This window comes from Deltaproteobacteria bacterium (genome assembly GCA_016177765.1).
Lineage (GTDB): Bacteria > UBA10199 > UBA10199 > JACPAL01 > JACOUP01 > JACOUP01.
Genome location: JACOUP010000003.1, coordinates 115,343 through 202,746, shown reverse-complemented (window position 1 = coordinate 202,746; position 87,404 = coordinate 115,343). Strand labels below are relative to the sequence as shown.

At 53.2% G+C, this 87,404-nt stretch carries 73 protein-coding genes (1 of these 73 cut by a window edge); 10 read left to right on the top strand and 63 right to left on the bottom strand.

The genetic code is table 11. The features are described from left to right. Positions 1–280: 280 nt before the first annotated feature. Genes HYS22_02345 through HYS22_02335 form a run of 3 tightly spaced genes read left to right on the top strand, consistent with a single transcriptional unit; the run spans position 281 to position 1,482 of the window. Positions 281–751: a hypothetical protein gene (locus tag HYS22_02345; protein MBI1908994.1), complete on the top strand. Its 471-nt coding sequence runs from the start codon at positions 281–283 to the stop codon at positions 749–751. Then, positions 748–1,119, top strand: a complete 372-nt coding sequence (locus tag HYS22_02340) for a hypothetical protein (GenBank protein ID MBI1908993.1) — start codon at positions 748–750, stop codon at positions 1,117–1,119. Before HYS22_02345 ends, HYS22_02340 begins: the two co-directional genes overlap by 4 nt. A gap of 57 nt (positions 1,120–1,176) precedes the next feature. Beyond that, positions 1,177–1,482, top strand: a complete 306-nt coding sequence (locus tag HYS22_02335; GenBank protein MBI1908992.1) for a hypothetical protein — start codon at positions 1,177–1,179, stop codon at positions 1,480–1,482. Here the strand turns inward: HYS22_02335 and HYS22_02330 are convergent. From HYS22_02330 to HYS22_02270, 13 genes are all read right to left on the bottom strand, one after another. Continuing rightward, positions 1,472–2,233: an enoyl-CoA hydratase/isomerase family protein gene (locus tag HYS22_02330; GenBank protein ID MBI1908991.1), complete on the bottom strand. Its 762-nt coding sequence runs from the start codon at positions 2,231–2,233 to the stop codon at positions 1,472–1,474. The two genes, HYS22_02335 and HYS22_02330, sit on opposite strands and share 11 nt — an antisense overlap. 5 nt (positions 2,234–2,238) lie before the next feature. Continuing rightward, positions 2,239–2,772: a Zn-ribbon domain-containing OB-fold protein gene (locus HYS22_02325; protein MBI1908990.1), complete on the bottom strand. Its 534-nt coding sequence runs from the start codon at positions 2,770–2,772 to the stop codon at positions 2,239–2,241. Between the two features lie 8 nt (positions 2,773–2,780). Next, a complete protein-coding gene (locus HYS22_02320) occupies positions 2,781–4,112 on the bottom strand; it encodes a thiolase domain-containing protein (protein MBI1908989.1) in 1,332 nt (443 codons plus the stop codon). Next, positions 4,109–4,513: a cobalamin B12-binding domain-containing protein gene (locus HYS22_02315; protein ID MBI1908988.1), complete on the bottom strand. Its 405-nt coding sequence runs from the start codon at positions 4,511–4,513 to the stop codon at positions 4,109–4,111. Before HYS22_02315 ends, HYS22_02320 begins: the two co-directional genes overlap by 4 nt. After that, complete coding sequence (locus HYS22_02310; GenBank protein ID MBI1908987.1) at positions 4,513–6,132, bottom strand: methylmalonyl-CoA mutase family protein; 1,620 nt, start codon at positions 6,130–6,132, stop codon at positions 4,513–4,515. The genes HYS22_02315 and HYS22_02310 overlap by 1 nt, the downstream gene beginning before the upstream one ends. Continuing rightward, the gene (locus HYS22_02305) at positions 6,132–7,274 is read right to left on the bottom strand and encodes an acyl-CoA dehydrogenase (GenBank protein MBI1908986.1); all 1,143 of its coding nucleotides are present in this window, start codon (positions 7,272–7,274) and stop codon (positions 6,132–6,134) included. The genes HYS22_02310 and HYS22_02305 overlap by 1 nt, the downstream gene beginning before the upstream one ends. A 16-nt stretch (positions 7,275–7,290) precedes the next feature. Continuing rightward, entirely contained in the window at positions 7,291–7,659 is a 369-nt protein-coding gene (locus HYS22_02300; GenBank protein ID MBI1908985.1) for a retroviral-like aspartic protease family protein, read from the bottom strand. A gap of 354 nt (positions 7,660–8,013) precedes the next feature. Next, positions 8,014–8,328, bottom strand: coding sequence for a hypothetical protein (locus HYS22_02295; GenBank protein MBI1908984.1), 315 nt, complete (start codon positions 8,326–8,328; stop codon positions 8,014–8,016). Positions 8,329–8,822: 494 nt separating this feature from the next. Then, the gene (locus HYS22_02290) at positions 8,823–9,098 is read right to left on the bottom strand and encodes a hypothetical protein (protein ID MBI1908983.1); all 276 of its coding nucleotides are present in this window, start codon (positions 9,096–9,098) and stop codon (positions 8,823–8,825) included. An 89-nt stretch (positions 9,099–9,187) separates the two neighbouring features. Beyond that, on the bottom strand, positions 9,188–10,105 hold the full coding sequence (locus HYS22_02285; GenBank protein MBI1908982.1) for a hypothetical protein: 918 nt from the start codon (positions 10,103–10,105) through the stop codon (positions 9,188–9,190). Beyond that, positions 10,102–11,397, bottom strand: a complete 1,296-nt coding sequence (locus HYS22_02280; GenBank protein ID MBI1908981.1) for an adenylosuccinate synthase — start codon at positions 11,395–11,397, stop codon at positions 10,102–10,104. Before HYS22_02280 ends, HYS22_02285 begins: the two co-directional genes overlap by 4 nt. A gap of 2 nt (positions 11,398–11,399) precedes the next feature. Further along, the gene (locus HYS22_02275) at positions 11,400–12,986 is read right to left on the bottom strand and encodes a phosphoglycerate dehydrogenase (GenBank protein ID MBI1908980.1); all 1,587 of its coding nucleotides are present in this window, start codon (positions 12,984–12,986) and stop codon (positions 11,400–11,402) included. Between the two features lies 1 nt (position 12,987). Further along, positions 12,988–14,127 carry an alanine--glyoxylate aminotransferase family protein gene (locus HYS22_02270; GenBank protein MBI1908979.1) on the bottom strand — a complete coding sequence of 380 codons (1,140 nt, stop codon included), beginning with the start codon at positions 14,125–14,127 and terminating at the stop codon, positions 12,988–12,990. A gap of 132 nt (positions 14,128–14,259) precedes the next feature. On the opposite strand from HYS22_02270, the gene HYS22_02265 reads away from it, so the two are divergent. Then, on the top strand, positions 14,260–14,802 hold the full coding sequence (locus tag HYS22_02265) for a hypothetical protein (GenBank protein MBI1908978.1): 543 nt from the start codon (positions 14,260–14,262) through the stop codon (positions 14,800–14,802). Here the strand turns inward: HYS22_02265 and HYS22_02260 are convergent. Genes HYS22_02260 through pgsA form a run of 12 tightly spaced genes read right to left on the bottom strand, consistent with a single transcriptional unit; the run spans position 14,791 to position 26,716 of the window. Then, positions 14,791–15,498, bottom strand: coding sequence for a hypothetical protein (locus HYS22_02260; protein MBI1908977.1), 708 nt, complete (start codon positions 15,496–15,498; stop codon positions 14,791–14,793). The two genes, HYS22_02265 and HYS22_02260, sit on opposite strands and share 12 nt — an antisense overlap. Before the next feature lie 43 nt (positions 15,499–15,541). Next, the gene (locus HYS22_02255; GenBank protein ID MBI1908976.1) at positions 15,542–16,732 is read right to left on the bottom strand and encodes an argininosuccinate synthase; all 1,191 of its coding nucleotides are present in this window, start codon (positions 16,730–16,732) and stop codon (positions 15,542–15,544) included. Positions 16,733–16,773: 41 nt separating this feature from the next. After that, positions 16,774–17,685 (bottom strand): ornithine carbamoyltransferase, encoded by a 912-nt coding sequence (gene argF, locus HYS22_02250; protein ID MBI1908975.1) that lies wholly within the window; start codon positions 17,683–17,685, stop codon positions 16,774–16,776. After that, complete coding sequence (locus tag HYS22_02245) at positions 17,682–18,872, bottom strand: aspartate aminotransferase family protein (protein ID MBI1908974.1); 1,191 nt, start codon at positions 18,870–18,872, stop codon at positions 17,682–17,684. The genes argF and HYS22_02245 overlap by 4 nt, the downstream gene beginning before the upstream one ends. After that, positions 18,869–19,750: an acetylglutamate kinase gene (argB, locus tag HYS22_02240; GenBank protein ID MBI1908973.1), complete on the bottom strand. Its 882-nt coding sequence runs from the start codon at positions 19,748–19,750 to the stop codon at positions 18,869–18,871. Before argB ends, HYS22_02245 begins: the two co-directional genes overlap by 4 nt. Then, entirely contained in the window at positions 19,750–21,123 is a 1,374-nt protein-coding gene (gene hslU, locus HYS22_02235; GenBank protein MBI1908972.1) for an ATP-dependent protease ATPase subunit HslU, read from the bottom strand. Before hslU ends, argB begins: the two co-directional genes overlap by 1 nt. Continuing rightward, positions 21,120–21,695 carry an ATP-dependent protease subunit HslV gene (gene hslV / locus HYS22_02230; GenBank protein ID MBI1908971.1) on the bottom strand — a complete coding sequence of 192 codons (576 nt, stop codon included), beginning with the start codon at positions 21,693–21,695 and terminating at the stop codon, positions 21,120–21,122. The genes hslU and hslV overlap by 4 nt, the downstream gene beginning before the upstream one ends. Continuing rightward, entirely contained in the window at positions 21,670–22,584 is a 915-nt protein-coding gene (xerC, locus tag HYS22_02225; protein ID MBI1908970.1) for a tyrosine recombinase XerC, read from the bottom strand. The genes hslV and xerC overlap by 26 nt, the downstream gene beginning before the upstream one ends. Further along, positions 22,551–24,815, bottom strand: a complete 2,265-nt coding sequence (gene topA / locus HYS22_02220; GenBank protein MBI1908969.1) for a type I DNA topoisomerase — start codon at positions 24,813–24,815, stop codon at positions 22,551–22,553. Before topA ends, xerC begins: the two co-directional genes overlap by 34 nt. After that, on the bottom strand, positions 24,812–25,714 hold the full coding sequence (gene dprA / locus HYS22_02215) for a DNA-protecting protein DprA (GenBank protein MBI1908968.1): 903 nt from the start codon (positions 25,712–25,714) through the stop codon (positions 24,812–24,814). Before dprA ends, topA begins: the two co-directional genes overlap by 4 nt. Beyond that, positions 25,686–25,991 carry an integration host factor subunit beta gene (locus HYS22_02210; GenBank protein ID MBI1908967.1) on the bottom strand — a complete coding sequence of 102 codons (306 nt, stop codon included), beginning with the start codon at positions 25,989–25,991 and terminating at the stop codon, positions 25,686–25,688. Before HYS22_02210 ends, dprA begins: the two co-directional genes overlap by 29 nt. Positions 25,992–26,044: 53 nt before the next feature. Then, positions 26,045–26,716 (bottom strand): CDP-diacylglycerol--glycerol-3-phosphate 3-phosphatidyltransferase, encoded by a 672-nt coding sequence (gene pgsA, locus HYS22_02205; GenBank protein ID MBI1908966.1) that lies wholly within the window; start codon positions 26,714–26,716, stop codon positions 26,045–26,047. A 59-nt stretch (positions 26,717–26,775) separates the two neighbouring features. On the opposite strand from pgsA, the gene nadB reads away from it, so the two are divergent. Continuing rightward, positions 26,776–28,416: an L-aspartate oxidase gene (nadB, locus tag HYS22_02200; protein ID MBI1908965.1), complete on the top strand. Its 1,641-nt coding sequence runs from the start codon at positions 26,776–26,778 to the stop codon at positions 28,414–28,416. On the opposite strand, the gene HYS22_02195 is transcribed toward nadB, so the two are convergent. The 3 genes from HYS22_02195 to dnaJ are packed head-to-tail and all read right to left on the bottom strand — an operon-like array spanning position 28,409 to position 30,905. Then, complete coding sequence (locus HYS22_02195) at positions 28,409–28,984, bottom strand: hypothetical protein (GenBank protein MBI1908964.1); 576 nt, start codon at positions 28,982–28,984, stop codon at positions 28,409–28,411. The two genes, nadB and HYS22_02195, sit on opposite strands and share 8 nt — an antisense overlap. Further along, entirely contained in the window at positions 28,957–29,802 is an 846-nt protein-coding gene (locus tag HYS22_02190) for a lysophospholipase (GenBank protein ID MBI1908963.1), read from the bottom strand. The genes HYS22_02195 and HYS22_02190 overlap by 28 nt, the downstream gene beginning before the upstream one ends. Further along, positions 29,799–30,905 carry a molecular chaperone DnaJ gene (gene dnaJ, locus HYS22_02185; protein ID MBI1908962.1) on the bottom strand — a complete coding sequence of 369 codons (1,107 nt, stop codon included), beginning with the start codon at positions 30,903–30,905 and terminating at the stop codon, positions 29,799–29,801. Before dnaJ ends, HYS22_02190 begins: the two co-directional genes overlap by 4 nt. 154 nt (positions 30,906–31,059) lie before the next feature. Here dnaJ and dnaK point away from each other — a divergent pair, with 154 nt between their 5' ends. Continuing rightward, entirely contained in the window at positions 31,060–32,964 is a 1,905-nt protein-coding gene (dnaK, locus tag HYS22_02180; protein MBI1908961.1) for a molecular chaperone DnaK, read from the top strand. On the opposite strand, the gene HYS22_02175 is transcribed toward dnaK, so the two are convergent. The 5 genes from HYS22_02175 to HYS22_02155 form a co-directional block, all read right to left on the bottom strand. Then, positions 32,945–36,610 (bottom strand): hypothetical protein, encoded by a 3,666-nt coding sequence (locus HYS22_02175; protein ID MBI1908960.1) that lies wholly within the window; start codon positions 36,608–36,610, stop codon positions 32,945–32,947. The genes dnaK and HYS22_02175 overlap by 20 nt on opposite strands. 111 nt (positions 36,611–36,721) lie before the next feature. Continuing rightward, positions 36,722–36,946, bottom strand: a complete 225-nt coding sequence (locus HYS22_02170) for a DUF2752 domain-containing protein (GenBank protein MBI1908959.1) — start codon at positions 36,944–36,946, stop codon at positions 36,722–36,724. Between the two features lie 15 nt (positions 36,947–36,961). Next, positions 36,962–37,330: a DUF4870 domain-containing protein gene (locus HYS22_02165; protein ID MBI1908958.1), complete on the bottom strand. Its 369-nt coding sequence runs from the start codon at positions 37,328–37,330 to the stop codon at positions 36,962–36,964. 14 nt (positions 37,331–37,344) lie between these two features. Next, on the bottom strand, positions 37,345–39,147 hold the full coding sequence (locus HYS22_02160) for a long-chain fatty acid--CoA ligase (GenBank protein MBI1908957.1): 1,803 nt from the start codon (positions 39,145–39,147) through the stop codon (positions 37,345–37,347). Positions 39,148–39,183: 36 nt separating this feature from the next. Beyond that, positions 39,184–39,663 carry a YraN family protein gene (locus HYS22_02155; protein ID MBI1908956.1) on the bottom strand — a complete coding sequence of 160 codons (480 nt, stop codon included), beginning with the start codon at positions 39,661–39,663 and terminating at the stop codon, positions 39,184–39,186. On the opposite strand from HYS22_02155, the gene HYS22_02150 reads away from it, so the two are divergent. Continuing rightward, positions 39,604–39,795, top strand: a complete 192-nt coding sequence (locus tag HYS22_02150) for a 50S ribosomal protein L28 (GenBank protein ID MBI1908955.1) — start codon at positions 39,604–39,606, stop codon at positions 39,793–39,795. The genes HYS22_02155 and HYS22_02150 overlap by 60 nt on opposite strands. 3 nt (positions 39,796–39,798) lie before the next feature. Here the strand turns inward: HYS22_02150 and HYS22_02145 are convergent, their stop codons facing one another. From HYS22_02145 to HYS22_02030, 24 genes are all read right to left on the bottom strand, one after another. Next, entirely contained in the window at positions 39,799–41,955 is a 2,157-nt protein-coding gene (locus HYS22_02145) for a bifunctional (p)ppGpp synthetase/guanosine-3',5'-bis(diphosphate) 3'-pyrophosphohydrolase (GenBank protein MBI1908954.1), read from the bottom strand. A gap of 1 nt (position 41,956) precedes the next feature. After that, positions 41,957–42,502, bottom strand: a complete 546-nt coding sequence (gene gmk / locus HYS22_02140; GenBank protein ID MBI1908953.1) for a guanylate kinase — start codon at positions 42,500–42,502, stop codon at positions 41,957–41,959. Next, on the bottom strand, positions 42,503–43,363 hold the full coding sequence (locus HYS22_02135; protein MBI1908952.1) for a YicC family protein: 861 nt from the start codon (positions 43,361–43,363) through the stop codon (positions 42,503–42,505). A 6-nt stretch (positions 43,364–43,369) separates the two neighbouring features. After that, positions 43,370–44,038 carry an FHA domain-containing protein gene (locus HYS22_02130; protein ID MBI1908951.1) on the bottom strand — a complete coding sequence of 223 codons (669 nt, stop codon included), beginning with the start codon at positions 44,036–44,038 and terminating at the stop codon, positions 43,370–43,372. Between the two features lies 1 nt (position 44,039). After that, positions 44,040–44,585 carry an OmpH family outer membrane protein gene (locus HYS22_02125; protein MBI1908950.1) on the bottom strand — a complete coding sequence of 182 codons (546 nt, stop codon included), beginning with the start codon at positions 44,583–44,585 and terminating at the stop codon, positions 44,040–44,042. 72 nt (positions 44,586–44,657) lie between these two features. Beyond that, positions 44,658–46,946 (bottom strand): outer membrane protein assembly factor BamA, encoded by a 2,289-nt coding sequence (bamA, locus tag HYS22_02120; protein MBI1908949.1) that lies wholly within the window; start codon positions 46,944–46,946, stop codon positions 44,658–44,660. Continuing rightward, on the bottom strand, positions 46,940–47,632 hold the full coding sequence (locus tag HYS22_02115; GenBank protein MBI1908948.1) for an ABC transporter ATP-binding protein: 693 nt from the start codon (positions 47,630–47,632) through the stop codon (positions 46,940–46,942). Before HYS22_02115 ends, bamA begins: the two co-directional genes overlap by 7 nt. Positions 47,633–47,634: 2 nt before the next feature. Beyond that, complete coding sequence (locus tag HYS22_02110) at positions 47,635–48,861, bottom strand: ABC transporter permease (protein ID MBI1908947.1); 1,227 nt, start codon at positions 48,859–48,861, stop codon at positions 47,635–47,637. Between the two features lie 32 nt (positions 48,862–48,893). Next, positions 48,894–50,102 (bottom strand): ABC transporter permease, encoded by a 1,209-nt coding sequence (locus tag HYS22_02105; GenBank protein ID MBI1908946.1) that lies wholly within the window; start codon positions 50,100–50,102, stop codon positions 48,894–48,896. After that, a complete protein-coding gene (gene lysS / locus HYS22_02100) occupies positions 50,099–51,448 on the bottom strand; it encodes a lysine--tRNA ligase (protein ID MBI1908945.1) in 1,350 nt (449 codons plus the stop codon). The genes HYS22_02105 and lysS overlap by 4 nt, the downstream gene beginning before the upstream one ends. 85 nt (positions 51,449–51,533) lie before the next feature. After that, the gene (locus HYS22_02095) at positions 51,534–56,597 is read right to left on the bottom strand and encodes an SBBP repeat-containing protein (GenBank protein ID MBI1908944.1); all 5,064 of its coding nucleotides are present in this window, start codon (positions 56,595–56,597) and stop codon (positions 51,534–51,536) included. Between the two features lie 162 nt (positions 56,598–56,759). Continuing rightward, entirely contained in the window at positions 56,760–60,875 is a 4,116-nt protein-coding gene (locus HYS22_02090) for a hypothetical protein (GenBank protein MBI1908943.1), read from the bottom strand. A gap of 73 nt (positions 60,876–60,948) precedes the next feature. Next, complete coding sequence (locus HYS22_02085) at positions 60,949–65,031, bottom strand: ATP-binding protein (GenBank protein MBI1908942.1); 4,083 nt, start codon at positions 65,029–65,031, stop codon at positions 60,949–60,951. A 9-nt stretch (positions 65,032–65,040) separates the two neighbouring features. Beyond that, positions 65,041–66,136, bottom strand: a protein-coding gene (prfB, locus tag HYS22_02080) for a peptide chain release factor 2 (protein ID MBI1908941.1) whose coding sequence is annotated in 2 segments (ribosomal slippage) — positions 65,041–66,072 and positions 66,074–66,136 — 1,095 coding nt in all. Because the reading frame shifts where the segments join, the coding sequence is not laid out codon by codon here. Next, positions 66,133–67,647, bottom strand: a complete 1,515-nt coding sequence (gene lnt / locus HYS22_02075) for an apolipoprotein N-acyltransferase (GenBank protein ID MBI1908940.1) — start codon at positions 67,645–67,647, stop codon at positions 66,133–66,135. The genes prfB and lnt overlap by 4 nt, the downstream gene beginning before the upstream one ends. Beyond that, positions 67,644–67,997, bottom strand: a complete 354-nt coding sequence (ybeY, locus tag HYS22_02070) for an rRNA maturation RNase YbeY (protein ID MBI1908939.1) — start codon at positions 67,995–67,997, stop codon at positions 67,644–67,646. The genes lnt and ybeY overlap by 4 nt, the downstream gene beginning before the upstream one ends. Further along, complete coding sequence (locus tag HYS22_02065) at positions 67,963–69,756, bottom strand: HDIG domain-containing protein (protein MBI1908938.1); 1,794 nt, start codon at positions 69,754–69,756, stop codon at positions 67,963–67,965. Before HYS22_02065 ends, ybeY begins: the two co-directional genes overlap by 35 nt. Continuing rightward, positions 69,753–70,751 carry a PhoH family protein gene (locus tag HYS22_02060; protein MBI1908937.1) on the bottom strand — a complete coding sequence of 333 codons (999 nt, stop codon included), beginning with the start codon at positions 70,749–70,751 and terminating at the stop codon, positions 69,753–69,755. Before HYS22_02060 ends, HYS22_02065 begins: the two co-directional genes overlap by 4 nt. A 5-nt stretch (positions 70,752–70,756) precedes the next feature. Further along, positions 70,757–71,137, bottom strand: coding sequence for a YjbQ family protein (locus HYS22_02055; protein ID MBI1908936.1), 381 nt, complete (start codon positions 71,135–71,137; stop codon positions 70,757–70,759). A 73-nt stretch (positions 71,138–71,210) separates the two neighbouring features. Next, positions 71,211–74,102, bottom strand: a complete 2,892-nt coding sequence (locus HYS22_02050; protein MBI1908935.1) for a hypothetical protein — start codon at positions 74,100–74,102, stop codon at positions 71,211–71,213. A gap of 201 nt (positions 74,103–74,303) precedes the next feature. Then, positions 74,304–75,860 carry a murein biosynthesis integral membrane protein MurJ gene (murJ, locus tag HYS22_02045; protein MBI1908934.1) on the bottom strand — a complete coding sequence of 519 codons (1,557 nt, stop codon included), beginning with the start codon at positions 75,858–75,860 and terminating at the stop codon, positions 74,304–74,306. 35 nt (positions 75,861–75,895) lie between these two features. Further along, a complete protein-coding gene (locus HYS22_02040; GenBank protein MBI1908933.1) occupies positions 75,896–76,330 on the bottom strand; it encodes a hypothetical protein in 435 nt (144 codons plus the stop codon). Then, positions 76,327–76,659, bottom strand: a complete 333-nt coding sequence (locus HYS22_02035; GenBank protein ID MBI1908932.1) for a hypothetical protein — start codon at positions 76,657–76,659, stop codon at positions 76,327–76,329. The genes HYS22_02040 and HYS22_02035 overlap by 4 nt, the downstream gene beginning before the upstream one ends. Next, positions 76,643–77,152, bottom strand: a complete 510-nt coding sequence (locus HYS22_02030) for a hypothetical protein (GenBank protein MBI1908931.1) — start codon at positions 77,150–77,152, stop codon at positions 76,643–76,645. Before HYS22_02030 ends, HYS22_02035 begins: the two co-directional genes overlap by 17 nt. Positions 77,153–77,210: 58 nt before the next feature. On the opposite strand from HYS22_02030, the gene rpsT reads away from it, so the two are divergent. Continuing rightward, on the top strand, positions 77,211–77,516 hold the full coding sequence (rpsT, locus tag HYS22_02025; GenBank protein MBI1908930.1) for a 30S ribosomal protein S20: 306 nt from the start codon (positions 77,211–77,213) through the stop codon (positions 77,514–77,516). Between the two features lie 5 nt (positions 77,517–77,521). Here rpsT and holA read toward each other — a convergent pair whose 3' ends face one another. From holA to HYS22_02010, 3 genes are all read right to left on the bottom strand, one after another. Then, entirely contained in the window at positions 77,522–78,385 is an 864-nt protein-coding gene (gene holA, locus HYS22_02020; GenBank protein MBI1908929.1) for a DNA polymerase III subunit delta, read from the bottom strand. Positions 78,386–78,445: 60 nt separating this feature from the next. After that, positions 78,446–80,851 carry a leucine--tRNA ligase gene (locus tag HYS22_02015; GenBank protein MBI1908928.1) on the bottom strand — a complete coding sequence of 802 codons (2,406 nt, stop codon included), beginning with the start codon at positions 80,849–80,851 and terminating at the stop codon, positions 78,446–78,448. Between the two features lie 115 nt (positions 80,852–80,966). Next, complete coding sequence (locus HYS22_02010) at positions 80,967–81,707, bottom strand: tryptophan synthase subunit alpha (protein ID MBI1908927.1); 741 nt, start codon at positions 81,705–81,707, stop codon at positions 80,967–80,969. 284 nt (positions 81,708–81,991) lie between these two features. Between HYS22_02010 and HYS22_02005 the strand changes: the two genes are divergently transcribed. Continuing rightward, a complete protein-coding gene (locus tag HYS22_02005; protein ID MBI1908926.1) occupies positions 81,992–83,068 on the top strand; it encodes a putative metal-binding motif-containing protein in 1,077 nt (358 codons plus the stop codon). A gap of 38 nt (positions 83,069–83,106) precedes the next feature. Next, positions 83,107–85,272, top strand: a complete 2,166-nt coding sequence (locus HYS22_02000) for a hypothetical protein (GenBank protein ID MBI1908925.1) — start codon at positions 83,107–83,109, stop codon at positions 85,270–85,272. 72 nt (positions 85,273–85,344) lie between these two features. Here the strand turns inward: HYS22_02000 and HYS22_01995 are convergent, their stop codons facing one another. The 3 genes in view from HYS22_01995 to ispG are tightly spaced (at most 50 nt apart) and all read right to left on the bottom strand, a layout consistent with a single transcriptional unit that may run on beyond the window. Then, the gene (locus tag HYS22_01995; GenBank protein ID MBI1908924.1) at positions 85,345–86,097 is read right to left on the bottom strand and encodes a nucleotidyl transferase AbiEii/AbiGii toxin family protein; all 753 of its coding nucleotides are present in this window, start codon (positions 86,095–86,097) and stop codon (positions 85,345–85,347) included. Then, positions 86,084–86,701 (bottom strand): hypothetical protein, encoded by a 618-nt coding sequence (locus HYS22_01990; protein MBI1908923.1) that lies wholly within the window; start codon positions 86,699–86,701, stop codon positions 86,084–86,086. Before HYS22_01990 ends, HYS22_01995 begins: the two co-directional genes overlap by 14 nt. 50 nt (positions 86,702–86,751) lie before the next feature. Next, a protein-coding gene (gene ispG / locus HYS22_01985) for a (E)-4-hydroxy-3-methylbut-2-enyl-diphosphate synthase (GenBank protein MBI1908922.1) crosses the window boundary here: on the bottom strand, positions 86,752–87,404 show its 3' portion. Its footprint extends 472 nt past the window's final position; only the last 653 of its 1,125 coding nucleotides appear in the window; its start codon lies off the right edge, out of view — the gene reads right to left on this strand; the stop codon is at positions 86,752–86,754.

Below are 87,404 nucleotides of genomic sequence, written 5' to 3'. Positions count from 1 at the left end.
CCCGCAGGGGGTGAGGGTCATTGCGAGGAGTGTAGCGACGAAGACCCTTTTCAAAAATCCCCCTTGTGTCCCCCTTTGCTAAAGGGGGAAAATTCTGTGCCTCCCCCTTTGAAAAAGGGGGGTTGGGGGGATTTCTAACCCAGATTTCTAGAAAAATGCGAGGAAAAACAGATCTAAGCGTGGGCCTGCTTGAGGTGGGTGATCTCTTCTTCGTGGTGGTCTAGCCGATTTTTAGTTTCTTGTTGACAGGATCGCTCCCCTCTATTAATCACCGAACACCATGCCGGACGGGCCAAGAACGCTCCTCGACAGAATCCGCTCCATCCTCTTTCTGGGAAGTCTCACCCTCGGGATTATCCTTCTGGTTAATGCCTATTATTTAAAGCAAAGTTTTGCTTCAAAGATAATATCCTATGAGTCTGAAATTAAAAGACAAAAAGCCTATCTAAAAGATCTTCTGGACAAGACTGAGGCAACGATTCTGGAAACCCAGACTGCCTTGCAGGAGATCGAAATTGTCCCTCCCTCTTTGTTAGGGGAAGGGGTGGTTCCCCCAAGAGCGATTCGCTCAGGGGTGGTTCAGCGACAGGCTCCGAAGGTTGCCGTGACCGACTCACAGAAGGTGCAGGGGATGACAAAGAGCCTCCTCCGTGGCAACAGGGAGGCCCAGAGATTGATGCAAAAGGCACGGCACCTCCAGAGAAGGTTTGCCTCAGAGAGAGTCACCTACCCTTACGAAAATACCCCGTGATGGAAAGAGAGATGCCAGCCATTCATGAAATCACCCAGCTGACGGGGAGGACTCTCCTCAGGCAGTGGGGCCGTTTTTTCCTCTCTTTCTTGGGAGGGACACTGGCACTCGTCACCTTCTTTACCGGGGTTCTCACCCTCCCCCGCCTCTGGCAACAATATTCCCTCCTGCAGGAAAAGGAGAAAAACCTGGAGCAATTTAGCAGCCAGGCCGCCGCCCTTTTGAATGAGATGCACCGTACGATTGAGCTCTCCGAGGAGCAGACTCAGCGATTAAGAAGCCTCTCCGGGAGATCCCCCGCCAGATACCCGGTTGATCCCAGGACCGGCGCCGCCATCGTCTACTACGACGAAATAATTAAAAATTAGCAACTTTTACCCCGACCTTTTCGACAAAGAGGCCAAACAAGGGGGCGTTTAAGGAACATGACATTTTCTGTACTCGCGGATCGTCTTAAAAAAAATCTTCCATTCCGAGTTTCCGAACTGCAGGCCTTTATTGTCGGATTGCTAGTCGCCTTTCCCCTCTTCTACTTTTACATGCAGTATCTTTCCCCCCATACCATTCCCTTCAAATTAGAAAAATTGAGGAAAGAGGAAAATGGGTTGCAGGAGATGATTAAGGAGACCGATACCCTCTTGCAGGAACTCTCCACCTCGCTCAAACGCAACCGTGAAATCCTGAAAAGAATGGAAAAAAGAACAGTCTTGAAACCGGCCCCTACCCGATAGACCAGGACGGTTTTCTCCCGGCCAAGAAGGCTTGAATCCCCTCTCGGGCCTCTTTCGAGGAAGAAACGGAAAGGAGTTCCCGAAGGGCCCGCCTTGACCCGCTTCGACTTTTAACTAATTTTTTGCACCTTTGAACCGCCTCCGGCCCCGAGGTAAAGAGTTCCCGCGCCACGGTCATTGTTTTCGATTCAAGCTGTTCTCCCGGAACAACCTCATGCAAAAGTCCGACCCGCTTTGCTTCCTGGGCGCTGAATCGCTCGCCGGTCAAAAAGTAGCGTCGTGCCCATGACGAACCGGTCTTGGCGATCAGATACGGAGAAATAAGCGCCGGGATCAGCCCCACCTTCACCTCCCTGAAGACAAAGGAGGACTCCTCGGAGGCGATCGCGATATCGCAACAGGCAATCAATCCAAGCCCCCCTCCCGCGGCGCCGCCCGAGATTTGCGCTATCGTCGGCCGAGGGGAATCGTTGAGCAATGAAAGAAGCCTTTGAAATCCTGCCGCCCTTTTTGCGAGTGTTTTTTTAGAGGTCGATACGATCTCTTTCATCCATTGAAGATCGGCGCCGGCACAGAAAAAACCATCCTGACCGGAAAGAATAACCAGGCGGCAGTCTTTATCCCTAAAAACCTTCAGGAGGGCTGTTGTTAATTCAGAAATCAGTTCCTCGTTGAGGCTGTTCTTGACCTCGGGGCGATTGAGGATAATGCGGGTGAGAGGCCCCTCCTCTTTTTGGATGACGAAGGACATCTTTTTTAAGCAGGGACAAAATAGACATCAGTCGGTTTGAACTTGGAATTGCGCCGGAATTTTGCCTTCACCTTCATCCCCACCCAATCCAGCGATGCCTCACGGGGGTTGACCCCGATCAGACGGCTGAGGAGGAGGGTGTTGAATCCTTCGAACTCTACGAGACAAAGGATGTACGGCGTCTCCTTTAAAAACTCCTCGGAGCCAAACTCGCAGACGGTAAAGGTATGGAGGTTTCCTTCTAGAGGCATCTCCACCCAGTCGCAATCCGACCCACACTCCATGCAGGAGAGTTTCGGGGTGGCAAACTGGTAACCGCACTTCTGGCATTTTGTCCCCAAGAGTCTCTTGTTGGCCAAACCGGCAAACCAGGGGGAGTCCTGACCGTAGCTGTGGATGTAATCGATATGGTACGGCTGTTTGAGAATAATCGGCGAGAGATCCTTGAACTGTTCCGGATTTTTAGGCAGTGGGACATTGAATAAAATCTGCCCATCATCGGTTTCTTCAATCTGTGTTGGTATAGTTTTATCCGCCATAAGCTCTCCTAATTTTTCTCCAAAATAGAAACGCTCACGTACGTTCCGGTCCCGGCGTGAGAGTGGATGACTCCGCGTTTGGGGTTCTTCACCTGAAGGGTCTTGTCCCCAAAATGTTTTCCAATCGTCCCTTGCAGTTGCCATGTGGCAAAGACCGCCTGCATCAGTCCCGTAGCCCCCACCGGATGACCACAGGCGATCAATCCCCCGGACGGATTCACCGGACAGACCGGTTTCTCCTTTAGCTTCAGGCCGTAATCGATCCCCGGCATAAACGTCTTGCCGGAGGCGGCAAACTCACCCCCCTCGCCGTAGCGGCAGAGCCCCATATCCTCGTAGGTCTGGATTTCGGAAGAGGTATAGGCGTCATGGAGTTCGACAAAATCGATCTGGCTCAACGGATCGGTGATCCCGGCCTGTTTGTAGGCATTGAGTGAGGCCACCCGACCGGCCCGGAAGGAATGGATGCCGGGGTATTTCAATTTTCCGCCGACAAATTTTTTGCCGACGTAATCCTCCGGTTTTTCGTGGGGGAGTAAAATGACATCCTTGTGGGGACGATCCGACATCCGCATCGCATCGGTCCCGCGGCCGATCCCGGTGATCTTGACCGCATTGACCGGTTTTCCGGTCGCCTTTTCAATTTTACGGATCCCCTCCTCGGAGGCGACCAGCGTACAGGCGGCCCCGTCACTCATCACACAGATATCCAGACGGGTGAGTGGCCAGGCAACCACAGGCGCCCCGCGCACATCACCGATCGTCAATTTCTGCCGCTTCTGCGCATAGGAATTGTAAAGGGCATTCCTGTGATTTTTGACCGAGACATGCGCCATCTGTTCGACGGTGGTTCCGTATTCCTTCATATGCCGCACCACCATCATCGCGTAATAGCCGGAATAAAAACCGCCGACCGGATAATCAAAGCTGACATCCGAGGCCAGCGCAATAAACTCATTCCCCTTCCAGGTATTGACATGGCTCATCGTTTCAAAACCGTAGGCGAGACAAAGATCCATGGTACCGGAGGCGACCGACTTCCAGGCCTCCTGAAAACAAAGACCACCGGTCGCCCCGCCCCCTTCGACACGGTGAGACGGCTTGGGGGTCAACCCGAGGTAATCCTGGACCATGATCCCCGCCATCAGCTGACGGGTAAAGTGGTCGGAGAAGTAAGAGGCAACCGACCCGTCGACGATTTCCAGAAATTTTCTGTAGTCGAGCCCAATATCCTGCAGGGCGTAGACAACCGCCTCTTTGACGATCGCCTGAAAGGTTTTGTCGGGACGGGCCTTTTTGAATTTACTGACGCCGCCACTGACCACATAAACTGGTCTCATAATCTCCTCGGCTTAACATTTTTACGGATCCAGTCAACAACATCTCTCGTATCGGTTCCGGGGGTGAAGAGCGCCTTCACCCCTTTCTTCTTCAGACCGGGGATATCATCCGGCGGGATGATCCCGCCACCGATCACCACCTTATCCGCACACCCATTTTTCTTTAAAAGACGGAGGACCTCAGCAAACAAATGATTGTGGGCGCCGGAAAGGATGGAAAGACTGACACAATCGACATCTTCCTGGATGGCGGCGTTCACCACCATCTCCGGCGTCTGATGAAGGCCGGTGTAAATCACTTCAAACCCGGCATCGCGCAAGGCCCGCGCAATAATCTTTGCCCCGCGGTCATGGCCGTCAAGGCCCGGTTTGGCAACCAAGATACGTAGTTTACGTTCCATTAATAATGCCCCGGATCTTTATACGTTCCAAAAACAGATTTAAAAACGCTGACGACCTCTCCCAGCGTTGCATATTCCTTGACCGCTTTCAAGACAGAAGGCATCAGGTTTTCCCTTGAGGCGGCGGCTTTTTTGAGTTGGGTCAGCGATTCTTCCACTTTTCTGGCATTTCTCTTTTTCTTGACCTCGGAGAGTCTTTTTAACTGCCTTTTTTCAGCCTCTCTGGAGATTTTCAGGGTTTCGATCGGCGGTTCCTTTTCCGAGACAAAATCATTCACCCCAACAATAATTTTTTCCTTGGTTTCCACTTGTCTCTGGTAGCGAAAGGCTGATTCAATGATCTCTCTTTGAGGGTAGCCAAGGTCGATCGCCCGAAGCATCCCCCCCATTTCGTCAATCTTCCGGATGATCGCCTGCGCCTCCTTTTCCATCTCGTCGGTTAAGCTTTCGACGAAATAAGAACCGCCGAAGGGATCGACCGTACCGACAACGCCGCTCTCATGGGCGATAATCTGTTGGGTTCGCAGGGCGATCCGAACCGCCTCTTCGGTTGGAAGGGCGTAAGTTTCATCCAGAGAATTGGTGTGGAGCGACTGAGTCCCTCCCAAGACCGCCGCCAACGCCTGGATCGTTGTCCGGACAACATTGTTATAAGGTTGTTGCGCCGTGAGACTCACCCCGGCCGTTTGCGCGTGGGTTCGAAGCATCCAGGAACGGGGGTTCTTTGCCTTGAATCGCTCCTTCATGAGACGGGCCCAGAGTCTCCGCGCCGCCCGGAATTTGGCAATCTCTTCAAAAAAATCATTGTGGACGTCGAAAAAGAAGGAGAGCCGCGGCGCAAATTTATCGACATCCATCCCGCGACGGATCCCTTCCTCTACATAAGCAACCCCGTCCCCCAAGGTGAAGGCCAGTTCCTGAACCGCCGTCGCCCCCGCTTCACGAATATGGTAACCGGAGATCGAGATCGAGTTCCACTTTGGCATCTCTTTGCTGCACCAATCGACCATATCCATCAGGATCCGGACGGACGCCTCCGGCGGGCAGATCCATTCTTTCTGCGCAATAAATTCTTTAAGGATGTCGGCTTGGATGGTACCGCCCAACTGATCAGGCCGCAGGCCTTGTTTCTCACCGACGGCAACATACATTGCCATCAACACAATCGCCGGGGCGTTGATCGTCATGGAGGTGGTGATCTTATCCAACGGAATTCCGTCAAACAGGAGTTCCATGTCAGAGAGCGACGAGATCGCCACCCCTTCGATCCCCACTTCGCCGCCTGCGATCGGGTGATCCGGATCGTACCCCATCAGGGTCGGCATATCGAAGGCGGTAGAGAGCCCCATCATCCCGTGGGAGAGGAGATACTTGAACCGTTTGTTGGTGTCTTCGGCAGTTCCAAAACCGGCAAACTGGCGCATCGTCCAGAGCCTGCCACGGTACATCGACTGATGGATGCCGCGCGTGAACGGGTACTCCCCCGCCTTGCCAATATCCTTGTCAGGATCGAGATCCGCCGTATCCTCAGGCGTGTAAAGCCTCCGAATCAGTCTTGAGGAAAGGGTGCTGAATTCTTTGGGTGAATCACCCTTCTGACGCTCCGGCAAATTTCCCATTAAGATTTAAGAAGACTCCTCGCAATAACCAATCTTTGAATCTCACTGGTCCCTTCATACAGTTCCGTGATCTTGGCGTCCCGGAAATGCCGCTCTACCGGATAATCCTTGATGTAGCCATAGCCGCCGAAAACCTGAATCGCCTTGGTGGTAATCCACATCGCCGCCTCCGAGGCGTGGAGTTTGGCCATCGCCGCCTCTTTGCTGTAAGGTTGCCCCTGGTCCTTCAACCAGGCGGCCCGGTGGATCAGAAGTCGCGAGGCGTCGATTTTTAATGCCATATCGGCCAGGTAATGCTGGATCGCCTGAAACTGGCTGATCGGCTGACCGAACGCCTCCCTCTGCTTGGAGTAGGCCACAGCGGCTTCAAATGCGGCCCGCGAAATCCCCAAGGCCTGTGTTCCGATTCCGATCCGGCCACCGTCCAAGGTCGCCATCGCAATCGCAAACCCCTCTCCTTCTTTTCCAAGGAGATTCTCAGCGGGAACCTCACAGTTATCCAAAACAATCTCCGAGGTGCTGGAGGCGCAGATCCCGAGCTTCTTTTCAATCTTGCCGATCGCAAATCCCTTAAAATTTTTCTCCACGATAAAACAGCTGATCCCCTTATGCCTCTTTTCCTTGTCGGTCATCGCATAAACCACCATCGCGTCGGCATGGGGACCGTTGGTGATAAAATTTTTCCGGCCATTTAAAAGGTATTTGTTCCCCGACCTTTTGGCGGTCGTTTGCTGGTTCGCGGCGTCCGATCCGGTTCCCGGCTCCGACAAGGCATAGGCCCCCAGTTTTTTCCCGGAGGCGAACGATTTTAAATATTTTTCCTTTTGAGCCGTTGTTCCGAATTTAAAAACCGGCCCGCAGAAAAGGGAATTGTTGACCGACATCGTCACACCGGTGGAGGCACAGGCGGCTGAAACCTCTTCCAAGGCAAGGCAATAGGAAATGGCGTCTAGCCCTGCCCCACCCCATTCGGTTGGGATCATCATCCCCATGAGTCCCAGTTCCGCCATCTTTTTCAAATTTTCGGAGGGGAACTCTGATTTTCGGTCCAGTTCCGCGGCGCGGGGGGCCACCTCTTTTTGGGCAAAGTTCCGGACCATCTCACGGATCGCTTTTTGGTCTTCGGTGAGGGAGAAATTCATCAGGGCGAATCACACCTTATTTGACTCTGGCCAAGACAAGTTTCATCGGAAGGAGTTCTCTGGAGAGAGGGTTAATCATCAATCCCAGGACTTCAAGAGTCACCATGCCAAGAAGTGCGGCATCCTCACTAGCCCCCAAAACGACAGGAGATGTCCCTTTCTTTCCTTGGACCTTAAAAGAACATTCCGAGATGGACCGGGATATGACCGTTCCATCGGCCAGTGTAAATTCCACCTCCCTCATTGGTTTCAGGCCCAAGGACCTCCAGACCTTTTCAGGGAGGACAGAATAAACAGCACCGCTATCAACCAGAAATTGAATATTCTTCGTCTTTCTTGAAGGAGGATTCGAAAACAACCGCGCCTTGATATGAGTGAGCCCCATGTCCGTGAATCTAGCGAACTCGCTGGAGACTGTCAACAATCAAGGAGAACTATTGTTACCTGTTGCGACAACGTTGGGTTTCTGGATCACAAGTCAGATTATAATATTCATGATATCTGTTGCATTCTTCACTGGACTCACAGCGATCCCCGACCTGATGAGAACGACATTGGCCACTGTCACAAATGAGGGTAGAACCACAAATATGATAGTCATCGTTACAGTTCCTCCCGGGGCTATTCTGGGTAACGACACAGTGCCCACTCAGACAGCTCATCGGAAACTCTGATCTTGGGTCTCCCCCACAATATAAGTCGGAGTCACAGGGGTCTCCCGGTTTAATGTAATTGCACCTCATTTGACCAATTCTATTTCTTTCGCAGATAAGACCATAATCACAACTAACGTTCTCCCTGGTGCAGTCTTCATTGGATTCTGCAGATTGAGCCCAAGAGCATCTTCCATTAATACATAATGCTCTATAGTCGCCTTGAACGGCGCAATAGGCCTGAACTGAACCGTCTTCGTACCTCCAAGCACTCTCGATGCAGCTCTCCCCAAGATCTCCAAGACACTGTTTAAATCGTACACTATAGGGATTTGACGATGGGACAGAACCACAACGACCTGAAACACATTGGTTATCCTCCTGGCAAGCTGCGGCTCCATTCAAAAGTTTGCATCTTCCGTCAATGCAGGCAAACGCATTCTCATAGGAGAACCAACTATGAAGCGGTCCCCTGTCTTCAACACGGCAGTTACGGTCTGAACGACAACTTCTGGTAAAGATATCTTCCGGAAGACAAACCTTGTTCCAGCAGGTTCCCGTGGCACATTGGAACTGGCGACCGCGCGAATCATCGCAGGCATCTCCCAGATCTGGAAGACAGGTGTGGCTTTCGGCATCACAGATTTTTGAAAAGCATTCTTTATCCTTCTGGCACTGTTCGCCACCATGCTTCCACAGCCCAACTTTCAGGGCCGGTTTTGTGATCTCAAGAGCAGGCAGCATTTTGCCCTTGATAAGAGATTTATTGGATCCCCTGGTCGGGAACCCTCCTGTGGCAAAGGCAATTTGATTTACTTGAAAGAGACCAATAAGAAAAACCGCAACAAAGAGTATGAGTCGTTTCATAATCCCTCCTCATCGTTTACAGAGGTTGTTACCCAAACCAGACCCGGCGGACGCCGCACTTCTGGAGCATAGTGCCGAAACGTTCGTAGGTGATCTCGGTCCAGGCGAGTTCCGGCAGACGATCGTATTGGATCCGGATCGCATGATTGCGCAGGAACTCAATGGAAACCTCCTCTTCCTGGGGAAATTCCAGCCAGAAGAGGACTGTTTCGATGACTTCCCTTTTCTGCCCCTCCGTCCATCGTGAATAGCCCGGGTGATCCCGCCTTTCAGGACCCGGTTCGATGTTCAAGAGTGCCTGCATCACGACCTCCTACTAGAAAGGTACAGCAAACCGCATGCCAACTATTCAAATTAATAATTGATGTCTAACCAGCTGAAATAGATAGAATTCTAATTTCTTGGATTGCCTGGAAAAGGAGCCAAGTGAAGGGATTTTTGACACAAGGGGGGTATTTTAAACGCCAGCTCACCTTTGAGAAATTTATGATCCAGATAGGCCAAGACGAGGAGTTTTTTCTTTAAGGGATGCCACCGGGCCGAGGTCACTTTTCCGGCCTCTTTCCCTTCCGCATCATAGACGATTGTTCCGGCCGGAATTTGCACCTCTTCGTCAACTGTCAGGAGGCAGAGATTTTTTGGGGTCCGTCCCTTGCCGTAACTGAAGATCCGTTCCACCACCTCCTGGCCCGGATAACACCCCTTGTTCCGGGCGACCGCAAAGTGGAGATTTCCCTCAAGAACGATGGCAGTCTCATCGATATCAACACCATACTCAGGAATCCCTGATTCCATCCGGACCAGATCAAAGGCCTCTTTGGAGATGGAAGGGCCGTTTCTTTTGAACCGATCGATTTCCGGCGAGGGGATAAGATAACCGACAACTGGTTTCAAGTAGATTGTTTCTTTCCAGGAATAACTATCCGACGGTTTCACGGTTTCGGTTCCAGACCCAACCTGATACAACAATCGATACTCACAAGACCGATCAACAAAATCCACTTTATCCATCACCTTAAACTTTTTCAGATGATCCCAGGTCTTCTGAAAGAGGGACTGCTGGATGAGAAAGAGATAGCCATCCGGCCGAATTTTTAAGACGCCAAAGAGTGAAAGAAGCATCCCCTTCCGATCCAAAAGGGCTGAATGGAGGAACTGCCCGATCTCCTGCTTCTGGATATTTTGCGAAAGCATCCGGTGGAGAAATGGTGTGGAATCGGAACCACTTACTTCAAGAACACGATTATCAGAGGCCTCGTAGAAAGCGCCCCATTTTTCAATCTGTTCGAGTTGTTGCAGGAGTGACTTCATCGACCGAAAGGACGCTGGATCATGATATGCTCTTCGCGCGAGGGACCGACAGAGACCCCGCGGATCTTAACCCCCAGCGATTTTTCCAGGAAGAGGGCATACGCCTTGGCATTTTTCGGCATCGCCCTGAACTTTCGGATCCCTTTTAACTCCTCACTCCACCCCTTCATTGTCTTGTAAACCGGACAACATTCACTCAGGACCTCAACGCTTGTTGGAAATTCCTTCAGCTGTTTACCTCGATACTCATAGGCCACACAAACCTGGATCTCCTTTAAGCCTGAGAGGATATCCAGCTTGGTCAAGACAAGCCCGGTCAACCCGTTGACCCGGATCGCATGCCGAAGAAGAACCAGGTCAAACCAGCCGCACCGTCGGGGACGACCGGTCGTCGCCCCGAACTCCCCCCCTTTTTCACGAAGATGCCGGCCGGTCTCGTCACTCAGTTCCGTTGGAAATGGGCCGCTCCCAACACGGGTCGTATAGGCCTTGGCCACGCCGATGACCTCATCAATCGCTGTCGGCCCCACTCCACTCCCGGAGGCGGCCTGACCAGCCACAGTATTGGAGGAGGTCACAAACGGGTAAGTCCCATGGTCCACATCGAGCGAGGTCCCTTGCGCCCCTTCAAAGAGGACATTTTTCTTTTTCCGGATCGCCTCTTGGAGGACAAAGGAGGCGTTGCCGACAAAGGTTTTTAATCTTTCCGCCACGGGAAGATAGGAAGAACAGATCTGGTCGAAAGGGAGCGGCGGTGCCCCAAGGATTTTCTCAAGATAAAGATTTTTTTCAGGTAGAACTTCACCCAACCGCTTTTTGAATAACTCCGGATTAATAAACTCGACCATCCGAATCCCCATCCGGGCTACCTTATCCTCGTAGGCGGGACCGATCCCACGCCCTGTTGTCCCTATCTTCCCCTTCCCTTTTCGTTCCTCACGGAGGAGATCAATCTGCTTATGGTAAGGAAGGATCAGATGGGCATTTTCCGAGATGAGAAGACACTTCTGGTTTTTGAGGGCCCCCTTGGACTGAACTCTCTCAATTTCTTCAAGGCAAACGGTAGGGTCGATCACAACCCCATTTCCGATGAGACAGGTTACCCCTTTTCTGAAAATTCCGGAGGGAATCAGGTGCAATACAGACTTCTCTCCCCCGATCACTAGGGTATGGCCGGCGTTGTTTCCCCCCTGGAAGCGGACAACAAAATCGGCCGACTCGGTGAAAAGGTCCACCACTTTCCCTTTTCCCTCATCCCCCCATTGGGCACCGACAATGACGATGGAGGACATTTTTAGAGATCCACGACCTTTACAGAGATAATATTGGGCAGTTTTTCAATCTGGACAATGACATCGGGGGTTATGTTCCCTTCCACATTATAGAGGGCCATCGCCTCAGACCCTCCTTTTTCCATCCCCAATTGCATCCGGGAGATGTTGACCTTTTTCTGCCCCAGGAGTGTTCCGATGTTGCCGATGACCCCTGGCCGGTCATGATTATGGATGACCAGAATCTTTCCTTCCGGCACCGCCTCCAGATAAAAGTCATCAATCCGGACGATCCTGGGGTTAGTTTTTCCAAAAATGGTGCCAGAGACGGAAAAGCTCTCTTGACCGCTTTTGAGAGTCACCGTCATCAGGTTGGCAAAGTCGGCATGTTCACGGATCTTGGATTCAATGACCTTCATTCCCCGTTCCTGGGCGATGACCGGGGCGTTGACATAGTTCACAGAAACGTCCGAGAGCATATGCGAGAGAAGCCCCTTCAAAAAACCGATGGTGACGGGACTTAAGCTCCGTCCGGTGATGTCGCCACGGTATTCAATAAGGAGCTCACTCGGGAGCTTTTCAACCAGCTGTCCTTGCAGACTCCCCAGTTTTTCGGCCAAGGAAATATACGGCTGGAGGAAGGCCCTAGCCTCCGCACTGATGGAGGGGAAGTTGACCGCATTTCGAATAGTGCCGGTCTTGAAATAGTCGGCAATCTGTTCGGCAATTTCAATGGCCACATTTTCCTGAGCTTCATCGGTGGCGGCACCCAGGTGAGGCGTGAAGATCACCTGTTCCATCTGCAGGAGCGGATGATCCGGCGCCGGAGGCTCTTTTTCAAAGACATCAAGGGCGGCCCCCGCCACAATCCCCTCCTTGATCGCATTCATCAGGTCGATCTCATTCACAATGCCGCCCCGGGCACAGTTAATGATGTAGACCCCTTTTTTCATTTTGGTGAAGGCACCCTTGCCAATCAGGTTCTTGGTTTTTTCGTTGAGCGGCGTATGGACAGTGATGTAATCGGCTCGTGCAAAAATATCGTCTAATGTCGCCAGTTGAATCCCAAGTTTTTGCGCCGCTTCTTCAGAAAGAAACGGGTCGTAGCCAACCACTCTCATCTTGAGCCCCAAGGCCCGGTCGGCAACAATTTTTCCAATATTCCCGACACCAACGATCCCCAAAACCTTATTGCAAAGCTCGCTCCCCATGAATTTTCCCTTTTCCCACTTTCCGGAACGGAGCGAGGCGGTCGCCTGCGGGATCTTGCGGGAAACAGCGAACATCATCGCGATCGCATGTTCGGCGGTGGTCACGGCGTTGCCGGAAGGGGTGTTCATCACGACAATCCCCTTTTTGGAAGCGGCCGGCAGGTCCACATTATCAACCCCGATCCCGGCCCGGCCGATCACTTGCAATTTATCCGCCGCTTCAAGGATGTCGGCGGTCACCTGGGAGCTACTCCGGATCACCAGCGCCTCGTATTGTGAAATAATTTTTTTGAGTTCTTCCGGTTTAAGTCCGGTCTTGAAATCGACCTGCAGGCCGGCGCTTTTAAGGATTTCGAGGCCATGGGGTGATAACTTGTCGCTGACTAAAACTTTTACCATGTCACCCATTCCCTTTCAAAACTTGCATCGCCTGCGCCACCCCTCGCCCCAATTCCCCTTTATACCCAAGATCGGCAAGGGCCCATTCTACCGCCGCAATAACGGTCACCACATCCAGGTCATCGAAATTCCCCAGATGGGCGATCCTGAAAACCTTCCCCTTGACCTCATCCTGCCCCCCGGCAATCGTCATGTTATACTTTTCCTGCAAGATTTTATAAACTTTTTGTCCGTCAATCCCTTCCGGGGAACAAACGGCGGTCAAGGCATTGGAGGGACTTTCCGCATACAGTTTGAGGCCGATCCCCCCTATCCCCTCCCGAGTCGCTTCTGCCAAACGGGCATGCCGGGCAAACATCCCCTCCAGCCCCTCCAGACGCATCGTTTTCAAAACTTCCTGCAACCCAAGGATAAGACTGATCGCCGGTGTGTAGGCCGACTGATTCGTCTCCAGCGATTTTTTTTCCTTTTTAAAGTCAAAATAGAATTTGGGGAGGTTGCTTTTTTCAACGAAACCCCACGCCTTGTCTGACAGGGCAGCAAAGGCAAGCCCCGGAGGGAGCCCCATCGCCTTCTGGGAACCGGCAATCAGGAGATCGATCTTCCAGCGATCCATCGGCAGATCCATGGCTCCCAGGGCGCTGATCGCATCCACAACAAGCAGGGTGTTGGGAAGGCTGGCGACAATCTTGGCCAACGGTTCGATCGGATGGTAGACACCCGTAGAACTTTCAGACGCCTGGACAAAGAGAGCCCGGAACTCACCCCCCTTTAGTTTTTTCTCCACCTCTTTGGGATCAACCGCTTTTCCCCACTCTACCTTAATAATGTCGGTCTCAATCCCGTACGCCTTGCAGATCTTCCACCAACGTTCGCCAAATTTGCCGCCATCGATCACCAGCGCCTTGTCTCCCTTAGAAAGGGTGTTGGTCACCGCCCCCTCCATCGCCCCGGTCCCAGACGAGGCAAAGAGCAACACCTCATTTTTTGTCTGGAAGAGCCACTTCAGCCCCGCCCGGACCTCTTCTAAGATCTTCTCAAAATCTTTGGTTCGGTGATGGATAATTGGCCGGGCCATCGCCAGAGAAGCCGCTTCGGAGACCGGTGTCGGACCCGGTGCAAATAGTCGATATTTGGGCATATTGGCGGGTGGAGACTAGACGGGGGGGGTCAAAATGTCAAGCGAATGGTCATTTGGTACCGGGTACCTTTTGGCCAAAAGGTACCCGGTACCAAGCAACTTGTCATAACCTCAGGGCGATAAGAGGGCCAAATGGCACCCCCCTCCTCTTTGGATCTTTCCCCTCCCTATTGTCCAGAAGTCACCGATTCCCTGACACCGGCAAGGTTTGATGAGGTCGGGATAATCGTTATCGGTCCTGACAGTGCTTCCTCTTCCGTTCATCCGGACAGCCATTTTATCATGAACGAGGCAACAATCAGGGGGATTGATGACAGATACCGATTGGCCCCCTTGACCGAGGCGTTAATTCTCTTTTGGCTTCATAACGCCAACACCCTCCCCTGCTTCTACCCCACCGCCGATCAATTTCTCCGTGACGTTGCCCATGGATGGGGAGTTGAGGCGCTCAGGCAATGGCATGAAACGCAACAACGGGTAGAGAGATCCGGTATCCCAAGAGAACAAAAAGAGGCGGCCTACCAACCGGTCATCGCCTCGCTCCAAAGCGTCTGTTACGCCGCCGGAGAGCTGGTTCCTGCAGAAGTTATTAGAGAGTTCGGTTACGCCTGCAAACTGGCGGGACTCCTTGAGTGTGAGTTTGACGTGGAATGCGATTTTTTCTTAGACCCCTGAGAGATCAAGGTCGTCCAATCGAAACCCCTCTTTGAGATAGCGGCCTAAGATCCCTTCGTTTCTCAAGTCGCTGACAATTTCACCAAAGGGACGTTTGGATTGAAGAGCCAAGCTATCCAAGAAGGTCCCACTCACCAAAGGATGGATGGAATTGCCCAAGACAACGTAGGTCTGATTGTTCCAGTCAAAGACGGCACGGACTCGCCGATCATCCCCTTCTTCCTCAAAGATCGCCTCGGCACGAATATTGGTTCGTAAATCCTCCGGACGGATCGGCTGGTCTGATCCCCTAAAGTGAGCCAGGGAAAGGGGCACGCGGCGTCTGGGGGGAGGCGGTTGTCTCGAAACTTCTTGTACGACCGGCCTGGGTATTTCAATCTCCGGCTTTCGGCACCGGCTTGTGTTCAGCGCCTCCCGAACGGCGTTCAAATAAGCCTCGGCATCCCCGAATCTCCCAGCATTGATGGAACCATTAGCTAAAGTTAAGGTTTCTCTGATAAAATCGTTCACTTCATCTGAAAAAACACGACCAGCCCCTTTAATGCCACTCCCCGACCGGTTGAAGGTCCGGCAGGATTCTGCATAGTGCACAACCTCAGAAGGTTTAGGGGCCCGGCTTTTGAGATCCTTGTACTGCTGGCGGAGCAGATCACCAGGACTAGGAGGACCTGTAGGAGTGGCACGTCGGCTACTCATACCTCCATTGTACCGATTTTTGAAGGGGCTGTAAATTACGGATTTAGCGGTTCAGAAGGGCACGGGTCTTCAGCCGGAGGGCGTTCAGCTTGATAAATCCTTCGGCATCCTTCTGGTTGTAGACGGAGTCTTTCTCGAAGGTGGCTACTTTGGCATCAAAAAGAGATTTTGGCGACTTTCGGCCGACGACCTGACAGCTCCCCTTGTACAGTTTGAGCCGTGCTGTACCGATGACATTCTCCTGGGCCTTATCAATGAGGGTCTGCAACGCCTCCCTCTCCGGGGAAAACCAGAAGCCGTAGTAAACCAGCTCAGCATAACGGGGGATCAGGGAATCGCGGAGATGCAAGACCTCGCGGTCGAGCGTCAACTGTTCTACCGCACGATGGGCGGTGTGTAGGATGGTCCCGCCCGGTGTTTCATAAACCCCCCGGCTCTTCATCCCGACAAACCGGTTTTCCACCAGATCGACCCGGCCGATCCCGTGACGGCCGCCGATCTCATTTAACCTTTTTAAAAGCACTGCCGGCGAAAGCTGTTTGCCATTTACCGCAACCGGATTGCCCCTTTCATAGTTGATCTCCAGATATTCTGGTTTATTGGGGGCCTGCTCTGGAGAAACGCTCATCACAAACATCTCTTCCGGGGGCTCCTTCCAGGGGTCTTCCAAAATACCCCCTTCAAAACTGATATGAAAGAGGTTCGCATCCGAGCTGTATGGTTTGGCCTTTGTGACCGGAACCGGGATCCCGTTTTTCTTGGCGTAGGCGATCAGATCGGCCCGCCCTTTAAAACCCCAGTCACGCCAGGGGGCGATCACCTGAATCCCCGGACAAAGCGCGTAATAGGTCAATTCAAACCGGACCTGATCGTTCCCCTTGCCGGTCGCCCCGTGGGAAACGGCATCGGCCTTTTCCTTCAGGGCAATCGCAACCTGTTCCTTCGCAATGAGAGGTCTCGCAATAGAGGTCCCCAAGAGATAACTCCCCTCATAAACGGCATTCGCCCGGAGCATTGGGAAGACGAACTCTTTGACAAACTCCTCCCGAAGATCGGCAACCACCACCTTGGAGGCGCCAGTCGCCAGCCCCTTTTTACGAACCGCTTCCAGATCCTCATCCTGCCCCAGGTCGGCGACAAAGGCGATCACCTCCGCCCTGTAGGTCTCTTTGAGCCATCTGAGGATGATCGAGGTATCGAGTCCACCGGAATAGGCTAAAACGATTTTTTTCATAAACTCCTTTTTGTACGGGCGTTCGCCTGAGGCGGACACCCCTACCTCTTCAATAATATTTCCAAAATAGCCTTCTGGACATGCAATCGATTTTCCGCCTGATCCCAGATGCGGGATTGCGGGCCGTCCATCACCTCACTCGTAATCTCCTCTTCCCGGTGGGCCGGAAGGCAGTGCAACACGATCGCCCCCTTTTTGGCATGAGAGAGCAGTTTGGCATTCACCTGAAAAGACTGAAAGACCCTGTTTTTTTCATCTAAAATCTTTTGTCCCATCGAAAACCAGGTGTCGGTATTGATCACATCGGCCTCCTTCACGGCAACAACAGGATCGTTGCCGATATGGATATGAGAATGCCTCTCTCTCCCGATCTCTTTGAGAATGGAAGCAGACGGTTCATACCCTTCCGGGGTTGCGATATTGAGCTCGAAGCCAACTAGAATGGCGGCCGTGATCCAACTATTGGCGATATTATTTCCATCCCCAATATAGCTAATCTTTAACTTTGATAAATCTTTATTAACTTCTTGAATTGTAAATAAATCTGAAATGATCTGACAGGGGTGCGAAAGATCGGACAAGGCGTTGATAACCGGCACCGAGGCCCCCCTGGCCAACTCTTCAAGATTTTTCTGGGCCGAGGTCCTCATGACAATCCCGTGGACGTACCGCGAAAGAACCTGGCCGGTGTCATAATAGGTCTCCCCCCTTCCCAGCTGAGAGGACGAGGCATCCAGATAGATCGAATGTCCGCCGAGTTCATTCACCGCAATATCAAAAGAGACCTTGGTCCGTGTGGACGGTTTTTCAAAGATTAAGGCGACGTTTTTCCCCTTAAGGATATCGGAAGTTTTTTGCTTTTTTCTTTCCTTCTTAAAAGACCGGGCCTGTTGCAGAATGGCGTGAAGCGATTCCGCATCCAGATCCAAGAGAGTGAGAAGATCCTTTTTCATATTCCTCTAAAGACCTCATCCATTATTTTTAACCCCTGATCAATCTCTTTTTTGCTCACAATCAACGGGGGGAGGATCCGCAAAACCCTCTCCTGAGCGGCATTGAGGATCAGCCCCCTTTCGAGACAGGCCATCACAAGAGGCTTGGCCTCGGTCTCCAGCTCCAAACCCAGAAGAAGACCCTGTCCCCTCACCTCCTTGATAAAAGGGTACCTCTTTTTCAATCCCTCCAGACCGCTTCGGAGATACCTCCCTACTTCCCTGACATTGTCCAAAAGCCTCTCTTGGAACAAGGTCTCCAGGACAGTGCTTGCCACAAAGGTGACAAAAGGATTGCCGCCGAAGGTGGCGGCATGATCGCCCGGTTGAAAGGTATCGGCCACAAAGTCTCTCGCCAACATCGCCCCGACCGGGAGTCCTCCGGCCAGAGCCTTGGCAATCGTCATGATATCTGGCTCGATCCCCAATTGTTCGTAGGCAAAGAGGGTCCCCGTCCGACCGATACCGGTTTGGACCTCGTCAAAAATCAAAAGGATCCTCTTTTCGTTGCAAAGAGAACGGAGCTCTTTGAAGTAATCGACCGACGCCATCCGAACCCCCCCTTCCCCCTGAATCGGTTCGATCATGACGGCACAAACTGTGTTGTCCATTTTCTCCTTCAAAGATACAATATCTCCAAACGGGACATATTGAAAACCGGGGATGAGTGGTTCGAAGCCTCTTTTGATTTTTTCCTGACCAGTCGCGGTGATCATCGCGAGCGTTCGACCATGAAATGAACCTTCCATGGTGATGATTTTGTAACAGTCGGGGTCCTTGTGGGTTTTTCCCCATTTCCGGGCCAACTTTACCGCCGCCTCATTCGCCTCTGCCCCCGAATTACAAAAGAAAACCTTATCGGCAAAAGAATTCTGGCATAATTTCTCGGCCAACGCCGCCTGATGATCAATCTGAAAAAGATTGCTCACATGAAGGAGAGCTCCCGCCTGTTTGGAGATGGCGTAACTCACGCGGGGGTGGGCATGGCCCAAATTGGTGACGGCAAGCCCCGAAAAGAAGTCGAGGTATTTTTTTCCATCGGCATCCCAGAGCCAGCACCCCTTTCCCTTCACCGGAGCGACCGGCATCCGCGGATAGGTATTCATGATATATTTTTGGGAGAGGGCGATAATCTGATCGGTCTTCATGCAATAACCGTTCCGACACCTTTGTCGGTAAAAATCTCGAGCAAAAGGGCATGCTGGACACGCCCGTCAATGATATGGGCCGATTTCACACCGGCCTCCAACGCCTTGACACAACTCTTGACCTTGGGGATCATCCCTCCCTGGACCACCTGTTCTTCAACGAGGCCTTGAACCTCTTTGGTTTTCAGTGACGAAAGGAGCTTGCCATCCCGATTCTTGATCCCGTCCACGTCGGTTAAGAGGACCAGTTTTTCGGCCTTCATGGCGCCGGCAATCGCGCCGGCCATCAAGTCGGCATTGATATTCAAGGCCTCCCCCTCCTGATCTACACCGACAGGGGCAATCACCGGCACAAAATTTTGGGACTGCAATGCCTGAAGGACAACGGTGTTAACCTCCTTGACGTTCCCGACGCGGCCAAGATCAATAATCTCGGAGACCCCTTCCTTGTCAAAAGTGACCTTCTCTTTGGGGACCTTTTTGGCCCGAACCAGACCACCATCCTTACCGGAAAGCCCAACCGCCTTTCCCCCCTGTTTGTTGATGAGGGCCACTATCTCCTTGTTGATGAGGCCGACCAGGACCATCTCCACAACATCCATCGTCTGCTCATCCGTGATCCGGATACCGTTGTGAAACTTGGACTCGATTCCCATCTTTTTGAGATACTCTCCGATTTGTGGACCGCCGCCATGGACGATCACCGGTTCCAGACCGATATATTTCATCAGGACAACATCACGGGCAAACCCTTCTTTGAGGGAATCATCGACCATCGCGGCGCCGCCGTATTTGATCACAACTGTCTTGCCAAAAAACTTGCGGATATACGGGAGCGCCTCCATCAAGACGGAGGCTTTTTCAATAAGCGCTTCCATCAGAGGATATACCGGCTTAAATCGACATCCTTCACGACATCAGCCAGCCTTTCTTTGACGTATTTGGCATTGATAGTGATCTCCTTCTTCCGTGATTCAGGGGCCGTAAATGAGATCTCGTCCAGGACCTTTTCCATGATGGTGTGCAATCTTCTCGCACCGATATTTTCCGTCCTCTCGTTTACCAGTGCCGCAAAATTGGCGATCTCCTCCAACGCGTCACCCGTTAATTCCAGAGTCAAACCTTCCGTCTTCATGAGGGCAATGCATTGTTTTGTCAAGGAATTTGCCGGTTCCGTGAGAATCTTGACAAAATCTTCCTTGGTCAGGGACTCCAGTTCCACACGGATCGGGAATCGTCCCTGAAGTTCCGGAATCAGGTCGGAAGGTTTGGAGACATGAAAGGCCCCTGCCGCAATAAAAAGAATGTGGTCCGTCTTGATCATCCCGTACTTGGTGGAAACTGTGGAGCCTTCGACGATCGGCAGAATATCTCTCTGAACCCCTTCGCGCGAAACATCCGGCCCATGCCCCGATTCCCGTCCTGCAATCTTATCGATCTCATCGAAGAAAACGATCCCGTTCTGTTCGACCCTTTCGATCGCTTGGCGGGTGACATTATCCATATCAATCAGTTTAGCCGCCTCTTCCTGAGTCAGAAACAGAAGTGCCTCGGAGATCTTCATCTTTCTCTTCTTGCGCGATTTGGGCATGATATTGGCAAACATATCCTTCAAATTCATCCCCATCTCTTCCATGCCACCCCCTCCGGAAGAAATAATCTCGACCATCTGCATCGGAGGGGAGCTGATTTCGACTTCAATCACACGATCATCCAGCTTGCCGGAACGGAGGAGCCCCTTTACCTTTTCACGATTTTCCTCTTCTTCAATCGCCACTTCCGGGGGGGGCGGAACCCCGGCCATGGTAAAGGCCGGCGTGTTTCTCTTCCGATTCACCACCGGAACCAGCAGATCCAGCAACCTTTCTTCGGCCAACTCCTGGGCCTTTACCTGAACCCGCTCTTTCTCCTCTTCCCGCACCATCTTCACAGAGAGATCCATCAATTCCCGAATCATGCTTTCCACATCCTTGCCAACATAGCCGACTTCGGTAAATTTGGAGGCCTCCACCTTGATAAAGGGGGCATTGGCCAGTTTGGCGATCCTCCGGGCAATCTCCGTCTTCCCGACACCAGTCGGCCCGATCATGATGATATTTTTGGGGGCGATCTCATCCCGCAAATCTTCCGGGACCTGTTGCCGACGCCAGCGGTTCCGAAGGGCGATCGCGACCGCCCTCTTCGCATTCTTCTGACCAATGATGTACTTGTCGAGTTCGGAAACAATCTCTCTGGGGGTAAACTGACTCATTTGGTTATTTCTTTGATGGTCAACTGGTTGTTGGTAAAGACGCAAATCTCGGAAGCGATCTTCAAAGACTCCTCGGCAATCTCACGGGCCGTCAACTTTGTATGACGAAGCAGGGAACGGGCCGCCGCCAGGGCGTACATCCCCCCGGAACCGATCGCCGCCACCCCATCATCCGGCTCGATCACGTCGCCGGTCCCGGAAATGGTAAAGGTTTTTTCCTTGTCAGCCACGATCAAGAGCGCCTCCAACCGCCGGAGGATCTTGTCCGTCCGCCAATCCTTGGCCAGCTCGACGGCGGCCCGCGTGAGATTGCCGTTAAACTGGTCCAACTTGTTTTCGAACTTTTCAAAGAGAGTCAGGGCATCCGCCGTAGAACCGGCAAAACCGGCCAGGACTTTTCCCTCTTTCATCGCTCGGATCTTGACCACCTTTGATTTCAGAACGGTATTCCCCAGAGAGACCTGACCGTCCCCGGCAAAGGCGACCTGGCCGTCGCGGCGGACCGCGAGGATCGTGGTAGAACGAATTACAGGACCCGTTCCCTCTTTAAGCCCTCGGATGTGTTTTGTCATAAACCTCCATGAGTCGATCCAGACTCACATGGGTATACTTTTGCGTCGTCGAAAGACTGGCATGTCCTAAAAGTTCCTGGATCCCGCGCAAGTCGGCTCCGCCATCCAGGAGATGGGTCGCAAAACTGTGGCGGAACATATGGGGCGTCACCCTTTTCATGATCCCCGCCTTGAGCGCATAAAAAGAAACAAGCCGTTCCAAACTCCGCGGTGTCAGGAGAGTCCCCTTTCTGTTCAGAAAGAGGGAACTCGCCTCAGCAGGCCTCTTCAGTACCTTTGCCCTGATTGATAGGTATTTTTCAAGGGCCAATTGAGCCTGCGACCCCATAATCGTCAACCGCTCCTTGGAACCCTTGCCGATTACCCGGACGATCCCTTCTTTAAAATCGATATTCTCAAGGTGCAGCGAGGCAACCTCGCTCACCCGCAGACCGGTGGCATAGAGCATCTCCAGGATCGCCCTGTCCCGAACCGGTTTCCAATCGGACCCGGAAGCGCTTTTCATGATCGCATCGACCTCGTCAACGGTCAAAAACTTGGGCATCCTTTTGGGCAGTTTGGGTGTCGGGACTCTCTTGGCCGGATTCTGGGCAATCAGGTCCTTTCTCTGAAGGTACCGGTAGAAACTCCGGATCGCAGAAATCTTTCGGGCAATGGAAGCGGCCTGATTCTTTTTAGAAAACAGAAATCCGACGAATCCACGGACATCCAATTCGGAGGCTGTAGATAGGGCCCGACCCTTCGAAAGAAATTTTTCAAACTCTTCAAGATCCCTTCGATAACTTAAGACGGTATGCGGCGAGGCCCTCTTTTCATGCCTCAATCCCTCCAAAAACTCTTTCACCTGCGACTCTTTCACACCTTTCCCTCTTCGCGGGTAAAACCGCATTCCTTGGGACAACTGATCTTGTCCCCACTCTTCTTGGAAGACTTGAGGAGTAAAAACGTCGCACCGCATTGAGGGCAGGCTTCCTTTAAAGGACGATCCCAGGTAGCGTAGGTGCATTTGGGATAACTGGTACAACCGTAAAAGACCCTCCCCTTCTTGGTCCGCCGTTCCGCAATCTTCCCGTTGCACAGGGGGCAGGTAATCCCCAACGAAATGGCGCGGCTTGTTTTACACTCAGGATACTTGGAACAGGCGAGAAACTTTCCGAACCGTCCACTCTTGATCACCATCTGTGAACCGCAGGTCCCGCAAAACTCGCCGGTCACCTCCAGCTTGGAGAGTTTTATCTTTCCGTCATCCTTCCGTTCAAACTCCCTCGTGTTCTTGCAGGCCGGGTAGTTGGTGCAAGCGATAAATTCTCCCCGTCGTCCCCACTTGATCACCATCGGGTTGCCGCACTTGTCACATACCAGTTCGGTAGCAATCTCCTGCCTCTTGACATTTTTCATGTTCTCCTTGGCAGAAATAAGCGTCTTGCTGAACGGACCATAGAAATCGGTGATCGCCTGAAGATAGGAACGACGCCCCTCTTCGACTTCGTCCAGCTCCTCCTCCATCTTTGCGGTGAATTCAACGCTCAAGATATCCGGAAAATTATCAATCAACAGGTCATTGACGATGAACCCCAAGTCGGTCGGGTAAAACCGGCCCTGTTCCTTCTTGACATATTCCTTGTCCTGAATGTTGGAGAGGATCGCCGCATAGGTTGAGGGACGACCGATTCCCTTAATCTCCAACTCCTTGATCAGCGAGGCCTCAGTGAAACGGGGAGGTGGTTCCGTAAAATGCTGTTCCTCCTGAAGGTCAAGCAATTTGAGCAGTTCTCCTTCGGAAAGAATGGGTAAAACCCCCTCTCCCTCGTCCTCAGTTTCCTCGGATTCCTCGCGGTCCTCATGATAGACAACGGTATACCCCGGCTCCTTCATAACGGAACCATTGGCCCGCAGGCCATAATCGGCCGCCTCGATGTCAAAGGCGGTCTGGTCAAAAACAGCCGGAACCATTTGCGAGGCGACAAATCTCTTCCAGATCAGGTCGTAGAGTTTGAGCTGATCCGGATCGAGATATTTTTTGATCTCCTGCGGGTGGTAGCCAACGCTCGTTGGCCGGATCGCCTCATGGGCATCCTGCGCCCCTTTTTTGTTTTTATAAAAGATCGGTTTTTCGGGCAGGAAATTGGCACCAAACTGTTTTGAAATAAATTGTCTCGTTTCACCGATGGCGTCGTCGGAGACACGGGTGGAATCGGTTCTCATGTAGGTAATCAACCCGACGGACCCCTCTTCCCCCACTTCCACCCCTTCATAGAGCTGTTGGGCAATCATCATCGTCCTCTTGGCCGAAAATCCGAGTTTGCGCGAGGCATCTTGCTGGAGTTTGCTCGTGATAAAGGGGGGGAGCGGGTATCTCTTTCGTTCCTTTTTGGTAATCTTGGAGAGTTTAAAAGAGGCCTTCTTGAGGTCGATCGCAATCTTGTGGCTCTCGACCTCTTTTGAAACCTCCATCTTTTTGCCACCGTGCGTGATCAGACGGGCAAGGAAGGCAGGCTCCTGGCTCCCCAGGAGTTGGGCCGCGAGGGTCCAATACTCTACCGGACTGAAGGCCTTGACCTCCCGTTCCCTCTCACAAACAAGACGAACGGTCACCGACTGGACACGGCCGGCGGAGAGTCCGCGCCGGACCTTGTCCCAGAGGATCGGACTGATCTGATAACCGACAAGCCGGTCTAAAACACGACGGGCCTGTTGGGCTTCGTAAAGAGACTTATCCAGTGCCAGAGGTTTCTTGATCGATTCGGTGATCGCCTTTTTGGTGATCTCGTTAAAGAGTATCCGGTGAATCGCGGGTGACGCGCCTTTCACTTTTTTAGCCGGTTTGAGTTCTTCGGCAACATGCCAGGCGATCGCCTCCCCTTCACGATCAGGGTCAAGGGCGAGCAAGATTGTCTCCGAACCGGAGGCCGCCTTTTTCAATTCATCAACCACCTTCTTCTTGGTAGCAATGAGCTCGTAGGTCGGGAGAAAACTGTTTTCAAGATCGACCCCCAGTTTCCCCTTCGGGAGATCCTTGATATGCCCTACGGAGGCCTTTACGGAAAACTGGGAACCCAGGTATTTTGAAATCGTCTTCGCCTTGGCCGGCGACTCGACGACAACAAGCGTCTTTTTCAAGAACCCTCCCTAAGAATACTGAACTGCTTGCCCGGATGTTGCTGGATGACGCCGCGGAGTTCAAGCGAGAGGAGTGTTGCCAAGACAGCGCCGCTTTCCATGTTGACTCGCCTCATAATCTCATCCACCGATTTGGGTGTCGGGGTCAGTTGCAAAAGAATCTTCTTCTCCTCTTCTTTGAGGTGATTGTAAAGGGGTTTTCCACAGGGGCTCGCGTCGCCCCTCTCAACATCCCGTTGGGGCTGTTTGACTTGAAACAAAGGAAACTCATCCAGAATATCTTCCACACGCTGAACCAACTTCGCCCCTTTCTGGATGAGGGAGTGAGGCCCGAAAGATTGGGGGGAATCGACCGGACCAGGCACGGCAAAGATCTCCCTGTTTTGTTCCAAAGCCCATTGGGCGGTAATCAATGAGCCGCTGTTGAGTGCAGCCTCAACCACAACCACTCCCAAAGAGAGTCCGCTGATGATCCTGTTCCTCAACGGAAAATTGTGCGAAAGAGGCGGTGTTCCGGGGGGTAGTTCTGTCAGCAACAGCCCCTTTTGGCGAATCTCCCTCCTCCAAACCTGATCCCCGCGCGGGTAATCAATATCAAGCCCGGCACCCAGGACGGCAATCGTCTTCCCTCCCCCTTCAAGGGCCCCCTGATGGGCCATCAGGTCAATCCCTTGGGCAAAACCGCTGACCACGACGATCCCTCGTTCCGCAATCTCTTTGGCAAGACGGAGAGTAACCGTTCTTCCGTACTCGCTCGGGTGTCGCGATCCGACAATGGCGATGGCCGGCTCTTGGAGACAATCCAGCTCTCCTTCATAATAGAGAACAGCGGGAGGTTGGGGGATCTCTTTGAGGAGGGATGGGTATTCTCTACTCGCCGGCTGGAGACTTTTTTGCAATTTTGCCGTCAACCTTTTCTTTGAGTTCCTTGCCCACCTTGAAGAAGGGAAGTTTCTTCGGCTTGACCTGGATCGATTCTCCCGTGCGCGGGTTGCGCCCGGTATAGGACTCGTAAACCCTCACAACGAAACTGCCGAACCCCCTGATCTCGATCCTGTCCCCCTGGAGCAACGCCTCGGACATGGAATTGAAGATGAGATCAACCAAGTCTTCAGCTCGCTTCTTCGTCAATTTCGCCTTGTCGGCAATCGTTTGTACTAACCCTGATTTATTCATAACAGTTAGGAGGAGCTAAATTACCAATAATGTAGCCGATTTAGAGGCTTCCGTCAACTGGAAATCCCCTTGGGTGAATCACCCTTTGCAAAAACCTCCCTGAAGAAGCCGATGATGTAGTGGATTCCGGAACCGAGGGAAAGGAGGATCGTCATCACGATGAGGATGTTGGCGATTGCTCGGGTATTGAGGCCGAGGGCCGGGTAGTAGTAAATGAAAAACCCGAGGGCAAAGTTTTCCATGACCGTCTTGTATTTCCCCCATCGGGAGGCGGCGATCACAATCCCCTCATCGGCGGCGATCGCACGGAGGGTCGTGATGGCAATCTCTCTGGAGATCAGTATCAGGACAACCCACGCCGCAATCCGGCGAATCGGGATGAGGAGGATCAGGACTGCTGTGGAAAGAAGCTTATCGGCCAACGGGTCCAAAAATTTGCCGAAGGAACTGGTGAAGTTGTACCGACGGGCGTAATACCCGTCAACCACATCCGACAAGGCGGCCACGATAAAAATAACGGTGGCCAAAAAACTGGCAAAATGATCCCAGTGGTAAACCCTTGGGTGAATCACCCTTCCCCCGTCCGGATGGAGACTCATGAGGAGGAAGACAATGACCGGTATGGCGGCGATCCTCCCATAGGTGAGGTAATTGGGAAGACCCAGGAATTCTTTTCTTTCAAAACGGCGCCGACGAAAGAACGGTTTCTTCTCGAGCCATGCCATGGAACCGGGCTGAGTACCACTATTTGACATCCAAGGCAATGAAGATTAGAGGAACCACTATGGAATTAGAAACTGATTTTCTGGTGGTTGGCAGTGGGATCGCCGGCCTCTGGTTTGCCCTGGAAGCGGCTGAACAGGGCTCCGTCATCGTTGTCACCAAAAAAGATCAGGCTGAATCGAATACCAATTACGCCCAGGGGGGGATCGCCTCTGTCTTCAGTTCCCAGGATTCTTTTCAGTCCCATATTCAGGACACCTTGAACGCCGGCGCCGGGCTCTGCCGCCCTGAGGTTGTCCGAATGGTTATTGAAGAAGGGCCCCAGGAAGTGATGAAGATGGTTGAGCGGGGTGTTGCCTTTACCAGAAAAAATAAAGAGGAGTTTGATCTCGGACGGGAAGGGGGTCATTCAGCGCGAAGGATACTGCACGCCCAGGATATGACCGGCGCCGAAATAGAGCGGGCGCTCCTCAACCTTATTGCCAAAAATAAAAATATCTCCATGCTACAGCATCATTTTGGAATTGATCTGATTACAAGTCGTCAACTCGGGATTAGACCGCCGGAGGCAGGAGGTGAGGCCTGTCTCGGACTTTACCTGCTCGATCAAAAAACAAAGGTTGTGAAAACAATCCGGGCCAAGGTTACGCTTCTGGCAACCGGCGGGGCCGGAAAGGTCTACCTCTATACCTCAAACCCGGATATTGCCACCGGTGACGGGATGGCAATGGCCTACCGGGCCGGGGCCCGGATGGGTAACCTTGAATTTGTGCAATTTCACCCGACCTGTTTTTTTAACACCAGAGATTCCTATCCGAAGAGTGATTCATCCAACGGGAGACGTTTTCTAATTTCAGAGGCGGTCCGGGGTGAAGGAGCGGCACTCCGGCTGAAGAATGGCGAACCGTTCATGCAAAAATACCACCCGCAAAAGGAATTGGCCCCTCGCGATAGCGTAGCCCGGGCCATCGACTCCGAACTGAAAAGAACAGGGGACGACTACGTCCTCCTCGATATCACCGGCAAGCCGGCCTCCTTTATCAAGGAACGATTCCCCAATATTTACAACCAGTGCCTTCGTTACGGGGTCGATATCACAGCGGAGCCGATCCCGGTCGTCCCGGCGGCCCACTATTTTTGTGGAGGGGTTGTCACCGACAGCGATGGAAAAACCAGCATCGGTGGGCTTTATGCCGCTGGTGAAGTCTCCTGCACCGGTCTCCATGGGGCAAACCGCCTCGCCTCCAATTCACTTCTGGAGGCGGTGGTGTTTGCTAAACGGGCCGCAAAAGCAGCAATCCAAGAAATAAAAGAATACAGGCCCGAAGGGCCGTTGAGGGGGAGGCTCCATCCGGCTCTGCCGGTGGAGGGGGCGACGCGAGCCCCTGAAAACGACGAACAGATTGTAATCACCCACAATTGGGAAGAGATCCGGCGTCTGATGTGGCACTATGTGGGTATTGTTCGTTCCGACAAGAGGCTGGCAAGAGCCAAGGCGAGAATTGACCTGCTCCAGGAAGAGATCAAGGAGTATTATTGGAATTTTCGCTTAACCAGTGATCTCCTGGAACTTCGCAATATCGCCACGGTCGCTGATCTGGTCATTCAATGCGCCCAGGCAAGAAAGGAAAGTCGAGGACTCCACTATAATACTGATCATCCTGAAACCAGGCGGGAGTTTGAGAAGGATACGGTTATTTAACCTTCCACTCCAGTGTTGACGTCGCCGGGATCCCGATCATCCTGAGGGAAAATTCTTTCGTCTCCGGTGGCAGAAATTTGGCAAAGCGGATCCGGAAGGTCCGTGACCACTTGTCAATATAGGGGTAAAATTTTCGCTCCAGTTCGCCCGATTTGACAACCTCAATGGAGGGGGAAGAGTTTTCTCTTTCATCGGGAAGGGCCAGGACGATTCTCCAGAGTTTGAGATCTTTGCCGATATCGGACCACTGACCACTGCCGGTATAGAGTGCGACAAAGAAATCGTCGTAGACCGCCAACTCTTCTTCCTCCTTCTTCATCAGGGCCGCTTTTTCCTCCTCCCTCAACTGGTAAATGCGGGCCTGCTCCTCCACCCGTGCCTTGCGAAATTCAGCCCCCTGATAGGTGGCCTGCCAGACCATCCGGGCCTCAAAATTATCCCAGGAATAGGCAGAATCTTTCTCGGTCCATTTCTTGAGGGCCGCTTTATAAGGGGAACGGGCCTCGGCCATCAAAGAGAAAAGAACAACGACCAGTGCCCCTACAATTTTAATTTTTGTTCGAGCCATCGTTCGATATCCCCAAAGACCCTCTCCTGACCGATCTCGTTGAACAGCTCATGATAAAAACCGTCGTAGGTTTTCAGGACTTTATCCGAAATTGGGATCTTGTCAAAGAATTCTTCGGTGGCCGGACGGGAACAGATCTTGTCATCCCCAGCATGGAGAAAGAGGGAGGGGGTATCAAACTGCCCTGCCCTGTTCATCAACACCGCCTGGTTATCCAGGATCTCCTTTCCCAAACGAACGGTAATCTTTTTTGAGACAAGGGGATCACTGGTATAGGCCTTGACCACCGCAGGGTCGTGCGAAATATGATCCGGATTCAGATCATTCGGAAGCGACAGTTCCGGGAAAAATCGATCCACAAAATGGGCCAGCCTGACCTTGAGCGGCGAAATCGGAAAGGCGACCCGGATATTGGGAGAGGAAAAAATAGCGCCATCCATATTCCCCGGAAAGTCCAGACAGTAGTTCAAGAGCACCTGACCGCCGAAACTATGACCGATGACAAAGAGTTTTTGGCATTGTTCATTTTTTCGGACAAACCGGATGAGTTGATCGAGGTCCTCCAGAAGAAGGTCGAACCGGTCCACATGAGCCCTTGGGCCCGGACTCTTGCCATGCCCCCTCTGGTCATAACCATAGAGGGTGTAGTTTCGTGGGGAAAAATAGGTAACAAGATTTTTGTACCGGCCGCTGTGTTCACCGAGGCCATGGACAAAGATCAAGATTGTCTTCGGTGAAGAGACACGCCAGGCTTGATAATAGAGGGAAAAACCCTCGCCGGCGGGGCCGGTCCGAATCCTGGCTTCTTCGTAATTCAACTGAAAAACCCCTTTTTCTTTTTGGGGGAATGGGGTGTCACCCCTTCTTCACCGGAAAGCACGGCAAATTCGTGGAGCAGTTCCTCCTGACGTTTATTCAGGGGCCTCGGGGTCTTCACCAGGATTTTCAAGACCTGATCTCCCTTTTTTTGGCCCCTTAAGTGCGGGAAACCTTTTCCCTTCAGCACAATCGTCTCTCCATTTTCAATCCCCTTCGGGATCTTGACCTTTTCGTTGCCATAAGGGGTTGGCACCTCGATCTCACCGCCTAACGCCGCCTGGGTCATGGAAACAGGAATCTCACAGTAGATTGTATCCCCGTCCCTTTCAAAAAAATCGTGGCTTCCCACACGAACGAAAACATACAGATCCCCCGACGGCCCGTCATCCTGACCGGCCTCCCCCTCTCCCTGAAGGACGAGCCGAACACCGTTATCAATCCCGGGCGGGATCTTGATGGAGAGTTTCTTCGTTTTTTTGACCAACCCGGAACCACGGCAATCGGCGCAGGGGTGGCTGAGAATCGTCCCCTCCCCGTCACACCGGTCACAAGTGGCGCTGACCACAAAGAACCCCTGACGGTGCCCAATCTGGCCGCTCCCCTGACACTGAAGGCAGGTCTGACGGCTGGAACCGGCCGCCCCCCTACTACCGTGACAGGCGGTGCATTTTTCCTTTTTAGTGATCTCAATCTTCTTTTCAAGACCGGTGCAGGCCTCCAGGAACTCGATCCCGACCTCACAGGAGAGGTCTCCCCCGCGCCGGCTTCTTCCCCGACGCCCCCTCGAACTCCCTCCGAAACCGAAGAAGTCCTCAAAGATATCCCCGAAGGAGGAAAAAATATCGTCCACATTGGTAAACGGGTGAAACCCGGTGCCGTTCAAACCGGCATGACCAAAACGGTCGTAGCGCTCCCTCTTTTCGGCATCCGCCAGGACTTCGTAAGCCTCGGCCGCCTCCTTGAATTTTTCCTCTGATTGTTTGTCCCCGGGATTCCGGTCGGGATGGTATTTGAGGGCCAGCTGGCGATAGACTTTTTTGATCTCTTCTTGGGTCGCCTCCCTGGAAAGACCCAAGATCTCGTAATAATCCCTTTTCGCCATCGGGGTAAACTAATCGCTATTTTTTTAAAGTCAACACAGGATGGGGGGAAAGCTGTCCCTCCTTGACAAACCGGATTTCATGCCTAAATTACGCCTGCAACCCCAAGCGAGCATCCAGTTTAACTGGTGCGAGCGTAAAAAGGAGAGAGAAATCATGCCTAAAATCATAGGGATAGACCTCGGAACCACCAACAGCGTCGTGGCGGTGATGGAGGGGAAAGAGCCGAAGGTCATCGTCAACGAAGAAGGCTCGCGGCTCACCCCGTCGGTGGTCGCCTTTACCAAGGATGGGGAGGTGCTCGTTGGCCAGATCGCCAAGCGTCAGGCGATCACCAATCCGGACAACACCGTTTACTCCATCAAGCGGTTCATGGGACGAAAGTACGGAGAGGTTTCCGAAGAGATGAAGATGGTCCCCTACAAAGTCAACAAAAACTCCAACGGAGACGTCCTCGTGGCCATCCAGGGAAAGGAGTACAACCCCCCCGATATCTCGTCCAAGATCCTGATGAAGCTGAAAAAGGCGGCGGAATCGTATCTTGGGGAAAAGGTCACTCAGGCGGTGATCACCGTCCCCGCCTATTTTAACGACAGCCAGCGGCAGGCGACTAAAGATTCTGGAAAGATCGCCGGGCTTGAAGTTTTAAGGATCGTCAACGAGCCGACCGCCTCGGCCTTGGCCTATGGTCTGGACAAGAAGAAAAACGAGACGATCGCCGTCTACGACTTTGGCGGCGGTACTTTTGATATTTCGATCCTGGAGGTCGGCGAAAATGTCGTTGAGGTCATCTCCACCAACGGCGATACCCATCTCGGCGGTGACAACATTGACCACAGGGTCATCGATTACCTGATTGCCGAATTCAAGAAAGATCAGGGGATCGATCTTTCCCGTGACAAGATGGTCCTGCAACGTCTGAAAGAGGCGGCGGAGAAGGCCAAGATTGAACTCTCCAGCGTGCTGGAGACGGAGATCAACCTCCCCTTCCTGACCGCGGATGCCTCCGGTCCAAAACATATGAACATCCGGCTGACACGGGCCAAGCTGGAGGCGCTCTGTGAGGACCTGATCCTCCGGAGTTTAGAGCCGTGCAAAAAGGCATTGGCTGATGGCAAGAAGAAGGCCTCAGACATCCACGAAGTGGTCCTGGTGGGTGGTTCCACACGGATCCCACGAGTCCAGGAAGAGGTTAAAAAATTATTCGGGAGAGAGCCTCATCAGGGAGTCAATCCGGATGAGGTGGTCGCCCTCGGCGCCGCTGTCCAGGCCGGTGTGCTTTCCGGTGAAGTCAAAGACCTGCTCCTCCTCGACGTAACCCCCCTGACCCTCGGCATCGAAACCCTGGGGGGTGTTTCCACGGCGCTTATTGAAAGAAACACCACCATTCCTACGAAAAAGAGTCAGGTCTTCTCTACGGCGGCCGACAATCAGACCTCGGTGGAGATCCATATCCTTCAGGGGGAGCGACCGATGGCCAAGGATAACCGGACACTGGGCCGTTTCGTTCTGGACGGAATTCCCTCAGCCCCGCGTGGCCTGCCGCAGATTGAGGTCACCTTTGACATCGATGCCAACGGGATCCTGAACGTCTCCGCCAAGGATAATGCCACCAATAAAAAACAGCATATCACGATCACCGCCTCCAGCGGCCTCTCCAAGGAGGAGATCGACAAGCTGGTCAAAGAGGCCGCCTCCCACGAGGGGGAAGATAAGAAACGGAAGGAAGAGATCGAGGTGAGAAACCAGGCCGATGCCCTCGTCTACGGGACCGAAAAGACACTCAGTGAAAATAAAGATAAATTGGAGATTTCCCTCGTCAAGGAGATCGAAGACGCGATAGCCGACTGCAAAAAGGCGGTGGAAAAAGGAGAGGCGGACGAGATCAAAAAGAGTTCAGAATCTCTGATGAAATCCTCTCACAAGATGGCCGAGGCGCTCTACAAGGCGGCCGACAAGGGTGGTTCACCCGAGGGCGATTCGCCCAAGGGTGATTCACCCGGGGACAAAGGCAAAGACGACAATGTCGTGGATGCCGAGTTTACCGAAACAAAGGATTAACCCGTTCCCAGCGTACCCTTGCCAAATCCCTTGGGTGAATCGCCCTCTCCAGGGAGCCCTCCGGCAGGCGGCTACTCGGGTCGGTCTCTCTTAAAAAAAGGCGTGCCGCCGGTGTCAAAAGGTCCTGCCCTGGCAAGGGTGTGTCACCCTTGGGTGAATCACCCAAAGGAAAAGTCCGAAAAGAAGGGTCGGAAGGAGAGACCAATTCCTCCGGGGGAATCGATCCTTGAGCGAGTGTCCCTCCCGTTCCCCCCCCTGATCCGGAAGGATCGTCGTCATCCCGGTCCAGAATCCTTGCCAGCCTTAAAGTGAGGTCGCTCCGTTGCTGACGAACGCGGAGGAACACCAATTCCTGGGTAACGGTAAAACCACGCTGGTTCATACGATCAGAGACCTCTCTGTAAAAAAGGGCTAAATTCTCAATCCGGGAAAGTTCTCTTTCAAATCCTGTTTCTCCCTTTTCCAGCGCCGCGATCAACCTCTCCGCCTCTTCAAAGATGACCCGATCGGTATGGTTGACTATGCCGGCAGATCCAAAGAGTTCTGCCGGTCCCTTTCCAAATCGTTCCCTTTGATATCGTTCATAAAGAGCCCTGACCTGGTGGTAGTCGGCATGACCGACCCAATCGAGCACGGTTCCGGAATAAGGCCCTCCTTGAGAAGTAACAACCCGTCCAGAGTTCGGTCCCTCCCTCCCCGGGATTGGGGACCAGGAGATCTCTCGCCGCCTCGCTACAACCAGGAAAGTACGTTTTGTCAGGAGAGGGAAAAAAAACCCCTCTCTGGTAACAACCCTGGCCTCCCTAAAAAAACCTCCCTCCTTCAAACCCCCCTTGACCGCCTCGGCAAGCTCTCGATCCTCCGTCTCCAGCACGAACTCTCCCCCTGCTCTCAAGGCCTGCAGTCCCAGACCAACAACCCCTCGCCGATGAACTCCCATCTCCACCAACCGGTCCGCGTCAGAAACCGGGTAATCGGGGGGCAGGAGGGATTTCTCAAAATCCGGAATCAGGAGGCGATCCACCAACTCCCCCCTTTCAACGTGAAATTCAGCCGGATCGGCACGATGCCAGACGAGACGAGTCGGTCGTTTTTTATCAAGATCGACATTGGCGAAGTCGACACCAACCGCTTCCACAGGAAGGGCTTCATGCAAAAAGGAACGGCCGACAGGAAACCCGGGGGAGTTTTCCACAACCAGCGTCCTGCCCGCTTCCCACCCGGCCACGGTGAGATAATCTTTAAAGGAACTGGTCGGACGGGAAATAGCCCGTTCACGGCGGTAATTTCGAAGGCCATCCGCAAGAAGGACCAAAGCCTCGACCATCGCCTCAGGGCTGTTGACAAAGTTGCCCCTCCCCATCACCTCAGGATCATGAATCTCAAAGATCGATTCCAACCGGCCGGCAACCGCCTCCATTTCATCCCCGTTGCGGGTCATCCAGCGGAGGACAAACTGCAGGGTATCCAAGGCCCCCAAAAGGCGTCTCTCCCCCAATAAAGGGGTGGCCAAATGATTTGCCAGATGAGTGTCGAGATAAGAGACATAGGGATCAAAACCATAGACCAGGCGGAGGACTTTGCCCAGATTTCGGAGTGCCATTTCCGTTTCTGTTGAAGAAAGCTCTCCTGGTCCCGACCGTCCTCTTTTCAAACTCTCCCTGACAAAGGCCTTGACCGCCTCTTGTCTTTCAGGGTCGGGTAAGGGAACAGGGCCTTTTGGTGATCTCAACCGGCCGCCCTGAGCGGCGGTGGGACACCGGTAGATCACCACCCCTTCAGGCGTAACCGTCATGGTCAGAATCCCCATCCCTCGTAAATAGGTCAGGCTTGAATTCAATGAACCGGCAAGAGAGGGTTGCTCTCTCCTCACAAGCGCCTCCAGGGTTGAAAGTTCCAATTCGGGAACCACACCAAAGAGTTGGAGGACAAAGACAATCTCCTCTGAATGATAATGGGCAAACGATCGTATCGATTCCCAATGTTGACACAACTCGACCACAAACCTTCGATAGGAAAGGTCCAACTCCCTCAAACCGGAGGGGTCAAAACTGATCGAATGATCCTCTCCGAGGCGCCGGATCACTTCGTCACGAAATCTTTCGGCGATCCGGTCGAGTTCTCCGGCATAATCGGCAATATCGCCCCGCCGGGCTGAACGGGCCTCCAGACGGGCATCAATATCATACTCCCGTCTCAACCGATCCAATCGATCCTTCAATCGTTCACCTCTGCCAACCCGCCAACCCCCCATTCCCTCATCCAGGGATTCCAGGGATAAAAGTCCAGCCCTTCCGGTTTCGTAAAAATCAGAGGCTATTTCACGGGCGATTTCCTCAATCAATTCCGGCAGTGCGGGAGTTGTGAGACCCCTTTCATCCCGCAACGCGCCGGCCGCCGTAAATCGTGGTCTTTCTGTCTCTACGGCGGTGAGACTGGAAGTTTCCGGAATCCGGAGAGACCATCTCCCTTCTTCCCGGCGTTCCAGATAAGGGATGTTTTTGACACCGCGAAAACGGTAAAAATCTTCTACCCCCCTGACCCCCTCCAACCCTAATGCCCCTGTTCGGACCGGATCTCCAAGAAAATTGGCAGAGAGCCATCCCCCCTCTCGAAGATTAAGGACAATATTCCGCAGTGCGAGGGCCGACAGGTAATCATTGGCATCCCGATCAAAGCGGTTATCGGTCTTCAGGTAATAAAGGACATTCTCACAATCGACCCCGTCATAGCCAGTCGCCGGCAATGGATGGACCACAGACTGTCTTTGAAAATGAACCATGGCGAGGGCTTCTCGGGGAAGGGTCACTTCAAAGGCATGCGTTGCCTCCCCCGGCAGATCCCCCTCATCATCTGTTGTAACTTCCTGCCAGAATCTTCCAAAAACGGTCCTTGCGTAGGGCAAAAGATCTTCTGAGACAAAAAGAGTAAAACGATGTTCTTCTTCGCGGGACAATTTCTCAAAATAGGCCGCCACTTCCCCGTTACTGTCGATAACATCAATGCGGGAGTCCGGTCTCTTCTGCGCCAGGAGGGCCACCCATTCTAAAATTCTGTAGGCCTCCGGATGCCGATCCCGAACCCAGGGGGAATCAGCCGTCGCCGGATCGTGAAGGCCGGCACCGATAACGAGGACCTGGAAAGGATCCTCGGCAGGCCGCCGGTCTAGTTCTCTTTGAACGGCAAGGATCGCCCCCCGATTTTTCCCAACGGTCGTAAACCCCTCACCCAAGATAAAGGGGCGGTGAAGACTCCGGTTGTGCCCGACCAGTTTTCCCCTCTCTGTCCGATTCAGGATGGGATAACGAACACCGGGTCCCACCGGCAGGGCCGGTCCCACCAGTAATCCCCGAATGAGGGCCAGGGTTTCTGCGGCCGAGCGGTGGATCTCTTCCGGCGGATCCTCTTTCCCTCCCGAAGAACCTCCCGGCGGCGGGGGCGGGGTGGACGGCGGGGTTTCCCCACCCCCAATCGCACCAGGAGAAGCGGCAGTAGACGTTGGTCCACCACCGCCAATGAGTTGTAAGTAATCAAAACTGGAGCTTGTTGCAGAATCAACATAGAAAGACGAAACGGCGGGTCCTGGCTCCGGGTCCCCCTGTCCCTCGTGAATAAAAGTCTCCGGACCCGCCGAAAATGAGGCCACCCGCTCTGGCTCACGACAACAACTATTCCCAGGATTACAAGATTCGCCGCCCATGTTGAAAGCCCCGTCTTGCCAGGGCTTATCGGACAGAGCTTGGGAAGGTTGCGTGGTTTAGAGGGGGAAGAGAATCCTTAAAAACCATTGTCCAAAGAGGGCCACAAGAAAGGTGTGACCGACCCACTTTTGCCCGCGCCAGGGAAAGAGAAGGATGAGAAGAGGCCAGATCGGGAAGAGGTGGAACGATTCGGCAAATCGTAAATGCCCGACGGCCCAGAGGGCATGCAAAAACCCGCACCCCGGACAGGGAACCCCCAGGAAATATTGAATGGCACACATCCGTTCCTTACCTGCTTACTCTAAACCCGCCTTCCGCGCGGCAAAGTCACCGATATACGGGATCTTCCAGCGTTCCCCCTGGTAGGCCTTCACCAGACAGATGATCCAGAGGACAAACGCCGCCAAACCAGCTACCGGGACCAGAAGCCCCACAAGAACCCCCAGGAAACTGATGATCGCCCCCAGGAGCGCAGAAACGATCTCCAGGGCAATCACCAGGCCAATGTAGACAACCCCGAAGGCGGTCCCCTGCCAGGCATGAAACTGCACCTCCTTGTTCTCCTTTTCGACCAGTATCATAATGACACTGGTGATCGGGGCGCAAAGATAGGCCACAACACTGGCGATGTTCGGGGCCAGCCCGCTTCCTTTACTCTCCGTCATAAATCCTCCCTTTTTTAGTGTTCCCCATCCTGATAGAGTTTGTCCAAAACCTCCCTGTATTTCTCACTCACAAATCTTCTTTTGACCTTCAGCGTCGGCGTCAGCTCACCCGCTTCTTGCGTAAAGTCGTTCTCCAAAATGGCGAATTTTTTGATCGTCTCATAGGAGGGGAGTTTCTGATTTTTTTCTTCTATCGACTGTTTGATCAGGTTGTAAATCTGGGGGTGCCGCACCAGATCGCCGAAATGATGAAACGCGATCCCCCTTTCAGAGGCAAATTTCTGCACCTCCGCCTGATTGAGAGTGACCAGCGCCGAAAGATATTTTCTCTTGTCCCCATGAATCATGACCTGGCTGATATACGGGTCCATTTTGATCAGGTTTTCCAAATTTTGGGGAGCGATATTCTTGCCGGCGGCAGTGACGATAATATCTTTTTTCCGATCGGTAATAGTCAGGTAACCCTCGGCATCCATCAGGCCGATATCTCCCGTACGAAACCATCCTTCCCCATCGACCGCCTCCCGGGTCGCCTCCGGTTTCCGGTAATACCCCTTGAAGACCATCGGACCCCGGACCAAGATCTCCCCGTCGGGTGCGATTTTTTCCTCAACCCCCAGGGCCGGACGGCCGACTGTGCCAAAACGGTAATCGTTGGGGGAATTGCAGTTGATGGCCGCCGTCGTTTCCGTCAAACCATACCCTTCCAGGATAAGAAGCCCCATGGCATGGAAAAACTCGGCAATCTCCCGGGACAAAGGAGCCCCGCCGGAAATAGAAAACTCGAGGCGTCCACCGAGCTTCTGCAAAATTTTTCCGAAGACCAGCCGCCGCGCGAGGGAGTACTGTACCTTCAGTGAGAGGGGAACCCCTTCTCGCCTTTGAAGTTTCTGACTGACCTGACGTCCCACCTGAAGGGCCCAGGCAAAGATCCCTTTTTTTATCGGGGAACCGGCCTGGACCTGGGACTGGACCCGTTCATAAACTTTTTCAAAAATCCGGGGGACGCTGACAATAAAGTGTGGGCGGACCTCGGCCAAGTTGTCGATCAATTTGTCGATACTTTCTGCATAGGCGTTGACAAAACCGGCCTTCAGCTGAAAAAACTGGATCGCCCGGGCCACAATATGGGCGAGCGGCAGAAAACAGAGACCAACCTGATCCGGCGACAGAGAGATGATCTTCATGCAGGCCTCGACCTCCCCAACGATATTGCCATGGGTGAGGATCGCCCCCTTCGGGTTTCCGGTCGTCCCGGAGGTATAAACAATCGTTGCCATGTCTCGTGGTTCGATTGCTTTTTTGGCCTTTTCCCAGACTGATCCTTTCTCTTGGGCCTCTTTGGCACCCGACTGACAGAGGGCCTCGAGGGTAGTGATGAGGGGCAAAAATTCCGAAGCCCCTTCCATGAGTATTAATTTCTGGAGTTGGGGGAGAGAGGACTGAACCGACTGGATCTTCTTTGCCTGGGCCTCCCCCTCGACGAAAACAACCTTCGCCCCGGCATCCTCAATAATATACTGCGCCTGTTCGGCCGTGTTCGATTGATAGATCGGAACCGTCACCCCCCCTAAAGAGAGGATCGCCAGATCACAGAGGGTCCACTCCAGACGGGTGGCCGAAAAAAGGGCGACCGTATCCCCTTTCCGGACCCCCAACTGGGAAAGACCGAGTGAGATCGCCTCAACCTGCCGGGAGGCCTCTTCCCAACTCATCGATTGCCACGAACCGTTCTTTTTATATTGAAAACAGGTCTTGCCCGCGAACCGGTCGCAACTCTCGGAAAAAATATCGAGGATAGTTTGTGGAGGACTCACGTTCTCCACGAATATAATCTCTCCAACCAACAATGTCTAGAATAAATTAGTAAATTCAACCATTTCACAGGTCGCCCGGGATTGTGAAAGATCGACGGCAATGACGGCAAAACGGATCTCCCGATCCGGTCCCTTTTTTTTCATCAGATAAAATTGGGCCACCTTGAAAATCTTTCTCTGTTTCCTCTGATCCACCGCCTCGAGCGGTGAACCAAAATCGTAGGAACGGCGTGTTTTTACCTCCGCAAAAAGGAATTTCCCGGCTGTCGCGGCAATGATGTCGATCTCTCCCAATCGACAGCGGAAGTTGGTCTCCAGGATCTTGAAACCAAGCCGCTTGAGGTGGGCCGCCGCCAAGGCCTCCCCTTCTTTCCCGAGAGCGATTCGCTCGGGAGCGATTCGCTCAGGAGCGATTCGCTCTTGACTCACCGCCCCTCCCCTGTTAGAAGCCCCCCCATGTCTTTCTCCTGTTTCATCTGCGGAAAAGGAAAAGTATCCGGTAACAAGGTGAGCCATTCCAACAACAAAACCCGGAAATACTTTTACCCCAACCTTCAGCAACTTCGGGCCGTCATCGGCGGAAGGGTCAAAAGAATCGTTGCCTGCACCCGCTGTCTCCGTTCCGGCCTCGTGAAAAAAGCGGCGTAACCCCTACTGACCCTTTAACCGCTCCACCGAAATAACCCCCTTGACCTTTTCTAAGGATTTGATCACCGAAAAAAGGTGTGAGAGGTTTTCCACACCCAGGTCAAAGACATTGATCGCCTTCTGGTCAGGGGTCGTCCGACAGGAGGCGTGAGAAATATTCGCCCCCTGGGATGAAATCGATTTGCTGATCTCGGCCAACAGACCCGGTTTATCAACACAGACCACCCGGACCTTCGCCAGACTGAACATCCCTTTCGCCTTGGAATCCCACTTCACCTCCACCCGCCGGGCGGGATCCGATTCCATGACCTTGGGGCATTCCAGGGAATGGACTTTCACCCCTTGGCCCCTGGAAATAAAACCGATAATACTGTCCCCCACAATCGGGTTGCAACACCGCCCAAAGGTCACCAGGATGTCGTCATGCCCGCCGACACGAACCATCCCCCTTGTTTTCTCCACCGCCTTTTTGAAAAAGCGGGTGAGGGGTAAATCCCCATCCGCCTTGGTCTCCACCATCTTCTCAGGGGGAAGGAGCGAGACAACCACCTGACGAGGGGTCACTTTTCCATAACCAACGAGTGACAAGAAATGGGTTTTGTCCTTGAACCCCCCTTTTTTTAAAAAGTTGTCAAACAGGTCTGATTTCTGCATGCGGGAAAAATCCTCCCCGAATTTCTGGAACTCCTTGGCCAGTATCTCCTCCCCCAAAAACTGGCTCCTCTCCCGTTCTTCATCCCGCAGGTACTGACGAATCTTCGCCTTGGCCCGCGAGGTATGAACCGATTTCATCCAGTCCTTTGAGGGGTGATGGTTGGGAGAGGTGATGATCTCGACCGTATCGCCGCTCTTCAAGAGATAGCGCAACGGAACGATCCTTCCATTAATCCTGGCCCCCACGCACCGGTGGCCGATATCGGTGTGGACCGAATAGGCAAAATCGATCGGCGTCGAACCCCTGGGAAACTCCCGAATATCTCCCTTGGGGGTAAAAACATAGACATCGGAGGCAAAGAGGTCCAGCTTGACCGTATCCAGGTATTCCGCGGGATCCATCAACTCCTTTTGCCACTCTAAAAATTGGCGCAGCCAGCGGAACTTGATCTCATCTTTGTTGGCAACTCCCCCCTTCTCCTTGTACTTCCAGTGCGAGGCGATCCCCCACTCGGCCATCTCATGCATCTCCCGCGTCCGGATCTGGAACTCCATCCTTTGGCCCCCTTTGCCGATCACGGTGGTATGAAGGGACTGGTAGTTGTTCGCCTTCGGCATCCCGATATAATCCTTAAAGCGGCCGGGAACCGGTTTCCAGAGGGAGTGGATGAGCCCCAGCGCCTCGTAACACTGCTGGACATTGTTGACCATGACACGAAAGGCGATCAGGTCGTAGACCTGTTCGAACTCAATTTTTTGTTCTTCCATCTTGCGGTAGGTGCTGTACGGGTGTTTGAGCCGGCTCTGGACCTCGGTTGGAAGATTATACTCTTTCAGTTTTCCCCGGAGAACCTCTTCCACCTCTTCTAAGGTTTTGTCGCTCTTTTTTTTCAGCTCGACCGTTTTTCCCTCAATCTGTTTCCAGATATCCGGTTTGAGGAAATAGAAAGACAGATCCTCCAGTTCGGTCTTGATCTCCTGCATTCCGAGACGGCCGGCAATCGGGGCGTAAATATCCAGTGTCTCCTGGGCGATCCTCATCTGTTTATTTTCCGTCATGTATTTCAAGGTTCGCATATTATGGAGCCGATCGGCGAGTTTGACCAGAATGACCCGGACATCCTCGGCCATGGCGATGAACATCTTGCGGAAATTCTCGGCCTGCCGCTGTTCCTTGGAGGTGAAATCAATCTTCGAAAGTTTGGTCACGCCGTCCACGAGGGCGGTCACCTCCTTGCCAAAGAGCTGTTCGATTTCCGGCAGGGTTGTCAGGGTATCTTCAACCGTGTCGTGTAACAGACCGGTGGCGATACTGGGGGCATCCAAACGCATGCCGGCGAGAACAGAGGCGACCTCGAGGGGATGCACCAGATACGGCTCCCCGGACTGCCGTTTTTGCCCCTGATGAACCTTGGCGGAAAAAACATAGGCCTTTTTGATAAGATCAAAATCGGCGCCGGGATTGTACCGGCTGACATTTTCCAGGATTTCCTCTAACCGGACCACATTATCCTTTCTTCCGGATTACTTCCTTGAGACGGGTCAGGGCCTTCTCAATAGTGTCATTGATGATAACATAATCATAGCGGTCTTTCTCGGCAATTTCGCACTGGGCACGGGAGAGCCGTTTTCTCAAAATTTCTTCCGGCTCCGTGGCCCTCTCTTTCAGGCGTTTTTCCAGATCCCCCAGTGTCGGTGGCATCAGAAAGATCAAAAGGGCCTTTGGTTCTTTTTGCTTCAGGTTCCTGGCCCCCTGGGTATCGATATCCAAAAGGGTGTCATACCCTTCCGCCTCGTTCCGCAAAATCTGGGATTGACGCGTGCCATAAAACTCCCCGTGGACCTCGGCGGATTCAATAAACTCGGCCTTTTCCCTCATCCTCTCAAATTCTGCCGGTGTTATGAAAAAATAGTCAACCCCCTCTTTTTCACCCCGTCTCGGGGGGCGGGTGGTGTAAGAAACAGAGAGGCGGATCCTGGGACATTCCTGAAGGAGCTTTTTGATGAGGGTGGTCTTGCCTGTGCCCGATGGGGCTGAGATAACGAACAGCATTTATTCTATATTCTGTATCTGTTCCCTGATCTTTTCCAGTTCACTCTTGAAGAGGATCACCCCTTGGGTCAACTTGGCGTTCTGGGACTTCGACCCGACGGTATTGATCTCACGAACCATCTCCTGACTCAAAAAATCCAGCTTGCGGCCGACCGGTTCCCGGGAAGAAAGAAACTGGCCAAACTGGGCCAGATGACTCTTCAAGCGGGTGATCTCCTCGGTAATATCGACCCGATCAGCAAAAATGGCCGCTTCTGTCACAATTCGTTCTTCACTCACGGAAATCGCCCCTGTCAATTCCCCCAGTTTTTCCCTAAGCCTTTTCTTATAAACCTCCGCCGCCGTGTGGGATTCTTTTTCAATCCGCACCACCAGTCGGACAAGGACGGAGAGGCTCTTCTTTAACCATCGCCCCAGAGTAGCCCCCTCCCGAAAACGCATTTTTTCCAATTCGGCCAGGCTTCCCTCAACGGTCTTGAGGAGGAAAGGGGCGATCTGTTCGCAGGAATTTCTTTTCCTGGAAAAGAGGTCCCTGCAGGCGATCAGATGATCCAAAGTGACTCCCCCTTCCAGCCTGAGATCCTTTTTCATTTTTTTGAGGAGGGAAGCCACTTTTTGTGCCTCGTTCCCCTCAAAGGGGAGATCGGTCGTTGCAGAGTCTTCGCGGATCGTCACATCGATCCTCCCGCGTGCAAACCGCCTTCTGGCCTTTGAAAGGATCTCCCTTTCCAGAAAAAGATATTGGGAAGGCATCCGGACATTCACCTCAGCGTAACGGTGATTAACCGACTTGGCCTCTACAGAAAAAACAGCCCCCCGAAAAGAATCTTTCTTCAACCCGAACCCTGTCATGGATCGCATACGTAATTATCCCATTTGAAAACGGATCTTGGTTCCGCCAATCGCGATCAGGTCACTCTCCTTCAGGAGCCGTGACTCCACCTCCACACCATTCACATAGGTCCCATTTTTGCTGACCAGATCCAGAATTCCGACGCCGGAATCCCCGAAAAAGATCATCGCATGAAGGCGGGAGACAGAAACATCATCCAGCGGCCAGTCGGCAAGCCTCCTGAAGGAACCGAGATCCCCCGATCCCCTTTCCTTTTTTTCAAATTGCCGGCCGATGTAATTCATCACCAGTTTCTTGGAAAAATCGTCGAGAGAAGCGGCTGATTCCACGCTAAAGACCTGGGTCTTTTCCTTGTCGTCCAGGGAACGACCGATCGCCTTGCAGGTTGACTTCTCAAGTCTCACCACCTTGCCGCTGTTTTTCCCCTCTACAACGGTAAAAACGGCGACCTTCTGGCCGCCCGGAATCGGTGCATAGTTGAGAGAAGGCTCTCTGATCGAGGGGGAAGAAACCTGTTCCTCCCAGGACAATGTCTCTTCGGAAAGGAAAACAGGCATTCCCTCCTTGATCGGGAAGAGGAGCTGACACCCCTCACAACCCAGCGTCTCATCACGGATCAATTGCAACTCCCCCTTGCATTGAGGACAGGCAAGGACGGAAAGGAGTTCAGCATTGAAGCCCATTTTAATTGATGTTCAGGTTCCCCTTGTAGCGCTGGTTATAGAGGGAGATGATCTTGTCGGTAAGATCGTCCTTGCTGGCGGTGTAGATAACGGCATCCTGGGATCCCTCGACGATGAGGGTGTAATTTTCCTTCTGGCCAACCTCGGCAACCAGTTTACGAAGATTTTCCAGAATCAGACTCGTCATTTTTCCTTCCTTGGTCATCAGGTCCTGGCGAAAATCGCCCAGATTTTTCTGGATCTCCATCACCTTGGTCTTGTAATCATTCTCCTTGCTTCTCAGGGCTTCTTCGGACATCACCAGTTTCTGTTTTTCGACATCGTCACGGATCCTCTTCAGCTCATTCTGCTGAAGATCGAGCTTCTTCTGTTTGGTATCAAACTCCGCCTTCAGGGCCTCCTTCGCCTTTTTACCCTGCTCGACCGAATTGAGACATTTCTGAAAATTAACAAGCCCTATCTTAATGCCACTACTCTCCGCCGCCCCGACAACGGGTGCGAAGCTGGCCAAGAAACAAACAACCCCCATTACCGCTCGCTTACGCATAGTCTTACCCCTCCCTTTTGTAGGGGGACAGGTAACCAAAAATAACCTTGGAAAACAAGGGGAAAAATGCGGCTAAAAAAATGATCCGATGGTAAAATTAAATACGACATCATCCTCCCCGCGGCGGGCATCGATCGGGATCCCCCACTCGAATCGCATCGGGCCAAAGGGGGAGTTCCACCGGAGTCCAAAACCGTAATCGGACCGGAGATTTGTCAGCGAATACTGTTCCTCCTCCGAAAAGGCGTTACCGGCATCAAAGAAACTGACGATTTTGAAACCGGCCGGGTCATAAAGCGGGGCCTCGATCTCAAAGTTGAATTGGACCATCTTGTTGCCGCCAATGACAAATTCGGCATCCCCCCCCTGGGGAGCGGTCGGCACCTGGACCTTGGGACCGATCGAACGCGGAAAGAAGCCGCGGAGGGAATTAACACCCCCCTGAAAGTACCGTTCAAACAGCGGAACCGGCAGGTTGTTGAGGCTCCGGATATAACCCAACAGGGCATTCGTCTTGAAAATAACCTTCCAGAAGAGCGGATGGTAAAACCGGCTGTTCGCCGTCAGGCGGTAGAAATCGTTATCCCCTCCCAGTTTTTCGCCGGAAAATTCGCTGGTGAACTGGTTGTAGGTCCCCTTAGAGGGGAAGAGCCGGTTGTTCCGCGTGTCCCGGATAAAGGTAAACCCGAGAGAGGACGTCAACCCTCCCAGGGTCTCCCCAAAGGGATAGGGAACAACCGTGGAAAAATCGCTGGCATTGACCTTTTCCGCCTCATAGGTCAGGCGAAGAGAGGAATATTCAAAGATGTGGCGCCCCAAACTGAGAGAACCACCGAAGGAATCGCGGCTAAAATCGGTGAAACGGTTGACCGTCCGGTAACCGGAGAGTCCCAGAATCCACTCACTGTCCAGAAAATACGGATCCTCAAAAGAGAGGATAAAGAGTTGGCGTCGTGAAGAAAGCTCCGTCGAAAACTGCCCCGTCACCCCATAGCCGAAAAAGTTGGCCTTGCTGATGGAGGCGTTGAAAATAAAATTTTCCACCGATGAAAACCCGGCGCCGATGCTGAAGGTGCCGGTCGGCTTTTCCTTGACGGTAATGTTCAGGACAATTTTGTCATCTGCACTCCCGCGCGGTGTCGCAAAGTTGACCTCCTCAAAATACCCCAGCGCCTCCAGCCTTTGCCGCGACTCTTTCAGGGCGGTCTCACTGTACAGGCTGTTTTCCTTCACCTTGAGTTCCCGGCGGATGATCTTGTCCCGCGTGATCGCATTGCCTGAAATATTGATCCTTTCGATCTGAATCCGGCTCCCCTTCTCCACCTTGTAGGTGATGGAGGCGGTCCGGGTGGCATCATCGGGGAGTGTGATCGGGTTGAAGCTGGCAAAGGCATAGGCATGGTCCCCATAGAGGGTGGAGAGCATCTGGATATCCTCTTCCACATTCTTCCGTGAATAATACTGCCCTGGTTTGGTCACCATCTTTTTGATCAGCTCCTGTTTGGTCGTCAGGATCTCTCCTTCCATATCAATCGAACGGATCTTGTACCTTTCCCCCTCCGTCACGGCGAAGGTGAGAAAAAGCCACTGTCGGTCGCGGGAGAGAGAAACCCTCGGTTTCTCCACCTTGACCTTGAGGTAACCATTGTTCAGGTAGTGGTAAACGAGGAGAGCGGCATCTCTCTCCAAAAACTCTTCCTGATATTTCCCGGAGCTGGAGAGCCATGAAAAATACCCCTTTTCCTTCGAGTGGATGACTTTTTTCAGCTTCTTGTCATTGAAATGTTTGTTCCCGATGAAGTTGATCCGTTTGATCCGGATTCCCGGCCCCTCCCGCACATGGAAAAACAGCTCCTGGCCCGGCCCTTCCCCATCCTTTTTCAATTCCGTGGTGATGGTGACGAGATGGTAGCCATCCTGCGCATACCGACGGATCATCTTCTGGATGGAGGAGGCGACTTTTGCGGGGTTCAGGACTTCATACGGTTTGATCTCAAGATCTTCACGAAGCTTCTCCTCCTTGATTTTCTTGTTTCCCTTGAAGAGAATCTTTGTGATCTCTCCCTTCTCCTCCAGGCGGTAGGTCAGAACCAGCCCCTTCTCGGTCATCTCCCTCACCACCTCGATTCCGCGGAAGAGCCCCAGTTTGTAAAGATACTCAATATCCCGACGGACCCTCTCCTCCGAGAAGGTCATCCCTTCCTTTGTCTCCATGGTGGCGCGGATGGCCGACTCTTCGGCCTTCTTGTTTCCCTCCACCTTGATTGTGCGGACAAGGGCGATTCGCCCGAAGGAAATCGCCAGGACGGACGGGGACCAGAGGAGCAAAAGGCAGACGGCAAGGAAGACCCGTTTCAACATGCTTGCAGTGTCCCGTCCTTCAACCGAAGAGAACGAACGGTGGTCCTCCCTTTGGCCCGTTGGATCAAATCTTCATTATGGGTCACGATAACCAGCGTGACCTTTTTCTGAAGGTGGGCCTCCAGCAAGAGATCGATCAGCTTCAGACCGGTTTCCGTATCGAGATTCCCTGTCGGCTCGTCCGCCAGCAACAAACAGGGTTCAGTCACCAGGGCCCTGGCAACGGCCACCCTTTGTTGTTCCCCACCGGAGAGCTCGGATGGCCGGTGCCCCTTTCGCCCCCCCAACCCCAACTGATCCAATACCTGGGAAGCCTTAAGGCTGGCCTGATTCCTTTTTTCGCCACGGATCAAAAGCGGCATCATCACATTTTCAAGCGCCGTAAAATCCCCCAAAAGGTAATGAAACTGAAAGACAAACCCGATTTTTTGATTACGAAACCGGGCCAGCGCCTCTTCCCCTCTTTGAAACAACCCCTCCCCTTCATAAAGAATAGTCCCCGAAGACGGGACATCCAGCGACCCCAAAAGGTGGAGGAGTGTGCTTTTACCACTCCCTGAGGCCCCAAGGATAAAAAGACATTCCCCGGCAAAGAGGGTCAGATTGACCCCTTTGAGGACGGAGAGTTCCTGGCTCTCCAAAAAATAACTCTTGGTAAGGTTATGAACTTCGATAAGCGGCGACATTTTTAAGCCTCTGTTAACGCCCGTACCAGATTCAAACGGGAAAGCCGCGACAGTGAAAACCAAACCGCACCAAAAAGAAACAAAAATCCAACACCAAAGACCACAAGCGCCTCGCCCCAGGACCAGGCCGAGGGGACTGAAGAGATGAAATAGACCTCCGGGGAGAGCGGAATCCATTCCCTTTGCGCCAGGAGTCGGGAAAAACCAAAGGCCAGAATCGTCCCCAGGAGGAGGCCGGTGCCGCCCCAGAAAAACCCCTCTGCAAAAAAGAGCCGCCTTAATTTTTTTGGACCTGCCCCAAAGGCCCGAAAGATCGCTATATCCTGTCGCCTCTCCAGCATCTTCATCACGAGGATCCCGGTGAGGTTAAAGGAGGCGACGAGGACCAGAAAACCCAAGAGGATCGTGAAAATCAATTTTTGCAGACGGAGCGCCTCAAAAATATTTTTATTGAGATCATACCAGGTCATTACCGAATAAGGATAACCGAGGTCCTTTCTCATGGTTTCTCCCCACGAAAGTACCTTTTCCGGATGATCGGGCTCGCCTGAAGCAGGCTCGCCTGGAGCAGGCCAGATTTCAAAACCGGTCACCCGATCCCTGATTTTGAGGATCTTCTGGATCTCCGCCAGGGGGAGAAAGGCAAAACCGGCGTCGTAGTCGTACATCCCGGATTCAAAAACGCCGGCTACCGGGAAACGGAGAAAATGGCGCGAAGCGATTTTTTCCTCCCCCTCTTCCGGTAAAAAAAGATGGAGTTTCTCCGGCGAAGCGGCCACTCCCAGGGAACGGGCAAGCACCTCCCCCAGAATTAATCCTTCCTTTTTCTCACTAAAATAACGGATCTTTGTGCCGGAGACCTGTTCGATCTTGTCGAGATCGACACCCTTGATCACCACCCCCTTAACCTTTCCTTTGAGGACAAGAAGCCCTTCCCGGTAGAGAAACGGCGTCACCACCCCTTTTTCATTTTTGGACTCGAGGTAATTTTCTAATTTTGTTTTTTCTCCAGAAACCTGTTCCATCTCCCCCACCTTCATCACAACAAGAGGGGCATTAAAGTTGAGCACCGCCTTGAGGTATTCCTTTTTGAAACCGCTAAAAACGGAAAGCCCGGTTAAGAGGGAAATCACCGCCAGGGTGATCCCACCTACCGTCAGGACCGAGGCGACACGGATGAGCGGCCGACCCCGTTTTTTGCGGAGATAAGTAAAGACAAGATTATTCATGGTTCGATAAACTCACCATGTCCAAATAGTTTCTATTCATACCTTAACAGTGGGGCGATCTCCATTTTAGAGGCCTGTCCGGCCGGGTAAAAGGCGGTCACCACCGCCAACAGGGGCGCCGTCAGCAGAACCAGACCGATTTGCGAAAAACTGGGGGAGACCGGCAGAAAATCAAGATAATAGGAAGAAGGGAGGGGGATCTTGATGAAATAGAGCAGGAGAACAACGAGAACCCCCAACAAACCGCCGCAGGCGGTCCCTTTCAGTCCGATACCGATCCCCTGCCAGAGAAAGATCCGCCGAATCGACCCTCTCTCCAGACCGATCGCCCGCAAAAGGGCCATCTCCCTGACCTTATCCAGAATAATAAGAGAGAGCATCCCGAAGATCGTCACCGAGGAGATCAGCACAATCATGGAAAGGAGCAGAAACATGCCGATCCGCTCCATCCGGAGGGCCCCGAACAGTTTTTTGTTTTGCTCCTGCCAAGTGGTCACCTTGCCGGCCAGGGAAGGGTTTTCCTTTTCCAGCTTTGCCTTCATCACTACCGCAGTCTGAAAGTCGATCCCGTCGGTGACAATCTTCTTTTCTGAAGAGTGGGGAAAGAGGGATAAGACCTGGGGGTAGGCCACAATCGCGAACTTGGTGTCGTACTCGTAGAAGCCGGACTTGAAGATCCCGATCACCCGGAACTGACGGAGACGCGGTATAAAATCCCCCGAAGGGCCGACATCCCCGAGGGGTGAAATCAGGAGTACGCGATCCTCAAAATCGGGATGGACATTCAGGGCGAGCGCCAGCTCCTGACCGATAATAATTCCTGGCTCGTTCCGGTCAAAGAGGTCCTTGATCTCCGAACCAAGGGCGTAGTTCACCTTAAAATACCGGTCGATCCGGAAATCCTTTTGCTCAATCCCTCGAATCTTGACCCCCATTGTTTCCCTCGCCTCGGATTGTAAAATCCCCTCCGCCTCCACAATCGGATAGGCTCTCTGGCCCCTCTCCCCTTTGTGGGAGAGGGTCAGGGTGAGGGGATCAGGCGTTGAAATCGTCAACGCCCCGTTGAAACCGACAATCCTCGACCTAAAATCTTTCTCAAAACCGTTCATGACGGAAAGGACAACGATCAGGGAAAAAACGCCGAGCCCGGTGCCCGCCACACCAATTCCGGAAAGGAGACTGATGAACAACGGTCGTCGGGCTCCCCCCAAGGTCCGTCGGGCGATCCAGGAAAGGATCATGGATCCGGCCTCAAAAGGGGAAAAAGGATGACGTCGCGAATCGAGGGTTGATCGGTCAAGAGCATCACGAGCCGGTCGATCCCGATCCCCTCCCCCGCCGTTGGGGGGAGCCCGACTTCCAGGGCACGGATAAAGTCGTCATCAAAAGCCATCGCCTCCAGATCCCCCTTTTTCCTTTTCTCCATCTGGGCCTCGAAGCGCTCCCGTTGGTCCAGAGGGTCATTCAGTTCGGAAAAGGCGTTGGCAATCTCCCGTCCGGTAATATACAACTCAAAACGATCTACCACACCCGGGTTTTTATCATTTTTTCTCGCAAGCGGTGACTCTTCAACCGGGAAATCGGTGACAAAGGTTGGCTGCACCAGCTTGTCTTCCCCAATCTTTACCATCTCGGCGTAGGTAATCCGCTTGAAAGGACTCTTCAGGCTGATCGTCGTCCCCTGATAGATCAATTCTGTCTTGCCCAGTTTTTTTGCCAAAAATTGAAGGAGCTCTTCGGTCAGTGTCATCAGGTCTTCGTAAGTCGCATACGCCTGGTAGAACTCCACCATCGTGAATTCCGGATTATGCTGGGTGCTGATCCCTTCGTTCCGGAAATTCCGGCCGATTTCAAAGACCCTTTCAAAACCGCCGACGACCAGTTTTTTAAGGTACAGTTCCGGGGCGATCCGCAGATAGAGATCCCTGTCAAGCGTGTTGTGGTGGGTGATAAACGGTTTTGCAGTGGCCCCCCCGGCAATCGGGTGCATCATCGGCGTCTCCACCTCCAAAAATTCCCGCGCCACCAAAAACTCCCTCAAAAATTGGATGATCTGCGACCGCTTTTTAAAAACCTCGCGGACTTCTTCATTGACGATCAGATCGACATACCGCTGGCGATAACGAATCTCAACATCTGAGAGCCCGTGCCACTTCTCCGGCAATGGCTGGAGCGATTTGGCCGCCAGCCGGAAGGTTTCGGCATGAAGCGTCAGTTCCCCCGTCTTGGTCCGAAACAGAGGCCCTGTTACAAACAGAAAATCGCCGCGGTCAATCGTTTGAAAGAGTTGAAACTCCTTTTCCGTCAGGCTGTTCTTCTGGAAAAAGAGTTGCAGTAAACCGCTCCGGTCCTGAAGGACCGCAAACGAGGCCTTGCCGAACGAGCGAACCATCATCACCCGCCCCGCCACGGAAAATCTGTCGGCAACCTTCTCCAGATCCTCTTTGGAAAGGAGGTCATACTTCTGCCGAATCTGCCCAAGAGTATGGGTGGGACAAAGGTTGTTCGGGTACGGATTGATCCCTGCGGCCCGAAGCGCCTCCAGTTTTTTCAGACGTTCCTGAATGAGCTTATTGGTTTCGTCCATTGGCCGAGAATTACTGAAGAAATTGATAAAAAAGCGGGGCGAGTCTATCGGCAGGGAAGTTCTTTAGTCAAGGGAAAAGGGGGAGTTAATCTCTACGGACTGAAAGGGAAAACAGTCCAAGGACCAGCAGCCCGAGGGCCAGGAGGAGAAGAACTGCCGGTTTCAGGGATCTTTCTGAATCGGTCGTCGCTGACAGGGTTACGGCCGACGGTGTTTTTGACCCCTTTGCCGCCATAGCCACCGTTGTGGTTCCCCCCGAAAAACCCTCACTAAAAGGGGCCGACGGTTGCTTGAAAGAACCCTTGGGTGATACCCCATTGGGTGAATCACCCTTGGTAGAGGCTGTCTCCCCCTCCTTCACCGCCACAATGGATGGCGTCCTTCCTCTCGAAAAACTCTCTTTTTGATCCGATTTCTTCACGGATGATTCATCCAGGGAGATATCACCCGAAGGAGAGGTTGTTGTTTCCTCCGCCGTCATCGCCGAGAGGGTCCCTCCGGAATAACCCCCGCCGGTAGCGGCTGGCTTCGTTGAAGAAGGGCCCGATTGGGCAGTGGGCGATGACGACTGGCTAAGTCCGCAACCCCCGGAAGAGGGAGAATCTGAATCTCCCCCCCCACCATCAGAAGAACCGGTGCCGGTTGAGGAGCTGTCTGTAAACTGTTTGCTGACCAACGCGACAACCTCCCCGTCAACATCGGTCGCCACCTCAATATCCAGCTCGCTGGAAGAAGGGACACCGGAGGCCTTAAAGCTATAGCTATCGTAGGTCTCATCCGTGCCGGATGTGGTTTGTCCCTTGAAGTCACCGGTTTCCAGGGTCATGGCGCTCAAAGTGCTTGTCCCCTCGGCCACCAGGGTCACCTCCGCCTCAACCCCATTCACGGAGACGATCGGGAAGACGGGGGAGTCAACGGTTCCCTCCACCTCTTCCGTGGAACCGACCGGAGTCCGGGATTTCACCTCAATCGGCAGGTCGTCCACCTCAGGAAGAGGGATGACGACGGTGATATTCTTGGAGGTCACCCCGCCGTAACCATCGCTCACCTCTACCGTCAGGGTATACGTTCCGGGGAGCCTCGCCTTCAGGTCCAACAGGCCGGAACCGGCCCTCACAAAACCAAACGCCCCATCACTCTTCTTGAGACCGACCGGTTTGTTGAGGGTCCAGGTGTAGGCCAGGTTGTCCCCGTCATCATCGCCAAAGACGACATCACGGAGGCTCACATCCTTTGAGAAATTTCGGAATTTGACGCTGTCCCCCTGCAGGACGACATCCGCCCCTTTGAAGTGGCTCTCCTTCAGTGTCGGCTTGGCCGGGGCATTGTTGGGAAAGATGAAATTGACGGTCTCATGGGCGGTCCCACCGTTCGGATCAACAGAGACTTGCTGGAAGGTATAGGTCCCCCGAGGACATGGATAGTTGCGACAGTCAATCTTTCCGTTGCTGACCTGCAGAGTGGCCGGGCCGGAATTCACGGCCCAGGTGGTGGTGATGGTGTCCTGATTGGAGTCGGAAACCGAGGAGATGCCAAGGGTGTCAATATCAATCACCTCGCCAGGCCGCAATTCACTCCGGATCTCCCCCTTAATTTTTGTGATCTTGGGAACATAGTTGGGGGTTGTCACCGTATGGGTGAAACAGTTTTGCTGGCTCGAACCGTCCGTGACACAGACACGCACCTGACAGGTCCCCACCTTGATCGCTGTCAGGCTCGGTTTGTCCGTGCTGGAGCTGTCAAATGTGGCATTGGGATCGGTGCAACTGACAACGTTCCAGCTGTAGGACATGGTATCACTGCTGTAAGCGGTAAAGGAATTACTCCCGAAGTTGAAGACACCATCACTCGTAAAAGAGCCCCCCAGGCTCCCGGTAGGGGCTTTGGCCCCGTAGGTCAAGACCACCAGGTCGGAGCTGGAACCACCAACACCGTCCGAGACGGTCAGTCTCAGGGTAATCATCGTTCCGAGGGGATAGTACATCGGGACCGTGACCGTGGGATTGGCAATCGCCATATTGGAAAATGTGACGCCCGGTCCCGAGACAAGCGCCCAGCCGTAGGTCAGTGTATCATTATTGGTATCCGTGGCGCTTCCGGCAAGTTGAACGGTTGATCCCGGTTCACAGTTGTCATCACTCCCGGCATTGACGACGGGGGCCACATTAGTCACCGTGACGGTGATCGAATCCGGATTACTGCCGATGGTCCCGTCGTTGACAATGAGACTGAAGACCAATGTTCCCGCCCTCCGGGCCGTAAAGGTCGGCTGGGCCGCCGTGGTGCTGGAGAGGGTGGCGGTTGGGCCGGAGGTCTGGGTCCAGGAGTAGGTCAGGCTGTCCCCGTCCGGATCGGAACTCCCGGTCCCATTCAGGGTCACCGTCGTCCCCGGGCTGACGTTTAACTGGTCTGATCCGGCATTCGCCGTTGGCGGGTCGTTGCCAGCACCAATACTGATAGAAACAGTGGCGACATTGCTCTCCTGAAGACCATCGCTCACCCAAAAGGTAAAACTGTCCGCCCCGTTGTAGTTGGCATTCGGCGTATAGGTGGTAATCCGGGCCGGACTCCCTGTGAAGGGGGTGCTTAAAGAACCTTGGGTCGGCCAGGTGACCACGGCATAAGTCAGCGTTTCGCTGTTAGGGTCGGAGGCGCTGAGGGTAATGGAAACGGCGGTGTCTTCATTGGTGGTCACCGTCTGGTTATTGGCCAGCGGCCTGGCATTCACATTAATGTTCACCGTATCGGCGGAGGAGTTGGCGATCCCGTCATTGACGGTCAGTGACAAGGTAATCGCGGTGTTGAGGGAGACATCGGGGGCGGTAAATGTCGGGCTGACGGCGGTGCTACTCGAAAGAGAAACACCGGTGCAGTTGACGGTGCAGGACCAGCTGTAGGTCAGAGAGTCCCCATCAGCATCGGAACTGCCCGACCCGTTCAGTGTGACGGTCGCCCCTTCCGGGATATTACTCTGGTCGGAACCGGCGTTGGCAACAGGGGCGGTGTTCGGCCCTATCTTGATAACAAGCCCTTCATAGGAGGTCCCGCTGGAGCGGTAGGCACTCTGGGTGGTAAAACCGGAGGCCATCGAGCCGGCCAGATAGACAATGTCTCCCGTGGCATCAATCGCCATCGCCTTGCAGGTATCCTGACCCGATGTTCCAAAGACACTGGAATAGACGAGGGACGAACCGGCGGCATTGAATCGCGTATAAAACCAGTCGTCGCTCCCATTGGTTGTCCGATCGTAGGCGTCCGCCGTTGTCGGGAAGGCGGAGGATCCGGTTGCCGGAGCGGTCGACCCGGCGACATGGATCCTGCCGGTTGAATCGATGGCGATATCATACCCATAATCATAATAACCGGAGGCCCCTTCCAGGAAGGTTCCGAAGACGAGACCGGTTCCATCGGCATTCAAGGCGGCAACAAACGCAGAGTAGGCTGAAGCCTTGCGGGTTCGATCATAGGCCCCGACCGTCGTCGGGAAACCGGAGGAGCTGGTGTACCCGGTGACCCAGGCCTGATTGCTTGAATCAAGGGTGAGGCCAAAGGGGACATCAATGGCCGTCCCCCCGAGATAGGTCGAATAGACAAGACTGGTCCCGCTGGAGTTCAGTTTAAAGACAACGACATCCCAGCTCGATCCCGTGTCATTGTAGCTTGTATCATAAGCACCGACGGTCGTTGGAAATCCTGCCTTCGCTTCCCCCGTTACGTAGACGTTGCCGCTCCCGTCAACCGCCATCCCCCCCTTCAACCAGTCCATCTCGTCGGGATTGGTCCCCCCCACATAGGTTGACCAGGAAAGACTTGAACTTCCGCTTTGTGCGGTGTCCAGCTTGGCCACAAAGAAGTCTGTCCCCCCATTCCAACTCGTATCATAGACGCCTGCCGTTGTTGGAAAATCGGTGGATGCAGCCTTCCCCGCCACCCAGGCGATTCCATTATTGTCCACCGCAATGCCATGGGCGCTATCGTGGGCGGTAGTGGTTCCCCCCAGATAGGTTGAATAAAGGAGACTGCTCCCGCTGGCATTCAGCTTGAACACAACCGCATCCCTTGTGGTCGTCCCGCTCCCCCCTTTTGAGCCTTGATAGGCGGAAGCGGTCGGGAAGTCGGTTGAATAGCTGTAACCGGCAACGTAGGCACGGCCGGAGGAATCCACGGCGATCGCCTTGCCGCCATCACCGGAGGACCCCCCAATGTAGGTGCACCAAGTGAGGCTCTGGCCGTTCGACGCCAATTTGGCGACAAAGATATCGTCACTTCCATTCTGGCTGGTGTCATAGGCCCCGACGGTCGCAAAATCGGTGGAGGTGGTATAACCGGTCACATAGATGTTGCCGCTCCCGTCAATGACCATATCATCGGGAAAGTCCCAGCTGTCACCTCCCAGATAGGTTGCAAAATAGAGCGAGGGATCGATGATCAGGGGCAACTGGGGATCATAGGGACCCAGGGCAAAACCATAGATCCGGGCATTGATCAATGCAAACCGGGCCTCGACCGGGATTTTCTCCCCTCCCTTTTCCTGATAAACGGTCGGCTTGGCGTCCCGGAGTTCTCCCGAGCGGAGTTTCACAACCAACTCGCCGGCATCGGAGAGGACAAGCCTCTCAACCCCCTGGTAGGCCAGTTTGATCTGGCGGGGATCCGCTCCCGGTTTCACGACAAATTCGTACTTCAGTGTTTTTCCCTTCCCGGCAACATGCCAGTCGATCCCGGACCAGAGGTTTTCATAGACGACCCCGGCATAGGTCGGAAGATCCCTCCTCCATTTTGCCGGATCGTTTCCCCTGAAGAAGTTGACAGTCGCTTTTTGTTTTTCTGTCCCTCTGATCTTCAGCCCTTTTTCCGGCTGGACAGGAGAGAGGGCAAGACGCTGATCTGGGAGCGCCAACTGGATGCCGGAGTCGGCGAAACCGATCTGAAAATCCCTTCCCCTGGCAAAATAGCGGATGGTGGGAGTAACCTCCCCCTGATTTTCAATAAAATAAAAGGGAACTGACTGAAGCGCCGCATTGGCCTGTCTGACAGCAAGCGATGAGTGAAACAGAAACCAACCCAGGAAGGGGAGAGAGACCAGGAGACCGAGCGCAATGACCCCTCGCCAACCGGTAACCCGCCGTCTAAGAGATATGGAATTCATATACCCCCATTACTTTCATTTAGATAAATAATATGGGTTTATTGTAACTCTGTTCTAGGGGGAGGTGCAAGAATATTCTAAAAAAAAATCTGTTACCATCCTACTGATTTATATAGATATTTATGAAATTTGTCGATGACTCTTATGGCGCTGTGTTAAACCCTACTGACAATCGGGGTCAGCACCGGGAGAAACCGGCCTGGGCGTCCCATCGGGTCCGGTCTCGCTCTCGCCAAGACACCCCTTGATGACAAGGTAAATGGGACGATTGTGTACCGTCGCCTGATTCGACCTCATGACCCCTACCCCGGCAAGATCAAAATTAGGGTTCCGGAAACGGTTGGTCTCCGAATCGGGATTGGACCGGTCCTTATCCAGTGTCCCGGTATGATCCAGGTTCTCCTCATGGCCGGATCCCCCCCACATCCGCCTCCCGTGAAGGATCCCCGGCCGGCAGGAAGAGGGATTCGCGGTCGTCTCTCCTGCGGCGCCGGCCACATAATAGGGGAGCGGGTTCGGGCCATAATAACTGAGCCCAGGGCTGCCCTCACTGGCATTCACGATCAGAGAGTTGATCCGTGGATTCAGGATGCTTGACTCCCCGGCATCATAACGGCCTGGCACCTGTCCCACAGCCAAGGGGAAATAAGAGCCCGGGATACCGGTATAAAGGGGGACAAGCTCCGTATCGACGCATCCAGTGGTGAGAGAGAGCTCAATCGTCACGTCCGCATCCGTGGCATCCAGGAGAGGGACTTCCGGACTGAAGAGCCGGACAACGATGTTGTTGCTGAAGAGCAGTTCGCCTGTTACAGGGTCAAAGAACCCCGCTATCCTGGCATCGTCCTGGGACAGGGAACTCCTCAACTGGTTGGCCATCGATTCGACCTTGGGGTTCAAACCAGCCACCGGACTCAGATCACCGGCATACAGGCCATAAAAACCGCGGGACCCGTCATTATAACAGGCCTCTCCGGGGGTCGTATTCTGACCATAAAAGGAACGACGACAAGAATCCGAGCCCTTCAGGACAAGGCCGCGATCGGCAAGAAAGGCGGAGAAATAACGACAGGTGGCAGAACGACATTGAAAAGAATAAAGATATTCATTGGGGCGGTCAGCGCTGGAACCCGGCGCATTGAAGAGACTGATCCCTTCGGAACTCCGGCGGGTGTAATTGGGAGGGGTGAAACTCTCAGTCACCGGGGTATAAACACCGGGAATCAAAATGACCCCGGCCTCCGGCCTCAATTCCACCAGGATTGAAAAACGGTCAACATCCTCTTCGAGGGAAGCACCCGGGATATCCGAGCGTTGTGCCCCGATAACCTGTGCCTGGGTGACGCTGGAGGCGATCCCGACGGCGCCCGCCAGTTTGTTGGGAAAACCGGCAAAAAGGCGACCGACATGGAATGTCTTGAAACCGCTCGGTGCCCCATTCGCCCCTTTAAAGGCCATTTCAGTCTCCGGGAGATCGGCCTCTCCCGAGGCCCGGACCGTCTTTGTGACCAATTTGAAATCATGGCTGACAATCCCAAAGGGACCGGCCGGATCGGACCCAAAGGTGATCGTCCCGATCTTGCGGCACCACCCTGTTGTCGGCGTCTCATCACAAGAGGCCCCAATGGGACAACGAGTCCCCCCATTGCCAGCATCGGGACAGTGACTGACATCAAAGGGGAGGGCCGTTCCGGGAGTGAAAGAAAACTGGTCGTGCGCGCCACCAAAGATAATCTGATTCACACGAAGCCGGTCGGCGCCATTCTTGGCCTTCCTGTTCACAACATAAACATCCCTTGTCACCCTGTTGGAACGAAGGCTGAATTCTCCACTGATTTTAGAAGTGACCGGATCGATCACCTCACGAACCGCATAGAGGCATTTTCCATCAGGGGCCACAAGGTCGGCTGTTTTTGGGATTCCGCTCCGGCTATCGGTACAATCGGCCCCGGAATAGGCCTCGAAGTCACTGATATAAATCTGCGGGATCGCATCCGCCTTTTTCTCCGGCTTCCCCTCAACATTGAATGAAAATGAACCGGCGTTGGAACTGACCCCATACTGGGAGTTGATCGGATTCAGGTTGGGAAGGGTCGTCGGGCAGAACCGGAGGTAAAAGAAAATATCGGTTTTTCCGTCAGGGGTGATTGACCGGGCCGGTAAACTGCCCCCTGAAATGGGGGGTGCCGTCCTAAAAACCTCTCCCTGACGGATCTGTCCCCTCGTAAAATACCCGGTCGCCTCCATTATCGGCAGACCGACCGACCCGATATTGAGGACCCCTGTATTGGAAACACGGTAGACCTTGCTCCGGCAGGTCCCCTGCAGGGTCGTCTCGTCCGGATAGAGGCCAAAATAACTGTTTTCATTGACGGGGGCCGGTGCCGACAGGACTCTGCCGAGATTGGACCCGTAACTGTCATCGTTATAAGACGCCCCTTTCTGGACCTCCGAGATGGAGAGTCGTCCGCTCCGGACGCTCGCGGTGGCCCGCAGGACAAGTGTCAACCGATTGGCCGCCAGCGTGAGGGTCGCCTGACAGACCCCCTCTGTCGTGCATCCCGGCGCCCCCTCAACCGGCCGGAAGGAGAGGACCAGTGGCAGGAGTCCCCCCACCTCCAGTGACGGCGTTGTCCCCTCACCCGCCAGTTGAAAGGCGCCATCTGCCGGCGTTATTGTCGGGTCCAGCGCCAGCGGCGTATGATCCGCCTCGTTGGTGATGAGGATGGTTTCCTCGGATTCAAAGCGGCGACGCACCTCAGAATTGGCATAGGCCTGATTCACTGCCTCTTCGTTAGTCCGCCTGATAAACGGACTCTGTCGGAAGGTCACCGTTCCTGAAAAACCTTGACTGGGGTTTCCGGCGAGAGAAATCCCCTCTTCCCCGGCCGTTGTCGTCTCCCCCGCAGACCAACTATGTTTTGCAAAAATGGCGAGATCGGGGCCGGAGGGAAGAACCTCACAATTATTTTTGATCCCCTCCAGAGTCATTACCGGTTCATCGGTCGCCGGATGAGTAACCTCTCCCTCAATATCCGCCGCGAGGGCCGCCCCGGCAAGGGCGACAGAGAGCTTCCCACCCAAAGGGGGACTGGCCTCATTGGAAAGCGGGACACCGGTAACCAGTTTCAGATGACCATTTTGAAGAGGAGAACCGGTTGTCGTCTTGGGCCCGACATCGCTGAATCTCACCGGAGGAGGCGTCCCCGGCGGGACCGTCACCGATCCGGTCGTCAGGCTGAGCCCCTCCTGATCCTGAATGGGGGTTCCCGGGTCGTCCTCAAAAGGGGGAACCACCTGGGGGGGGAAAATTGTCCCCCCGGTAAACGGCGCTTCGGGATCAAGTATCGGAAAACTGGTATCCGTGAGGCGATCATAGAAACGGATCCGGAAGTGGAGTCCCTCGAACTCCTCAATATGAATAACTCCCCCTTCCTCACGACAACTCCCTTGGGCTGTCAGCCCCTCAAAATCCCCCTCCCCCTGTCCGGCATCAATCTTTAAAGCGGCATCCATGGCGGTGTTAGCGATCCTATAGGTCGGAAAATCCCTCGCCTCCAGAAAAACGCGGCAACGGGCCGGATCCGAAAGATCAAACTTCAGTTTCATCGGCTTGTCCGGAAAATAGCGGATCGTATTGATCTTCTTCGCCGGGCTCGGTGTTTCGTCGCAATCCCGGGAACCATAAGGGTAACTCATGCTCAGGTCAGGATCAGGATTGTTGCAACAATAGAGATCCCGGTGTTCCTGGGGGGTGGGAGGGTAAGGCCCGTCGAAAGGCTCATTCAGGTCGAGCCCGTAAAGCCGACAGTCTGCCGGGATGTCGTATTTGTCCTCCACCGGAGAATCCCCCTTGAGGACAAGCGTTGCATTAAAATCAACAGGGCAGGTGTTGATGCAACGACAGGTCGCAGTATCCAGCGATTGATCCTCCCGGCAGGAGACCCCCGGACAGGTGGTCTTTGGAGCGCGGCACTGGAAAGTTCCCAGGTCACAGACCTGCCCCCCCGGGCAATCGGCATCCGCCCCACAACCAAACTTTGGTGTTACCGGGGGAAGAGAGACAGAACAGAGACCGGAGATCAAATCACAAACGGCCCCGGCACAATCGGCATCCGACTGACAGGCATTATTAATGTTCCTCTCGTCCCCCCCAGGACTGGCGGCGCCACCGGCCCCAAATTGAAAGGGATCCCCTTGATCAAAGGCACAGGAGAAAAATAAAGGGATACTGAAGAAAAGCCCGACAATTGAAAGAAGCCTCTGCCTTCTCATCATACGCCTCTTGCTGACAAGGCGTATAGAAAGGGAGGGCTTCCCGCAAGCCTTTTTTCAATTTTCTTGTCACCCTCTAACGCGCGGCGTTACTGCGCCAGAGCAATTCTCCACCCCTGGCACGGCCAGCCTCCACCGCTTTTCTCTCTTCAAAACGAACCATTCCTTCCGGTCTGAGGGGTGTTGGTGTTTCTCTCATCATCAAGACTGCTCGGTCGAGTGCCATCACGGCCGCCGGGTCATCTCGAAGGGTTCCGGCAAGATACCTAACGGCGACGGAGAAAGAATCCTCTCCGGGGAAATGTTGCTCCCCCTCACCCGCCCTTCGGGCACCCTCTCCCCAATTGGGAGAGGGATAAGAGGTAACCCTTGTTAAATACTCCGGCCCCATCGCTTCAGCTATCCCTCGCACAATAGCGGGATCCACTGGCGGAACGATCCCCCCCGCCGGATTGCCTCCCGGTAGACTACCGCCCCCCTTTCCCCCACCGGAAGGAGGCCTGTTCAGAGCGGCCAGCCGGCGCCGGGCACGGGCCAAGTGATCCCTTTGCACAATCAGGTAGGAGGAGACATCCCGGCCAAGGCCGGCATCCTGGGCAATCGCCAAGGCCCACGGGGATTCTCTATGTTGAGCAACCGCCTCGATATGCCGCGGCAAGAGAGAGACCAAGAGTTTTAGGCTTTCCCCGTAATCGGGCAGGTGGAGGACTCCCTCAGGGAGAGGCTCCTGATCGATCGCTGTGAGGATCGAAAGGTCATCCACCAGACGTCTGATTTTGCCGCGAAGGGCAATCGGGAAAAATCGGTCAAATGGGTCGGCAGGCCCCTCGGCCATTCTGGCATCGAGGTACTCCAGATAGCGACGGTTTAAATAAACATAAGCGCGGCGCTCTTGGGGGGTCAGATCCTTTTTTAGGAACGGCGGGGTGACATTCTGATCAATCATCCCCACGGTATAAAAAACCGCTTCGTCCAAAAGAGGATTGAACTGCCCGGCGGTCTCCTTTTGCTCCCGGCGGAGTCGCCGCAAGAAGTCACGGTGGACAATAAGGGCCGTCGCATTCACCATCGGACCCACAGTCCCATCAAGATCGGCAACCTCTTGAGAGGCAGGAACCTCGGCAGTCTGGTCAATTTTTTGAATCGATGCCAGTGTCTCCTGTAACCGTTGCCTCAAGATCCCTATCCTCTCTTGGACGATCTGTTCAGCTTCGGAACATTCCTCCGTCTCTCTAAAAATTTTCTGGAGGAGACGGATCTCTGTTCCCAAAACCAGCACCACCGTCTCGGAGGCCCTGGTCCCCCTGAGAGGGCTCAGATACCCCCGGAGTTCCAGCCGGGCCTCCGGGGCCGACATCGGTTCAAAACCAAGGTTGGGTGAACCACCCTTGTCTGGAGCGCCCGCAAGCATTTGCCCCAGGATATTGTATTCTGTCGCCGCGACCGCGAGCGTCAGACCGATCCCATCGTCGGAAGGGTACCTGCGGGTCTCTTCACGCAATAATTCAAGGAGCCGGCCGGTCATCAGAAAGAGGAGCCGGACCCGATGCTCGGAGTCGTCGCGACGATAACCGACAGGGGTCACGGAGAGGTCTGAAAAACTGGGTGACCCATGAGGCCATGCCAGAACTTGGACTCCCTCCCTCTCCCAGGGATCGAGCGGATGAAACCGGAACAAGAGTGACAAGTGGAGATCTTCCAGATGATCGATATCGGGACCCAACCGGACGTACCTCAAAAGTCCGGGATACGGCGGGACCCACTGCGAGGCGAGCCGGACGTAGGCCTGTTGATCGGCAGGGCTTAGCCTGGAATCGGGAGGGATCAGGAACTCGTGGGCCTGTCTTCGGTTGAACGGTTTCAGGTCGAGTCGGACCAAGGGGGGTGTCCATCCGGTCCACCGCATCCAAACAGCCTGTTCCTCCGGCGTCAGAAAGTCGCCCCCCCCAAAAAGGACAATCCTTCCCCCTCCCTCCAGATAACGGTGAAGGAGGAATGCCAGAGGGATCAACCGGTGCCACACCTTCTCCTCCGGTCTGATCGCCGCCTCATCCAGAATCAGAATGTCAGGATTCCCGGCCATCAAGGCTGAAACCTGTTCCAGTTCCCCTCCCTCCACCCCCTCATCCGAAAGCTTCAGTGTGGCTACTTTTTTCCCTTTCCCCCTCAAGGCCGCAGGAAGGGTCTCTCTGGCTATCCTTGACTTGCCGGTCCCTCGCCAACCGGCAACAGCAACAACCGGCTCTTCCCCCTCCAACAATGAGAGAATTTCGGCGATCTCGTCGCGCCGGTACCCTTCCAATCCGACCCCATCGGGGTCCGGCGGCAACAACCAGAGGGCCCCTTGATCAACAGGAGAAAACCGATAGACCAGCCCGGAGGGAACGGTAAACTCCTCACCCGGGGTGATGAGACGACCGACTAATGGCAGAAGAGGCCCACCGGATGACCCAGACTCCCCTGGGGAAGTTGTCACTCCTCCAACAAAACCATCCTTGGGTGGGGCACCCAAGGGTGAATCACCCTCAACCAGAAAGGCACCTGGTCGGGAATCTCTTAAACCAGAAAGCATCCAGGGGGGAGGAGGCGATGCCTCAGGGTCGGTCCCTCCTCCGGCACCCCCTCCTGTTCCACCCGGTCCTTTTTTCCCTTCTTCGAGATCCACATAGATAATCGCCAAAACAGCCCTGTGGAGAGAGCCGGTCTCCCTTATTTTGTCGGCCAAGTTGGAATCAACCCAGTCCCTGGCCTGTCGTTGGACTTCAATCTCCTCCGCCGAAAGTCTCTGCGCCTCGACCAGTTCCTTGAGTTGTTCTTCCGAGATGGGATAAGAGGCCGCTCCCCAACTCCCTCCGGTCACTCGGCTCATCCATCGCGCCACAACAGGGTGGGACGGATGGAGTTGAAGGGAACGGGTGAAGGTGACCCCTTCCCACGGGGTGATCGCTTCATAGTCAATCTCCCAGCTTTCCCCCACAACCCCTGAATCACCCTTGGGTGAACCACCCCCAGGTAAATCACCTGACCGGGAAGGGACAAGGCGGAGACGCCCTGGAACGGCGACACTAAAGGTATGGAGCCCCGTCGCCCCTATTTCTATCATCCCCAAAAGGGATGGCTCGGAGCGAGAGAGGAGCGGGAAGAGAGAGACAACCTTTCCCCTGAAACGGCTTGAGAGAAACAACTCTCCGGGGGCAAATTCAAAGGATGGGGCATCGGCAGTCCCTTCCAGAAAAAGGGCATTGGCGGCGGCCGATAAATAAAGGAGTCTTTGAAACCGGTCGCTTCCGGGTGGGATCCGTCCGAGATTACGGATGAGGGAATCATCCCCTACCCAGTCTCCCGAAAGAGGGATCTCAATCTCTTCCCTCCGGGGATAGGAAAAGCCTTGCAGGATAAAATCGCCTCCCCTTCGAGTCAGTCTTATAGAATCGGCATAAACCGGGAGGCGGAGCTCCGTTGACGGATCATCAACAAACCGATGTGTGATAGGGGCGATCGTCTTGACGACCAATTCCACGGTCGAAGGACCCTGCTGGTGAACGGCCACCAGGACTGCCTCCCCATGCAACTCCTCCCGGCGAGGGAGATGTCCCCAGATTGAAAAAGGAGATCCTGCGGCTCGCCGGCTCCCCTCTTCCGAAGAGGGCGACGGCACCAACACAATCGTCACCGCCTCACGGGGAAAGACGAACGGCTCCCAGGAAGGGGGCTCTTCACAATAAAGGATCTCACCCCCTCCCGCGATTGCCGACTCGGCGAGGCTGGTCGCGGAAAGAAGGGTCTTGTAGAGTCTCTCGCGGTATTCGGGGGGATGACTGTGACCGTAATACCTTTCAACAAGCCCTTGCAGGAGTTCCTCATAGCGGAGAAGCCGGTGGGAATGATCCGGCATAGTGATCTCGAACCGATCCGACGGATGGTGCTGAACAAACTGATCCGAACCGGTCAGACGGACCAAGGTATCGACAAGGGCAATCAGGGAAGGGTCGCCGGGGACGGAAAGCTCCGAATAGAGCCTGCCCAAAAGAGACTCGCGGCTGATAGTCACCCCTCCCGGCATCGTGGGGCGGTTCTCGGCGGAAAGGGCAAAAAGTTGCCTTAATCCCGAAGGTTCCCCGCGTGCCTGGCACCAAAGGGGGGGTCTGGTGCCAGGCACGCGTATAATTTATTGATTATGAAGAAGAAATTGCCGGATGAACAGATTCAGGTCTCCGTCCAGGACCCGTTGGGCATCCCCGACCTCTACGCCGGTCCGATGGTCTTTCACCATCTTGTACGGGTGCAGGACGTACGAACGGATCTGGGAACCCCACTCGATATCCTTTTTGGAGGATTCAATCTTGGCCTTTTCCGCGTCCTTTTTCTTCATCTCCTCTTCATACAACCGGGCCTTGAGGATCTTTAAGGCGAGCGCCCGGTTCTGGTGTTGGGACCGTTCATTCTGACAGGCGACGACAATCCCCGTTGGGAGATGGGTCAGACGAACCGCAGAATCGGTCTTGTTGACCTTCTGCCCCCCGGCCCCACTGGAACGGAAGGTATCCACACGGAGATCCGAATCCTTGACCTCAATCTGGATCTCGTCTTCAATATCCGGATAAACAAAGACAGAGGCAAAAGAGGTATGACGCCGTTTGTTGGCGTCAAAAGGGGAAATCCGGACAAGACGATGGACGCCGATCTCCGCCCTTAAATAGCCGTAGGCATAATCACCAGAAACCGTCACCGTTGCCGATTTGAAACCGGCCTGATCTCCAAGGGTGAAGTCAACCACCTCGTTCTTGTACCCCTGTTTGTCGGCCCACATCCGGTACATCCGGAGAAGCATCTCGGCCCAATCGCAGGACTCCGTCCCACCGGCACCAGCATTGATCGAAAGGATGGCACTGTTGTGGTCATGCCCTCCGGAGAGCATTCTTTCAAATTCAAATTGGGCGAGGGTTGCTTCAATCCCGGCAAGCCTTGTCTTCCCCTCCCCTTTCAAATCTTCATCGGCCCCTTCGGCACCGAGTTCCAGGAGCAGGGTCGTCTCTTCGATCTCACTCTCCAGTTTTTGGAACCGGGAAACAAGATCACCCAAGAGTTTTTTCTCTTTAAGAACCGCCTCTGCTTTCTTGTTGTCGCTCCAGAATCCTGCCGCTGCGGCTGTTTGCTCTATTTCCTCAAGACGTTTTTTCTTTGAAGCGATGTCAAAGAAGACCTCGAAGCTTGGAGGTCCGTTCGGTAAAAGATCGGACCGATTCTTTTTCTTCTTTAGTCATCCCTTGTTCTCCTTATTTTTGAAACAACTGATCAGGCCGAGGATAACTACCACAACGACGGCCCCCCAGGCAAACAAATCTCCATGGCGGGTGTAAAAAGTCGTCGGACCCCCCAAGACCACCTCCCCTTCCATCATTTCCCGTTGGAAAAGTCTCCCTTTTTTAACAACCCGCCCGAGGGGATCGATGATGGCGGAGAGCCCGGTGTTGGTGGAGCGAATCAGGTATCGCCTGTTTTCAATCGCCCGGAACCGGGAGAGTTCCATATGCTGGATCGGGGCCGAGGTCACTCCGTACCAGGCGTCGTTGGTGATATTGACCAGAAGGTCCGCCCCCTTTTTTGTAAAATTCCGGGCGATCTCCGGGAAGAGATCCTCATAACAGATCAAAGGGGCCAGTTGGGCCTTTTCTGTCTTCAGCAAACGAGCGTCCTCGCCAGCCTTCATCTCGCCGATCACCGGAACGACCTTGTGGAGAAACGAGAGAACCGTCTGATACGGGACATACTCCCCAAACGGGACCAGATGGAGTTTGTGATAAGCACCGGCAAACTCCCCCCCTTTTTTGATCAGAAGAGCCGAATTGCTAATGGTCTCCTTCTTGGTGAATTGCCCCGTGACGGCGCCGACAATCGTGTCAAATTTGAAGGAAGCCCCGAGCCCGGAAGAGCCTCTCAGAGGAAAAGACAACAGGTAGGGGTAAGAAGCCTCCGGCCAGACAACAAGGTCACTGGCCACAACCTGATCCATCATTTCCTGATAGATGCCCAGAATCGCCTGGGCGCGCCGTTCCTGCCACTTCTCCTCCTGAGGGATGTTTCCCTGCAAAAGGGAGACTTGAAAATGGGGACGGTCTTCTTCAGAGTAGGAGAGAATCCGGTAAAACCCATAACCGACCGTCAGTATCAACAAAACCGACACCAGGAGAGATTGGACCCAAGCCCCCTTTTCTCTAACAAGAACCCGGGCTATGGAGGCATTCAAGAGGACAATCAAAAAAGTAACAAGGTACGGACCTCCCAAATCGGCAATCTGGATCATGGGAAGAAGTTTTGTCTGTGTATAGGCCAGGGCCCCCCAAGAGAATCCTCCCACCGGAAAATAATTGAGGCAGAAGTCCTGAACCACCCAGGTCCAGGGGAGGAGGAGATAGAAAGAGAGACCGGTCTTCAGAGAGAGCCAACGGGCCAGTGCCAGGGCTCCCGCCAGATACAAAGTCATTGCCGTCATCATCACCACCAAGGCCCCCAGAGAGGCACTGGGAGAGAGATGACCGAAATAATGAAGGGCATTATAGATCCAGTAAAAGGCGCCGCTGTAAAAAAGGAAACCGGCTATAAAACTGGTCCAAAAGACTTGTCGAGGGGTTTTATCCTTGAAAAAAATAAAAAGCGGGACGAGGGAGAACCAGGCGAGAAGGCCCAGAGAGGGAAGCGGTTGGCGGAAGAGGAGTGTCGGGAAGGCGAGAAAGGTAATTAGACTTGTCAACAACAACGGAAGAAACTTTTTCATAAATTGGCGATTGATCTTAACAGGGCCCGTTGTTTTTGCCACATTTTTTGTCTGTCCCTCTTTTTTTGGTGATCATACCCCAGAAGATGAAGAATGCCATGAACAAGGAGGAGTTTCACCTCATCCCAGGTCGAATGTTTCTTCTGCCGTGCCTGACGGGCGGCGGTATCGAGGGAGATGAGGATATCCCCTAAAAATCCATTTTGCTCACCCGAAGGAAAAGAAATCACATCTGTTGGCGTAGAATCATTGAAATACTGGGCATGATACTTCTGAATCACCCGATCGGAAACAAAGACGATTGAAAGCTCGCAGTCAGCGAGGCCCAATCCTTCGAAGAGTCGCCCCACCGCCTGTTTTACCGGGCGTGCCGGGACCTTCCGCGAGCGGTTTCGATTTTGTATATTTATCGGTGGCATGTTCGGGGGGAAGGATCGTCTCCTCTTCGGGGATGGTCGGGTACTCAATCCTCTTGTGGTAGATGCCGATCAGTATCCTGTTGAAGCTCTGCGCGATCAGGTTCAGATCCTGCAAGGTCAACTCGCACTCGTCCAGTTGGCCATCGATGAAATTCTTATTAATCATGTTCCGAACCACCTCTTCAATCCGGGCGGGCGACCGGTCCTTGAGCGAGCGTGTTGAGGCCTCGGCCGTATCGGCCAGAAGGATGATTCCCGCCTCACGAGTCTGTGGTTTGGGGCCGGGGTACCGGTAATCCTTTTCATTCGCCAGATCCTGGCCCGCTTCTTTGGCCCTGCTGTAGAAATAGCTGATCAGTTTTGTCCCCTGGTGCTGGGGAATAATATCCACAATCCTCTCCGGAAGTTTGTATTCCCTGGCCATATCGATCCCCTCTTTCACATGCGAGGAGATGATCAAGGCACTCATGGAAGGGGCCAGTTTTTCGTGACGGTTCTCATCGGGAGGCTGGTTTTCAATGAAATATTCCGATTTTTTCATCTTGCCGATGTCATGAAAATAGGAGGCCACGCGTGCGAAAAGTCCATTGGCCCCGATCGCCTCGGCCGCCGCCTCAGCGAGGGTTCCCACCATGTGGCTGTGGTGATACGTACCGGGGGCGCGAACAATCAGTTCCTGAAGGACAGGATGGTTTAAGCTCCCCAGTTCAAGAAGTTTGACGTCTGTCAGGTAACCAAAAATCGATTCGGCGAGGGGGGTCAGTACAAAAACAAGGATACTGCTCACAATCCCTCCAAACAGGGCCGCCCCCATATCAGAAACGATATCCCACTGGATCAACGGCTGGATGGCGGAAGAGAGTCCGACCAGATGAAGCACAAAAACAAAACAGGCTGAGACCAGACCGGTCCAGACGCCGGCCTTGAAGATATCCATCCGGCTTCGGGCATGCCCGATCAAAACAATCCCGGCAAGAGACGAAAAGAAACAATAAACAAAATAGAGAAAGTCATTCTCCATTTCGACCCCCGCAAAGAGACAGGCCGCCATGGCAAAAAAGAGGGCGATTTCCGTGGTGAGAACCAGTCGAACAAGCATCGCCCCAAAGGCGATCGGAAGGGCATAATAAAAAGCGGTGACCGGGAGTGTGAACGGCAGACTGGTTTGCAGTCCCGTCGCCACGGCAAAAGAGCTTTTGACAACTAGAAGCGAGATAGCCAGAAGGAGACCGCAAAAGACGAGGTCTTTGCGAACCGGTTTGAACCCTTTGACAAAAAGCCCCCCAAAAACAAACAGGGCCGTCAAGATAAAGAGAGCCAGCAAAAAAGAACCGACGAGGCGGATTTTGAAATCTTGTCGAGACTGGATCTTGCGGATGCCGTTGATGACCTTGGCATGCCAGGGACGAAACCGATCTCCGCTCCGGATAATCGATTCCCCCCGTTTGACCGAGAGGATCACCGGCGCCACCTCCCCTGAGGCCTTCTCTTGCAAGGCCTTGGTCTCCTCTTCATCCACAATTTCGTAATCTTTGTCCGCCTTGATGTCGTGAACGGCAATGGAGGCGACCTGAACATTGTCCGGCAGGCGGCTCCAGTGGGCGTTCATGATCAGGCTTAAACCGATCGCCAGCAACAGGAATAACAGCCACCCCCCTCTCAGAACCTCTTTGGTCTTTTTTGATCTCATTTGGTTTTTCCGTTTATGCGATCCTTTTCATAAGCCCTTAAAATATCCGAAACCAGCTTGTGGCGAACAACATCTTCTTCAGAAAAATACTGAAAGGCGATCCCGCCAATTCCTTTCAGAAGCCGTTCCGCCTCAATAAGGCCGGAGATACGCCCCGGCGGAAGGTCAATCTGCGTGACATCCCCCGTGATCACCGCCTTGGAATCAAAGCCGAGCCGTGTGAGGAACATCTTCATCTGTTCGGTTGTGCAGTTTTGGGCCTCATCCAGGATGACGTAAGAATTGTTGAGCGTCCGTCCGCGCATGAAGGCGAGCGGCGCGATCTCAATAACCCCTTTTTCAACGAGGTGAAGGACCTTGTCACCATCCAGCATATCATGGAGGGCATCGTAGAGAGGTCTTAAATAGGGATTAACCTTTTCCGCAATATCGCCGGGCAAGAATCCCAGTTTTTCTCCCGCTTCAACAGCAGGCCGCGCCAGAATAATCCGGCTGACCTCTTTCTTCATCAGTGACGTAACCGCCATCGCCACCGCCAGATAAGTCTTGCCGGTTCCGGCCGGCCCGATGCCGAAAACCATGTCGTTGGCCCGGATCGCCTCCAGATATTCCTTCTGGTGAACAGACTTGGGGGCAATCACCTTGTGTTTGGCCGGAATAAAAATGCTGTCCATGAAAAAATCCTGGAGGCTTAAATTTTGATCCGCCGCCAGCATCTTGGCCGCCCGTTCGATATCGGCACCAAAGATCGGGTACCCTTTCTTGAGGAGGGTATACAGTTCCGATAAAACCTTTTCGACGAGCTGGACCCCTTCTTCCTGCCCGCGGATGCTGACATCGCTCCCCCGGACCGTGATGGCGACACCGAGCTGGTTCTCCAGAGACCGGAGGTGTTTATCCTCGGCGCCAAACAGATTTCGGGCCAGGTTGTTGTCGTCAAACTGGAGTTTCAGGAGTTGACCTTTTGTCTCCTTTGATCTTTCCTTTTTTCCCATAATGGTCACCTTTTTGGCGAACCTTGCGGTCCCCTTATCGGGGCCGCTTTTTTAGCCGCCCCGGCCCCATCTCCAATGACCTGCACCCAAAACTCCCTCCGCCGGCCGGACGGGTCGGAATCAATCAAAAAGATCTGCTCTCTGGGGGCCAGGAGCAGATCCCCCTTTTCCACCGGCAGTGTCAGAGAACGGGCCTGTACCAAACCGGCCGCTTTTAATTCCTCCTCCGTAGTTACCGTCAACAAGGCCTTGCCTGCCGGAGGGGTGATCGTTACAAGTCCCTTGAGGATCGTTGACTCTCGCATCGCACGCTTCACGTCGTGGATAATATTAATCTTATCCACCCCAGTCGTTGTGGCCACAAAGTAGCTTTTAAGGAATATCATAGCAAGAAATGATCATTTGGGAAAGGAGCCGAAACCCTACCTTTTTGGCGAACACTGTCAAGCGGTGAATTGTTTACTGTTCTGGAATAAGGCTACAGCCGCCGCCGCCCCCCAGTTTCATCAATTCGGCGTCCAGTTGAATCGGCTGGATGAGGCTTGTCCCGTCCGGCAATTTGGCCGTATAGACAAGATCAGCGACATAAGTGGGTTCTTTGGCATTCATCGGCACAAGACCACAGGTGATCTTCACCTCAAAGGGATCGGAGGGGGTCACCTCGGAAGACTTGGTTTTGACAACCAGGGCCCCATCTTCTCCCATCGTCCCGAAGGCGGAGAGGGCTGATTTGAAATCCTGGCTTCGAACCTTGGCCGCCAGAACCCTTCCCTCCTGGGGAACCGCCTCGAGTTTCCACTCGCGTGTCCTGTCAATCTCTCCCAGATAAGGGCCGCTCATCTGGGTGAGTGTGGAATCGATAACGGCATCCTTCTTGATTGCCAGCGCCTTGAGCTCAGGATTGTCGACCTTATCGACCGGAATAGCGATGGTGACCTCTTCCCCCTGGATACAGCTTTTTTTGATCGGTTCCAGGGTAATGACCTGATCCTTCAGAGGAGGTGGCAATACAGAGGCTGGAGGGGGTGGCGGGAGGGTTGTCTCGCCATAAGGACCTGGCACCGTTCCGCCTGCTGAACCACCTGGACAGGAAACCTGCAGGAAAGAGACCTCAAGGGTTGGCGGCACAGCGACCGTATCGGTCGACTCAACCCGGTAATCTCCTCCACTGCCGCTAAACCGGGAAGCAACGGCCGTTGCCCCACCTGTCAGATAACCGATGCCGATCCCGGAACCGACCGGCCCTGCATCCAGATCCCGCACAATCTTGCCGGCGGGAACAGGATGGGAAAGAACCTGATCCGATCGGAACACACCGCTTGAATCCGGATAAAAGATCTGGATCGACCCTGTGCTGTTCGAAGCCGAAGTGGTCGGATCCACGACGTACAAAACCAGATCGTCCCGCCCGTCCCGGTTCAAGTCCGCCACCGCTACAAAACCGACACCGCCGGGGATCTCCAGAGAGCTGACCTCCCCTTTCAAAAGGCGATCCTCTGCGGGGGAATAACTGATCGGGACCGTGTAGAGATAACTCTTCCGGGTGGTATTGTCATTGGTCACAACCACAACCCGGCTCCCCGTAACAGCCATCCGCCGAGGGGTGCCAACGGTATCGATCTCCAAAAAGCGGGAAACCGGCTCACCCTGAAAAAAATGAGGGCCTGTGCCAACATAAATGAGTTGTACCTTCTGATTTTGCAGATTCCTTGTGAGGGTTATGAGGAAATCCCCTCCGGCCCCTGAAACCGACATTTTTGCAAAATCGTAAATCTTGTCGTTATTCTGGGACAGAAGGGTCATCGTCTTTGGTTGTTCAGACCCCCCAGGGTGAGGCACCCTGCCGACTAAGACAGTCCCGGATTCCCAGGCCGCCGCATATTCACTCTCTCCCGCGTCCCCTATCTCCAAACCGGTCATAAAAGCAGGATGACTGGTCACGGATGGAAAATTCTGCGGGGAAAAATTGTACTCCGGTGAAAAGGCGCTGAACAAATAATACGGGGTCATCGTCAGAAGGTCGATCTCCGGATCGTTTTGTAAAAAATCCCCGAGGGTGAAAAGATGGATATCCGCCTCCGTTTGCGTGGAACCGACAGGCCCGCTCGTGGCGGTCATGCCCCGGTAGGCCTGGAACAGTCCTTCCGGATTGATCCTAAACCACGAAATTGAACCCTGTGAAGGGATCCCATCCACCCAAACCCCTTCGTGAACCGCCACTTGATCGATCCCCTGCCCCGAAGTCACCAAGGTTTCCTGAAAAACAGGCGGAGCGCCGCCAACGCAGAAGGAACCGACCGGCATAGAGGTCGGTTGACTGGCGGGGGCACAGGTCTCCGGATAGGCGGTATCACAGGTCGGTTGTGAGGTTGGCTGGGAATCGGCCCCTTGAGCATGGCACGCCGGAGGGTCGCCCGGGCTCCCGGTACATACCGGTGGGGGAGTGGTTGTGGAAACACCCCCGGAGCCGCCCCCTGTCGTTGTCGTCCCTCCCCCTGTACCACCGGCCATCGTCGTCCCGCCCGTCTCGATCAGAAAATTTCTGCCTCCCCCTTCGTAGATAGCCCCTCCGGTTGAAGCGGGGGGAGGAGTGGTCGTTGTTCCACCCGTATTGACTGTGGTCACGATGTCGGAAATCCGGTTGTCGCCGGAGGTCAGGAAATCGGCAACGGTGTCAACCACCGTATTAAAGATGTTGCCCACACCCTCGGTAATCCGGTCTACGATTGATCCATTGACGTTGATGGCACCGGCCGCCACTCCGGATGCGGGAGGTGCGGTGGTCACAATATTTGCCGCGGGGATATTCTGGATTGTTGATGTCACCGATGGGGGGATTATAACCGTTGTGGCACCCCCGCCGGCCGGAATCGTGACCGTGGGAGGAACCAAAACAGAACCCGGTGCCGCCATCGTCGCCCCGCCGGGAATCACTATCGCCGAGGGTGTGGGAGGAGGCGTGGTGGTAACAATATTGGCCGCGGGGATATCCCGAATGGTCATGCCTGTTGCGGGAGTTGACGAGGTCACCGTATTAATCCTTATCTCACCCTGTGAACTCTGGACTTTATCGGTGTTGGTTCTGTTGGTGTTGCCCAAGAGCTTCAAGGTGGTAGCCCCACTGGCGGTGGTAGCACCACTGACAGTAACCGACGGTCGGGAATTGGACGTTGCCACCGGTGGCGCCGCCTGATTGATCCTCATCCCGGAGGAACCAACTCTTGTTGCCGACGAAGAGGAAGAATTAACCCTCGCCCCCGGTGAGATCATCTGTGAAAAGGCGCTCCCCCCATAAAGGGGCACGAGGCCCAGTATAATAAGGAGGGGGGATCTGAGGAGAAATCGCTTCATCACCTCCATTATCATGCAAGGGGGGTGCCAATCTGATCCTTCGGATCATCCGTACCGGGTACACTTATAACTTATTGAAAATAAAGGGACATGGTGTCCGCCAAAGGACGGATCAGCCTCCGGCTGAAGCGACAGTCGAACCCAAAATCCCTCTCAAAATGAGAAAATTTCTCAAAATGAGAATTAAATTGAGAACACTCTTTAGGGATGGGCTTTGTGGGTAAAAACCTGGATCAGCTCTCCCAACTCCTTGGCCCTCAAGAGCCAGGAAGAAACGAGGAAGAGGGCGATGCCGGCGATGATCAGAGAAAAGAGGTAGAGACTGCTCTTCCAGAGAGACAATGCGGGCGGATAGTAATGAAGAATAACCCAGAGAAAAACGGCCATCACCACTGAGGCCACTAGTTGTTTGATGAGCGATCCGACCACACTCTTTAGTCCCAGCAGACCCACCTTTTTCCGGAACTCGTAGAGTTGCATCCCAAAATTAAAAAGGGCCGAAAGGCTCAAGGCCAGGGCGAGCCCGTTGTGGGCCCATGGTTTCAGAAATAAAAGTGAAAGAATAATATTCACCACCACCGCCCAGTTCGCAATTCGCACCGGAGTCCGGGCATCCTGAAGGGAATAAAAGGCGTTGGAGGTCATTCTGACCCCGGCAATGAAAGGAAGACCAAGGGCAAAGAGTTGGAGCGCCGTCACCGTATGATGGCTCGATTCTGCGGTGAAACGACCATGCTCAAAGAGAATTTTGACAATCGGGTGTGACAAAATAAACAATCCAAAGGTCGCCGGGATCGTAATAAAAAAGATGAGGCGGAGGCCGTAGTTGAAGGTCTCTTTCAATTTTCCCATTTGCTTTTCAGCGGCGTAGTCGGAAAGGGTTGGGAGGATCGCTGTGGCCATCGCGATCCCGAAGACACCGACCGGAAACTCCATCACCCGGTCGGCATACCAAAGGTAGGAGACAGATCCGGACGGAAGAAAAGAGGCGAGCAGTGTGATGATCACCACATTAAACTGATAGGCGGCCGCCCCGTAGGCCGAAGGGAGCATCAGCCGCGCCATCTTGTTCACGGAAGGGTGTTTGAGGTTCCAGTGCCACTTGGGGAAAAACTGATGGCGACGTAGGGCGGGAATCTGAATTGCTACCTGCAGGAGTCCCCCCAGAAGAACGCCAATGGCAAGCCCCACCACGGGAGGGTCGAACCACCGGACAAAGAAGAGAGCCCCGGCAATAATCCCCAAATTCATCAGCACCGGTCCTGCCGCGGGAGCGGCAAAATGTTTGAGGGAATTTAAAATCCCCATCCCAACCGCCGCGAGGGAGACAACCACCAAATAAGGAAACATGATCCGGTTCAGATAAACCGTCAGATTGAATTTCTCCGGATCGCTGACAAAACCATAGGCGATCAGCTTCACAATCCATGGTGAAAATAGGATCCCCAGGATCGAAACAAGGGAAAGGACAACAACGGCCAGACTGAAGAGGGTGTTGACCGTCTCACGAGCCTCCTCCCTGGATTTTTTGAGAGACTCCGTAAAGATCGGGACAAAGGAAACGGTCATCGCCCCTTCCGCAAAGAGCCGCCGAAAGAGGTTCGGGATCCGGAAGGCGACAAAAAAGGCGTCTGCCGCCAATTTTGTCCCAAAGACATTGGCAATGGCCATGTCCCGGAGGAGTCCAAAGATACGGGAAATGAGGGTGAAAAAGCCGACCGTCCCTGTCCTTCTAGCCACCAAACGGTTTTCAGACATAATTTTCCGATAGTGGATTAGTGATACAGACCTACCTAAGAAGCAATAAGTTTTACATCAACTTCTAGAGGTACACGCGCAACTTCAATCCACTTGTTATCTGATTCCAGTGACACCATAAAACAGAAAAGACCAGAGGCACTTTTAGGTATGGGAAGTCCTTCTAATCGAACCAACGTCCTGCATCGGTGACTCTCCGTCAGGTTAATATCTATATTGGCGGTACCAACAACATTGCTATTTGGTGCTTCTATTTTTAACTGACCTTTGCCCCTTATCCCCTTTTCTCCTTGATCACGGTACCAAAGACTTACTATCTCTATTTTTCCTGGATAGATCACCCCCTTTACTTCTTCAGGAGAAGGTGGAATTTTAATGTTCAACTGTTCAAGGGCATCCAATGAAATATTATTGGTTTCTCTATCTATAATGCTTTTTTCGCAGACAACGGTCCAAACGTGATTAATCATTTAAGCCCTCTCCACTGAGGAAAAACCTGATCCAATCGAGAATATCGGACCCAACCTTTGTCAGGAACCCGCATGTCAACTGGCGTCATACGTTGAGAGTCAACTACCTTCGGGTCTCTAATTTGAACTTGAAAGACCCTACCTACCACATCATTTGCCATATCCCAAGGCTTCTTCTCCACACCGCGAGATTGCAAAATAGAGCTGGCGATTTTCTGCAACTGGAGAAGTATCCTGAATTTCTCTTCGATCGGAAGACGGGCTAGTTCTTTACGACATTCTTTTTTAGCCTTAAAAATCTTCTCAATCCGTTTATTCTTCCTCGCCAATTATTTTCTCCCACCTTTCTTTAAGTTTGTACTTAGTCAAAATTGCGAGAAGCTTCTTTTGATCAAATTCCACTTCCGCCTCCAACAACTGCCCTATTCTCGCCCTGTCTTTTGGACGATTAGTATCTAGCATAATAGCTACAAGATGTTCAATGCTTATAACCCTAATTTGAGTCCCCTGGAAGTCTCTTGCTGTTGCCTCCTTGACTCCTTCTTCCCAAAGGGCCTTACCATCTGCTGGAAGAAATTGGACGCGAAGCCCTTCAATTATAAAGTGTTCGCCTTTTAGTGTATATCCTTTTTTTTGGAGGGCTTCGTAGACACGCGGTAAATCAATAAAATGTCCTTTCGTTGGCAAATAGGCGAATATATCTACATCATCAGTTAACGTGGGCTCGGAGTAAAATAAGAGGGCCATTGCTCCCCCTAAGGCATGGCCTTTAATAATGCCTTCCTGTTCTAGATCATTAAGAACCCTAAGCATTCTTTCCATGATCAGCCCTCCTTTTCCATTGACATAAAACCTTTCTTCACTATACTCCGCCGCCACTATGGCTGAAGCGGCCCAAGGCACTGCCAAAAAACGGAACGTCCCGAAGGGGAGACACCTCTCCCAGATTAAACGCCAGCGCCAAGATGTCAAACGGGCGGTGCGAAATCTCGCGGTGAGTTCCTTCATCAAGACGTCCGTTAAAAAAGTCCGCCAGGCGATCCAAAAAAAGGATAAGAAAGCGGCCCTGGAACAACTCCGGAATGTGACCTCGGTCCTTTACAAGGCCGCCTCCAGGGGGGTTATCCATTCACGCAACGCCTCCCGCCGTGTCGCCCGTCTCTCGCAAACCATCGCCAGTTTGTAACAAAATCAAAGTACCACTCCCTTGATAAAGTTCTGCGCCAGGATCTCCGCCGGAAGGGATGAGGTCTTGAACAACCGGTCGGTTTGAAAAAGAAGATCCAGCACCATTCGACACCTCTCCTTTGAGAACCGTTCTGACTGATCCTGATAGTTTTTAACAAAATAGGGAGGGATCCCCAAAATTTTCCCGATTTCGCCGGATTCCTTCCCCTTCAACTCCTGAAGGTTGAGCAAAATCTTGAAGTGTCGATAGATCATGGAGACCAGGAGCGGAAAATTTTCACGGGCCGCGAGCCCTTTTTTTAGGAGTTTGAGACACCGCCCGACCTCTTTCTGCCCCAAGGCATCGGTTAAGTCAAAAACCGTTTTTGAAGAGATGTCGGCCAGGACCTCAAGCTCCTCCTGGCTGATCTTCTTTTTCTCAGGAAAAGAAAGGGAGAGCCTCTCCAGGGAAAGGGAGAGAACCCCAAGATCCTCCCCCACAAGCCCTACCAGAGAAACAGCCGTATCGAAGGAAAGGTCCAGGCCGAATCTTTTCCCTTCCGCCATTACCCAGGAGGGGATTTCACGGCGGAAGGGGGGCTTGATTTCCTCAAATCGGGAAATTTTCATCAGGGACTGCCAAAACCCTTGACGCTTGTCGATCTTCCCGGCCAAAAAAATGAATTCCGTGGCGGGGTTCGCCTTCGGGAGGTAGGCGAGCAGTTTCTCCATCTCCTCTTTTCTGAGTTCCTCGGCATGGCGGATCACAATGAGCCGCTTGGAGGCAAAAAGCGAAACGGTCTCACCGGCCCTGAAAATCTCGTCAGTCTTGGTTTCCTTGCCATCAAAGGCGTCAACAGTCTCTGAAGAAACGGACTTCTCTCCCATTCGTTTCTTAAAGGCCCTTTCAAGAAGCAGGGACGATTCGCTTAGGAAAAATAGAATCATTCAGATCACCAGATTCACAAGCCGCCCCGGGACGTAAACCATTTTTTTGACCGCGGCCCCTTGCAGATGTTTTTGGATCTTTTCATCTTTCAAAACCTGCTCCCGGACCTGTTTTTCCGACAGGTTTGGCGTGCAAACGATTTGACCCCGGAGTTTTCCATTCACCTGAACCACAATTGTGACTTCATCGGTTAAGAGCTTTTTTTCATCGTAGCCGGGCCAACCGGCATTGGCGAGCGATTCTTTATGCCCCAACATCTGCCAAAGTTCCTCCGCAATATGCGGCGAAAAGGGATTTAAAAGAAGGACCATCGCCTCCAAGGATTCTTGAGAAGCCCCCTTTGGGTTCGCTGAAAGAAAATTATAAAACTCCATCAGGGCGGCGATCGCGGTGTTGAACTGAAAACGATTGAGGTCGTCGGTGACTTTTTTAATCGTCTTATGCCGGAGCCGGTCCTCTTCCTCACTCCCACTCCCTTTTGAATCTTCGCCGACAAGCTTCCAAACTCTTTTGAGAAACCGATACGCCCCTTCAACCCCCTGATCATTCCAATCGAGGTCCTTCTCCGGTGGCGCGGCAAAGAGCGAAAAGAGGCGCGCCGTATCGGCCCCGTACCGTTCGATCAGGTAGTTCGGGTCGACCACATTCCCCTTCGACTTGCTCATCTTGGAGCCGTCCTTGATCACCATCCCTTGAGTCAAAAGATTCTTGAAAGGTTCTGGGATCTCTTGATAACCAAGGTCCCTCAAAACCTTGGTAAAAAATCGGGCATAGAGGAGGTGGAGCACGGCATGTTCGATCCCACCGATGTATTGATCGACCGGCATCCAATAAGAAACCGCTTCCTTATTAAAAGGGGCCTTTTCGTCACGGGGGGAACAGTACCGGAAGAAATACCAGGACGATTCTACGAAGGTGTCCATGGTATCGGTTTCCCGTCTCGCTTTTTTCGAGCATTGAGGGCATTTTGCCTCGATAAATTTTTTCACCTTTAGAAGAGGGGACCCTCCCTCCCCCGTTAACGCAACATCGGTCGGCAAACGGACAGGGAGATCTTTTTCTGGGACAGGGACAACCCCACATTGATCACAATGGATCATCGGGATCGGCGTCCCCCAATACCGTTGTCGCGAAATTCCCCAATCACGGAGTTTATAGGTGACCTTCTCCTTCCCTAATTTTTTTTGATCCAGATGCCGGATAATTTCTTTTTTGGCCTTCTCGCTCGGCAGACCGGTGAATGGGCCGGAGTCGACGAGGGTTCCTTCCCCCTCATAGGCTTCAGTTATCCCCTCACCCCCACCCTGAATCACCACCTTAATCGGCAAATTGTATTTTTTTGCAAACTCAAAATCCCTCTGGTCATGGGCCGGGACTGCCATCACCGCCCCTGTCCCGTATTCCATCAGGACAAAGTTGGCGGCGTAGACAGGGATCTTTTCGCCTGTTGCCGGGTTGATACAGTAGGCCCCGGTAAAGACCCCCTCCTTTTCATAAGAGCCTTCGATCCGTTGTGTCCTGTCGATCTTTGAAGCCTTCTCGGCAAACTCTCGGACCTCTTTTTCATGAGGGGTCTCGTGAGAGAGCTTGAGTGTCAACGGGTGTTCCGCCGCCAAGGAAAGAAAGGTCGCCCCAAAAAGTGTGTCGGGACGTGTCGTAAAGACTTCAATAAAACCCTCTCCCTCAACCTTAAATTTTATCATCGCCCCTTCACTCCTCCCGATCCATTCCTTTTGCATCGTCAAGACCCGTTCCGGCCAGCCTGTTTCAGGCAAGCCTTCTCTTAATTTTTCAAGGTCCGCCAACAACTCTTCGGCATAAGCGGTGATCCTAAAGAACCACTGATCCAAGAGACGCATCCTGACGGTGGAGGAACAGCGCCAGCAGACCCCTTTCTCCACCTGTTCATTGGCCAAAACAGTCTGACACTGGTCACACCAGTTAACCTGCGACTGTTTTCGATAGGCGAGCCCTCTTTCCACCATCTGGATAAAAATCTTCTGCTCCCACCGGTAATAATTGGGGTGACAGGTTGCGAGCTCCCGATCCCAATCGTAGGAGAGCCCCATCTTCTTCAGTTGCCCCCGCATGTAAGTCATGTTCGCATCGGTCCATTGTTTGGGATGACTCTTGTTCTCAATCGCCGCATTCTCCGCCGGCAGACCGAAGGCGTCCCACCCCATCGGGTGAAGGACATTAAACCCCTGCATCCGCTTGAATCGGGCGACCGCATCCCCGATGGCGTAGTTGCGCACATGCCCCATATGGATCCGTCCCGAAGGGTACGGGAACATCTCCAAGCAATAATATTTTTTCCTGGATCGGTCTTCGGTCACCTTAAAAGAACGGTTTTTATCCCAGAAAGACTGCCACTTGGACTCGATCGACTTTGGGTCGTAAGACATTGTACCTGCTCAAGCCCAACGAATGAATTCGTGGGCTAATTTTTCAAATTCCTTCCGGAATTCCAGAGGAATTTATATTTATTAGCCGCCGAATTTATTCGGTCGGCGTTTCAATCTACACAGCCCTGCGGAAATTCGCCACCATTTTTTGGGCCGCAGCAACCGAACCGTGTGTTCGATGAACAAGGTTCACCAACGCGCTCCCGACCACCACCCCATCCGCCAGGCGAGCCATTTTCTTTGCCTGTTCGGGTCGGGTAATACCGAAACCGATCACCACCGGCAGATGGCTTTGTCTCTTGATCTTCTGGATCTGCCGGCGAATCGCCCCTTCCCCCTTCAACGAGGCGCCGGTAATACCGGTCACTGAGACAAAATAGATAAAGCCGCGCGCCTTCCGGCAGACAATCTTGATTCTTTCCGTAGAACTGGTCGGGGCCAGCAGATAGACAAGAACAATCCCAACCTTTTTCAACTCACGATCTAATTCAAACGATTCTTCCGGCGGGAGATCAACCACCAAAATCGCATCGACCCCTGAACGCCTGGCCTCTTTGGCAAACCTTCTGAGACCAAAGTGGTAGAGTGGGTTGTAGTACCCCATCAGGAGGAGGGGAACAGAACTTTTCTTGCGGATCGACCGGACCAACGCCAAGACCTTTTCCAGCGTGACCCCTTTTTTGAGGGCCCTTTCGGAAGCGGCCTGGATCACCGGACCGTCGGCCATCGGGTCGGAGAATGGAACCCCCAACTCTACAATAGTCGCACCGGCCTCCTCTGCCATCAACACCAGTTTTTCGGTGATTGTGAGACTGGGGTCCCCGGCGGTAAAAAATGGGATGAGGGCCTTTTTCATTGGCAGGCAAACTAACCAATCCGCTCCGACAAAACAAGACGAAGTTTGGGTACCGGGTACCTTTTGGCCAAAAGGTACCCGGTACCGTAACGAAAGAAGTTGTCAAAATTCCGACGCCTCTTTCTCAATTTGAGAAATCTTATCTCTTGGTGCCTGGCACCACGAGGGTCATTTGTGCCAGGCACGCGTGTAACCTATCAAAATTAAAAAGATGTTTTTGTGACAGGACAGGGATGTTTTGGCATGAAGCTTGCTTTAAGTTATATTACCAAGGAGATCACTCTATGAAACAACCGGTAAGAAGCCTCTTTTTCCTCCTCCCCCTTCTCTGCTTCTTCCTTTACTGGACTGGGTGTGATGGCAGTAAGGAAGAGACAAAGCCTGAGGATAAAAAAGAAGAAAAAAAGGGGGATGAAACAACCCCTCCCCCCGGCACCCAACAACCGGGCAACGGGACCCAACAGGCCTTCCAGTACTTTGCCGATAAAGACGGGGATGGGTTTGGTGACCCCTTATCCCCTCTCGATTCAAAAGAGGGAACCCCCCCGGCCGGTTATGTCGCCAACAAGACTGATTGTAACGATAATGATAAAACAGTAAACCCCGGGAGCACAAAATGGGAAAATGACGACGGATTCAAGGATTTTAACTGCGATGGGGTCTACTATTGGCTCCCCCTCAAGAAGACAGAGTTTCATCAACAAGTCGGTCTGTTCAACGGACGTTCCGTGTATGCCAATGGGGTCGTTGAAACGACATGGGATCAGGAGAGGAGGCTCCTCACCTCTATCGGTAAAATTGTAATCCCCCTCAGACAAGGGCCACCCGTTCCGGCACTCTCCTCCAGAGTCACCGGATCCTTGGAATCCCTTTATAACAACAAAGGGGGAATCCTGACCTATAAAGAACATGAGAAAGGTCTCAATTCACCGGTAACCTCTTCCAGAGAATGGACCTACGATGACAAGGGAAATAAGTTGACCTACAAGGAACATAGTGGAGACCTCAACTCATCGTTAACCTCTTCCAGCGAATGGACCTACGATGACAAGGGAAATAAGTTGACCTACAAGGAACATAGTGGAGACCTCGCCTCACCGGTAACCTGTGGAGACCTCGCCTCACCGGTAACCTATTCCAGAGAATGGACCTACGATGACAAGGGGAGGCCGTTGACCCACAAGTGGCATAGTGGAGACCTCGCCTCACCGGTAACCTATTCCAGAGAATGGACCTACGATGACAAGGGAAAACCGTTGACCTACAAGGGGCATGGTGGAGACCTCAATTCACAGGTCACCATCTTGGAAGAGGATTACACCCCGATCCAGCAACCTTTGAGTCTCGATGACTCACTGTAGTAAAATAAGGGCGTTTGACGTAAAATACCTACTTAGCGATGGCCCCCATTTCTTACAGACAGTTCTCCCCCGAACTCCGCCGGCTCTTTGAATCGCTCGATCGCTACGGGCTCGGGAAGGAACCGGATGGGGAGATTGATGAGTTGAAGTTGGCAGAGATGGAAGGACGTCTGGAAAAAGAGAAAGGGATCGGTTTTTTTGTCAGCCAGAACCGCGATACCTTTGAAAGATTTGATGAACTCCCCGCCCCCCAACGGCGGGAGATGGTCCGGACGCTCCAAAGTTATCTGAGCCAACTCAAACCCTCCCCTCCCATGGAACTACTTCCGGCTGGGGCGACGCTGGATCAGGTTACCAGCAAACCGTGCACCACCTCGGCCGGTCTGATTATCCAGCCGGGGCTCTATCCCCACGACTGGAGCGTAACCGAGGGAGGAACCCTTCAGGATAATAACGGGACGATGCTGGTCACCCAAGGAACACTCCGCAGTGACGGGGAACAACCACTCCTTGAAAATGGTGAGTTGGTGGAGGAACAATTTTCCCTCCAGGTGGAAAAAGCTGCCCTTTCGCGCGACGGGGCGAGGCCCGAGGGAACGGTTCAATTAACGACCTCATCGGGGAGCTTCACCCTGGTTTCCAATAAAAGTTTCCGCGTGATCCCCGGTCCTGATGGTTACCCTGTGGTGACAACCAGTCAAAGGCTTCTCATCCAACCGGCAGAGAGAGAGGACAATTCTCTCTTTGTCGAAAATGGAGACGTTGTCCTGATCGACCCGGACCGGTTCGGTTTTTCCCCCCGCTCACGCTTCGGCTTTGGCGAGCCCCCTGCCGGCAACGGGGAGGATATCGCCAAGAGTTACGGGATATTCACTGTCTCCAAGCCTACCTTCTTTTCCTTTGGGGAGATGACCCCCGGTGCCATCCGGCCCAGAGATTATCAAGCAAGTACTATTGAAATCCTCGCTAGAGAAAATAACTACGCTATCGAGCCGAGACTCAAATTCAGCCTGCGGGAAGGGAATAACGTTATGGTAGAACTACAAAACCCCACCTTTGATTCCATTTATGCAGATACCCCGGGGGGAACCCAGCTCACCTTGAAACAATTTGGGGGGAGTCTTTCCCTGGAAACCAACGTCGTCGAACGATTTTACTCGGAGATACAACTCCCCCAAACAAGAGACGATGGGAAGATCACCGTCGGGGTTTATGGAGAAACCGTCGATGGCGGCCAGAACTACCTCCCCTTTACCGGTAACAGAATCCTCTTTCCTGTTGCAGTAGAATTTGCACGGTCTCAGGAAGGATGGGTCTTGAACCAAGGGCGCCTCGATTTCTTTGAACCGCAGGGGGACGGCGGTTCCATGAACTTCTGGCCTCCAGATGAGACTATGCCTCACAATTATTTCAATCTCTCCGACTATCATGAGGGGAAACCAATCCCCCTTAATGCACAGCAGAATTTTTTCTCGGACTTTATCAGCCTGGCCGAGGCCCGAGGGGATACTGAGGAAATCATCCGCTTGGTCCTTCTCTCCCGAAATCCGGAGTACATGAAAAGGTGCATTCAAACAACCAATGAAAAAGGGGTTCCCGTCCTTCAGCCCAAGGATCAGTACCTCCTCGCCAAGGCCTACTTTCAAAAGACAGGGCATTCCTTCGATAATTCAACCCTATTGGAAGATCTTGCCTCGCACCTCTTTGCCGATAACGGGGAAGATACGGAAGGGATGGTCAATGCCCTCTTGGAAATGGGGGAGGCGGAACAAGACCTCTTCCGCTTTGCCCTTCAAGAAGGCAAACCAGATATTGCCAGGAGGTTTTCCGGGGACAATCCGGAAAATCTAGCCGATCTCAAATCCGCTGATGGAGATCCTGAAGGGGCGATTACCGACTACCTTCGCCTCGGAAAAGTCGAAGCCGCCGCCCTCACCGCCATCAACGATCTTAAAGATCCGGAAAGGGGTGTCAGGATTTATGAGGACGCCACTCTTTATGAACAGGCGGCGGACCTCCAGAATGACCAAGCCTTCGCCATTCAGATGCAAACCAAGAGAGGGGTCCCGGCAAAGGAACTAGAAGAACGGGCCGCTAAAATAAAGGAATGGCAGGATAAGGCGTTGGCAAACTACCGGAGGGTTTCGCCCGAGAGGGCGGACCTCTATCTTGAAACTCTGCGTCAAGAGGCAATCAGGAAGTAAGCCTTCCGGGCAATCGGGCGATCAACCTCCTGCTTCAGACGAGGAATGATCTCTCCCCCATGGCGGTGCCTGCTAGATGGCCACTTGATCCATCATCTGCGTCAGAGCAATCGTGATTTTTTTGTCGAGGCCCAATAGCTGATGGGTATCTAACGAATCTCGAAGTTCATTTTCGAGATCGGCGGGTGTCAGAGTCTTTAATTCCGAGGCTAACAATTGCCAAAACTCTTCAAGGCTCATCTTTTTGGGGAGCGATCTTCCGGACATCCGCTTGGCGTAATGAACATCTTGCAAACGGCCTTGTAATAGATCCAGGTTGGGAGTGATGTTCAGATTCTTGTAGATAAAATAGGCATCGTACAAATCACGCATGAGACGCCGTTCATTCCAAGCGGCCAGTTTGTGAGCCAGCATCACATCAAACCGCATGACACGGATAATTTGGGGGGATTGTTGGAACTGCAGTGCAAAATCCCCCGTTGTCAGCGGCTCTGTTTCGCAATGATTCGAAACATTGACTTCAAGTTGCGTTCGAAAGGTCCCGAACTCATTTTTTAGGGTGACATCAAATTGCGCGTTGGTAGAATGCAAACGATGTTGCACGGTCACCTCTTCCAGCTCCTTTAATACTTCCAAAACTAGCGGCACGATCTCCTTCTTGGATTTGAACGGAACGAAAATATAGTCGAGATCGTTTGTGGTGCGCGGGCAATCGAGAAGCCTCAGTACCATCCCTCCTTTAAGAATGGCGTGCTCTCCCAGCTGTTTCCCCAGATGATTGATGATCAAGACACGCAACGATTCGTCAGATTTAACGGTATCCATCCAGAACTCCTTGGACAAATGTCCTAAATTTTGGATTTTTGTATCGGCCCAAATACCGCCGCAGTTTTTTTTGATTCAAGCGATCAATCTGAATATCCGAATAGAGATTAAATGAAAATTTGTGCCCCTTTTGATAAAAGTAAAGGGTGTCCAAAAATGCTTTTTCTGCATCGGCATACCGAATGCCGTTTGTTCCCATTTCATATCCAAACCACATTTTCAAGCCGCTCCCTGCAAATCCCAAATGCACCACCTGCCCCAATGGAGATTTATAAATCCGTGTCTTGCCGATTTTCACCGCGTAGACCGCTTTCTGCGGGATCGATCCGATGAGCCTCTCTTTTGCAAGCACCGATCCAAAGCTGATGGCAGAGTCGGGACAAATTCGCTGGGAGAGATCGTCCAAATCAAAATTTTGGGTAACATAGATCCCACGGCAAAAACGGTTTAGAATTTTTTCTTTCAAAAAAGGTTTCAGTTTTTGTTGGACCTCGACCTCCCTTTTTGCCAACAACAGATTGCTCAAGTCACTAACGGTAAAAATCCCGCGATGTTTTGGAATGAGAGATTGCAGGGCCAAGAATATTTTGGCATCTATCTTCATAAAGACAGATATTATTATATTTTAATACTATCTGTCAATATGAAATGGAGCTACTTTTGTTGGGCAATCAGCCGGTCAACTTCCTGCTTCAGACGAGGAATAATCTCTTCGTAAGAATAAGTTCCTATTAATTCATCCTTCTTTTTGAGATTCACCACCGTCGGGGCGCACCAGAGGCCGAGGTCGGCGTCATCCGTCTCCCCCGGGCCGTTCACACGACACCCCATGATGGCAATCGTGAGCCGGTGTTCCTTCGCATACTGGGTCATCTCCCTCACCTTGATCGCCAGATCGACAAATTTTTCGTTTTCGACACGTGAGCAAGAGGGACAGGAAATGATATTCAGCTTTTTATCCCCAAAATCGGGGACCGATCGAAAACGGCCATGCTCGATATCATCCAAAATCTGCCGACCGACCCTGATCTCCTCCCCCTTGTTATCAAAAGGGACTGTTAAAGAAACGCGAATCGTGTCGCCGATCCCCTGACTGATCAACTGTTCAAAGGCAACACGCGTCTTGATGACCCCTTCCGGCGGGAGGCCCGCTTCGGTGACCCCCAAATGCAACGGCACGTCCGGCCGCAACGCGGCAAATTTTTTATTGATATCGATCACCTTCTTGGGGTCAGAATCTTTGAGAGAGACACAGTAGTTTGTAAAACCCAAGTCATCTAAAAGCTTGCAGTGGTAGGCAGCCGATT

What these genes read in the sequence shown, in the direction of transcription:
- HYS22_02345 (MBI1908994.1), top strand. Translation starts at nt 281, where the DNA reads ATGCCGGACGGGCCAAGAACGCTCCTCGACAGAATCCGCTCCATCCTC.
- HYS22_02335 (MBI1908992.1), top strand. Translation starts at nt 1,177, where the DNA reads ATGACATTTTCTGTACTCGCGGATCGTCTTAAAAAAAATCTTCCATTC.
- HYS22_02330 (MBI1908991.1), bottom strand. Translation starts at nt 2,233, where the DNA reads ATGTCCTTCGTCATCCAAAAAGAGGAGGGGCCTCTCACCCGCATTATC.
- HYS22_02325 (MBI1908990.1), bottom strand. Translation starts at nt 2,772, where the DNA reads ATGGCGGATAAAACTATACCAACACAGATTGAAGAAACCGATGATGGG.
- HYS22_02320 (MBI1908989.1), bottom strand. Translation starts at nt 4,112, where the DNA reads ATGAGACCAGTTTATGTGGTCAGTGGCGGCGTCAGTAAATTCAAAAAG.
- HYS22_02315 (MBI1908988.1), bottom strand. Translation starts at nt 4,513, where the DNA reads ATGGAACGTAAACTACGTATCTTGGTTGCCAAACCGGGCCTTGACGGC.
- HYS22_02310 (MBI1908987.1), bottom strand. Translation starts at nt 6,132, where the DNA reads ATGGGAAATTTGCCGGAGCGTCAGAAGGGTGATTCACCCAAAGAATTC.
- HYS22_02305 (MBI1908986.1), bottom strand. Translation starts at nt 7,274, where the DNA reads ATGAATTTCTCCCTCACCGAAGACCAAAAAGCGATCCGTGAGATGGTC.
- HYS22_02300 (MBI1908985.1), bottom strand. Translation starts at nt 7,659, where the DNA reads ATGGGGCTCACTCATATCAAGGCGCGGTTGTTTTCGAATCCTCCTTCA.
- HYS22_02295 (MBI1908984.1), bottom strand. Translation starts at nt 8,328, where the DNA reads ATGGAGCCGCAGCTTGCCAGGAGGATAACCAATGTGTTTCAGGTCGTT.
- HYS22_02290 (MBI1908983.1), bottom strand. Translation starts at nt 9,098, where the DNA reads ATGCAGGCACTCTTGAACATCGAACCGGGTCCTGAAAGGCGGGATCAC.
- HYS22_02285 (MBI1908982.1), bottom strand. Translation starts at nt 10,105, where the DNA reads ATGAAGTCACTCCTGCAACAACTCGAACAGATTGAAAAATGGGGCGCT.
- HYS22_02280 (MBI1908981.1), bottom strand. Translation starts at nt 11,397, where the DNA reads ATGTCCTCCATCGTCATTGTCGGTGCCCAATGGGGGGATGAGGGAAAA.
- HYS22_02275 (MBI1908980.1), bottom strand. Translation starts at nt 12,986, where the DNA reads ATGGTAAAAGTTTTAGTCAGCGACAAGTTATCACCCCATGGCCTCGAA.
- HYS22_02270 (MBI1908979.1), bottom strand. Translation starts at nt 14,127, where the DNA reads ATGCCCAAATATCGACTATTTGCACCGGGTCCGACACCGGTCTCCGAA.
- HYS22_02265 (MBI1908978.1), top strand. Translation starts at nt 14,260, where the DNA reads ATGGCACCCCCCTCCTCTTTGGATCTTTCCCCTCCCTATTGTCCAGAA.
- HYS22_02260 (MBI1908977.1), bottom strand. Translation starts at nt 15,498, where the DNA reads ATGAGTAGCCGACGTGCCACTCCTACAGGTCCTCCTAGTCCTGGTGAT.
- HYS22_02255 (MBI1908976.1), bottom strand. Translation starts at nt 16,732, where the DNA reads ATGAAAAAAATCGTTTTAGCCTATTCCGGTGGACTCGATACCTCGATC.
- argF (MBI1908975.1), bottom strand. Translation starts at nt 17,685, where the DNA reads ATGAAAAAGGATCTTCTCACTCTCTTGGATCTGGATGCGGAATCGCTT.
- HYS22_02245 (MBI1908974.1), bottom strand. Translation starts at nt 18,872, where the DNA reads ATGAAGACCGATCAGATTATCGCCCTCTCCCAAAAATATATCATGAAT.
- argB (MBI1908973.1), bottom strand. Translation starts at nt 19,750, where the DNA reads ATGGAAGCGCTTATTGAAAAAGCCTCCGTCTTGATGGAGGCGCTCCCG.
- hslU (MBI1908972.1), bottom strand. Translation starts at nt 21,123, where the DNA reads ATGAGTCAGTTTACCCCCAGAGAGATTGTTTCCGAACTCGACAAGTAC.
- hslV (MBI1908971.1), bottom strand. Translation starts at nt 21,695, where the DNA reads ATGACAAAACACATCCGAGGGCTTAAAGAGGGAACGGGTCCTGTAATT.
- xerC (MBI1908970.1), bottom strand. Translation starts at nt 22,584, where the DNA reads ATGCGGTTTTACCCGCGAAGAGGGAAAGGTGTGAAAGAGTCGCAGGTG.
- HYS22_02210 (MBI1908967.1), bottom strand. Translation starts at nt 25,991, where the DNA reads ATGAATAAATCAGGGTTAGTACAAACGATTGCCGACAAGGCGAAATTG.
- pgsA (MBI1908966.1), bottom strand. Translation starts at nt 26,716, where the DNA reads ATGGCATGGCTCGAGAAGAAACCGTTCTTTCGTCGGCGCCGTTTTGAA.
- nadB (MBI1908965.1), top strand. Translation starts at nt 26,776, where the DNA reads ATGGAATTAGAAACTGATTTTCTGGTGGTTGGCAGTGGGATCGCCGGC.
- HYS22_02195 (MBI1908964.1), bottom strand. Translation starts at nt 28,984, where the DNA reads ATGGCTCGAACAAAAATTAAAATTGTAGGGGCACTGGTCGTTGTTCTT.
- dnaJ (MBI1908962.1), bottom strand. Translation starts at nt 30,905, where the DNA reads ATGGCGAAAAGGGATTATTACGAGATCTTGGGTCTTTCCAGGGAGGCG.
- dnaK (MBI1908961.1), top strand. Translation starts at nt 31,060, where the DNA reads ATGCCTAAAATCATAGGGATAGACCTCGGAACCACCAACAGCGTCGTG.
- HYS22_02170 (MBI1908959.1), bottom strand. Translation starts at nt 36,946, where the DNA reads ATGTGTGCCATTCAATATTTCCTGGGGGTTCCCTGTCCGGGGTGCGGG.
- HYS22_02165 (MBI1908958.1), bottom strand. Translation starts at nt 37,330, where the DNA reads ATGACGGAGAGTAAAGGAAGCGGGCTGGCCCCGAACATCGCCAGTGTT.
- HYS22_02150 (MBI1908955.1), top strand. Translation starts at nt 39,604, where the DNA reads ATGTCTTTCTCCTGTTTCATCTGCGGAAAAGGAAAAGTATCCGGTAAC.
- HYS22_02155 (MBI1908956.1), bottom strand. Translation starts at nt 39,663, where the DNA reads ATGGCTCACCTTGTTACCGGATACTTTTCCTTTTCCGCAGATGAAACA.
- gmk (MBI1908953.1), bottom strand. Translation starts at nt 42,502, where the DNA reads ATGCTGTTCGTTATCTCAGCCCCATCGGGCACAGGCAAGACCACCCTC.
- HYS22_02135 (MBI1908952.1), bottom strand. Translation starts at nt 43,363, where the DNA reads ATGCGATCCATGACAGGGTTCGGGTTGAAGAAAGATTCTTTTCGGGGG.
- HYS22_02130 (MBI1908951.1), bottom strand. Translation starts at nt 44,038, where the DNA reads ATGGGCTTCAATGCTGAACTCCTTTCCGTCCTTGCCTGTCCTCAATGC.
- HYS22_02125 (MBI1908950.1), bottom strand. Translation starts at nt 44,585, where the DNA reads ATGCGTAAGCGAGCGGTAATGGGGGTTGTTTGTTTCTTGGCCAGCTTC.
- bamA (MBI1908949.1), bottom strand. Translation starts at nt 46,946, where the DNA reads ATGTTGAAACGGGTCTTCCTTGCCGTCTGCCTTTTGCTCCTCTGGTCC.
- HYS22_02115 (MBI1908948.1), bottom strand. Translation starts at nt 47,632, where the DNA reads ATGTCGCCGCTTATCGAAGTTCATAACCTTACCAAGAGTTATTTTTTG.
- HYS22_02110 (MBI1908947.1), bottom strand. Translation starts at nt 48,861, where the DNA reads ATGAATAATCTTGTCTTTACTTATCTCCGCAAAAAACGGGGTCGGCCG.
- HYS22_02105 (MBI1908946.1), bottom strand. Translation starts at nt 50,102, where the DNA reads ATGATCCTTTCCTGGATCGCCCGACGGACCTTGGGGGGAGCCCGACGA.
- lysS (MBI1908945.1), bottom strand. Translation starts at nt 51,448, where the DNA reads ATGGACGAAACCAATAAGCTCATTCAGGAACGTCTGAAAAAACTGGAG.
- HYS22_02095 (MBI1908944.1), bottom strand. Translation starts at nt 56,597, where the DNA reads ATGAATTCCATATCTCTTAGACGGCGGGTTACCGGTTGGCGAGGGGTC.
- HYS22_02090 (MBI1908943.1), bottom strand. Translation starts at nt 60,875, where the DNA reads ATGATGAGAAGGCAGAGGCTTCTTTCAATTGTCGGGCTTTTCTTCAGT.
- lnt (MBI1908940.1), bottom strand. Translation starts at nt 67,647, where the DNA reads ATGAAAAAGTTTCTTCCGTTGTTGTTGACAAGTCTAATTACCTTTCTC.
- HYS22_02065 (MBI1908938.1), bottom strand. Translation starts at nt 69,756, where the DNA reads ATGAGATCAAAAAAGACCAAAGAGGTTCTGAGAGGGGGGTGGCTGTTA.
- HYS22_02060 (MBI1908937.1), bottom strand. Translation starts at nt 70,751, where the DNA reads ATGGGAAAAAAGGAAAGATCAAAGGAGACAAAAGGTCAACTCCTGAAA.
- HYS22_02055 (MBI1908936.1), bottom strand. Translation starts at nt 71,137, where the DNA reads ATGATATTCCTTAAAAGCTACTTTGTGGCCACAACGACTGGGGTGGAT.
- HYS22_02050 (MBI1908935.1), bottom strand. Translation starts at nt 74,102, where the DNA reads ATGAAGCGATTTCTCCTCAGATCCCCCCTCCTTATTATACTGGGCCTC.
- murJ (MBI1908934.1), bottom strand. Translation starts at nt 75,860, where the DNA reads ATGTCTGAAAACCGTTTGGTGGCTAGAAGGACAGGGACGGTCGGCTTT.
- HYS22_02040 (MBI1908933.1), bottom strand. Translation starts at nt 76,330, where the DNA reads ATGATTAATCACGTTTGGACCGTTGTCTGCGAAAAAAGCATTATAGAT.
- HYS22_02030 (MBI1908931.1), bottom strand. Translation starts at nt 77,152, where the DNA reads ATGGAAAGAATGCTTAGGGTTCTTAATGATCTAGAACAGGAAGGCATT.
- rpsT (MBI1908930.1), top strand. Translation starts at nt 77,211, where the DNA reads ATGGCTGAAGCGGCCCAAGGCACTGCCAAAAAACGGAACGTCCCGAAG.
- holA (MBI1908929.1), bottom strand. Translation starts at nt 78,385, where the DNA reads ATGGGAGAGAAGTCCGTTTCTTCAGAGACTGTTGACGCCTTTGATGGC.
- HYS22_02015 (MBI1908928.1), bottom strand. Translation starts at nt 80,851, where the DNA reads ATGTCTTACGACCCAAAGTCGATCGAGTCCAAGTGGCAGTCTTTCTGG.
- HYS22_02010 (MBI1908927.1), bottom strand. Translation starts at nt 81,707, where the DNA reads ATGAAAAAGGCCCTCATCCCATTTTTTACCGCCGGGGACCCCAGTCTC.
- HYS22_02005 (MBI1908926.1), top strand. Translation starts at nt 81,992, where the DNA reads ATGAAACAACCGGTAAGAAGCCTCTTTTTCCTCCTCCCCCTTCTCTGC.
- HYS22_02000 (MBI1908925.1), top strand. Translation starts at nt 83,107, where the DNA reads ATGGCCCCCATTTCTTACAGACAGTTCTCCCCCGAACTCCGCCGGCTC.
- HYS22_01995 (MBI1908924.1), bottom strand. Translation starts at nt 86,097, where the DNA reads ATGGATACCGTTAAATCTGACGAATCGTTGCGTGTCTTGATCATCAAT.
- HYS22_01990 (MBI1908923.1), bottom strand. Translation starts at nt 86,701, where the DNA reads ATGAAGATAGATGCCAAAATATTCTTGGCCCTGCAATCTCTCATTCCA.